Raw genomic sequence first — 115,343 nt, 5'->3', positions numbered from 1 at the left:
AGAACTGGGAAACCCTGCAACTGATCTTCGACGGATTGCTGACCGCGCGACATGACCGCCGTACCACGGTCGTTGCTCTGGGTGGCGGTGTTATCGGCGATATGGCAGGGTTTGCCGCTGCCTGTTATCAGCGCGGCGTCGATTTCATTCAGGTGCCGACCACGCTGCTCTCTCAGGTAGATTCTTCGGTCGGCGGCAAGACCGGAATCAACCACCCTCTGGGCAAGAACATGGTTGGGGCGTTCTATCAGCCCAATGCCGTACTGATCGATACCGCGACGCTCAATACCCTGCCGGTTCGCGAGTTGTCGGCTGGTCTGGCTGAGGTCATCAAGTATGGCCTGATCTGCGATGAACCTTTCCTCGGTTGGCTCGAGCAGAATATGTCGGCTCTGCGTGCGCTCGATCAACAGGCACTGACCGAGGCCATCGAGCGCTCCTGCGCGGCCAAGGCGCGAGTGGTTGGTGCTGATGAGCGTGAGTCGGGTATTCGTGCGACGCTGAATCTGGGGCACACCTTTGGCCATGCCATCGAGACCGAGCAGGGGTATGGTGTCTGGCTGCATGGTGAGGCTGTTGCTGCAGGCACGGTGATGGCGCTGGAAATGTCGCATCGCCTGGGCTGGTTGGCCACAGCAGAGCGTGATCGTGGTATCCGCTTGTTGCAGGCTGCCGGTCTGCCAGTTGTGCCGCCGCAGGACATGACGCCGGAGCAGTTCCTGGCACACATGGCTGTGGACAAGAAAGTGCTGGATGGTCAGTTGCGCCTGGTGCTGCTGAAGCGCCTGGGTGAGGCCGTGGTGACGGCCGACTATCCGCGAGAGATTCTCGATGCCACGCTGCGAGCGGATTACGCTGCGCTGGCCCGCTCGATCAACGCTTGAAGAGTGATCCATGACCAGTTTGCACGCTGACGAAGCGTTTCTAGCCCATTACCAGCTCAGTCACGACCCTTTTGCGCCGAGAGTGCCTGGCTTCAAGTTCTTTCCGGCGCAGCGCAAGCCCGTGCTGGGGCAGTTGCACCACTTGGCTCGCTACAGCCAGTTGCTGTTGGTGGTTACTGGGCCTGAGGGCAGTGGCAAGACCTTGTTGCGTCAGGCGCTGGTTGCCAGTACCAACAAGCAGGCGGTACAGAGTGTGGTCATCGCCCAGGGTATTCAGGGCGGTGAGGCGATGCTGCGTCAGGTCGCTCAGGGATTGTCGCTGGCGAGTGCCGATACACGCAGTATCCTGAACCAGATCGGTCAACTGGCCCTGACCGGGCAGGAGGTCTACCTCCTGATCGACGATGCCGATCAGCTGGATGATGCTGCGCTCAAGGTGGTGCTTGCGCTCGCTGCCGGTGATGGTGAAGGGCGACCGCATGTGTTCCTTTTTGCCAAGGACGATTTGCTGGCGCGTCTTGAGGCCTTGGCTGGGGGCGAGGAGTGCTATCACGCGATAGAGCTGCAGCCTTACGCAGAGGATGAGACGCGCGACTACCTCGCGCAGCGTCTGGAGGGGGCAGGGCAGGGCGTCGATATTCTGAGCGAAGAGCAGGTCGAAGATATTCATCAGCGTTCCGGCGGCTGGCCGGGTGCGATAAATACCGAGGCGCGTGAGATTCTGATCGAGCAGATGTTGGCGCAGCGCTCGGATGGGCGTCGCCGTGGTTTTTCTTTCTCTCTGCCGAAGAAGCACCTATTGGCGCTTGGCGTTGTATTGATCGGCGTGGTTGCAGCCTGGTTGATGCAGGGGCGTGAGACGAGCCCGGCCAATGTGCCGGTCGCAAGCTCTGCGCTGCCGCTGGAGTCAGCAAAGAGCGGGGTGCAGGAAGACGAAGTGGCTCCTGCTCGTGAGGGCGGTGCTGCGCCTGCGATCGAGTTTGCTGGTAACAGTCAGCCGCTGCCGTTGCCTCTGGTTGGTGAGTCGCAAACTGTAATCCGTCAGCCCTTGGCCGAGGCGGCAGGCGAGGAGCTGGATGATTTCGAGCCCCCGGCTGTACCGCAGCCCTCGACGGTAACGGCGCCTTCTGCGTCAATCCCTGCTGCACCTGCACCTGCACCTGCACCTGCACCTGCACCTGCACCTGCACCTGCACCCAAGCCTGTCGTGCAGCCCAAGCCAGCAGAGCCTGTAGCTGCAAAGCCGGCACCTGTTCCTGCTCCCGCGAAATCGCCAGCGCCAAGTCCGTCAAGTGACAACTGGTATGCTCAGCAGCCGGCCTCGCGTTATGCATTGCAAGTGGTGGGTTCTCGTTCGGAGGCCAATATTCAGGCCATGGTGCGTCAGGGCGGCAGCGAATATCACTACTTCAAGAAGATCCACCAAGGGCAGCCCCTGTACGTGCTTACCTACGGTAGTTTTGCCAGTCGCGATGCAGCGCAGGCTGCTGTCAAGACGCTGCCGGCGAAGCTGCAGGCCGGGAAGCCCTGGCCGCGAACCATCGGCAGCATCCAGCAGGAAATGAGCCGCTAGTCCGTCGTTGCGGAGGGCGGTGTAACGACCGCCCTTTCCTCTTGCCTGTTCACTCCAAACAGCATTCAATCGAACCGCTCGAGGTTACGGGCTGGGCTGTCTGCGCGGCCGGGCCTCATCAAAGATGACCATTCGGTCTCTAGCACGACCCTTGCGCCTTATCCTTCGTTTTTGCGACATAAATTTTCACCCCTTCGCCACGAAAATTTGTGACGCCGTGGGCGGATATGTACAATGACCTCCCTTTTGCCTGTGCAAAGCTGGCCCGTGCCCGCTTTTCGGGTTTAAGTAATTGAATTAGAAAGTAATTTGCCTGAAGTCTAGGCAGCCTGGTGAGAGTTTCCCCTATGAAAGCAGGTTTGTACCGTCCTGATGAGTTCAAGGATAACTGCGGCTTCGGCTTGATCGCCCATATGCAAGGTGAGGCTAGTCATCACCTGCTCAAGACCGCTATTGAGGCCCTCACCTGCATGACTCACCGCGGCGGTATCAACGCCGACGGCAAGACCGGTGATGGCTGCGGCCTGCTGATCCAGAAGCCCGATCAATTCCTGCGTGCCATCGCCCAGGAGCAGTTCGGCGTCGAACTGCCCGGGCAATATGCCGTGGGCATGGTGTTCTTCAATCAGGACTCGGCCAAAGCCGAAGCCGCGCGCGAGAACATGAACCGCGAAATCCTCGCGGCCGGTCTGCAACTGGTGGGCTGGCGCAAGGTGCCGATCGATACCAGCGTGCTTGGCCAGTTGGCGCTGGAGCGTCTGCCGCAGATCGAGCAGGTGTTCATCGGTGGTGATGGCCTGTCCGACCAGGAATTCGCCATCAAGCTGTTCAGCGCCCGCCGTCGCTCGTCGGTGGCCAACGCCGATGATAGCGATCACTACATCTGCAGCTTTTCGCACAAGACCATCATCTACAAAGGTCTGATGATGCCGGCGGATCTGCAGCAGTTCTACCCCGATCTGGGTGACGAGCGCCTGCAGACCGCCATCGCGGTTTTCCACCAGCGCTTTTCCACCAACACCCTGCCGAAGTGGCCGCTGGCGCAGCCTTTCCGCTATCTCGCGCACAACGGCGAGATCAACACCATCACCGGTAACCGCAACTGGGCGCAGGCCCGTCGCACCAAGTTCGCCAACGAGCTGATCCCGGATCTCGACGAGCTGGGCCCGCTGGTCAACCGCGTTGGCTCCGACTCCTCGAGTATGGACAACATGCTCGAACTGATGGTCACCGGTGGCATCGACCTGTTCCGTGGCCTGCGCATGATCATTCCGCCGGCCTGGCAGAACGTCGAGACCATGGACGCCGACCTGCGTGCGTTCTACGAATACAACTCCATGCACATGGAGCCCTGGGATGGCCCGGCCGGCGTGGTGCTGACCGATGGCCGCCATGCCGTTTGCCTGCTCGACCGTAACGGTCTGCGCCCGGCGCGCTGGGTCACCACCAAGAATGGCTACATCACCCTGGCCTCCGAAATCGGCGTGTGGGATTACCAGCCCGAGGACGTCATCGCCAAGGGCCGTGTCGGCCCGGGGCAGATCCTCGCCGTCGACACCGAAACCGGCCAGGTGCTGGACACCGAGTCCATCGACAGCCGCCTGAAGTCGCGCCACCCCTACAAGCTGTGGCTGCGCAAGCATGCTCAGCGCATCAAGGCGACGCTGGAAGACCGCGACCATGGTTCGGCTTTCTACGACCCGGATCAGCTCAAGCAGTACATGAAGATGTTCCAGGTCACCTTCGAGGAGCGTGACCAGGTGCTGCGCCCGCTCGGTGAGCAGGGCCAGGAAGCCGTGGGCTCCATGGGCGATGACACGCCGATGGCCGTGCTCAGCCAGCGCGTGCGCTCGCCCTACGATTACTTCCGCCAGCAGTTCGCCCAGGTCACCAACCCGCCGATCGACCCGCTGCGCGAAGCGATCGTCATGTCCCTGGAAATCTGTCTGGGCGCCGAGCGCAACATCTTCAGCGAGTCGCCGGAGCACGCCACCCGTGTGATCCTCAGCAGCCCGGTGATCTCGCCGGCCAAGTGGCGCGCGCTGATGAACCTGGATCGCCCCGGCTTCGACCGTCATGTCATCGACATGAACTACGACGAGTCGCTGGGTCTGGAAGCCGCCGTGCGCAATATGGCCGACCAGGCCGAGGAAGCCGTACGTGCGGGCAAGGTGCTGCTGGTGCTGACCGACCGCCACATCGCTCCAGGCAAGCTGCCGGCGCATGCCGCACTGGTCACCGGCGCCGTGCATCACCGCCTGACCGAGAAAGGTCTGCGCTGCGACTGCAACATCCTGGTGGAAACCGCCACCGCGCGTGACCCGCACCACTACGCCGTGCTGCTGGGCTTCGGCGCCTCGGCGGTCTACCCGTTCCTGGCCTACGAAGTGCTGGGCGACCTGATCCGCACCGGCGAAGTGCTGGGCGATCTGTACGAAGTGTTCAAGTACTACCGCAAGGGCATCTCCAAGGGCCTGCTGAAGATCCTCTCGAAGATGGGTATCTCCACGGTCGCGTCCTATCGCGGTGCGCAACTGTTCGAGGCGGTCGGCCTGGCTGACGAAGTCACCGAACTGTGCTTCCGGGGTGTGGCCAGCCGCATCCAGGGCGCGCGTTTCGTCGACATCGAAAGCGAGCAGAAGCTGCTGTCCCAGGAGGCCTGGAACAACCGCAAGGCGATCCAGCAGGGCGGTCTGCTCAAGTTCGTCTACGGCGGCGAATACCACGCCTACAATCCGGACGTGGTGCGCACGCTGCAGGAAGCCGTGCAGCAGGGCAACTACGAGAAGTACAAGGCATACTCGACGCTGGTCGATACCCGTCCGGTATCGATGATCCGCGACCTGCTCAAGGTCAAGGAATCCGCCACGCCGATCAGTCTCGACGAAGTCGAGCCGCTGCAGTCGATCTTCAAACGCTTCGATGCCGCTGGTATCTCCCTCGGCGCGCTGTCGCCAGAGGCGCACGAGGCGCTGGCCGAGGCGATGAACCGCCTGGGTGGTCGCTCCAACTCCGGTGAGGGCGGCGAAGACCCTGCCCGCTACGGCACCATCAAGAGCTCGAAGATCAAGCAGGTGGCCACCGGCCGCTTTGGCGTGACCCCGGAATACCTGGTCAACGCCGAAGTGCTGCAGATCAAGGTGGCCCAGGGCGCCAAGCCCGGTGAGGGCGGCCAGTTGCCGGGCGGCAAGGTCAACGGCCTGATCGCCAAGCTGCGCTACGCGGTGCCGGGTGTGACCCTGATTTCGCCGCCGCCGCACCACGATATCTACTCGATCGAAGACCTGGCGCAGCTGATCTATGACCTCAAGCAGGTCAACCCGAAGGCGCTGGTGTCGGTCAAGCTGGTGGCGGAAGCCGGTGTCGGCACCATCGCTGCCGGTGTGGCCAAGGCCTATGCCGACCTGATCACCATTTCCGGTTACGACGGTGGTACCGGCGCATCGCCGCTGACCTCCATCCGCTATGCCGGTGCGCCGTGGGAACTGGGCCTGGCTGAAACCCACCAGACCCTGCGCGGCAACGACCTGCGCGGCAAGGTGCGGGTACAGACCGATGGTGGTCTGAAAACCGGTCTGGACGTGATCAAGGCGGCCATCCTCGGCGCCGAGAGCTTCGGCTTCGGTACTGCGCCGATGGTAGCCCTGGGCTGCAAATACCTGCGTATCTGCCACCTGAACAACTGCGCCACCGGCGTGGCCACGCAGAACGACAAGCTGCGCAAGGATCACTTCATCGGCACCGTCGAGATGGTGATGAACTTCTTCACCTACGTCGCCGAGGAAACCCGCGAGTGGCTGGCCAAGCTGGGCGTGCGCAGCCTGGAAGAGCTGATCGGGCGTACCGATCTGCTCGAAGTGCTGCCGGGCGAAACCGCCAAGCAGGGCAACCTGGATCTGTCGCCGTTGCTGGCCAGCGCCAATATTCCGGCTGACAAGCCGCAGTTCTGCCAGGTGCCGAAGAACCCGCCGTTCGACGAAGGCCTGCTGGCCGAGAAGATGGTGGAAATGGCCAAGGACGCGATCGCCAACAAAACCGGTGGTGAGTACGAGCTGAATATCGGCAACTGCGACCGCTCCATCGGTGCGCGCATTTCCGGTGAGATCGCCCGTGTGCATGGCAACCAGGGCATGGTTGATGCCCCGATCACCTTCCGCTTCAAGGGCACTGCCGGGCAGAGCTTCGGCGTGTGGAACGCCGGTGGTCTGCACCTGCGCCTGGAAGGCGACGCCAACGACTACGTGGGCAAGGGCATGACTGCAGGCAAGATCGTCATCACCCCGCCCGCTGGCAGCCCGTTCGCCACCGAGGACAGCGCCATCATCGGCAACACCTGCCTGTACGGCGCCACGGGCGGCAAGCTGTTCGCCACCGGCACTGCGGGCGAGCGTTTTGCCGTGCGTAACTCCGGCGCTCACGCCGTGGTGGAAGGCACTGGCGATCACTGCTGCGAGTACATGACCGGCGGTTTCGTCTGCGTACTGGGCAAGACCGGCTACAACTTCGGCTCGGGCATGACCGGTGGTTTCGCCTACGTACTCGACATGGACAACGGCTTCTACGACCGCGTCAACCACGAGCTGGTGGAAATCCAACGCATCAACAACGAGGCGATGGAGGCTTACCGCAGCCACCTGGAAAGCGTGCTGGCCGAGTATGTCGAAGAAACCGGTAGCGAGTGGGGGCAGAACCTGCTGGAAAACCTGGACGATTACCTGCGCAAGTTCTGGCTGGTGAAACCGAAAGCTGCGAGTCTGAAGTCGCTGCTGTCCAGCACACGTGCCAACCCACAGTAAAGCCGCAAGCGGCAAGCCCTTAGCTGCCAGTCAGAAGCAGCTCCGGGCTTGCCGATCCAACGTGATTGTCTTGCAGCTTGCAGCTTGATGCTTGCCGCTGCTGTTATGAGGTAATGCAATGACTGAACGTCTGAACAACGACTTCCAGTTCATCGAGGTCGGGCGCAAAGACCCGAAGAAGAAACTGCTGCGCCAGCGCAAGAAGGAATTCGTCGAGATCTACGACAACTTCAAGCCGGCGCAGGCCTGCGACCAGGCGCATCGCTGCCTGGGCTGCGGCAACCCGTATTGCGAGTGGAAGTGCCCGGTGCACAACTTCATTCCGAACTGGCTCAAGCTGGTCTCGGAAGGCAACATCCTGGCCGCCGCCGAGCTCTCGCACCAGACCAACACCCTGCCGGAAGTCTGCGGCCGCGTGTGCCCGCAGGATCGCCTCTGCGAAGGTGCTTGCACCCTCAATGACGGCTTCGGCGCGGTGACCATCGGTTCGGTGGAGAAGTACATCACCGACACCGCCTTCGCCATGGGCTGGCGCCCGGACATGTCCAAGGTCAAACCGACCGGCAAGCGTGTCGCGGTGATCGGCGCCGGCCCGGCCGGCCTGGGCTGTGCCGACGTACTGGTGCGCAACGGCGTGACCCCGGTGGTGTTCGACAAGAACCCGGAAATCGGTGGCCTGCTGACCTTCGGCATCCCCGAGTTCAAGCTGGAGAAGAGCGTGCTCAGCCGTCGCCGTGAAGTCTTCACCGGTATGGGCATCGAGTTCCGCCTGAATACCGAGATCGGCAAGGACGTGACCATGCAGCAACTGCTGGATGAGTACGATGCCGTATTCATGGGCATGGGCACCTACACCTACATGAAGGGCGGCTTCCCGGGTGAGGATCTGCCGGGCGTCTATGACGCGCTGGACTTCCTCATCGCCAACGTTAACCGCAACCTCGGTTTCGAGAAGTCGCCGGAAGACTTCATCGACATGAAGGGCAAGCGCGTCGTGGTGCTGGGCGGTGGTGACACCGCGATGGACTGCAACCGCACCTCGATCCGTCAGGGCGCCAAGTCCGTGACCTGCGCCTACCGTCGTGACGAAGAGAACATGCCGGGCTCGCGCAAGGAAGTGAAGAACGCCAAGGAAGAGGGCGTGAAGTTCCTCTTCAACCGCCAGCCCATCGCCATCGTCGGCGACGGCAAGGTGGAAGGCATCAAGGTGGTCGAGACCCGTCTCGGTGAGCCGGATGCCCGCGGCCGCCGCAGCCCCGAGCCGATTCCGGGCTCCGAGGAAGTCATCCCGGCCGAAGCCGTGTTGATCGCCTTCGGCTTCCGTCCGAGCCCGGCGCCCTGGTTCGAGCAGTTCGAGATCCAGACCGACAGCCAGGGCCGCGTCGTGGCTCCGGAGAAGAACACCTTCAAGCACCAGACCAGCAACCCGAAGATCTTCGCCGGTGGCGATATGGTGCGAGGTTCCGACCTGGTGGTGACGGCGATCTTCGAGGGCAGGAACGCCGCCGAAGGTATCCTGGATTATCTGGGCGTCTGATCGATTGCGTCGCGGCTTGCCCGCGACAAATTGACCCGATGGATAAAAGGCACGGCACCCGCCGTGCCTTTTGTTTTGGGCTCTGCGAAAATGCCCGCACTTTTTTCGCTGGATGCTGCCATGACCGCCCTGAAGAACGACCGTTTCCTGCGTGCCCTGCTCAAGCAACCCGTGGATGTCACGCCGATCTGGATGATGCGCCAGGCTGGCCGCTATCTGCCGGAGTACCGCGCGACCCGGGCCAAGGCCGGCGACTTCGTGAGCCTGATGAAGAATCCGCAGTTGGCCTGCGAGGTCACCATCCAGCCGCTGGATCGTTACCCGCAGCTGGATGCGGCGATTCTCTTCTCCGACATCCTCACCATCCCCGATGCCATGGGCCAGGGGCTGTATTTCGAGACGGGTGAAGGTCCGCGCTTCAAGAAGGTGATCAGCAACCTGGCCGATGTCGAGGCGCTGCCGGTCACCGATGCCGAGAAGGATCTGGGCTACGTGATGGACGCCGTGCGCACCATTCGCCGTGAGCTGAACGGTCGCGTGCCGCTGATCGGCTTCTCTGGCAGTCCGTGGACGCTGGCCACCTACATGGTAGAAGGCGGTTCGTCGAAGGACTTCCGCAAAACCAAGGCCATGCTCTACGACAACCCACAGACCTTGCACGCGCTGCTCGACAAGCTGGCGCAGTCGGTTACCGCTTACCTGAACGGCCAGATCCTGGCCGGTGCGCAGGCGGTGCAGATCTTCGATTCGTGGGGCGGCGCGCTGTCGGCGGCGGCCTATCAGGAGTTCTCCCTGGCCTACATGAAGAAGATCGTCGACGGTCTGATCCGCGAACACGACGGGCGTCGCGTGCCGGTGATCCTGTTCACCAAGGGCGGCGGTCTGTGGCTCGAATCCCTGGCCGACAGTGGTGCCGAGGCGCTGGGCCTGGACTGGACATGCGACATTGGCAGCGCTCGCGCTCGTGTCGGTGACAAGGTCGCCCTTCAAGGCAACATGGATCCGGCGGTGCTCTACGCCAAGCCGGCGGCGATTCGTGCCGAAGTGGCACGCATTCTGGCGGCCTATGGTGCCGGCAGCGGTCACGTGTTCAACCTCGGCCATGGCATCACCCCGGAAGTCGACCCCGCCAACGCGGCAGCCTTTTTCGAGGCCGTGCACGAGTTGTCGGCGCAGTACCATCAGTGACACATAAAAAAGCCCGGCATTGCCGGGCTTTTCGTTAGAAGTCTGAGCGGTACTTGGTATCGACCTTGCGCTTCTCCAGCGTGTACTGCGCGATATCGAGTTGGCCGCTGCCCAGTCGATCATCCAGTTCCTTCATCTCGCGCTCATGCAGCTTGGCAACGTGGGCTTTGGTCACGGTGTAATTGATGGCGCGAGAGGCATCGTAGCCACTGATGGGATCCCAGAGAATGGACAGTGGCCAGAACAGCAGGTTGACGACACCGAATCCGTATTCGCGCGCGTAGAACGACCCGCCGCCTGGTAGCAGGCCCAGAGCTGCGCCAGTACCCGGGCTCTTTTCCTCGATGGCCAGGCCACGGGCTTCATAGGAGTCGAGTTCAGCTTTTTGTACGGAATTGAGCCCGTTGGCGCAACCGGTGGTAATGGCGAGAAGGCCGCCGATCAATAGTGTGCGCAGGTATGGCATTGCATGTCCTTGATTTATAAGTGTTGTCCCGAGGCGCTCAGTGGCGCGGGGGCAAACTATCACGAGTGATGGCTCTTGGCTATTATCGGTGAGTTTTTTCCCACCTCGCGCTTGTCACAGCCTTTGCATAGAATCCAGGGTCACTCAGGCTCAGGGAGGTGTGCGATGCGACGTGTGGTGTTCAACCAGAAGGGCGGCGTGGGCAAATCCAGCATCGCCTGCAATCTCGCAGCCGTCAGTGCGGCGCAGGGCTATCGCACGCTGCTGATCGATCTCGACGCCCAGGCCAATTCGACGCATTACCTCACTGGGCTGACCGGTGAGGAGATTCCCATGGGCATCGCCGATTTCTTCAAGCAGACCCTGGCCTCCGGCCCGTTCGCCAAGAAGGGCAAGGTGGATATCTACGAAACGCCCTTCGAAAACTTGCATGTGGTCACGGCCACGGCCGAATTGGCCGAGCTGCAGCCCAAGCTCGAGCAGAAGCACAAGATCAACAAGCTGCGCAAACTGCTCGACGAGTTGGCGGAAGACTACGACCACATTTACCTGGATACGCCGCCGGCGCTGAACTTCTATACGGTTTCAGCTTTGATCGCGGCTGATCGTGTGCTGATTCCCTTCGATTGCGACAGCTTCTCGCGCAATGCGCTCTATGGCCTGCTGGCCGAGATCGAAGAACTCAAGGAGGATCATAACGAGGCGCTTGAGGTGGAAGGCATTGTGGTCAACCAGTTCCAGCCGCGCGCGACCTTACCGCAGCAGTTGCTGGATGAGCTGATTGCCGAAGGGCTGCCGGTGCTGCCGGTGAATCTGATGAGTTCGGTGAAGATGCGTGAATCGCACCAGGTGTGCACGCCGCTGATCCATCTCGATGCACGGCACAAGCTGACGCAGCAATTCGTCGAGCTGCACGACCTGCTAAACGCCAGTTGAGCGATTGAGCGGCAAAAACGCCGTGGCTGCCTCAGGCAGACCACGGCGTTTTCATGTCAGCGCACCACGAGTACGTCACACGGCGCCTTGTGCAAAAAGTGCTGCGCCAGGCTGCCCAGCAGTGCCTGGGAGAAGGCACTGCGGCCATGGCTGCCGAGCACCAGCAGGTCGCTGCGGCGTGCCTTGATCTGCTCCTGAAGGCTACGCAGGATACCGCCCTGCAGCACCTCGTGGCTGATTTTCGGGCTGTCCGGCGGCAGGTGCTGTGTCTCGTCGTGCAGCAGTTGTTCGATCAGCCCCTGCTGCATCTGTAACTGCTCGGCGACCTGCTTGGCCGTGCCCTTGTCCGGTTCGAAGACGTGGATCGCATGCAGCTCGGCTTCGGCGGGGAGCAGGCGAGAGGCCTTGCCCAACGCGCTACAGGCGCACAGCGAGAAATCGATGGCAGCGATGGCGCGTTGGTAGGGCGTGCTGTCGTTACGCGCCACCAGCAGCATGGGCACGGTGCAACGCCTGGCGATGCGATCGAGGCTGGTACCGGAGAACAGGTCATGGCGCTGCTGATGCCCGCCGAGTACCAGCAGGTCGCAGCCACTGTTCTGCACTTCCTGCAGCACCACGTCCGAGGGCTTGCCGGCAAGGATGCGTAATTCACTGCCTGGTGGGGCGTAGCGGGTCAGGCTCTGATCCAGCGTCTGGCGCACCTTCTCTTGCTGCTCTGTGCTTTGTCCGGCGGCAAGCACGTGCAGCAGGGTCAGGCGGGCGCTATGCTGCCGGGCCAGTTGAGCGGCACGGCACAGCGCCATGTCGGCGGTATCACGCAGATCGTGGGCGATAAGGATGTGCTGGTACATGCTGACGGCTCTCCTGCCGGGTTCGGCAATTTTATTGTGCCTGTTCAATTAGTCCTTCTTTTGACCTGTGGCAAGTCAGCGCGTGCGCAATTGATAGCATCCGCGACTTTCTGCAACACATTCGCCGGTGGCGTCGGTCAGTTGCAACTCCAGCAGGTACTCGGCTTTGCCGTGCAGCGTGGCTTCGCGTTGCAGGCGCTCGATCTCTTCGTCGCTCAAACGTGCTTCCACGCAGATGTCGCCGGTGGCCGGACGGCGAAAGCGCAGGTTCATTTCCTTGATCACCGGATAGAAACGCTGCACATCGAAGCTGGTGAGAAACAGCGCGCCGCCGGGGATTTCCGCGAGGGTAAACAGCGCCCCGGCGTACATGCTGCCGATATGGTTCTGGTTACCGGCCAGTGGCATGCACAGGCGTACGAAACCGGGCTCCAGCGTCTCGGCCTTGAGGCCGCTGCGTTTGACGAAGGCGATCTGTTCTTCGGTGAGTTGGCGGGCGATTTCCACGGGCAGCGTCATGGCAGGTTCTCCAATCAATACCCTGCCAGCCTAGATGGACGCGGGCCACCTGCAAGTGACCCGAGCGCCCGTGGTCAGTGACCGAAGCGCTCAGAGGCCGTGCTGGCGTAACCAGGCCTGCAGTTGCGGCAGCGACATGGCCCCGCTCTGGCGCGCGATTTCGACGCCCCCCTTGAACAGGATCAGGCTGGGAATCGAACGGATACCGAGCTGACCGGCCAACTGCGGCGCGGCTTCGCTATCGAGCTTGCCCAGGCGGCAGCGCCCCTGCAGTTGGGCGGCAGCTTGTTCGAAGACCGGGGCGAAGGCGCGGCAGGGGCCGCACCAACTGGCCCAGACATCCACCAGCAGCGGCAGGTCGCCCTTGAGTTGGCCGGCGAAGTTGCCTTGCGTCAGGGTGATGGGCGTAGCGGGCAGCACGTCGCTCTTGCAGCGGCCACAGTGCGGGGCATCGCCCAGGCGTTCGGCGGGAATGCGATTAAGCCCGTTGCAGTGCGGGCAGGGGATCAACAGGGGATCGCTCATGATTCGGCTCCAGCGGCAATGACACCTATCTGGAGCCGAAAACGCAGCTTTTCAAGCGATCAGCCGCGCGCGGCCTCGAGTGCCTGGGTCAGGTCGGCGAGGATATCGTCGATATGCTCGATGCCGATGGACAGGCGCACCATGTCGCGCGGCACGCCGGCCTTCTGCAGTTCCTCGTCGCTGAGCTGACGGTGGGTGGTGGAGGCCGGGTGGCAGGCCAGCGACTTGGCATCGCCGATGTTGACCAAGCGCACCACCAGTTGCAGTGCATCGATGAAGCGGGCACCGGCTTCCTGACCGCCCTGGATGCCGAAGGAGAGGATCGCCGCCGGCTTGCCGCCAAAGTAACGTTGGGCCAGTTCATGCTCGGGGTGATCGACCAGCCCGGCGTATTTCACCCAGGCCACTTGCGGGTGGTTTTGCAGATATTGCGCGACTTTCAGCGCGTTCTCGGTGTGCCGCTCCATGCGCAAAGCCAGGGTTTCCAGACCCTGCAGGATGAGGAAGGCATTGAACGGCGACAGTGCCGCGCCAGTGTTGCGCAGCGGCACCACGCGGCAGCGGCCGATGAATGCGGCTGGGCCGAAGGCTTCGGTGTAGGTGACGCCGTGGTAGGACGGATCGGGCGTGTTGAGCAGCGGGAAGCGCGCCTTGTTATCGGCCCAGGGGAATTTGCCGGAGTCGACCACGATGCCGCCGATGCTGGTGCCATGGCCGCCGATGTACTTGGTCAGCGAGTGCACGACGATGTCTGCGCCATGCTCGAAGGGGCGGCAGAGAATCGGCGTGGCCACGGTGTTGTCGACGATCAGCGGCACGCCATGGCGGTGCGCGGCTTCGGCCAACGCCGCGAGGTCGACGATATTGCCGGCCGGGTTGCCGATGGATTCGCAGAACACCGCCTTGGTGCGCTCGTCGATCAGCGCTTCCAATGCGGCGATGTCATCGTGCGCGGCGAAGCGGGTCTGGATGCCGAAACGCGGCAGGGTGTGGGCGAGCAGGTTGTAGGTGCCGCCGTAGAGTTTGGCCACCGAGACGATGTTGTCGCCGGCTTCGGCCACGGTCTGGATGGCGTAGGTGATGGCGGCCATGCCGGAGGCCACGGCCAGCGCACCGACGCCACCTTCCAGGGCCGCCACGCGCTCTTCGAGCACGGCGTTGGTCGGGTTCATGATGCGCGAATAGATGTTGCCGGCGACCTTCAGGTCGAACAGGTCGGCGCCGTGCTGGGTGTCGTCGAAGGCGAAGGAGCTGGTCTGGTAGATCGGTACCGCCACCGCCTTGGTAGTGGGATCCGGGTCGTAGCCAGCGTGGATGGCGAGTGTTTCCAATTTCATGCGAGCGTTCCTTCAGGGCAGATTGAAAGGATCGCAGCATGGATAAAGCGACGAGGCCCGGTCAATGCGCTGGCGCAATGAAACGGGCCTTGGGTTAGATCGTTGTATTCGTAGCTTATGCCTTAGACCGGCGTCAGCGGGAAGAACCAGGGGATGATCGCTGTGCCTACGGCCCAGAGCAGCAGGTTCAGCGGAATACCGATACGCATGAAGTCGGTAAAACGGTAGCCGCCGGCGTTGTATACGAAGGTGTTGGTCTGGTAGCCGATGGGGGTAGCGAAGCTGGCACTGGCGGCGAACATCACCGCCACCACGAAGGCGCGCGGGTCGACGCCCAGGTGCTGAGCGACGCCGATGGCGATGGGCGTCACCAGCACGGCGACGGCATTGTTCGACAGCACCTCGGTGAGCACCGAGGTGAACAGGTAGATGAAGCTCAGCATCAGCAGCGGGCCGGCCCAGGGTAGCCAGCTCATGACGTGCTCGACCACCAGCTTGACCAGGCCGACCTTGTCCATGGCGATGCTGATGGCGAGCATGCCGAAGATCAGGCTGAGGATCTTCCAGTCCACGGCCTTGTAAGCGTCCTCGACGTCGAGGCAGCGTGTGGCCAGGACGGTTACCGCGCCGATGATCGCCAGGCCTTCGATGGGCATGACGCCAAAGGCCGCCAGCAGCATCACGGCCAGCGTGGCGATGATGGCGATCGGTGCCTTGTCGCGGCGGAAGGCGCGTTCCTGCACGGCGTTGAGGCTGATCAGCTCGCCGTTGTCGGCGAAGCGCTTGATCTGCGTGGGAGTGCCCTCGACCAGCATCACGTCGCCGAACTGCAGCTGGAAGTCGTCTAGGTTGCCCTGCACGTTCTCGTCCTGGCGGTGAATGGCCAGCACGGCGATGCCGTAACGTGCACTGAGGTCGAGGTCGCGCATCGGTCGGTGGCTGTAGCGCGAGTTCCGCCCGACTATGGCTTCGGCGAGGATCACATCATGGCTGCTGATGGTTTCGAAGGCGTCGCCGCGGTTGAAGCTCAGGTGGCCGCTTTCGCGCAGCTCCACCACGTCCTTGACCTGGCCGTGCAGCAGCAGGCGGTCACCGCTGGCCAGCAGGGTGTCGGCGCCCGGTTCGCTCAGTTCCTGTTCATCACGCACTAGCTTCAGTACCTGCAGGCCGCTGCCGCCGTTGAGGTTGGCTTCGTGCAGGGTCTTGCCGATCATCGGCGAGTCGTGCGGCACCAGCAGTTCGGTCATGAAGGTGCGATCCAGATCCGGTCGCAACTGGCGCGACAGCGTCTCACGTTCGGGCAGCAGGCGATGGCCGATGGTCAGCAGGTAGAGCATGCCGCAGGCCGCCATCACCAGGCCGGCGCCAGTGATTTCGAAAATGCCGAATGGCTCCAGGCCGGCCTTGCGCGCGACGCCGTCGACCAGGATGTTGGTCGAGGTGCCGATCATGGTCAGCGTGCCACCCAGGATGGTGGCGTAGGACAGCGGGATCAGCAGCTTGGAGGGCAGGGTGCCGGCGCGGCGCGCCAGGGCGATGGCGACCGGGGTGAGGATCGCCACCACGGGGGTGTTGTTCAGGCCGGCCGACACCACCAGGGCGGTGATGGTCAGGCCGGTGAGGACGCGAATCGGGTTGGTGCCGACCAGTTCACCCAGCCAGTTACCCAGTGCGTCGATGCAGCCGGTGCGTTCCAGCGCGGCGGAGAGCACGAACATGCAGGCGATGGTTACCGGTGCCGAGTTGGACAGCACGCTGAGCACCTCGCTGGGCGCCAGCAACTGGGTGACCAGCAGGGCGGCGACGGCAATCGCGGCGACGATGTCCGGGCTCCACTTCTCGCGGACGAAGGCATAGAGCACCCAGATCAGCAGGGCGCCGACGAACAGCAGGGGCAGGGAATCCCAGAACATGAACATCCTTAGAACCTGCCGGTGGATCTGCTGCGGGCGACGCTCGCGAAATCGTGGACAGAGGTTCTGCGTCGAATCTCGTGTGAGGTATCGGGCACGCACTGGGCGGCCTGGCTGGGCGCCACGATAGAGGGGTTCTCTTAGATAGTCTAAGAATGTTTGGGTAGATTGATATGCCTTTTCGGTTTAACGAATAAGGCGCGTTCGTCCGCTGCGCAAGGCGTTGAAATCAGGCTTCAGCGGCTGGTCGGGGATCAGGATGAGCAACTGATTTCCAGGTGTTTGCCCCACTCCGGTGGGCGTTCGGCGTAGCGCTCCATCCCCGGCTGTTCTTCGAAGGGCCGCGACAGCACAGTGTGCAGCTCGCGTACCGGGCCATAGTCGCCGGCTTCGGCCGCTTCGATGGCCTGCTGCGCCAGGTAGTTACGCAGGATGTACTTGGGATTGACCGCGTGCATGCGTGCCTGGCGCTCGCCTTGCTCGCCGCCTTCTTGCTCGCAGCGCGCCAGGTAATCGCGGCCCCAGGCATCGAAGCCGGCGATATCGACGAAGTCATCACGCACGACATTCAGCGCCTCGGCAGGTGCCTGCTCGCCGAGACGGCGGAAGAACAGCGTGTAGTCGGTAGCTTTGCCGGCCTGCATCAGCTGCAGCAGGCGCTGGATCAGCGTTTCGTCATCCTCCTGCGCGCTGCTGAAACCCAGGCGTTTACGCATCAGGTCGAGGTAATGCGCCTGGTACAGCGGTAGGAACAGATCCAGGGTGGCGCGCAACGACTCGACCTCGACGACCGGCGTCAGCGCCTGGGCCAGCGCCGCGAGGTTCCAGTGGGCGATGGGCACCTGGTTGCTGAAGCTGTAGCGGCCGGTGTCATCGGAGTGGTTGCAGATGTGGTTGGCATCGAAATCATCGAGGAAGGCGTAGGGGCCGTAGTCGAAGGTGATGCCGAGGATCGACATGTTGTCGGTGTTCATCACACCATGGCAGAAACCATAGGCCTGCCAGTGGGCGATCATCTCGGCGGTGCGTTCGACCACCTCGCGCAGCATCGCCAGCCAGGGTTCGTCCTGCTCCAGGCAGTGGGGGAAGTGGCAGGCCAGGACATGCTCGCCGAGTACCTTCAACTGGTCGTGCTGGCGCGTGTAGTAGAAGTATTCGAAGTGGCCGAAGCGCACGTGGCTCGGCGCCAGACGCAGCACCATCGCCGCGCTTTCCTTCTTTTCGCGCCAGACTGTTGTATTTGAGCCGGTGACGCACAGTGCGCGTGAGCTGGGGATGCCGAGGGCATGCAGGTGTTCGCTGGCAAGAAACTCGCGGATCGAGGAGCGCAGCACCGCGCGGCCATCACCCATGCGTGAGTAGGGCGTCATGCCGGCGCCTTTGAGGTGCAGATCCCAGTGCTCGCCGGCCTCGTTGAGTACCTCGCCCAGCAGCAGGCCACGGCCATCGCCCAGGCGCGGCGTGTAGCCGCCGAACTGATGGCCGGAATAGACCATGGCGCGCGGCGCGGCCGCGTCCCACAGCTTGTGCCCGGCGAACAGTTCGGTGAATTCCGGGCGCTGCGCTTCGGCCGGGTCGAGGTCGAGCAGCGCCATGGCTGATTCGCTGACCACCACCAGCCGCGGCTGCTCGATGGGCTCGGGCAATATTTCCGTGGCGAACGCTTCGCCGAGACGGGCGAAGCGGTTGTCGAAGGTCAGTTGGTCGAGCGTTTTCACCGGATTTTCCTCTGTGGGTCAGGGCGCCACGGGCGGCGGTGGGAGCTTGCTATCGGCCGCGCCGGCTGCGGCGATTTTCGCCAGATCCTTCTGATCGAGCTTCTGCTCGCCGTGCTCCAGGTTCTTGACGTACACCTCGACCTGGCGGAAAGCGATGTTGATGCCGTGCTTGGGAAACTCGCGGTCGATGAAGCGGTTGATCTCGTCGGTGGCCGGGTTGCGGTCGCCGAGGTCGCGTACATGGATGCGCAGCTCATGATCCAGCGTGCTTTCACCGAAGTTGAGGAAGTAGACGATGGGCGCCGGATCCTTGAGTACCCGCGCATTTTCCTGCGCGGCCTGCAGCAGCAGCTTGCGCACCAGATCCAGATCCGAACCGTAACCGACGCCCACCTTGAGGGTGACACGGGTGACCGTGTCGCTCAGCGACCAGTTGATCAACTGGCCGGTGATGAAGGTCTTGTTCGGAACGATGATTTCCTTGTGGTCGAAATCGGTGATGGTGGTGGCGCGGATGCGGATCTTGCTCACGGTGCCGGACAGATTGCCGATGGTCACCACGTCGCCGATACGCACCGGGCGCTCGAAGAGGATTATCAGGCCGGAGATGAAGTTGGCGAAGATCTCCTGCAAACCGAAGCCCAGGCCGACCGACAGGGCCGCCACCAGCCACTGCAGCTTGTCCCAGCTGACACCCAGCGTCGACAGCGTGGTGACGATGCCGATGGCCACCAGCGCGTAGGACAGCAGCGTGGTAGTGGCGTAGGCGCTGCCCTGCGCCAAGCGCATGCGTGACAGCACCAGCACCTCGAGCAGGCCGGGCAGGTTACGCGCCAGTGCCACGGTGATGGCGATGATGAGCAGGGCGCCGAGTACGTCCAGCAGGCTGATCGGCACCAGCGCAGCGGTATTGCCGGTGCCGCTGCTGTATTCGTAGAGGGTGACGGTTTCCAGGTAGGTGAACACGCCGATCAGGTCGGCCCAGACCCAGTACAGGCAGACCAGGAAACCGCCCATCAGGGCCAGGCGGATCAGGCGCAGGGACTGCTGGTTGACCTGCTCGATGTCCAGCGTGGGTTCTTCGATGGGCGCTTCGCCGTCCAGGCTCTCCTTGCTTTGCGCCTGGCGCTTGGCCAGGGCGCGCTGGTAGGCCAGGCGTCGTGCTGCCACGCTCAGCCCACGCACCAGGGTGGCTTCGACGATGAGCAGGATGATCAACAGGTAGAGCGTGTCGATCAGGCGGTCGGTGAGCTTGAGCGAGGTGTAGTAGTAACCGAAGGCGACCGCACCGATCAGCGCCAGCGGCAGCAGGTTGAACAATACGCCGAGGCCGGTGCGCAAACCCGAGGCGTTCTCGCGCAAGGGCGCGTTGAACAACAGGCTGAACAGCATCCAGGCCATCAGGGCATAACAGCTGATGACCACGGCAATGCCGATCACGTCGCTCGCCAGGCTCTCGGGCTGATGCTCGGCGATGCTCACTACCGCGACCAATGCCATCACCACCAGCCCCAGGCGGCGCATGTGTTGGCGGAAGAAGGCGACGTTGGCCGGTGGCCAATGGAAATGCAGGACGGCCACGCCATCGGGGGACAGGATGCGGTGCAGGGTATAGAACACCAGCCAGGCCTCGGCCATCTCGTACAGTGCGCCGCCGAGATAGAGGTTCTGCCCACGCGCATCGTGCAGCAGGGCATAGCCGCACAGTGCCAGCAGCAGGGTGACCGGCAGGGCCAGGATCAGGTTCAGCCCCAGGGCCAGAGGGGTGTGCAGCTGGCTGTCGTGCTTGTAGTGGCCGATATCGGCGTGCAGTTCGCTGAGCTTGCCGAAGAGGTATTGGCGGCGCCAGAGAATCACGGCGCAGAGCAGGATCAGCGGCAGGAACACCAGCGGGCGCTCGATGAGCCCGGCCCCCAGCTCGCTGATGGCCATGCCCCAGGGGATTTCCGCAAGCTGCCGCTGCAACTGGTAGGGCGCCATCTTCAGCCATTCAAGATCGAGCGGCTTGTTGCTGGGAATCCAGAACATCTGCTCGTCGATGGTGGCGCGCAGGCTGCTGGCGGTGCTCTGCAGCTCCTTCTGGTTGATCTGCAGGGTGATCGATTCGTTGAGCAGGGCGTTGAGCGAGCGGCTCAGTTTTTCCAGCAGTTCGCGACGGGTTGCCAACTGATCGAGCATTGCCTTGCGCAGCTCCGGGGTGATTTCCTCGCTGGGTTGGTCGGCCAGCAGCTTGTCCACGTAGGCGTTGGGGTCGCTGATTTCGTCGCGCTGCTTGTTCAGTTCGAACTGATAGAGGCGGATATCAGCGATGTCATCGGCCAGCGAGCCATCCTCGTGCTTGAGTTGCGGCAGCGCCTGCTTCTGCTGATAGAGGATCTTCGACAGCAGCAGGCTGCCCTGCAGGACTCGGATCTGCTCGTCCAGGGCCTGGTTGGCCTGGTTCAGGTTGTCCAGTTGCTGGCGCGCTCTGAGGTTCTCTTCCGTGCGGCTGTTGAGGCGCTCGGTCGAGCGCAGCAGGTAGTCGGAGAGCTTGAGGTTGAGCGTACTTTCCTTGGCCAGCAGCTTGTCGGAGCTGGTGCGCGCGGCTTCGCGCGACTGTTCGGCGACGGTCTGTTCGGAGTCTTCGCGGCGGCGCTCGTTGATCAGCCCCTGTAGATCCTGGCGTTCCTGCTCGGCACGGCGAATGCGCTCGTCGAGCAGGGCGCGCTGCGCGCTGCCGAGATCCTGCAGCAGGCTGTTGCTGGCCAGTTCCTGGCGGCGTAGCTGGGTTTGCAGCGTGAGCATGGCCAGCTCGGCATTGAGCTGGTCGCGCCGCTCCGGGCTCAGCGGCTTGCCGTCGATGCGCCCGCTCTTGAGGCTGGTGTTGATGTCCTGACTGCGCGTTTGGTTCTGACTGATCTCGGTCTGGGCGCGCTCGGGGCGATTCTGCGCGCTGATGATCAGGCTGTTGGCGTCGATGATCGCCTTGTTCCAGTCACTGATCTGGCTGGAGCGCTCACTCAGCAACTGATCCAGCTGATCCAGCGACAGGCGTCCGTAGCGCTGCGCAACGGACACCTCGGGGCTGGCCTTGAGCCGGCTCAGCTCGCGCTGTGCATCGGTGATCTGGCGCGGGGCCTTGTCGATCTGCAGGCGCAGGTCGTTCAGGCGCTGTTCGGCACTGTCGCGATCCTGGAGCATGCGCAGGGTCTGCTCCAGGGTTTGCTTGAGGGCCAACTGATCGGCCTCGGGCAGTTTGCGGTCGGCCAGGCTGTCCAGGCTCTGCTGAACATCGGCGGCTTTGGGCAACTCATCGGCTTGTGCCGTGCTCAGGCCGAAACACAGGAGGGTAAAGGTGACTGCAAGAAAAAGGCGCAGCTTGGGCATGATGATCCGGTGACCGAGGAAGTGGGCGTGCTCAGTGTAGAGTGGCGGACGCGTCGACGCCGGTCGAGAGCGACCGGCGTCAGCTGTGCGATCCTAGCAAAGTCTCAGAGGAACAAGCCGGGACCGGGGCGACTACCTTCGGGGAATCTGACGCCGACCTTGCGTACCTTGTTCCCTTCCATGGCGGCGACCGTCCAGGTCAGGCCCTGCCATTCCACCTGGTCACCGACCACCGGCTCACCGCCGATCTCGTGGGCGATGAAGCGGCCCAGCGGCTGATTGCCTTCGACGTCATCGAGCTTGAGGCCGTAGAGCGTGGCGATGGCATTCAGCTCAGCGTCGCCTTCCAGTACGAAATCACCGAAGAAACGCAGATCCTGGCCACGCTTGGGCGCCTGGCTGAACAGCTTGCCGAGGGCCGGCAGGTCATGCTCGTGGCCGATCACGCAGAGCAGGTCGCCCGCCTCCAGGCGCGTACTGCCGGAGGGGTGAAGCAGTTCGCGGCCACGGAACAATGCGGCGATGCGAGTGCCTTCCGGCATGTTCAGCTCGCGCAGGGCGGCGCCGATGCACCATTTCTCCGCCCCCAGGCGATAGACGAACAGCTCCCACTGGCTGGTCGGATGCACCTCCAGCCCGGCGCGCGACACCGGCGCCGGCTCCGGCGGTACGGTGACGCGCATCAGCTTGGCCGCCAGCGGCAGGCTGGTGCCCTGCAGCAGCAGGGAGATGATCACGATGAAGAAGGCCACATTGAAGAACAGCTGCGCGTTCGGCAGCCCAGCCATCAGCGGGAATACCGCGAGGATGATCGGCACCGCGCCGCGCAGGCCGACCCAGGCGATGAACGCGCGCTCGCGATCATGGAAGGCGCGAAACGGCAGCAGGCCAAGGAAGATCGACAGTGGCCGCGCGAAGAGAATCATCCACAGCGCCAGGGCCAGTGCTGGCAGTGCGATGGGCAGCAGCTCGTGGGGTGTGACCAGCAGGCCGAGTACCAGGAACATGCCGATCTGCGCCAGCCAGGTGAGGCCGTCGAGCATGTGCAGGATGCCGTGGCGCGAGCGGATTGGCCGGTTACCGAGCAGCAGGCCGCACAGGTAGATGGCGAGGATGCCGCTGCCGCCGACGGCCGTGGTGATGGCGAAGATGATCAGGCCGCCGCTGACCACCAGCAGGGGGTAGAGACCGGCGGCCAGTTCCATGCGGTTGATCAGTTTGAGCAACAGCCAGCCACCACCGAGCCCCAGCAGGGCGCCGAGGCCGAACTGCTGCACCAGCTGGATGGGCAAATCCCAGCTGAAGCCGCTCTGGCCGCTGGCGAGCATGGCGATCAGGGTGATGGTGAGGAACACCGCCATCGGGTCGTTGCTGCCGGATTCGATTTCCAGCGTGGAGCTGACCCGCTCGTTGAGGCCGCGTCCGCCGAGCAGAGAGAACACCGCAGCGGCGTCAGTGGAGCCGACGATGGCACCGATCAGCAAGCCTTCGAGCAGGGTCAGGTCGAACAGCCAGGCGGCGGCGAGGCCGGTCAGCCCGGCGGTGATCATCACGCCCACGGTGGCCAGGGACAGTGACGGCCACAAGGCCACGCGGAAGCTGGAAACCCGGGTACGCATTCCGCCATCGAGGAGGATCACGGCCAGCGCCAGGTTGCCGACCAGGTAGGCCAGCGGGTAATTGTTGAAAACGATACCGCCGGGGCCGTCGGTGCCGGCGAGCATGCCGACGCCGAGGAAGATCACCAGGATTGGGATACCGAAACGCGTGCCGAACGCGCTGACCAGAATGCTGGCCGCCACCAGCAGAGCGCCGATCAAGAACAGATTATTGATGGCGCTGGCGTCCAACGGCGTACTCCTGGTCCAGTGAAGAGAGTGCGCCGTCATGCATGGCGCGTGCCAGGGATTCTAACCGTAGCCTTTGCCTGTCTGTCAAAAAGGTTATTACATTTTTCGCGATGCCCCCGGAGCTGCGCGTGTGCAGAGCTCCGGGGGCGCGAATGACTTCAGAACCAGGCGTCCTGCATGCTCAGGCAGGTATCGTCGCGCGCTTCGAGAATGGCCAGCTCGTGATGGCAGCCCGGCACCTCCCAGGTCAGGAAGTAGCGCGCGGCCTGCAGCTTGCCGCGATAGAAGGCTTGCTCCTCGGCATTATCGGTACGCGCCAGGCCCTCTTCGGCGCGAATCGCCTGCTCCAGCCAGCGCCAGCCGATCACTGTGTGGCCGAACGCCTTGAGGTATAGCGCCGAGTTGGCCAGCCCCTGGTTGACCTTGCCACTCATCAGATCGCCCAGCAGCGCCAGGGTTACCGTTTGCAGGCGCGCCACGAGTTGCTCCAGTGGCTGACGCAGAGCCGTGAGCGATTCATGCGTACCGGCGCGCTGACAGCAGTCGTTGATCAGCTTGAGCAATTGCTTGAGCGCCGCCCCTCCGTTCATCGAGACCTTGCGCCCGAGCAGGTCGAGCGACTGGATGCCGTGGGTGCCTTCGTGGATCGGGTTGAGGCGGTTGTCGCGGTAGTACTGCTCCACCGGGTATTCGCGGGTGTAACCGTGGCCGCCGAGAATCTGGATCGCCAGCTCGTTGGCCTTGAGGCAGAACTCCGACGGCCAGGATTTGACGATAGGGGTGAGCAGGTCGAGTAGTTCCAGCGCCTGCTGGCGTTCGTCGGCGGTGGCCAGGGTCTGGGTGTCATCGAACAGGCGCGCCGCATACAAGCCGAGGTCGAAGGCACCTTCGACGTAGGCTTTCTGCGTCAGCAGCATGCGCCTTACGTCAGCGTGTTCGACGATGGAGATTTGCGGGCTGGTCGGATCCTTGCCATCGGGCTGACGGCCTTGCGGGCGGTTGCGCGCGTAGTCCAGCGAATACAGGTAGCCGGCATAGCCGAGCATGATCGCGCCCATGCCGACGCCGATGCGCGCCTCGTTCATCATCTGGAACATGTAGGAAAGGCCCGCATGCGGCTTGCCCACCAGGTAGCCCACGCATTCGCCGTTGTCGCCGAAGTTCAGCGCCGTGGAGGTGGTGCCGCGCCAGCCCATCTTGTGGAACAGCCCGGCCAGGGTCACGTCGTTGCGCGCGCCCAGGCTGCCATCCTCATTCACATGGAACTTGGGCACCAAAAACAGGCTGATGCCCTTAACACCCGGCGGTGCGTCCGGCAGCTTGGCCAGCACCATGTGCACGATGTTCTCGGAGATCGGCTGGTCGCCGCCGGAGATGAAGATCTTGTTGCCCTTGATCCGGTAGCTGCCGTCGGCGTGCGGCTCGGCCTTTGTGCGGATGTCCGACAGCGACGAGCCGGCGTGCGGCTCGGTCAGTGCCATGGTGCCGAAGAAGCGGCCATCGATGATCGGTTGCAGATAGCGGGCCTTCTGCTCCTCGCTGCCGAAGGCTTCGATCAGGTTGGCCACACCCATGGTCAGCATCGAGTAGGAGCTGGTGGCGATATTGGCCGACTGGAAATGCGCGAAGCAGGCCTGTGACAGCAGGTTGGGCAACTGCATGCCGCCGTGCTCGAAATCGCGGGTGGCATTGAGGAAACCGGCTTCGTGGAAGGCACGCAGAGCGGGCTCGACCTCTGGGATCAGCACCGCGCCACCATCGACGTACTGCGGCTCGTTTTCGTCGTTCTTGCGGTTGTGCGGGGCGAACAGTTCCTCGGCGATGCCGCGTGCAGTGCTGATGGCCGCGTCGAAGGTTTCGCGATTGTGATCGGCGAAGCGCGGACGTTGGGTCAGGGCTTCGGCGTCGAGCACTTCGTAGAGTTCGAACGCCAGGTTGCGGGAGCTGAGCAGGGTCTCGGACATGGAACGGGCCTCCAGATGATCGACCGAGTCTAGGCAGCCTGCCGCCCAACTGCCCAGCATCATCATTCACCGTGATAATCACAGGTCGGTGTCTGTAGGGCGGGTGCAACCCGCCATAACCGAGACGGCAGGTTGCACCCGACCAGGATCTCAGGCGAAGCCCCGCGCCAGCTCGCGGGTCAGCTCGGCCGCCGGCATCGGCCGGCAGTTGGCAATGTTCTGACCGGCCCACAGCGGCGAAAAGTCCCCGCTGCCTTGCGCTTCGGCTGCCGCTCGCAAGGGGGCGATGGCTGCAGTGGCCAGCGGGAATTCCGGCGCCTGCGTGCTGAGCGGCCCCAGCTCGCGCATCAGGCGGTTGACGATGCCGCGTGCCGGGCGCCCGCTGAACAGGTTGGTCAGTGCTGTATGGCGCGCCGCCGGGCTTTGCAGGGCGGCACGGTGGATGGCGCTGGTATTGGCTTCCGGGCACAGCAGATAGGCGCTGCCGACCTGCACGCCCGCTGCGCCCAACGCCATGGCTGCGGCCACGCCACGGGCATCGCTGATGCCACCTGCCGCGATCACCGGCACGTCGAGGGCTTCTACCAACTGCGGCAACAGGGCGAAGGTGCCGAGCTGGCGGCTAAGGTCATGGTCGAGAAAGTGTCCGCGATGGCCACCGGCTTCCAGGCCCTGCGCGATCACCGCATCGACGCCGTGTTCCTGCAGCCAGAGTGCTTCGTCCAGCGTGGTGGCGCTGGAGAGGATCTTCGCGCCGCTGCGCCGCACGCGCTCCAGCAGGGCATGCGGCGGTAAGCCGAAATGAAAGCTGACCACCGCCGGGCGGAACTCCTCCACCAGTGCGGCGGCCTCGTCGTTGAAGGGCAAGCGCCCCGGCCCGCTGGCGATATTCGCCTGATCCACGCCCAGCTCACGGTAGTAGGGCGCCAGTGCTTCGCGCCAGGCCGCATCGCGTCGTGCATCCGACTCGGGCGGTACATGGCTGAAGAAATTGAGGTTGAACGGGTGTGTGGTCAGGCTGCGTAGCATCTCCAGCTCCTGACGCAGGGCTGTCGGCGTGAGCATGGCGCAGGGGATCGAACCCAGGCCGCCAGCCTCGCATACGGCCGCCGCCAGGCGGTGATCCTGCGAGCCGGCCATCGGTGCTTGAATCAGAGGGAGTTCGCTGCCGAGCAAGTGTTGCAGAGACATCATGTGCTCTCGCTGTCCGCTGAGGAGGTAACCAGCGTGCCATGCTGCAAGCCACGATGCGAGCTGCTCTTGGCCTGTTAAACTGCGCGCCTGATTCGAGGACTCCCGCATGAACTACCGCCACGCCTTCCATGCCGGCAACCACGCCGACGTGCTCAAGCACCTGGTGCTGACTCGCCTGATCGCCCTGCTGTCGAAGAAAGAGACGCCCTTCGCCTACCTCGACAGCCATGCCGGCATCGGCCTCTATGATCTGCAAGGCGACCAGGCCAGCCGTACCGGCGAGTACCTGGAAGGCATCGCTCGCCTGTGGCAGGGCGCGCAGTTGCCGGACGCGGTGGAGGCTTATCTGGAAGTGGTGCGGGCCATGAACCCGGACGGCGAGCTGCGCTACTACCCCGGCTCGCCGGAGCTGGCACGTCTGCTCAGTCGTGAGCAGGATCGGCTGCAGCTCAACGAGAAGCACCCCGAGGATGGTCGCCTGCTCAAGGACAACATGCGCGGCGACCGGCGCGTGGCCGTGCACCTGGGCGAAGGCTGGCACGTGCCACGTGCACTGATGCCGACCCGCGAGAAGCGCGTGCTGCTGCTGATCGATCCGCCCTTCGAACAGACGGACGAACTGCAACGCTGTGTCGAGGCCTTGAATGAAGCGCATGGCCGCATGCGCCAGGCCATCGTCGCGATCTGGTACCCGATCAAGGACGAACGTCAGTTGGCGCGTTTCTACCGTGACCTGCAAAAGAGCGCCGCGCCCAAGTTGCTGCGCGCCGAGCTGTACGTGCACGCCCCGGACGATGCCACGCGCCTGAGCGGTTCGGGCCTGGTGATCAGCAACCCGCCATGGGGCCTGGAGGACGAGCTCAGGCAACTGCTGCCGTGGTTGGCCGATGCGCTCGGCCAGAGCCAGGGCGGCTGGCGCCTGGATTGGCTGATAGAAGAAGCCACAAGCGGTAAGTCATAAGCGTAGCCCGGATGAAATCCGGAAGCCGTGCCCTCCGATCCTCGGATTGCATCCGGGCTACAAGCATGCAGCCTTAGCCCGGCTTGTGATTGGGCTCGATGTGATAGCTCAGGTTGCGCCGCGGGCTGAGGTACTCCAGCACCTCCAGCGGTAGCTGCGAGGGGCGCAGGCTGCGGGCGATGGCCTGCCTCGGCTCCTGCGCCAGGTCGAGGATCAGCGCTTCCTGCTTGGGTATCTCCGCGTCGTAGAGAATCAGCGTCGGCTTCAGTGCCTGAGTCGGGTTCATGCCCAGCACCAGCGCGTAACGCTCGTCTTCGAGCTGTACCAGGCTGCCCGGCGGGTAGATCCCCATGACCCGGATGAAGGCCTTCAGCATCACCTCGTCGAAACGTTCGCGCTGCTGCTTGAACATCAGCGCCAGCGCTTCGTGCGGGCTCAGCGCCTGGCGTGGGTCGAGCGGGTTGCACAGGCCGTCGAAGTGATTGGTGATGGCCACCAGACGACTCAGGCGGCCGATGCCGGCTTCACGCAGACCGCGCGGATAGCCAGTGCCGTCGCAGTGTTCGTGATGCTCGTGGATGATGCGCAGCACCTCGTCATCGAGCATCAGCTTCTGCCCCATGCGCAGGCCGAAATCGGTGTGCATCTGCAGCAATTGCTGTTCCGGGCGGGTCAGCGGTTCGGGTTTGAGCAGCACCTTGCTCGGCACTTCCATCTTGCCGATATCGTGCAGCAGCGCGCCCAGGCCAATGCTGTGGCAGGCCTCGCTGTCGAGACCGAGCTGACGGCCGAGCAGCAGCGACAGGACGGTGACGTTGAGCGCATGGAAGTAGCTGTCCTCGGCGGCCTTGCCGGTGATGCCGTGGAGCACCACGCCAGGTGCGCCGAGCAGGGTCTCGACCATCTCGCCGACGATGGCTCCAGCCTGGCGCATGGCATCTTCCGGGCGGCTGCGCAGGGTCTGGTTGAGCGACTTGATGCGCTGGCTGGCATCGATGAAACGGCGATCCACTTCGGCCAGGCGACTGCGCAGGTGGCGCAGTTTCTGCGCACGTTCCTGGCGGGCGAGGCTTTCCGGATCGACCGCAGCCTGTTCGCCGGCGCTGGGCTCCAGAGTGGGCTCTTCGGAGAGCTTCAGCGGCGGGCAGTCACTGCGTGAGGGATCATAGCGCAGTTGCTTCAGCTTCAGGGCACGCAGGGCGCGGAGCTGCCCCTCGTCCTTGATCTTGAAGTTGCTGAAGGCGAAATCATGCTCCCACCAGCTCAGATCCAGCTGTATGTACAGGCCTATGCAAAGTTGCTCGGGAGTGATGGTAGGGAGAGGGGCGGCCATGCCGGACTCATCGATTGCTGGCTAAGTGCCCGCAGTTTAGTCCGGCTGATGGCATAAAGGCATCTGTTGTTCAGGCTGTCACGTCGATGCTGTTGCCCAGATTCGGCGGATTGCTCGGTGTGCTGGCCGGCGCTGCCGCCTGTACCAGCCCCGCCATGTTGGCGGCCTGTAGATCCAGGGTCTTGCGCAGCAGCAGAAGCGACATCTGCGCGGCAGTCTGCGAAGAGGCCTGACTGGATACCTGGCTGGCGATGCTGCTCAGTTCCACGATGTTCGACTCAGATGGCGTGTTCAGGGGGTAGACATACGCCTGTTCCGCCGAGGCCGCAATAGCCGTTGGGGTTCTTCGCCAGGTACTGCTGATGGTAGGTCTCGGCGTAGTAGAAGGTCGGCGCCTCGGCGATTTCCGTGGTGATGCTGCCCATGCCGGCCTTGTCCAGCTCGGCCTGGAAGCGTGCCTGGCTGGCCAGCGCTGCGCGCAATTGCGCCTCGTCCTGGCAGTAGATGGCCGAGCGGTACTGGGTGCCCTGGTCGTTGCCCTGGCGCATGCCCTGAGTCGGGTTGTGCGCCTCCCAGAACACCTTGAGCAGCGCTTCGAAGCTGGTGTGTTGCGGATCGAACACCACCAGCACCACCTCGGTGTGCCCGGTGAGCCCGGAGCAGACTTCATCATAGGTGGGGTTGGGGGTGTAGCCACCGGCATAACCGACCGCCGTACTGAATACGCCCGGCTGCTGCCAGAAGCGTCGTTCGGCCCCCCAGAAACAGCCGAGGCCGAACACGGCCTGCTGCAGACCTGCAGGGAAGGGCGGTTTGATCGGGTGGCCGTTGACGTGGTGAGTGTCGGCCACCGGCAGCGGTTCGGCACGGCCGGGCAGCGCCTGTTCGGCTGTCGGCAGGGCGAGTTTATGAACGAGAATCTGCGAGCGCAAAACCATGGCGATCTCCTGTAGATGGCAGATTGTGGACTGCGTGCCGAGGCGCGTGTTACGTCCGTTGGTCGGTCGAGCTCTGTGGCCGGCACGGATAGCGGCGCAGGCTGTCGATCAGGTCGCGACCCGGGATGGGTTTGTCGAACAGGTAACCTTGCCCGATATCGCAGCGCTGGCGACGCAGGAAACCGAGCTGGGCCGCGGTCTCGATGCCTTCGGCCACCACCTTGAGCTTGAGGTTGTGGGCCATGGCGATCACCGCCGAGGTGATTTCCATGTCGTCCTGATTGTCGGGGATGTCCTTGACGAAGCTGCGATCGATCTTGATCACGTCGATGGGAAACTTCTTCAGGTAGCTGAGCGACGAATAACCGGTACCGAAATCGTCCATGGCCAGGGTCAGGCCCAGGCTCTTCAGGCGGCCGAGTTGGTGGCGGGTGTCATCGGTGGCCTCCAGCAGCAGGCCCTCGGTGAGTTCCAGCTCCAGCAGGCGCGGGTCGAGTTGCTCTTCGTGCAGGATGGCGGCGATGGAGCCGACCAGATCCGGGTCGGAGAACTGTTTGGGTGACAGGTTGATCGCCACCTGCAATTCGCCCATGCCGATGGCGGCAATCTGCTTGCTCATCCGGCAGGCCTGGCGCACCACCCACTTGCCGATGGGGATGATCAGCCCGGTTTCCTCGGCGACGCTGATGAACTGATCCGGGCGGATCATGCCCTTCTCCGGGTGCTGCCAGCGCAGCAGGGCTTCCATCCCCACCAGTTGTCCGGTCTTGAGGCACAGCTTGGGTTGGTAGAACACCTCCAGCTCGCTCTGGGTCAGGGCGCGGCGCAGGTTGTTCTCGACGAACAGCTTGTAGTTCGCCTCGGCGTTCAGCGCTTCGGTGAACTGCTGCACCTGATGCTTGCCGTTGGCCTTGGCCTTGTGCAGCGCCAGGCCGGCATGTTTCATCAGTGTCTGCGGATCGCCGCCATGCTTGGGGGCCAGTGCCAGGCCGACCGAGCCGGTGATGCTGATCAACTGGTTGTCGACGAACAGTGGCTTGTCCAGGGTCTGCAGCACCTGATGGGCGATACGCTGGGCGGTATCTTCATCGCTGCCGTCGAGCAGGATGGCGAACTCGTTGCTGGCGAAGCGCGCCAGCGTACCTTGCATGCCCAGGCTGTTGCGCAGGCGCCGGGCCAGGGCGGCGAGCAGCTTGTCGCCGGTCTGGTGGCCGAGGCTGTCGTTGATCCGTTTGAAGTTGTCGATGTCCACCAGCAGCAGTCCGAGCGATTGCTCGGGGTTGCGTGCGAAACGCTCTTCCAGGCTGCGAATGAACGAAGGGCGATTGCCCAGGTTGGTCAGGTTATCGGTATAGGCCAGGCGCTCGATGCGCTGCTGGGCCAGTTTGGTCTCGGTGATGTCTTCGTAGATGCCGATGTAGTGGGTCAGCTCGCCATCGTCACCGTACACCTTGGAAATCGACAGTTGGCCCCAGTAGGGCTCCTGACTCTTGCGTCGACTGCGGAACTCGCCCTGCCAACTGTTGTGTTCGGCCAGGCTTGAGGCGTTGTCGAACAGCAGATCGCTGAGGTTGGCCAGGGCCGGCAGCTCGGACAAACGCTGGCCGCAGACCTCGTCGCTGCTGTACAGGGTGATGGCGGTGAAACTGGGGTTGACGTATTCCACCATGCCGTCGCGATCGACCAGCAGGAAGGCGCTGGCGCTTTGTTCCACGGCGCGCTGGAACAGGTTCAGGGCATGGGTAGCGTCGCGCTTCTGCTGGTTGATCAGCACCTGCGCGTACTGGTCTGCGAGTTCGCCGGCGAAGGCGATTTCATCGGCTTGCCAGGGGCGGGGCGCGCCTCGGTGTTCCAGGCAGAGGACGCCGACCACTTCGCCATCCACGCGGATGCTGGCATCTAGTACGGAGGTGATGTCTTCCGGCGCGAGGTAGCAGGCCGCCAGCTCGCGGGTGCGTGGATCCTGGCGGGCGTTCTGCGCATCGATGGCGCGCCCGCTGCGCAGGGCTTCGAGGTAGATCGGGAAGCTGCGCGTATCAAAGCCCTGCAGGCTGTCGTGGCGTTTGAGGCCGGCGCGGTAGAGCGCGACCGATTCGATGCTGTGCTGATTGATGCGCCAGATGCCGGCCTGGGCGATGCCGTAGGCTTCGCAGGCCACCTCGGTGATGAGTTCGGCGGCTTCGCGCAACGGATCGGCCGACAGGTAGCGTTGTCTGGCCAGGCGCACGATCAGTGCCTGGCGGGTGCGCGCACGCGCCAGATGGTCGCGCTGCTCCTGCTGGGTGAGCTGGAGCAGCGCTGCCGTGTCGGCTTGCGGCTTGGCCGGCAACTGCAATTCGTAGTCGGTTTCGACGCGCTCGGCATTTTCCCCGCTGGTGACCAGCAGGTAGCCACGCAGTAATTGGCGATTGCGCTGTTTGAAGGGTTCGCCGACTTCCAGCAGGTTCAACGGGCCGAGTGGCGTGTGCAGGGTGTAGTGGACGATGTAGTGAGGGCTGCTCAGCAACTGCTGCTGAATGGAATCGTGCAATCCGTAGCGCGCCTCAGGCTCCATCAGGCTGGCATAAGGTGCGTCCACCAGCGCGCAGAGTTCGGGGGCGCTCACGCCCAGTGCCCGCTCGCAGGCCGGGTCGAGAAACAACAGGGCCCAGCTTGGCTCGTTCAAGCGCTCGAAACGCAGCATCCCGAGCCGCGAGGGCACTGGCAACTGCGTCACAACCTCGGCTGCCAGGCGGTTGCCGGCATCGGGATGGCTTTTCATTGGGCGGTGGGCTTCCAGTATGCTGGCCATACGAGCGGAGGATTTCGTCGCAGCAGCGGTGCCGGCAGGGGCAATCGCGGCGTGCGGGCAAGCACCGGCTCGGGCCTACTTCACTATAGCGTTCGGCAAGGGTGCATGATGCGATCGTTACTGACAAGAAAACTCATGGTGTTGGTGCTGCATAGCACGCTTTTTTCTTCGGCATCCGCGTTGGCGGCCACAAATGACGGGCTCCAGGGCGAGGAACAGGCGGCTTACCTGAGCGAACTCAAGCGACTTTATCTGACCTCGGACGAACGCCAGGCGCTGCTGGCGCACAGCAATGCGCTGCTCGACACCTATGCGTTGCGCGCGGCCTACCAGGTGGGGCAGGCGCAGCGTGACGATCTCACTTATCGGTTGAGCACCGGTGCATCGGGCGAATTGATCCTGCGTGAGGAAGTGCGTGGCAGTCAGGGTACAGCGGTCAGTGTGCGCAACCGTCACCTCTCGGTGTTCGGGCTCGATCCCTATATCCGCTATGAATGTCCGCCGAGCGGCATTCGCTGCACGCTGCTCAACCCGCGTGACGGGCAGCCGTTGCTGACCATCGTGCGTGATCTCGGTGGTGCTGCCGAGCTGGCCAAGGCGCTGAGCTTTCTGATCCGTAACGTGCAGAAGGGCTGAAAAGCCCTAATCACGGGCAAAAAAAACCCCACCCAGATTGGGCGGGGTTGAGGATGCGAGCGTGGCGTGCTCGAAACGGTTTACAGCAGGATGGTGCGAATGTCCGCCAGCACCTGCGACAGGCGCTGAGTGAAGCGGGCAGCGGCTGCACCATTGATCACGCGGTGATCGTAGGACAGCGACAGCGGCAGCATCAGACGCGGCTGGAAGGCCTTGCCGTCCCAGACCGGTTGCATGGTCGCCTTGCTGACACCGAGGATCGCCACTTCCGGCGCGTTGACGATCGGCGTGAAGCCGGTGCCGCCAATGTGGCCGAGGCTGGAGATGGTGAAGCAGGCGCCCTGCATGTCGTCAGCCGACAGCTTCTTCTTGCGTGCCTTGTCGGCCAGTTCGGCCGCTTCGGCTGCCAGTTGCAGCAGGCTCTTTTGGTCGACGTTCTTGATTACCGGCACCAGCAGGCCGTCCGGCGTATCGACGGCGAAGCCGATGTGCACGTACTTCTTGCGGATGATCGCCTTGCCGCTCGGTGCCAGCGAACTGTTGAAGTCCGGCAGTTCTTTGAGCAGGTGAGCGCAGGATTTGAGCAGCAGCGGCAGCACGGTCAGCTTGACGCCAGCCTTCTCGGCCACGGCCTTCTGCGCGACACGGAAGGCTTCCAGATCGGTGATGTCGGCCGAATCGAACTGGGTCACGTGCGGCACGTTGAGCCAGCTGCGGTGCAGGTTGGCGGCGCCGACCTGCATCAGGCGGGTCATCGCCACTTCTTCGACTTCACCGAACTTGCTGAAGTCCACCGCCGGGATCGGCGGGATGCCGGCGCCGCCGGTAGCGGCAGCAGCAGTCGCCTGCGGTGCGGCCTTGGCCTTCTGCATCATGGCCTTGACGTAAACCTGCACGTCTTCCTTGAGGATGCGACCTTTCGGGCCGGTGCCGGCGATATCCGCCAGTTCCACGCCGAAATCACGCGCCAGCTGACGCACGGCCGGGCCGGCGTGCACCTTGGCGCTGCTGCGCTTGGGTGCATTGGCCGGGTCGGCAGCAGCGGCCGACAGCGAGGCGATGGCGCGCACTTCGGCGGCCACTTCCGGGGCGGCGCCTTCCGGCACACGGTGCACTTGCTGGCTGGCTTGCGCCGGTGCGGCGGCAGGGGCTGCGCCGGCTACCTTGAGCTTGAGGATCAGATCGCCGGTGCCGATTTCGTCATCCAGCTTGACCAGCACTTCTTCCACCACGCCGGCAGCCGGCGAGGGGATTTCCATGGAGGCCTTGTCGGATTCCAGGGTCAGCAGGCCCTGGTCGGCTTCGATGCTGTCGCCGGCCTTGATCATGATCTCGATGACCTTGCCCTTGGCGCTGGAGCCGATGTCCGGGACGTGCACGTCCTGCACGCTGCTGCCGCTGGCTGCGGCGGCCGGTGCCGGGGCTGCTGCAGGTGCGGCAGCTTGTGCGGGTGCGGCGGCTGGAGCCTGAGCAGCGGCGGCCGGGGCGGCCCCTTCGACTTTCAGCTTGAGGATCAGATCGCCGGTGCCGATTTCATCGTCCAGCTTGACCTGTACCGACTCCACCACGCCGGCAGCCGGCGCGGGGATTCCCATGGAGGCCTTGTCGGACTCCAGGGTGATCAGCGACTGGTCGGCTTCGATACGGTCGCCGGCCTTGACCATCACTTCGATGACCTTGACCTTGCCGTCGGTGCCGATGTCCGGCACGTGCACGTCCTGCACGCTGCTGGTTGCGGCAGCGGCAGCGGCAGCGGCAGCGGCAGGCGCGGTGGCCGGAACAGCCGCTTTCGGGGCTTCGGCGGCTGGTGCGGCTTCGGCTTTCGGCGCCGGCGCGGCTTGCGCAGCACCTTCGACTTCCAGCACCAGCAGCTCGTCGCCTTCCTTCAGGCGGTCGCCGATCTTGACCTTCAGTTCCTTGATGACGCCGGCCTTGGGCGCGGGCACCTCCATGGAGGCCTTGTCGGACTCCAGAGTCAGGATGCTCTGGTCGGCTTCGACACGGTCGCCGACCTTGACCAGCAGTTCAATGACCTCGCCTTCACCACCGAGGTCGGGTACGCGAATCAGTTCACTCATCGCTACGCTCCTCAGCAGTCCAGCGGGTTGGCTTTGTCAGGGTTGATACCGAACTTGGCGATCGCATCGGCCATGACCTTGGCTTCGATCTCGCCACGGTCGACCAGTGCTTCCAGCGCGGCCAGCACGACCCACTTGCGATCCACTTCGAAGAAGTTACGCAGTTGCTTGCGGCTGTCGCTGCGGCCGAAGCCGTCGGTGCCGAGCACCTTGTATTCCTTGCTCGGTACCCACTGACGAATCTGTTCGGCGAACAGCTTCATGTAGTCGGTAGACGCGATGACCGGGCCCTTGCGGCCGCCCAGGCACTGCTCGACGTAGGTCTGTTGCGGCTTCTGGCCCGGGTGCAGGCGGTTGCGACGCTCCACTGCCAGGCCGTCACGGCGCAGCTCGTTGAAGCTGGTGACGCTCCAGACGTCGGCAGCGATGTTGTACTCGTCGCGGAGAATCTTCGCCGCTTCGCGCACTTCGCGCAGGATGGTGCCGGAGCCCAGCAGTTGCACGTGGTGCGCGGCTTCCTTCTTGTCTTCTTCGAGCAGGTACATGCCCTTGATGATGCCTGCCTGCGAGCCTTCCGGCATGGCCGGCTGCTGGTAGGACTCGTTCATCACGGTGATGTAGTAGAAGACGTCCTGTTGCTCTTCGGTCATCTTCTTCATGCCGTCCTGGATGATCACCGCCAGCTCGTAGCCGTAGGTCGGATCATAGGTGCGGCAGTTGGGGATGGTCGCGGCCATGATGTGGCTGTGACCGTCTTCGTGCTGCAGGCCTTCACCGTTGAGGGTGGTACGGCCGGCGGTGCCGCCGATCAGGAAACCACGGGTGCGGCTGTCGCCAGCGGCCCAGGCCAGGTCGCCGATACGCTGGAAGCCGAACATCGAGTAGAAGATGTAGAACGGCAGCATCGGCTGGTTGTGGCAGGAGTACGAGGTACCCGCGGCGATGAAGGAGCTCATGGCGCCGGCTTCGTTGATGCCTTCCTCGAGGATCTGACCTTTCTTGTCCTCTTTGTAGAACATCACCTGATCTTTATCGACCGGCTCGTACAGCTGGCCTACGGAAGAGTAGATGCCGAGCTGGCGGAACATGCCTTCCATACCGAAGGTACGGGCTTCGTCCGGGATGATCGGGACGATGCGCTGGCCGATGTCCTTGTCCTTGACCAGTTGCGCGAGGATGCGCACGAAGGCCATGGTGGTGGAGATTTCACGGTCGCCCGAACCGTCGAGGATGGCCTTGAGGGTATCCAGCGGCGGGGTCGGGATGCTGAAGCTCTTGGCGCGACGCTGCGGTACGAAGCCACCCAGTGCGGCGCGGCGCTCGTGCAGGTACTTGTACTCGGCGCTGCCCGGCTCCGGACGTACGAAGGGCAGGTTTTCCAGCTCTTCGTCCTTGATCGGGATGTCGAAGCGGTCGCGGAACTGGCGCAGGCTGTCGACATCGACCTTCTTGGTGTTGTGCGCGGTGTTCTTCGCTTCACCGGCGCCGGTGCCGTAGCCCTTGATGGTCTTGGCCAGGATCACGGTCGGCTGGCCGCTGTGGTTCACGGCCTGGTGGTAGGCCGCGTAGACCTTGTACGGGTCGTGGCCGCCACGGTTGAGCTTCCAGATCTCGTCGTCGGAAAGGTCTTTGACCATCTCCTTGAGTTCCGGCGTGTTGAAGAAGTTCTCGCGCACGTAGGCGCCGTCTTTGGCCTTGTAGTTCTGGTATTCACCGTCGACCACTTCGTCCATGCGACGCTGCAGGGCGCCGTCCTTGTCCTTGGCGAACAGCGGATCCCAGAAGCGACCCCAAACGACCTTGTTGACGTTCCAGCCGCCACCACGGAACACGCCTTCGAGTTCCTGGATGATCTTGCCGTTACCACGCACCGGGCCGTCGAGGCGCTGCAGGTTGCAGTTGATGACGAAGATCAGGTTGTCCAGCTTCTCGCGGCCGGCCAGGGCGATGGCGCCGAGGGATTCCGGCTCGTCGCACTCGCCGTCACCCATGAAGCACCAGACCTTCTGCTTGCCGGCGGGGATGAAGCCGCGCGCTTCCAGGTACTTCATGAAGCGTGCCTGGTAGATGGCCTGGATCGGGCCCAGCCCCATGGAAACGGTCGGGAACTGCCAGAAGTCCGGCATCAGCCAGGGGTGCGGGTAGGAGGACAGGCCCTTGCCGTCGACTTCGCGACGGAAGTTCTGCATCTGGTCTTCGCTCAGGCGGCCTTCCATGAAGGCGCGGGCGTAGACGCCGGGGCTGGCGTGGCCCTGATAGAACACCAGGTCGCCGCCGTGTTCTTCTGTCGGGGCCTGGAAGAAGTAGTTGAAGCCGATGTCGTAGAGGGTCGCCGAGGAGGCGAAGCTGGAGATGTGGCCGCCCAGATCCGGATCTTCCAGGTTGGTGCGCATCACCATGGCCAGGGCGTTCCAGCGTACCAGCGAGCGGATGCGTCGCTCCATGAACAGATCGCCGGGCATGCGCGCTTCGTGCGTGACCGGGATGGTGTTGCGGTACGGAGTGGTGATCGCGTAGGGCAGTTGCGCACCGCTGCGGGTGGCCAGCTCGCCCATACGGGTCATCAGGTAGTGGGCTCGGTCTTCACCCTCACGGTCGAGGACGGATTCAAGGGCGTCCAGCCATTCCTGGGTTTCGATCGGATCGAGGTCTTGCATGGCTTGCTCCAGGGCGGAAAGGCTTCCAGAATCGGAGGCCAGTGGGTCTCGCCGGCTTTTTGGGCGGGCGAGCTGAATTCTTGGATGTACCGGGGGTAGGGCCGGCCGGCGTGTAGTTTTACTACATTTCGACGACGGATTCAGCTCTCCCGCTACAAATCTTTCGTAGTAAAACTACAGTGAGCTGCGCTGCATGCCGCGGATACTCAGCGGTAGCGGGACTTCGGATGTCCCGACGAGCGGCCGGCAGACCGCCAAAAAGGATAGACCATGAGCCTGCCCTCGCTGCTCAATTTGCCTGCCTCCTTCGATCCTCTCGCTGATCGTGCCGACCAGTTCCTTACTGCCGCCCTCGCGGAACAGCCTGAATTGCAGGCCGTCTGGCAAGCCTGGCCGGCCGAGCGCCTGGCCACCTGGCGGCAGGTGGCGGCCCTGAGTGATTTTGTCGCAGAGCAGGCGCATCGTGACCCACAGACCTTTCTCGCGCTCGCGGAGTCGGGCGAGCTTGAGCGCAGTCTGGCGCCTGGCGAATTGCGTCAGCAGCTCGATGCGTTGCTGGCCGAGTGCGCCGATGAAGAGGCGCTCGGGCGTTGTCTGCGACGTTTCCGTAATCGTCAGCAACTGCGCATCATCTGGCGTGATTTCAGTCGTCAGGCTGCGCTGGCGGAGACCTGTCGCGACCTGTCCGATCTGGCCGATGCCTGCATCGATCTGGCCTATCACTGGCTCTACCCACGGCATTGCGCACAGTTCGGCACGCCGACTGGCCGGCGCAGCGGTCGGCCCCAGCACATGGTCATCCTCGGCATGGGCAAGCTTGGCGCGCACGAGCTGAACCTGTCTTCGGACATCGACCTGATCTTCGGCTACCCCGAGGGTGGCGAGACCGAGGGCGTGAAGCGCCCGCTGGACAACCAGGAGTTCTTCATTCGCCTGGGGCAGAAGCTGATCAAGGCGCTGGATGCGATCACCGTCGACGGTTTCGTCTTCCGCACCGACATGCGCCTGCGTCCTTATGGTTCCTCCGGGGCGCTGGTGTTCAGCTTCAATGCACTGGAGCAGTACTACCAGGATCAGGGCCGCGACTGGGAGCGCTACGCCATGATCAAGGCGCGCGTGGTCGGTGGCGATCAGGCCGCCGGTGCCGAATTGCTGGAGATGCTGCGGCCCTTCGTCTATAGGCGCTACCTGGATTTCTCCGCCATCGAGGCGTTGCGCGCGATGAAGTTGCTGATCCAGCAGGAGGTGCGGCGCAAGGGCATGAGCGAGAACATCAAGCTCGGCGCCGGCGGTATCCGCGAGATCGAGTTCATCGCCCAGGCCTTCCAGTTGATCCATGGTGGACGTGATCTCAGCCTGCAGCAGCGGCCGCTGCTCAAGGTGCTGACCACGCTGGAAGGGCAGGGCTACCTGCCGCCCGCCGTGGTCGCCGAGATGAAGGAGGGCTACGAATTCCTCCGTTACACCGAGCACGCCCTGCAAGGCATCGGCGACCGGCAGACACAGATGTTGCCGGCCGACGCGCAGGATCAGGCGCGCGTGGCGGTGATCATGGGCTTCGCCGATTGGGCGAGCTTCCATGAGCGCCTGATGCATTGGCGTGGACGCATCGAGTGGCATTTCCAGCAGGTGATTGCCGATCCCGACGAGGAAGATGGCGAGGTTGGCGAGGCCGCTGTCGGCGCCGAATGGTTGCCGTTGTGGGAGGGCGCGCTGGACGAAGAAGCTGCCGTTCAGCAGTTGCAGGAGGCCGGTTTCGGTGAGGCTGCTGCGGCTTGCCGACGCCTGGCTGATCTGCGCAACGGCCCGCAGGTGCGCGCCATGCAGCGCCTGGGGCGCGAGCGCTTGGATGCTTTCATTCCGCGCCTGCTGGCGCAGACCGTCGAGCACGATCAGCCGGATCTGGTATTGGAACGCGTGCTGCCATTGGTGGAGAAGGTGGCGCGGCGCTCGGCCTATCTGGTGCTGCTGACCGAGAACCCTGGTGCGTTGGAGCGCCTTATCACCCTGTGCGCCGCCAGCCCCTGGATCGCCGAGCAGATTGCCCGTTATCCCCTGTTGCTCGATGAGCTACTCAACGAAGGGCGCCTTTATTCGCCGCCGCTGGCGCCGGAGCTGGCAGCCGAGTTGCGCGAACGGCTGGTGCGCATTCCCGAGGATGATCTGGAGCAGCAGATGGAGGCGCTGCGGCATTTCAAGCTGGCGCACAGCTTGCGCGTGGCCGCCTCGGAGATCGCCGGCACGCTGCCTTTGATGAAGGTTTCGGACTACCTGACCTGGTTGGCCGAGGCGATTCTCGATCAGGTGCTGGCGCTGGCCTGGCAGCACACGGTGCAGCGTCACGGTCGCCCGCAGCGCGCCGACGGCACGCCGTGCGACCCGGATTTCATCATCGTCGGCTACGGCAAGGTCGGTGGCCTGGAGTTCGGTCATGGGTCGGATCTGGATCTGGTGTTCATCCATGATGGCGACCCGCAGGCCGAGACCGACGGCGCCAAACCCATCGATGGCGCGCAGTTCTTTACTCGACTAGGGCAGCGCATCATCCACCTGCTGACCACCCAGACCACGTCCGGCGCGCTCTACGAAGTGGACATGCGCCTGCGACCTTCGGGCGCGGCCGGTTTGCTGGTCAGCTCGCTCGGCGCCTTTCAGCGCTATCAGGAGAGCGAGGCCTGGACCTGGGAGCACCAGGCGCTGGTGCGCGCGCGGGTGCTGGTCGGTTGTCAGCGCCTGGCGGGAGCGTTCGCCCGTGTGCGTGCCGAGGTGCTCGGGCGTCAGCGTGATGTGGCGGCCCTGCGCAGTGAAGTCAGCGAGATGCGGGCGAAGATGCGCGACAATCTCGGCACCCGTGCGACCCTGGCCGGTACCGGGGCGAATGCCTTCGATGCCGCGGCCTCCTTCGATCTGAAGCAGGACGCCGGTGGTATCGTCGATATCGAATTTATGGTGCAATACGCGGCCCTGGCCTGGTCGTGGCAATACCCGCAACTGCTCGAATTCACCGACAACATTCGCATCCTCGAGGGGCTCGAACGGGTTGGATTGATGACGGCGGAAGATGCCGGTCTGCTGCGCGAGGTCTACAAGATCTATCGCTCGGCGGCGCATCGTCAGGCGCTGCAGAAGCAGCCCGGGGTGGTTCCGGGCGATCAGTTCCAGGATGAGCGCCGCGCCGTGATGCGCCTGTGGCGCCAGCTGGAACTGAGTTGAACGAGAGGGGCCAAGCCCCGAGCATGACCGAACCGCGAAGCGAATTGAGGAGCAGGCAAGATGTCGATGTCCGACCGTGATGGCGTGATCTGGTACGACGGTAAACTGGTGCCGTGGCGCGATGCGACCACCCATGTGCTGACCCACACCCTGCACTACGGCATGGGCGTGTTCGAAGGCGTCCGCGCCTACAACACCCCGGATGGCACGGCGATCTTTCGCCTGCAGGCGCACACTGACCGCCTGTTCGACTCCGCGCATATCTTCAACATGCAGATGCCCTACACCAAGGAAGAGATCAACGAAGCGCAGCGCGCCGCGGTACGTGAGAACGGCCTGGAAAGCGCCTACCTGCGCCCGATGGTGTTCTTCGGCAGCGAAGGCATGGGCCTGCGCGCTGCCGGCCTGAAGGTGCACGTGATCGTTGCCGCCTGGCACTGGGGCGCCTACATGGGCGAAGAGGCGCTGGAGGCCGGCATCAAGGTGCGCACCAGCTCCTACACCCGTCACCACGTTAATATCGCCATGACCCGCGCCAAGGCCAACGGCAACTACATCAACTCGATGCTGGCCCTGCAGGAAGCCATCTCCGGCGGCGCCGACGAGGCCATGCTGCTGGATCCGGAAGGCTACGTGGCCGAAGGCTCGGGCGAGAACATCTTCCTGGTCAAGGATGGTGTGGTGTACACCCCGGAAGTGACCTCCTGCCTCAACGGCATCACCCGCAGCACCATCCTGACCCTGGCCGAAGAGCACGGCATCAAGGTGGTCGAGAAGCGCATTACCCGCGATGAGGTGTACATCTGCGACGAGGCCTTCTTCACCGGCACCGCCGCTGAAGTCACGCCGATCCGCGAAGTCGACGGCCGCAAGATCGGCGCTGGCCGCCGTGGCCCGGTGACCGAGAAGCTGCAGAAAGCCTACTTCGACCTGGTGACCGGCAAGACCAGCGCGCATGCCGAATGGCGCACTCTGGTTAAATAAGCGATTGTTCGAAGGCTCGACGGGGAGGCCTCAAGAGTCCGCCGGCAATCTTGCGAGTTAGCGTCAGGCTAGGCGCAACAGGGACGAGGGCGTGAGTTTACTGCGGTAAATGAACGCTCGAGGCCCTTTTGCAACGACGCATGACCGGCGCGCAGCTGATTGCAGGCGGGCTCTGAGCCTCCCCGGTCGTTTCTGGAAAAGATATGAAGATACTGATCATCGGCCCCAGCTGGGTAGGCGACATGGTGATGGCGCAGACGCTGTTCCAGTGCCTGAAGCAGTGCCATCCCGATTGCGAGATCGACGTGCTGGCACCGGACTGGAGCCGGCCGATCCTCGAGCGCATGCCCGAGGTGCGCGCCGCGCTGAGTCTGCCGTTGGGCCACGGTGTGCTCGACCTGGCCACGCGCCGGCGCATCGGCAAGTCGCTGGTCGGTCAGTACGATCAGGCCATCCTGCTGCCCAACTCGCTCAAGTCCGCCCTGGTGCCCTGGTTCGCCGGCATCCCCAAGCGCACCGGCTGGAAGGGCGAGATGCGCTACGGTCTGCTCAACGATATCCGCACGCTGGACAAGGCGCGCTACCCACTGATGATCGAGCGCTTCATGGCCCTGGCCTATGAGCCAGGGGCTGTGTTGCCGCAGCCCTATCCGCAGCCGCGCTTGCAGATCGACGAGTCCAGCCGCGACGCGGCATTGGCCAAGTTCGACCTGCAACTGGATCGCCCGGTGCTGGCGCTGTGCCCGGGTGCCGAGTTCGGCGAGGCCAAGCGCTGGCCGGCCGAGCATTACGCCAAGGTGGCCGAGGCCAAGATTCGCGAAGGCTGGCAGGTCTGGCTGTTCGGCTCGAAGAATGACCATGCCGGTGGCGAAGACATTCGCCTGCGCCTGATCCCTGGGCTGCGCGAGGAAGTCAGCAACCTCTCCGGGCAAACCAGTCTGGCCGAGGCCATCGACCTGATGTCGGCCGCCACGGCGGTGGTATCCAACGATTCCGGGCTGATGCACGTAGCGGCGGCACTGAACCGGCCGCTGGTGGCGGTCTACGGCTCCACCTCGCCGGGCTTCACCCCGCCGCTGGCCGACCGTGTCGAGATCGTCCGTCTGGGGCTGGAGTGCAGCCCCTGCTTCGAGCGCACCTGTCGTTACGGCCACTACAACTGCCTGCGTGAGCTTGAGCCGCAGCCCGTGATCGAGGCGCTGGAACGGCTGGTCGGCGATGCCCTGATTTTGGTCGAGGGCGACTGATTTGCGGGTGCTGATCATCAAGACCTCGTCGCTCGGCGACGTGGTGCATACCCTGCCGGCATTGACCGACGCGGCTCGTGCGATACCCGGCATCCGCTTCGATTGGGTGGTGGAAGAGGGCTTCGCCGAGATTCCCGCCTGGCACCCAGCGGTTTCTCAGGTGATTCCGGTGGCCGTCCGTCGTTGGCGCAAGCATCCGCTGCGCACCTGGCGCAGTGGTGAGTGGGCGCGCTTCAAGAAACGCCTGCGCGAAACCCGCTACGACCTGGTGATCGACGCCCAGGGCCTGCTCAAAAGCGCCTGGTTGACACGCTATGTGTCGGCGCCAGTGGCCGGGCTGGATCGCGACTCGGCGCGTGAGCCGCTGGCCAGCCGTTTCTACGACCGTCGCTACGCGGTGCCCAAGGATCAGCACGCGCTGGAGCGCGTGCGTCAGCTATTCGCCAAGGCGCTGGACTACCCCTTGCCGACCAGCACGGGGGATTACGGGCTGAACCGCGCGGCAATGATGGATGCTCCGGCGCAGCCTTATCTGGTGTTCCTGCACGGCACCACCTGGGCCAGCAAGCACTGGCCGGAAACCGACTGGCGCGCGCTGGCCGAGCGTATGGACGAGCTGGGTTGGGCCGTGCGCCTGCCTTGGGGCAACGATGCGGAGAAGGCTCGCGCCGAACGCATCGCGGCCGGCCTGACGCATGCCGCTGTGCTGCCGAAGCTGAACCTGGCCGGTGTGGCCAAGGTGATCGCTGGCGCCAGCGCCTGCGTCTCCGTCGACACTGGCCTCGGCCATCTGGCTGCTGCGCTGGATGTGCCGAACATTTCCCTCTACGGCCCGACCCTGCCCGGCAAGGTGGGCGCCTACGGCCGTAGCCAGATTCACCTGTGCGCCAGCGGCCCGAACGCCGGCTGCGGCGACCGTGACAAGCCCTGCTTCGATGGTCTCGGTGCCGAGCGCGTCGGCCTGGAACTGGAGGCACTGCTGCTCGCGCCTCCCGGCACCCTTTAAGGAGCGGCTATGCAACTGGCCTTCGTTCTCTACAAATACTTCCCGTTCGGCGGGCTACAGCGCGATTTCATGCGCATCGCCCTGGAGTGTCAGGCGCGCGGCCATGCCATTCGCGTCTACACGCCGATCTGGGAAGGGGATAACCCTGCAGGCTTCGACGTGCGCGTGGCGCCGGTGCGGGCGCTGTTCAACCATCGCCGTAACGAGAAGTTCAGCGCCTGGCTGCAGGCCGATCTGAAGCGCGACCCGGTCGACCGGGTGATCGGCTTCAACAAGATGCCGGGCCTCGACGTGTACTACGCCGCCGATGGCTGTTTCGAGGATAAGGCGCAGACTCTGCGCAACCCGATTTACCGGCGTTGGGGGCGCTACAAGCACTTCGCCGAGTACGAGCGCGCGGTGTTCGCGCCGGAGTCGAAGACCGAGATCCTGATGATCTCTGAGGTACAGCAACCGCTGTTCATCAAGCATTACAAGACCCCGCTGCAGCGTTTCCACTTGTTGCCGCCGGGCATCGCCCAGGATCGCCGCGCGCCGGCCAATGCCGCTGAGATTCGCGCCGAATTTCGCCGTGAGTTCAAGCTGGCCGAGGATGACTTGCTGCTGGTGCAGATCGGCTCCGGTTTCAAGACCAAAGGCCTGGATCGTAGCCTCAAGGCACTGGCCTCGTTGCCGCGTGAATTGCGCAAGCGCACCCGCCTGATCGCCATTGGTCAGGACGATCCCAAGCCTTTCCTGCTGCAGATCAAGGCACTGGGCCTGTCCGACCAGGTGCAGATACTCAAGGGGCGCAGCGATATTCCGCGTTTTCTGCTCGGTGCCGATCTGCTGATTCACCCGGCTTACAACGAGAACACCGGCACCGTGCTGCTGGAGGCGTTGGTGTCCGGCTTACCAGTGTTGGTCACCGATGTCTGCGGCTATGCCCACTACATCGCTGACGCCGATTGCGGCCGTGTTGTGCCGAGCCCCTTCGAGCAGGAGCAACTCAACCGCATGCTCGCCGATATGCTCGCCGACCCCGAGCGCCGCGCGTTCTGGAGGCGTAATGGCCTGGCCTATGCGGACAGCGCCGACCTGTACTCGATGCCGAAGAAGGCCGCCGACGTGATTCTCGCGGAGAAACACGCGTGAAGCTGATCCTCGCCGAACCTTTCAAGAGCCTGTGGGCCGGTCGCGATGCCTTCGAGGCCGTCGAGGCGCTGCAGGGCCAGGTCTATCGTGAGCTGGAGGGGCGCCGTACCCTGCGTACCGAGGTCGATGGCCGTGGCTACTTCGTCAAGATTCACCGCGGCATTGGCTGGAGCGAGATCGCCAAGAACCTGCTGACGGCCAAGGCACCGGTGCTGGGGGCTGGCCAGGAGTGGCGGGCGATTCAGCGTCTGACCGAGGCCGGCGTGCCGACCATGACCGCCGTGGCTTATGGTGAGCGCGGCGCCAATCCCGCACGCCAGCACTCGTTCATCGTCACCGAGGAACTGGCGCCTACCGTCGACCTGGAACAGCTCAGCCTCAACTGGGCCGAGCAACCGCCCAAGCCGGCACTCAAATGGGCGCTGATCGAGCGAGTGGCGCAGATGACCGGCGGCATGCACCGCGCCGGGGTCAACCACCGCGACTGTTATATCTGTCACTTTCTGCTGCACAGCGACCGGCCGATCCAGGCCAGCGACCTGCGCCTGTCGGTGATCGACCTGCACCGCGCTCAGGTGCGTGATGCCGTGCCCCGTCGCTGGCGCGACAAGGATCTGGCCGCTCTGTATTTCTCGGCACTGGACATCGGCCTGACCCGCCGCGACAAGCTGCGCTTTCTGCGTACCTACTTTCAGAGTCCCTTGCGTCAGGTGCTGCGCGAGGAGACAAGCCTGCTGACCTGGCTGGAGCGCAAGGCAGCCAAACTGTATGAGCGTAAGCAGCGTTATGGAGATGCTTTGTGAGGGAAAACACCGATTTTTGGAGCGGCAAGCGTGTTGCCATCCTGCCCTGTACCGCGCTGGGGGACGTTACGATATACCTACGGCTGGCCTGGCTGTTCCATATTGCTGGTGCACAGGTGCGTTTCATAAGCAGTACGCTGACCTCGGCTGTGGGCTACTTCCCCTGGCTTCAGGTGGAGTCGAGTGAGTCGGTAGATCTGCCGACGCTTGCTGGTGAAAACGACCTTGTTGTCAGTTATATCAATTGGCTAATGCGCGATACGGAATCTGTCGCCGAGACGCTTCAGGCCTCCAATATTGCGTTCGTCACGGCAAAGAAACTGCCTCGTGAGCTTGCCCTGGACGGCCGGGCTGTCAATGTGGCGGGCAGGGTATTTCTCCAGGCCAGCCGGCCATTGTGTCTGCGTTCTCGTGCTGGACTGAATATGGTGCAGTGGGTTGACGAGTATGCAGCCAGTGTCTATGGGCTGGTTTCCGCTGAGCCCATCGTTGTTGCATTGCCGTCGGTTGCTGCCGATGCTCAGCGCCGGGTGGCGATTTTTCCAACGACACCCCATGAAAAGAAGAACTACTCACCTACGGGTTTTCGCTGGCTGGCCCGACGCTTGCGCGCTTTGGGCTGGACGGTCGAGTTCGTCGGCCTCCCCGCGGAGCGCAATAAGCTGGCGGCGCTTTATCCAGATTTCACTGTGCGCAGCTATCCGAATATTGGACAACTTGTAGAGTTTCTTGCGGGGTGTGCGGTGGTGATCAGCAATGATTCCGGTGGTGGGCACCTGGGGTCTCTGATGGGGCTGCGCAGTTTCACCATCACCCGTAAACACGCCGAGTTCGTGTGGCGCCCTGGTTTCAATGCCCGCAACCAGGTACTGGCGCCTGTTATCAATTTCAAGTTGCTGGGTCGCTACATTTGGCGACCATTTATCCCGGTGTGGCGTATCGCGACTGAGTTGGGGAGTGCGCCTTGATGGCCCATTGGGTTTTACAGTCGGATTACGCCGAGCACGAAGAGACTTTCGGGTCTCTGGATGCCGTTTTTGCGCTGGAGGGTGAGCGGCTTACAAGAGATCCGTTGTCCGAGGTAATACGTATCGAGCGTGGCGGGGTGCGTTACTACGTCAAGCGCTACTGGGGCGCTGGCAAGGGTCTGCGCCGCTACCTGGGGCGTCCGCGAGTCAAGGCCGAGTGGCAGAACCTGAAGTTGTTCGCCAAATGGGGCATTCCCACCGCTCCCATCGTGGCTTATGGCCTCGAACGCAGTGCCGGCGCATTCGTACGTGGCGCGCTGGTAACCCGCGAGCTGGAGAACACCCTCAATCTGGCCGAAATCGCCGAGTATGAGGATCAGCGCCTGGCTGACCGTGGATGGGTCTTGCATGTCAGTCAGCAGGTGGCCCAGGGAACGCGCACCCTGCATGAGCATCACTTCACCCATAACGATCTGAAGTGGCGCAATCTTCTGGTCAATGACAAGGCCGAGCTGTTCTTTATCGACTGCCCCACCGGCAGTTTCTGGTGGGGGCCGTTGCTGCGCTATCGCATCATCAAGGATCTGGCGTGTCTGGACAAAGTCGCCAAGCGCGTGCTGTCGCGTACGCAACGCCTGCGTTTCTACCTGCAATACCGCGATCGCAGGCGCCTGAGCGAGGGTGACAAGCGTCGTGTGTTGCAGATCCTCAAATTCTTCGAGGGGCGGGAATGAAGGACTTCATTGCGGCGCAGGATCGTGCCTTGCTCGAACGTCACGGGCTGGCTGGTTTCGATGCGTTGTGGGCATTGAAGCTGGAAGCCGTGGACGAGCCCAATACCGAGCGCGGTGGCTGGAGCAGTGTCTATCGCCTGGAGCTGGATGAGCGCGCTTTCTACCTCAAGCGGCAAAGCAATCACCTGACCCGTACGTTGCTGCATCCTTTCGGCGAACCGACCTTCGCCCGTGAGTTCCGCAATATCCGGCGTTATGCCGAGCTGCACATCCCGGCCCTGCAAGCGGCATTTTTCGCCGAGCGCCGGGTACCAGGTGAGCGCCGGGCCATACTGCTGACCCGCGCCCTGGACGGATGGCAGGATCTCGACCATTGGCTGGCTGACTGGGGCGCACTGGAGCCATCGCGGCGTACCGCCATCGTGCAGGCCTGTGGCGAACTGGCGCGCTGCTTGCACGAAGCCGGACAGATGCATGGCTGTTTCTATCCCAAGCACATCTTCCTGCGTGAACAGGGCGACCTCTTCGAGGCGCAACTGATCGACCTTGAGAAGACACGCCCGCTGCTGCTGGGGCGGCGTGATCGGATCAAGGACATCGAGCCCCTGTTCAGGCGGGCCGGTCATCACTGGGGGAGCGACGAGTTGCAGATTTTCCTGCAGAGTTACCTGGGCGATGAGACATCCATGCAGCGCTGGCTGCACGAGCTGTCGCAGCGCAGACGCTACAAGGCCACGCGTTAGCGGTCAGTGCGCTGTGTGATGGCAAAACAATAACAACATGATGCCAGTCATGAACCGAGTCGCTGATGAATCTCTACTTTTCCCTGATCAAGCTCAAGGCGCGCCTTCTCGAGGGGCGCAAGCTCACTCGCGCCGATATTCACCGGCGACTGGCGCTGAAACGACGCGCTGAACGGCCGGATGTGTGCATGGTAGGTGTGACCGGTAGTGGTGCGAAGAGCACCACCAGTGCATTGGTCTTTCACATGCTCAGCGAGGATCAGCCTGCCGCCCTGTCCATGCTGGAGAATACGGAGCAGATGATCGCGCCGCGCCTGGCCCGCTTTCCTGCGCAGGCGCGCTTTGGCGTCTTCGAGATCAGTGGCCACGCGCCGGGTGTGCTCGACACGGTTTGCGAGCTGGTGCAGCCGGATGTGGCGATCATCACGGTCATCGCCAGCGATCACCGCACCAGTTTCCGAGATCCGGGCGCCACCGCCCGTGAGAAAATCAACCTGGCGCTCAATGCCGCGCGCCGCGGCGGCCTCGTGCTGCTTAATGCCGATGACCCGCAAGTGCTCGCCATGCGTGAGCAGATTCCGGCGGCACAGGTGCGTACCTACGGCGAGTCAGAGGGTGCCGATTATCGCGCGCTGGATATCCGCCAATCCGAGGTTGGTCGCCTGCGTTTCCGTTGCCGGGTCGGGCAGGAGGAGGCCGAGTTCGACTTCGCCCTGTTGGGGCGTCATCTACTGGTGCCGGCACTGGCCAGCATCGCCTGCGCCCATCAGGCGGGCATTCCCCTGGCGCGTCTGGCCGAGCGCGGGCGACAGTTCGTGCAACTGCCGGGGCGTTGCTCGTTGCACGTCAATCCTGGAGCGCCGACCTTCATCTGCGATACCGTCAAGGCGCCTTATTCGACGCTGGAGCTTGCGTTTGCGCAGATGGATCTGTTCCACCAGGTGCCGCGCAAGACCATTGTCATCGGCAAGCTTTCCGATTATGCCGGTGCGCAGGGTAGCCGTTATCGCCAGGCCTATCGGCTGGCTCGTCAGTACGCCGAGCGCGTCATATTTCTTGGCCATCCGGAGCTCAATATCAAGCCCCTGGAGGGGGACGAACTCGGCACGAACCTGGTTCTGGTCGAGGATATCGTCGCCCTGCGTCGGCTGATCGCTGATACCGCATTGGCTGGTGAGGTGATCCTGCTCAAGGCGTCCTACAAGGTCGATCGCATGGAGCGCATCGCGCTCGACTATGTGCGTGAGGTTCAGTGCTGGATCAGCGGCTGCTCGCGCGCCTGTGTCTGTTTCAATTGCGATCAGTTGACGGCCGATGGAAAGGTCTATCGGCCCAGCGCCGAGAGCACCTCGTACATGATCGACGACCCCGATTACTTCTGCGAGGCCATCGTCCGGGAAGGGGTGCGATGAGCTACGGCCAAGCCGAGCAGGCGTCACGCCAGGCGCTGCGGGTCGAGCCTGGCACACGTCACGGTTCGCGCATCGACTACGACCTGCAGTTGGCCGAGCTCCGTTACCGCGTTTACTTCGACTGCGCGCATGTCGAACTGACGACCGACTGCGAGAGCACCCTGGCGATGCTGGCCCTGGGGGCGATGAGCCTGCGTCGCGAGTTGCAGGTGGTCGGGCCGATCTCGCCGCGTTACCTGGATAACCAGCGACAACTCATGCAGGTGTTCGGCGGATGGTTCGAGCGTTATCGTCCCGTGCCCATCGTGGCTAGCACCTTGCGGGAGGGCTGTCCTGCTAAGGCTGGAACAGGGCGCGTCGGCTGTTTTTTCACCGGCGGTGTGGACTCCTTCTATACCTTTCTCAAGCATCGCGACGAGATCACCGATCTGGTCTTCGTGCATGGCTACGACGTCGATCTCGACGATCGCATGCGTCGTGAGCAGGTCAGCGCCATGGGGCGTGCCCTGGAGCAGGCCTGTGGCGTGCGTTTCATCGAGCTGGAAACCAATGCCATACGGCTGTTTCGTGATTTCGGGCGCTGGGGGACGCATGCGCACGGCTATGGTCTGGGCAGCGCGGCGCGCCACCTGGCCGGTTATTTGAAACGTATCTATATCCCTTCGTCATTCGCCACGGCCGAGCTGATGCCCTGGGCGTCGCATCCGCTGACCGATCCGCTGTTTTCCGATGAGCGTCTGGAGGTCATCCATGACGGCTGCGAGGCCGGGCGGGTGGACAAGATTCGTGCGCTGGCCGGCGATCCCCTGGCCCTGGAACACCTGCGCGTATGCTGGGAACGCGTCGAGGGCCGCTACAACTGTGGGCGCTGCGAGAAGTGCCTGCGTACCATGACCAGCCTGCAGGCGCTCGGCGTGCTGGGACAATGTGCGACCTTCCCCGCGCAGGTAGAGAGTCGACAGGTGTGTGAGCTGGTCATCCATGACACCAGCCTGGCCACCTTCGCCCACGACAACCTGCGTCTGCTGCAGGCGTGCGGTCAGGGTGAAAGTGCGCTCGCGCAGGCCTGGCGCGAGGTGCTCGAGCGGCCGCAATGGCGTAACCGGATGATCCTCAAGGGACGTAAATGGCGCCGTCGTGTCAGGAAACTGTTGAACAAAGTGGGAGTGGGCCTTGAGCCAGATCCGTCTGCTTGATTACACCGGGGCGGTATTCGCCGACAGCTTCAACCTGGGCGACGATATCCAGACCCTGGCGGTCGCTCGCCTGGTGCCGCGAGTCGACGGCTACGTCGATCGGGAATCCCTGGATCGCGTTGATACGCCCTGTACCGTGCCGATGAATGGCTACTTCATGAACACACGGAAGTGGCCGCCATCCCCTGCGGTGCGGCCGGTGTTCTACGCCTTCCACCTGGCCGCCGAAGCGCAGGATTGGCTGTGTGCGGCGTCCAGCCTGGAGTATCTGCGCCGTTGGCAGCCGATTGGCTGCCGCGACCGCGGTACCCAGGCATTGCTCGACCAGCATGGCATCGATACTTACTACAGCCGCTGCATCAGCCTGACCTTGCCGCGCCGCGAACACGAGCCGGAGAAGGGCGAGGTGTTTCTGGTCGGCCTTACACCTGCTGCCCGCCAGGCCGTGCCCAGATCGCTGCGCAGGGGAGCGGTGACTGTCGACCAGGCACGGGTGCGTCTGCCGATTACCAATGGCGAGCTGAAGCGTGCCCTGGCGGCCGAACTACTCGAGCAGTATCGACAGCGGGCGCGACTGGTGATCACCTCGAAGATTCATTGCGCCATGCCCTGCATTGCCATGGGGATCCCCGTGGTCTTCCTCTACGACATCGAGCGTCGTGGCGACTACCGGGTACAACTGATCGACGAGTTGGTGGGCATTCATTACGTGCATCAGCGTGGGGCGTTGGCGCGCTTGCGCAATCACTGGCTGGGTCGGCGGATCGACTGGTCGCCACAGGCGCTGGATATCGAGCCGTTGAAGGCGGAGATCGCCGCAGGCTTTTCCACCGCCTTCGCCCGCGTACATGGGGAAGGCGCATGACGATCAGATTGTCGGAGTTGCGCTGCGACTGGTCGGGCGCCCCGCAGCATCCGTCCGAGGTCGTCTACCGCGTCGATCTGGGCGAGCGTCACTATGACGTGTTCATCCGCAGCTGCGATCTGGTTCGCCAGCCCGGTATGGAGGCCGTGGTACCAATGGCGCTGCTCGCGGCGATGAGCCTGCGCCGTCCGCTGCATGTCGAGGGGCGCTTGTCGGCCACCTTCCTGAATGGCGTGCGGCAGGTCATGGCACTGTTCGCGCAGCCCTTCGAGCCCTTCGAGGTCGTCGATATCACGGCCGACGAACTCTATCAGGCTGAAGTAGCGATGCCTGGCGAGCGGCGTGGCGCGTTCTTCTCGGGCGGCGTGGACTCCTTCTACACGCTGTTCAAGGGGCGCGAGGAGCTGACCGATCTGATCTACATCCATGGCTTCGATGTACGCCTGGATGATTGGCCCAGGCGCCAGGCCATTGCCAGCATGGGTGAAGCGGTCGCATCGAGCATGGGTATGCGTTTCGTTCAGGTGGAAAGCAACCTGGCCAAGGTGCTCGAGGATTTCGGCTCCTGGCCACTGCATGGGCATGGTTTTGCCTTGATGAGCGTGGCTCGGGCCCTGGCGGGAGCGTTCGGCGAGATCCGCGTGCCTGGCACTCACAGCCTGAAGGGCCAGAAGCCCTGGGGTTCCTGGCTCGACACCGATCCGTTGTTTTCCGATGAGCGCCTGAGTGTGGTGCATGATGCCTGCGAGGCCGAGCGGGTCGACAAGATCATCGCCCTGGCCGACCAGCCGCTGGCGCTGCGTCATCTGCGAGTGTGCTGGGGGCGTGTCGAAGGTACCTACAACTGCTGCCGCTGCGAGAAGTGCCTGCGCACCATGACGACGCTGCATGCGCTGGGCAAGTTGCAGGAGGCCGAGGCGTTTCCCCTGGCGTTGACGCCGGCGCTGGTCGCCAATGTGTTGTTGCCGCGCGACGGCCTGCGCTGCTACGCGCAGGAGAACATCGTCTTGTTGCAGCAGCATCGTCCCGAGGAGCGAGAGTTGATCGCCGCGCTGGAAAAACAGTGGCGTCGACCGATCTGGCTGTCGCTTCGGCTCATCAAGTGGCGCAAGCGCCTGCAGCGCTGGCGTAATCAAGCCACACGTCTGCGCGCCTGGCTGAGGGGCGCACGGTGAGCATGTCCGCAACTGGTTTCGCCCCGTCCTTTTGAGCGTCATATGCTGTTACAGGTAGTTTCCATCTCTGGCGGTTCAGCATGACAGCCCCTGTCCATGAGGTCGTGCCGCAGCGTGCGTCCGAGTATCTGATCAGCGTGGTCATCCCGACTTTCAACTACGCCTCCATGCTGCCGCGTGCACTCGAGTCGGTAGTCGAACAACTGGCGGACGATATCGAGTTGATCGTGGTGGATGACGGCTCCACTGACGCTACGGCCGAGGTACTGGCGGATTTCTGTCTGCGTGCGCCGCGCCTGCGGGTGCTGACGCAGGCCAATGCTGGCGCTGCGGCGGCGCGCAACCGTGGCATCGCTGCGGCGCAGGGGCGTTTCGTGCTGCCGCTCGATGCCGATGATGAACTGTTGCCCGGTGTCTTGCAGCGATTGAAGGCCTTGATCGAAGCCCAGCCGACGGTGGAGATGATCCTGGCCGGACGTATCACCTGCCATGCCGATGGCCGCAGTCGTGTGCAACTTCCGGTACCGATGCATGCGCTCGGCCCTCGCGAGGTGATTGCCCTCTATCTGTTGCGCAAGTGGGTCAGTATTGCTCATGGTTCGACGCTGTTTCTGCGTGACCTGCTGCTGCAGTATCCCTATCCGCAGGGATTCGAGGCCGGAGAAGATATCCCCGTGTTCGCCAGTGTGCTGGCGCGAGCCCATGTGGTGACGCTGCCGCATCCGCTCGTACGTATCCACAAACATGCTGACAGCGTACGTCGTCGTGTTCCTGGTGAGCAGTCGACCATGCGTCTGGTGGACGAGGTTTTTGCCCGTCTGCCTGCCGAGTGCCAGTCGTTGGTTCGACGTTTTCGTGCGCAGAGTTACCTGTCCCTGTTTCGCTCGGCCTGGCGTCTGGATCGCCGTGCCGAGGCTCGGCGTTATTACCTGTGTGCCCTTAAACTAAGCCCCACGCAGGCGCTGCGCTGGCGTTATCTGGGTAAACTGTTGCGCTTGAGCCTACATATCAGGTCGAGGAACCGTTCTTGATGCAGTTGAGGAACTTGTCGGTAGCCGGGCGAACGCCCGAGTTGCCGCTGACACTGGAGGTTGCAGGTGAGCCTCTGGTCATCGAGCGCCTGCTGCGAGTGTTGCCGGATCAGCGTTACGTCGCTGTGGCCTGCTGGCAGGGGCGCCAGGTATTGGCCAAGCTGCTGGTCGGCAGCAAGGCGCAGCGCCATTTTGAGCGCGAGCTGGAGGGCGCCGAGCTGTTGGCCGGGCAAGGACTGATCACCCCCGAGCTGTTGGTACAGGGCTTCGTCGAGGGGCAGGGCGGTTGGCTGCTGTTCGATTACCTGGAAGGCGCGCAGAGCCTCTGGGAGGCTTGGCGTCAGGCAGCACGCGAGCCGCTGCTGAGCGATGCCCAACAGGCGGTGCTGGCCGAGGCGCTGGGGGCGATTGGGCAGATGCATGCTCAAGGCCTGTGGCAGGCCGACCTGCATCTGGACAACCTGCTGCGGCATGAAGGCCGCCTGTATCTGATCGACGGCGGCGGCGTGCGCTGCGAAACGCCAGGGCAGCCGCTGTCGCGTGCGCGCGTGCTGGAAAACCTCGGCGTGTTCTTCGCCCAGCTACCGGCGGAGTTGGATGCTGTTCTCGAAGAGCTGCTGATCCACTATTTGCTGGCCAACGGCGAGCACGCGCTGCCGCTGGAAATGCTCCAGGCCGAGATCGCCAAGGTGCGGCGTTGGCGTCTGCGCGATTACCTGAAGAAAACCGCACGCGATTGCAGCCTGTTCGCCGCGCGGATTGGCGCTTTTGGCTTGCGTGTGGTGCGCCGTGAGGCAGAGCCGGCGCTGCAGCCGCTGCTGGCCGATCTGGACACTCGCATCGAGGCCGGGCACATCTACAAGACCGGCGGCGCCGCCACCGTGGCACGTGTCGAGGTGGAAGGTCGGTCTCTGGTGGTCAAACGTTACAACGTCAAGAACTGGCTGCACTGGCTCAAGCGCTTCTGGCGGCCCAGCCGCGCCTGGCATAGCTGGCGCGAGGGTAACCGTCTGCAACTGCTCGGCTTGACTACGCCAACGCCGCTGGCCGTGATCGAGCGGCGTTGGTGCTGGCTGCGCGGTCGTGCCTACCTGATTACCGACTATTGTGGCGGTCAGGATATAATCGCCCGTTTTGAGGCATACCAGCAGGCAACCCCCCCGGAAACCGAGCTGCTGGCGCTGGATCGACTGTTCGCAGCGATGCAGCGTGAACGCATCAGTCATGGTGATTTCAAGGGGCACAACCTGTTCTGGGATGACGCGCAGGGCGCCTGGTCGCTGATCGACCTGGACGCCATGAGGCAGCATCGCAGTACGCGCAGTTTTGCTCGGGCCTACGCCCGCGACCGCGCCCGTTTTCTGCGCAACTGGCCGGCGGATTCCGCTCTGCACCAGTTGCTCGACCAACGTTTACCGCAGGTGCCTGGCACCTGCCCGAATTAGAGGCTCAAACCTGTGGCACTGACCATTCTCGGCCTGTCCGGCGCCCTCAGTCACGATCCGTCCGCCGCGCTGTACATCGACGGCAAGCTGATCGCGGCGGTGGAAGAGGAGCGCTTCGTGCGCGACAAGCACGCGAAGAACCGCATGCCCTACGAGTCGGCCAAGTTCTGCCTGGAACAGGCCGGTATCAAGCCCTCTGACGTCGACGTGGTGGCCATCCCCTTCGCCCCTATCAGCATCTTCGAAAAGGCCCGCTGGCAGTACGCCAAGCGTTACGCCTACGCGCCGGATCGCGCTCTTGATGCGATCTTGTTCGGTAATCGCCGCTACAAGCGCTACAAGAAGCGTATCGAATGGTGCCTGGTGCAGCTCGGCTTCGACCTGAAGAAGGTCAAGATCGAGCCGGTCGAGCATCACCTGGCCCACGCCTCCAGCGCCTACCACTGCTCGGGCTTCAAGGAGAAAACCGCGATCCTTGGGATCGATGGCAAGGGCGAGTACGCCACCACCTTCTTCGGCTACGGTGAGAACGGCAAGATCCACAAGATCAAGGAGTTCTACGACCCGGATTCGCTCGGCGGTCTGTACGGTGCGATCACCGAATACCTGGGCTTCGAGATGCTCGACGGCGAGTTCAAAGTCATGGGGATGGCGCCTTATGGCGATGCTGCCAAGTACGATTTCTCGCGTCTGGCCAAGTTCGAGAACGGCGAGCTGATCATCAATACCGAATACGCCAACGTCATCGGCTTCCGTCGCTACAAGGAAAACGGCAAGGGCTACTACTTCTCGCCCAAACTGATCGAGTGGCTGGGGCCGAAGCGTGAGGGCGATATCGCCGACGACCCTTACATCCACTACGCGGCCAGCATGCAGGCGCTGTTCGAGAAGCTGGCGCTGCAGATGATGGAGTACTACCTCGGCGACATCCTCAAGGAAACCGGCAAGATCGCCTTCGCTGGCGGTTGCGCGCTGAACGTCAAACTGAACCAGAAGATCATCGCCCGCGATGACGTCAAGGAGCTTTTCGTGCAACCGGCCTCTGGCGACGCGGGTACGGCTGTCGGCGCCGCCGCCTACGTCTCGCACCAGCGTGGCGTGCCGGTGGAGAAGATGGAGCACGTCTACCTCGGCCCTTCGTACAGCAACGAAGACGTCATCGCTGCCTGCGCCAAGCACCCGAACCAGCCGGTGTTCAAACGCATCGACAACACGGCTGAGCGCATCGCAAAAATCATGGTCGACGGCAACCCGGTAGCCTGGTTCCAGGGCCGCATGGAGTTCGGGCCGCGCGCCTTGGGTGGCCGCTCGATCATCGGCTGCCCGAGTATTCCGGGCGTGGCCGATCGCATCAACGAGCAGATCAAGTTCCGCGAGCGCTGGAGACCCTTCTGCCCGTCCATGCTCGACACCGTGGCAGCGAAGATGCTCAAGGTGGATCACCCGAGCCCGTTCATGACCTTCACCTTCGAGGTGAACGAGGAGTGGAAAGAGCGCGTTAGCGAAGTGGTGCATGAAGACGGCACCTCGCGTGCCCAGGTGCTGGAGCGCCAGTACAACCCGCGCTGGTATGACCTGATGCTGGAGTTGGAGAAGCTCACCGGCAACGGTGTTTCGCTGAACACCTCGCTCAACCGCCGTGGCGAGCCGATGATCTGCTCGCCGACCGACGCGCTTAACATGTTCTACGGCTCGGATCTGCAGTACCTCATCATGGAAGATGTGCTCGTGGTCAAGGACGGCAAGGATTGGTATGACGGCGTCTGAGCAGGCTACTAGCCAAGCGCAGCGCTGGGTTCTGCAGTTCTGCCATGGCTATGACGGCCCCTTTCTGGATTGCGCACGGCAGTACGCCGTGCTGTTCAAAGGTACGCCCTACAAGGTCTGTACTGTCTACTTGACCGGCAAACCGTCGGAGGAGGTCGAGCGCGGCTCGGCTTCCGATGAGGTGATCTTTCTCGATTACTCCAGTGCACAGGTGCGTGGCTTGAAGCTGGCTGCGATCCGCGATTTCCGCCGGATCGCCGCCTCGCGTGACTTCGCCCTGTGCATCGCGCACCGTTTCAAGCCGATCTACGTTGCTCTGCTGGGCAGCAACCTGCCGGTGATTGGCGTGCACCACGCCTTTGGCGACTACAAGCGCCGTTCTCGCCAACTGTTCGCCAACTTCTTCCGCAAGCGCCTGATGCTGCTTGGTGTTTCCAATGCCGTGCGTGACGACATGCGCAGCTGTTTGCCGGATTGGCCAGCAGAGCGTATCGAGACCCTCTATAACCGTATTGACGTCGAGGCGGTGCAGGCCGAGCAGGTTGCCCGCGAAGCGGCCCGTAAGCATCTGGGGTTGCCGCAGGAGGCCTGGGTAATCGGCAATGTCGGTCGTTTGCACCCGGACAAGGATCAGGCCACGCTGATTCGCGGTTTCGCCCAGGCGTTGCCACAACTGCCGGCGGGTAGTCTGCTGGTGATCATGGGAAGTGGCCGTCTGGAATCCGATCTCAAGGCCCTGGCGCTGCAGTTGGATATAAGCGACTCAGTGCGCTTCAGTGGCCAGGTGCCCAATGGACGCCGCTATTTCAAGGCCTTCGATGTGTTCGCCCTGACCTCTGATCATGAGCCGTTCGGCATGGTGTTGTTGGAGGCGATGGCGGCAGGTGTCAAAGTTATCTGTAGCGATTGCGGTGGAGCGCGCGAAGTCGTTCAGGGAGTGGGGGATCTTTTTCCGCTTGGCGACGCGAGCGTGCTTTCGCAGTGTATAAAACATCAGCTTCAGATTGATGGTATGCAAAAGATGCACGTTGATGTTCAGGAACGCTTACAGCGATCTTTTTCTGATCGAGCAGTGCGTCAGCAATTCCTGTCATTATCCCTGCTTACAGATATCAAATGATCCAGACCAACCCATGGGCTGCCAAGGCCAAAGCACTGGATCGCTATCGTTGGGCTCTGTTACGAGAACGTCACGGTTTGTTGGGGAGTGGCTTGCGTTTCGCGCGAGAAATGCTGGGTGACTGGTGGTTCGGTTTTCGTGCCAAGCGTCGCCTCGCTGTCACGGTTGTTCCCGAATCTTGCGACTTTTTATTGTTGCAGTCAGCGCCAAAAGTTATCGCTTTTCAACGCAAGAAATTGTTGATTCAGGAAATGCGATCCCGGGGGCATAACTTGTTAGAGTCTGCGCTTCAGGCTCCCAGCGTCATCCTCTCCAAGCGTCAACTTAAACAGCCCACCTGTAAGGTTCCGACACGCTACTTTGGTTTGGCTGCCCATGCCAAATGGCTGGTGGATTATTATCAGCCACGTATTCTGCTAAATGATCGTAATGGTAGTTTCTATGCGCCTTTCTTGCGTTTGGCTCTGAGCGAGAAGGGGAGCATCTTGGTGCACCTTGCGCATGCCAGTACGGTAGAGGGATCGCGGCGTTTAGGGATGAACGACTATGATTACTATTTTTTGTTCGGACAGAGTTCACTTGAGGCCCTTCAGGCGCGGACGCTAAGATTTGGTTGCTCGACCGCTGTACTCTCAGGGTCGCACATGATTGACGGTTCTTATGACTTGGAGCCCGCGGAACCGTCATTGCGTACGGTATTGATACTAGGGGTTGGCCCGGATAAGGAACGGGAGATCGGCTATCAGGCTACCTACGCCCTGCTTCGGGATTGGGCCATGAATAGCCCGGAGTATAAGGTGTTGGTCAAACCGCATCCTCGAAGTGATGTGTCGTTCTGGCAGCAGACTTCCAGATCACTATCGAATGTCGAGGTACTGCCTAGAGAGTGCAGCCTGGCAGTTGCGTTGTCCCGAGCTTCGGTTGTGATCAATATAATGTCGAATGCGGTTATTGAAGCTGCGCTGGCACGACGTCCAGTGTTGCCTGTCAATGTAAGTGGGCAGTCTGATATCTTCGACCAGGAGCGTTTTTTTGGCGAATGCATTGTCAGTAGTAAGCAGTTGCAAGAGCGTCTGACTGCTTTGGAAAGCGATTATGTGAGTGCTTTGCAGAAGGCAGTAGCATTTTCCGACTATCACTTGAGTCAAGGTAATAGAGGGTTGGAACAGACCATCGCCCTGCTCGAGCGTTTGCTGCGAGGCGAGCATTGTTTTGGCACTATGCTGTCTGAACGCAGTAATGACAGGGTTGAGGCAGTATGAAATTTCTTTTTTTCTCTTTAGCTAAACATCAGACCCTATATTTCTCTAGGTTGCTGGAACAGCCTGGCATTGAGGGGCGAGTTGTCGAGCTTAAACAGCTTCCGCTACCTGCGTTAACGGATTTTTACACTGTTGCTCGAAGAGTTGAGTGGGCTCGTCTGGTCTTTGAGAAGTGTCAGGAACGTAGGGTTAAAGGTAAGTATGCCGGCGTCATTTATCGATTGTTGTTGCGTATAGAGATGTTGGTGATGGCTCTGCGCTGCGCAGCATTACTTTCCAGAGAGCGGCCAGATGCAGTGGTTGTATGGAATGGCTCGAATCGTCATTGCCAATTGATGCTGGCATTACTGGGGCCGTCAGTTCGTAGATTTTTCTTTGAAAATGGCCTATTGCCCGGTACAACGACGCTGGACTCAAAGGGGGTCAATTATCATAACTCTGTTCCACGTGATGCCAGTTTCTATCGTGCTTATGCACAGCGTGTAGAATTGAACGACGATGAACGGCCTGTGAAACTGATCCCGCGAAAGCCTCGCATTCAAGGCGATATGCCGTCGATCTTGCCGAAGCGTTTTATCTTTATTCCTTTTCAAGATGATCGTGATACGCAAATTAGGTTGTTTTCTCCGTGGATCAATAATATGCGTGATCTGTTTCATCTGGGTGAAAGTATTGCTCGGGAAACAGGCTGGATCGTTGTCCTGAAAGAACATCCCTCTAGTCGTGAAAGCTATCCCGATTTGCATGAGAAATGTCATGAGCGACTTTTCTTTGCTAATGGTAATGCCACTCAAGAGTTAATTGAATCTTGCAGTTTGGTTGTGACTATTAATTCTACGGTTGGCTTGGAAAGTATATTGCTTAATAAGCCCCTCATTACTCTGGGGCAGGCATTCTTCAATGTTGAGGGGGTGGTGATGAATGCGGGAGCAGTTCCAGAGGTTATTAAGTTGATTGAGGTGTTTCCAGAGTGGCCGATAGATGCAGGTTTGCGTAAGGCGTTTTTGCATTACCTCGCCCATGAGTATTGTGTTCCTGGGAGATGGCAGGATGCAGAAAATGAACATTTGGTAGAAGTATCTAGCAGGCTGCTGAGGGGGGGGCATGATTGCTTCCAGCTCCCTTAGGGATCGTGTCGTAACGATTCTCTGTATTTGGTCTTGTGTAGGTCTGTTTGTGCTATTGGCTGGCCAAGTTCTAATTGAGGACGGTAGTCGATATACGACTCAGGTCAACTTAATGTTGTTCTTGCCTGGCTTGCTGCTGGTGGTGCTTGCTAAGCAGTGGGCTAATATATTTGATCAGCCTGTATTTTGGATGCTAATAGCGCTGCTGGTATGGGTGCTTTGTGCTGTCTTTTTCAACCCCGGCGGTGATGCAGATATAAAACGATGGCTGAGGCTCTGCTTGCAGATCATTGTTTTTGTACTGACAGTTTCTATCGTGCTGCATCAAGAGAGATTTTTTGCCGGTGCTTTGATAGCAGGTGCAGCGGTGGCGATGGTGTGTGCCTGGTTATCGCTTTGTCAGAATTATTTTATAGAGGGGCGGTCGCTGGCATACAGAGTCTCCCGTCTAGAGTCTTCAGGGATTTCGGGAGTGGCTGATTTTGGGAACGCTATTTTAGCCGCCTTATTTTACGCTGCCATGCTTATACTGTCCGTTGGGCTGTGGTCGCGAATCAAAAAGGGATGGCGTTTCTCTTGGCTGTTAGGCATATGTGGCCTCGGTATCGCGGTTTATGCGACGTATTCTCGAGGTGTTTGGATTGCCTTGGGTGCTGCGCTACTTTTTTATTGGGCTTTAACCTTGTCGCGCCAGTATTTCATCTGTTTGCTCGGTGTAATAGTGGCGGGGGCTTTTGCTGTGCTGCTTGTTTCTCCGGGTATGATTGTCAAAGGGTTCTTGAATCTTAATTACCGTGAAGAGATTTGGCAGTATGCACTTGAGGAGTTAAACCATGGCTGGTTTTGGGGGGTGGGGCCGGCGGCGCCTTTTAGTGCATGTGTAGAGGTTTTAAGTCGTTGTTTTAATCAGGCGCACAGCCTGTATCTTCAGTTCATGTTTAATTTTGGGATGATAGGTTTGGCTGTTCTGGGGGCTTTACTTATTAGCCTGCTGTTTGTTGCGTGGAGGCATCGTGGGGATGATCGTGCGTTAATAGCGCTCTCTCTCCTGGTCTTTGCTCTGGTGGCTGGCGTGGCTAGCTATTCTGAGCTGTTCAGTCGTCCTGGATTAGTCTGGATGTTTTTCTGGCTGCCAGTGGGAATGTTGCTTGGCGTCGGTGTTTTGGCAAAAAGACAGGAGGCCGCATGAGCTTATTTACGGCTATAAGGCAGTTGCGGCGCTTTTGGTGTGTCGAGATTCTGGGTGATGAACATCGAAAATTTTCGTTTTGGCGAATTAGGCAGAAGTGTAAGCGCAGCAATCGCTATGCCTATGTCTTCTGGTATCGCATTGCTTATGTAATGTATCAGAGTCGTAGTCAATTTTGGCGTCGTCGGGCTAAGCTGCTCAATGAACGCATTAGTCGCCGTTACAATGTTGAAATCATGTTGGGGGCGGTGGTTGAAGAAGGGCTTTGGATTGGCCATCCTACTGGTATCGTGATTAGTGGCTATGCTGTGATTGGTCGCGATTTTCGTATTTGGCAAAACTGTACAATAGGTATAAAGGGTGGTTCAGGGGAGAAATGTATTCGGATTGGTGACGGGGTTCGTGTTGCTGCTCACAGTTGTGTCATAGGTGATCAGATCACAATTGGTAATAACGTTAGTGTAGGAGCAATGTCTTTTGTTAATAAAGATGTGCCTTCGGGTTCTACATTTATTACTCGTAAAGTCAGCGAGGTGAAATCGGGGGGGTGATTATCCTTCGTACAGGCTTATTAGTTCCTCGAGGGGGAAGTTTTCTATTTTGCGACGGTTTAAGTAGCTTTTTAAGTGCGCGAAATTTCGGCGTACTAAATTCTTGTTCAGCGGTCTGCGTTTAAATTTTAAGTCTAGGAAGTCAATAAGGCCAAATTCGTCATCAGGTAAAAGCAGGACGTTTCCTAGATGTAGTGAGCGGAAATAAATACCATTTTGATGCAGTTTGCGGATATAGGCGGCGAATTGAGGTAGTAGGTCGTTGAAGCGTTTGCGCTCTGTTGCGAATAGCTTATCCAAGCCAGTGCCTTCCAGTGGAAGATAAATGCATGCACTTACACCCCTGTCGCGCTGAATCCAGACGCACTCAAAAATCTTTGGCGTAGCGATGTTTAGTGCTTGCAGGCATTCAGCGTTACGCGAAAAGCGTTTTGCTTCCGGCCGTAACCGCGCAATGAGAGGGCGGCGACTGCGGAATATCTTGAGAAACCTTCCATCTTCCAGGCGTACCACTTTGGGGCCGTGACTATCTCGCTCGAGCACCTCTCCCGTGGCTAACCATTTTTGCAGTTCGTTTGCAAGTGTGATTCGCATCTTTTCCTCTTAAGCGTCCTCGTGACGTGACTAGAAGAATTCTACTCATCAATCCACTACGAAAGCGCATCTTCTTCTTTAAAATCCTCCTTGGTGCTTTGTGCCAGCACGGGGAAGGGATACGTTTTCATTATGCCGTTCAATGGGGGATGCGCGTCCTAACACCCTGGCACCTCTAGCAAATGTCTGCAAAAGTTCTATAGATATCGGCTGCTCAGGTAGGCTGTGCTGGTACAATTTGCTCGTTGCTAACTCTGTCAGTGTGTGAGGCGAGCCGAATGGCCAATTCTATCCAGCAATCCAGCATGAAGGTCTATCTGCGATTGTTGCGCTATGTGGTTCCTTACTGGGGCCTGTTCAGCATCAGTATCTTCGGCTTCCTGATCTTCGCTTCCACCCAGCCGATGCTGGGTTACATGCTCAAGTATTTCGTCGATGGTCTGTCCAATCCCGAGGCCAGCCTGTTCGCTGGCGTGCCCTGGTTGCTGGAACATGCGCCCTGGCTGGCTCATCTCAAGCTGCTGCAGGCCGTGCCGCTGTTGATCGTGCTGATCGCCCTGTGGCAGGGCATCGGTTCGTTTCTGGGCAACTATTACCTGGCCAAGGTCTCTATGGGCCTGGTGCAGGATCTGCGCATCGCACTGTTCAACAATCTGTTGACGCTGCCCAACCGCTACTTCGACAACCACAACTCCGGTCATCTGATCTCGCGCATCACCTATAACGTGACGATGGTCACCGGCGCCGCGACCGACGCGATCAAGGTGGTGGTACGCGAAGGCATGACGGTTGTGTTTCTGTTCGCCACGCTGCTGTGGATGAACTGGAAGCTGACCCTGGTGATGCTTGCGATCCTGCCGGTCATCGGGCTGATGGTCAGCAGTACCAGCAAGAAGTTCCGCAAGCAGAGCAAGAAGATCCAGACCAGCATGGGCGACGTCACCCATGTTACCTCTGAGAGCATCCAGGGCTACCGCGTGGTACGCAGCTTCGGTGGTGAGGATTACGAGAAGCAGCGTTTCCTCGATGCCAGTGAGGAGAACAAGAACAAGCAATTGAAGATGGTGCGCACCGGTGCGGTGTATACGCCGTCATTGCAACTGGTGATCTACAGCGCCATGGCGGTGCTGATGTTTCTTGTGCTGTGGCTGCGTGGCGATTCGTCGGCGGGTGACCTGGTGGCCTACATCACCCTTGCGGGTCTTCTGCCCAAACCGATTCGCCAGTTGTCCGAAGTCAGCTCTACCATTCAAAAAGGTCTGGCTGGTGCTGAAAGCATCTTCGAACAGCTCGACGAGGAGCCGGAAGTCGATCACGGTACACAGGAGCGTGAGCGCATCAGCGGCCGGCTGGAAGTGAAGGATCTTAGCTTCAGCTACCCTGGGTCTGAAAAGCCTGTTCTGAACAGCATTTCCTTTGTCGCCGAGCCTGGGCAGATGGTTGCGCTGGTCGGCCGTTCAGGCAGTGGTAAATCGACTCTGGCCAACCTGATTCCGCGTTTCTATCACCACGAGCAGGGACAGATCCTCCTCGATGGCCTGGATGTCGAAGACTACACCCTGCGCAACCTGCGCCGGCATATCGCGCTGGTCACCCAGCACGTCACCCTGTTCAACGACAGCGTGCGCAACAATATCGCCTATGGTGATCTGGCCGGTGCACCGCTCGAAGCCGTGCAGCAGGCTGCCGCCGATGCCTATGCCGCCGAGTTCATCGAGAAAATGCCGCAAGGTTACGACACCCTGGTTGGCGAGAACGGTGTGCTGCTCTCCGGCGGTCAGCGTCAGCGCCTGGCCATTGCTCGCGCCCTGCTCAAGGATGCGCCGCTGCTGATTCTCGACGAGGCCACTTCGGCGCTGGATACCGAGTCCGAGCGGCATATCCAGGCAGCGCTGGATCAGGTGATGCAGGGCCGTACCACGCTGGTGATCGCGCACCGCCTGACTACCATCGAGAAGGCCGATCTGATTCTGGTGATGGATCAGGGGCAGATCGTCGAGCGTGGCAGCCACGCCGAACTGCTGGCGCAGAACGGCTACTACGCGCGCTTGCACGCCAAGCAGTTCGAGGAAGGCGACGAGTCTGTCGTGGCCGAGCAGAACGCCTGATGTTGAGTCGTCTGCAATTCTGGCGTGAACGTGGCTGGACAAAAATTTCCGCTGCTGACTACGCCGAGGCCTGGGCGCGTTTCGGTGGCAGTGTTGCCACCCATCCCGAGGTGGTCGCGCGTCTGGCTGATCTGGCCGGTATCCCGGTGCGTTACCTGGGGTGGACGGTCGATGGCGAGCTGCAAGCCGCGATCCCGACCTGGGGGCGACACCTGGCCTTGTCCAAGGATGTGCTCAAGCAGCAGGGCAAGCGTGGCCTGTTCGATCTGGGCAATGCCGAGATCATTCTGCCGCTGGCAACTGGCGCGCAGGTTGCGCTGCGCCATCGGGTGCGCTACCTGTCCGAACTCAATGCGACTGGGCTCATCGGCATCAGCGAGCAGCCCGAAGGCCTGGCGCTGGCCCGCGAACCCGAGCAGTACAGCAAGAAGTTTCGCTACAACCAGCGCCGTGAACAGCGCCTGCTGGAAGAGGCGGGCGGGGTGATTCGGCCGATGCTGGAGCTGACGCCCGAGGAGCAGGCACGCATCTATGCCGACCTGTTCCAGCGTCGTTGGGACTTCGAGGCCACCGGCAAGGATCATCTGGCCGAGGTCTTCGGCCTGTTGCGCGAGTTCATGACCGGTTCCTTGATCTATCTGAACGACGAGCCGGTGGCGATCCAGGTGCTCTACCGTGTCGAAGCGCCGCAATGGGTCAGCCTGGAATACATCAACGGCGGGGTCGATCCGCAGCAGCGCGAGTTCAGCCCCGGCAGCGTGCTCAGCTTCGTCAATACACAAAGCGAATGGGAACATGCGCGGGCGCTGGGCAAGCCGCTGCGCTATTCCTTCGGCCGCGCCGACCGCGAATACAAGGATCGCTGGTGCAATCGGGTACCGGTCTATCAGGTGTGAGGCCATGAACGGACGCAAGCAACAACTGCTCAAGCGCCACCGGCGCAACAAGCGCATCGCCATGCTGGTAGCCCTGCTGGCCTTGCTCGCGCTCGGTGTGCTCGTCGCCTGGTGGCTGCCGCCTCTGCTGCTGGCGCTGGGTTGGGTCGCGCATGAGGCCTGGTTCGCCGACCATCTGTTCTATTCACCGCGCGACGATTACCGCTACGACTTTCCTGAAGATTGCCTCAGCTTGCCGGCGCGTATCGAGCAGGGCGCGCTGCAGGTCGAAGCCGACCTGGACGGCTACGACACCCTGGTGCTCGAACTGTGCCTGACGGCGACCTGGCTGGGGCGCTGGTTCGATCCCCATGTGTGGCTGGGCGATGACCGTCAGGATTTCGAGCGCGGCGTGGCAGGGCGTCGCTATCTCAATCTGTCCGGTTTGCAGGCCAACGGTCTGCGCATCCTGCCGCGTTTTTGCCGCATCGATGGCGAGCTGCGCCTGCATGCCATGCGCAATCCTGATTTCACTGCGCAGCGCATGCTGATCATCGCGCCGCATGCCGATGATGCCGAGCTGGCCGCCTTTGGTCAGTACAGCCGCTCGTCCGATACCGCCATCGTCACCCTGACTCAAGGTGAGATCGAGGCCGAACATTACCAGCGTCTTGGCCTGGGCAAGGCAGCCTCCGCTCGCCTGAAAGGCCGGCTGCGCGCCTGGGACAGCCTTGCCGCGCCGCTTTGGGGCGGCGTACCGCAGCAGCACTGCGTGCAGCTCGGCTACTACTGCCTGCAACTGCCGGCCATGGCCGAGCAACCGCAAGTGCCCTTTGGCTCACTCGAATCGGATGAGAGCGATGTTCGTAGTGTGCGCCAACACAATCCCCTGCCTTTGCCGGCCAATGCCGACGGCCAACCGACCTGGAACAACCTGATCGCCGATCTGGTCGCCGTGATCGAGCATTACCGCCCCGAAGTGCTGCTGACGCCGCATCCGGAGCTCGACCCGCATTACGATCATGTCGCCAGCACCCGTGCCGCGCTTGAAGCCTGCGAACGCAGCGGCTGGAAACCGCAAACCCTGTTGCTCTACGCCAACCATCTGCATGACAACGACCGCTGGCCGATGGGCCCAGCGGGCAATGGCATCGCCTTGCCGCCGGCGATCACGGCGCTGCCGGCCGACCGCCTGTGGAGCCCGACGCTGGATGCCGAGCGGCAACTGGACAAGGCCATGGCGCTGGGCCTGCAGCATGACCTGCAAGGCCCGCTGCCGCTGAAAAGACGCCTGCGCCGCCTGATTCAGCGGGCGTTGGCCGGGCGTCGCTGGCCCGTCACGGGCGAGGACGAGTTCTTCCGCAAGGCCGTGCGCCGCCATGAGCTGTTCTGGGTTCGCCCGCTCTGAACAGCCCGTCGTATTCGTCATGCTATGATTTTTTCCGTTTTTCTCCCCTTCTGGAGCCATCATGAAACTGACCATGCCCCGCTATGACCAAGCCGCCGTTCTGGTGGTGGGCGATGTGATGCTCGATCGCTACTGGCATGGCGGCACGTCGCGGATTTCCCCGGAGGCTCCGGTGCCCGTGGTGCGTGTCGACCAGATCGAGGATCGCCCAGGTGGCGCCGCCAACGTGGCGCTGAACATCGCGGCGCTCGGCGCGCGCGCCCTGCTGGTCGGCGTGACCGGCGAAGACGAAGCCGCCGACAGCCTCAGCGACAGCCTACGCGGTGCCGGCGTTGAAACGCACTTCCAGCAGTTGGATGACCAGCCAACCATCGTCAAGCTGCGGGTGATGAGTCGTCACCAGCAACTGCTGCGCATGGATTTCGAAGAGCTGTTCAACACCGACACCGCCGCCCTGGCGCGCGATGTCGATGCGCTGCTCGATGGGGTCAAGGTGCTGGTGCTGTCAGACTACGGCAAGGGCGCATTGCAGAATCACCAGACGCTGATCCAGGCTGCACGCAGGAAGAACATTCCGGTGCTGGCCGACCCGAAGGGCAAGGATTTCTCCATCTACCGTGGCGCCAGCCTGATCACGCCGAATCTGCACGAGTTCGAAACCATCGTCGGCGGCTGCGTCGATGAGGCCGAACTGGTCAGCAAGGGTGCCAAGCTGATGACCGAACTGGAGCTGGGCGCCCTGCTGGTGACGCGCGGCGAGCATGGCATGACCCTGCTGCGTCCGGGGCACGCCCCGCTGCATCTGCCGGCCCGTGCCCGTGAAGTGTTCGACGTCACCGGCGCTGGGGACACGGTGATCTCCACCCTGGCGGCTTCCATCGCCGCTGGCGAGGAACTGCCGAACGCCGTGGCTTTGGCCAACCTGGCGGCCGGCATTGTGGTCGGCAAGCTCGGCACGGCGGCCATCAGCGCGCCTGAGCTGCGTCGCGCCGTACAGCGCGAGGAAGGTTCCGAGCGCGGCGTGCTGAGCCTGGATCAACTGCTGATCGCCATTGAGGACGCCCGTGCCCATGGCGAGAAGATCGTCTTCACCAATGGCTGCTTTGACATCCTCCATGCTGGTCACGTGACCTACCTGGAGCAGGCCCGTGCCCAGGGCGACCGCCTGATCGTGGCGATCAACGACGATGGCTCGGTCAGCCGCCTGAAAGGCCCTGGTCGTCCGATCAATGCTGTCGACCGCCGCATGGCGGTGCTCGCTGGCCTGGGTGCGGTGGACTGGGTGGTGAGCTTCAGTGAGGACACCCCCGAGCGCCTGCTCAAGCAGGTACAGCCCGATGTACTGGTCAAGGGCGGTGACTATGGCATCGACCAGGTGGTCGGCGCCGATATCGTCCAGGCATACGGCGGTGAGGTGCGCGTGCTCGGTCTGGTGGAGAACAGCTCCACCACCGCAATCGTCGAGAAGATTCGCAGCAAGTGACTCTGGCAGCGCATTGATCGCGAATCAAACGCAGCGCTGCCCCTGTTGACCCGATTGCCGCAGCGCTGCGGCTTGACGGTCATAGGCGCTCGCCAGTCGGCGACGCATCATCGACGGCATCACCCGCGAGGAGCGAGATGCCATGAGTGTCGATGTACAGGGCCAGGCCCTGAGCGTACTGAGCAAGCTGGCCCAGGCCGACTGGCCGGATCGCCTCAACCTGCGCAAACCCTTCGAGAAGTTCGTCTTTACCGGCAGCCGTGCCAGCTTTCGCCTGATGGCCGAGCGTGCGTCGACGCGGCCGCGTACCGCGCCGGCCAGAACCGATGATCTCTTCGACCTGTCGCTTTCCGAAGAGCAGCAAATGCTGGTGGACATGCTCCAGGGCTTCGCCCTGGACGTATTGCGCCCGGCAGCGCATGAGGCCGATGCCGAGGCGCGAGTGCCAGCGGCGCTGCTGAACCAGGCGCAGGAGCTGGGGTTGGCCCACTATGGCGTCGGCGAAGCGCAGGGTGGCCTGGCCAGTGAGCGCACCGTGCTGAGCAATGCGCTGATCGCCGAGAGCCTGGCTCAGGGCGACTTCTCGTTGGCTGCCTCGTTGCTGATACCGCTCTCGGCGGCCAATTGCATCCGTCGCTGGGGTTCGCCGGCGCAGCAGGGCGAATGGTTGCCTGCGTTCGTGGGCGAAGCCGGGGCACCGGCCTACGCCCTGGCTGTGACGGAACCGGCCATGCTGGCTGATCCCAAGCTGCCGGCCAGCCGTGCCCGCAAACGCGGCAAGCATTACATCCTCGATGGCGAGAAGGCACTGGTACTCGGCGGCCTGCAGGCCAGCCGTCTGATCGTCGCGGCCAAAGCGGGGGATGGGCCGGCGCTGTTTGTGGTCGACGCGGCGAGCAAAGGCGTCAGCCGCCGCGCCGAGCCGGCCATGGGGCTCAAGGCTTGTGGTCTGGCGCGCATCCAGTTGAAAGGCGTGAAGGTGCCGGCCAGCCAGCGCCTGGCGGGCGCCGATTTCGACTTTCAGGCCTTTCTCGATTACTCGGCGCTGGCCTTCTGTGCGCTGGCCGTCGGCACGGCGCAGGCTGCGCTGGATTACGTGGTGCCTTACTGCAACGAACGCCAGGCGTTCGGCGAGCCGATCAGCCATCGTCAGGGCGTCGCCTTCATGATTGCCGATATCGCCATCGAGCTGGAGTCCATGCGCCTGATGCTCTGGCGCGCCTGCGCGCTGGCCGAGAGTGGCCAGCCATTTCACCGTGAGGCCTATCTAGCCCGCCTGCTGTGTGCGGAGAAGGCGATGAAGATCGGCTGCGATGCGGTGCAACTGCTCGGTGGTCATGGTTTCACCCAGGAACACCCAGTGGAGCGCTGGTATCGCGATTTGCGCAGTGTCGGCGTGCTCGCCGGCGGTTTGCACCTTTGAAAGGAAGGCCAGCATGAACCTGGAAACCCCGAAGAAATTCCGTGGCCTGCAGCATCAGGCTCATCAGGTCGCGGCACGTTACCTGCGGCCGATCTCACGCAAGTACGACAAGGCCGAGCATGCCTATCCCAAGGAGCTGGACATGCTCGCCGCCTTGCTCGACGGCATGAACGCCGGCTCACCGGATGCCGTCGGCGCCGGTTCGGCGAGCAAGCGCGGGGCCGCCCGCGAGCAGCAGGAAGGCATCCGCAACGGCGGCAACATGGCAGCGTTGCTCGGCGTGATGGAGCTGTGCTGGGGCGATGTCGGCCTGCTGTTGGCCATGCCGCGCCAGGGCCTGGGCAACGCGGCCATCGCCGCCGTGGCCAACGACGAGCAACTGGCTCGCTTCGGCAAGACCTGGGCGGCCATGGCCATCACCGAGCCGAGCTGCGGTTCGGATTCGGCGGCCATTCGCACCACGGCGGTCAAGGACGGCGATCACTACGTGCTCAATGGCGAGAAGATCTACGTCACCTCCGGCGAGCGTGCCGACGCGGTGGTGGTCTGGGCCAGCCTCGACCGCAGCCTCGGCCGTGCGGCGATCAAGTCGTTCGTGGTGGAGAAGGGCACGCCAGGTATGACTGTCACCCGTCTGGAGAAGAAGCTCGGCATCAAGGCTTCGGATACCGCCTCGATCAGTTTCAGTGACTGCCGGGTGCCGGCGGCCAACCTGCTTGGCAACGCCGAGATAGACGTGCAAAAAGGCTTCGTCGGGGTGATGGAAACCTTCGACAATACCCGACCGCTGGTGGCTGGCATGGCCGTCGGCGTGGCCAAGGCGGCGCTCGACCGCACCCGTGCGCTGCTGCGCAAGGCTGGTATGCGGCTGGATTACAGTAAGCCACTATTGAGCGTCAGCCATGCCGAAGCCACCCTCTATCGTCTGGAGGCAGAATGGGAGGCCGCGCGCCTGCTGACCCTCAAGGCGGCCTGGATGGCCGACAACAAGCTGCCCAACTCCAAGGAAGCCTCGATGGCCAAGGCCAAGGCCGGGCGCGTAGCCAGCGAGGTCACCCTCAAGTGCGTCGAGCTGGCGGGTGCCATGGGTTATGCGGAGGACGAGCTGCTGGAGAAATGGGCGCGCGACTCGAAGATTCTCGACATCTTCGAAGGTACCCAGCAGATCCAGTTGCTGATCGTCGCCAGACGACTGCTCGGCAAGGGATCGAGTGAGCTGAAGTAGCGACGAAATAGCCAAGAAAAAGCCCGCATTTGCGGGCTTTTTCTTAGAAGCGGAACACTTCCTTATCGATCTTGATGGGCTCGGCCACCGGGATCTTCGGCACCTGTGGCGGCGCCTGAACTTCCGGTTTGGAGGGGGCTGGCTTCCTCCGAACAACTGGCGCCGGTTGTTCGACCAGCGCTACCACCGGCTGGATGGCCACTGCCAACTCGGCCGCCATGCGCTGCAGCAGAACGCTCTGCGCCTTGACCTGCTGCGGAAGGCTGCCGTCGTGTTTCTCTTCCAGGTGGATCAGACGACTGTCACGCAACTGGCCACGGCGGTCGAGCAGTCGCCATTGCGCTTCCAGCACGGCGGGCTCGCTGGGGCCAGAGTCGAGGCGGGTGATGGTCAGCATCACTTGCGCATCGGCGCTGAAGCCGGGCGCCGGAGCCAGTACCAGGCGTTGGCTGTCGAGACGCCAGGCCAACTGACGCAGCAGTTGCTGGTCGATATCGTTGGCCAGGCCACTGGCCCAGCGCGCGTTGGGGGCGGCCACCAGGCTGCCGTCCGCCTGGCGTTGCAGCAGATTGCTGTTGCGCAGGTAGTCGGCGACGCTGACGGGCCCGACCAGAACTGCAACGCCGTTCTGCTGGTTCGGTGCCACCGCTTCGCCGGCATCCAGCTGGTAGAGCGGTACCGGCTTGGGTTGCAGCAGGCTACAGCCACTCAGCGTCAGCAGAGAGGCCAGGAACAGGCCCAGGGGGCGTACTACGGTCATCATCAGATCCCGGCAGCCAGGATGAAGGCTGCACATCAATAGCATTTCATGCCAATGGGCTGCCAAGACCGGCAGCCCGAGCCGCGTATCATCCGTCAAACCGCCTTTTGACTCCAGCCCTTACTGCCGTCTGTCAGACGGCTGGGATCACTCGACCAGCAACTGATCGACCCGCTGGAAGCCGCGCGGCAGCTTGTTACCACGGCGGCCACGCTCACCCTTGTAGTGTTCGAGGTCATCGGCCTTGAGTGTCAGGGTGCGCTTGCCGGCCTGCAAGACCAGGCTGCTACCGTTCGGCAGAACGGCCAGATCCGTCAGGTACTCCTCGCGGCTGGCCACGCGCTCACCGGGGATGCCGATGATCTTGTTGCCCTTGCCTTTGCCCAGTTGCGGCAGGTCGCGCACGGGGAACAGCAGCAGGCGGCCTTCGGTGGTGACGGCCGCCAGCCAGTCATCTTCGAGGCTATTCAGCGGCTTGGGCGCGACCACGTGGGCGCCGTTGGGCAGGGTCAGCAAGGCCTTGCCGGCCTTGTTCTTGGCCTGCAGGTCTTCGCCCTTGACCACGAAGCCATAGCCCGCGTCCGAGGCGATCACGTACAGCGCACTGTCATCGGGCAGCAGCAGGCACTCGAAGCTGGCGCCTGGCGGCGGTGTCAGGCGGCCGGTCAGCGGCTCGCCCTGACCGCGCGCCGATGGCAGGCTGTGGGCGGCCAGCGAGTAGCTGCGCCCGGTCGAGTCGATGAATACCGCGTACTGGTTGGATCGGCCTGGCGCTGCCGCCTTGAAGCCGTCACCGGCCTTGTAGGACAGGCCGGTGGCGTCGATGTCGTGGCCCTTGGCGCAGCGCACCCAGCCTTTTTCCGAGAGCACCACGGTGACCGGTTCGGTCGGCATCAGCTCGGTTTCCGACAGGGCACGGGCTTCGGCGCGCTCGACGATCGGCGAGCGGCGGTCGTCGCCGTATTTTTCGGCGTCTTCGAGGATTTCCTTGCGCACCAGTTTCTTCAACTTGGCTTCGCTGCCGAGCAGGGCCAGGAGTTTTTCGCGCTCCTTGGCCAGTTCGTCCTGCTCGCCGCGGATCTTCATTTCTTCCAGGCGGGCGAGCTGACGCAGGCGGGTGTCGAGGATGTAATCGGCCTGGATGTCGGTGAGGCCGAAGCGCTCCATCAGCACCGGCTTGGGGTGATCCTCGCTGCGGATGATACGGATGACTTCGTCGAGGTTGAGGAAAGCGATCAGCAAGCCTTCCAACAGGTGCAGGCGCTTCTCCACCTTGTCCAGGCGGAACTGCAGGCGACGGCGCACGGTGCCGACGCGATACACCAGCCACTCGCTGAGCAGGGTGCGCAGATCCTTGACCGACGGTTTGCCGTCGAGGCCAATGACGTTGGTGTTGACCCGGTAGCTGGACTCCAGGTCGGTGGTGGCGAACAGGTGGGTCATCAGCTCTTCGGCATCGACCCGGTTGGAGCGCGGGATGATGACGATGCGGCAGGGGTTCTCGTGGTCGGACTCGTCACGCAGGTCGGCGACCATCGGCAGCTTCTTGGCCTGCATCTGCGCGGCGATCTGTTCCAGCACCTTGGCCCCGGAAACCTGGTGCGGCAGCGCGGTGACGACGATATCGCCGTCCTCGACGCGGTAAACGGCGCGCATGCGCACCGAGCCGCGGCCGGTCTGGTAGATCTTCAGCAGGTCGGCGCGCGGCGTGATGATTTCCGCCTCGGTGGGGAAATCCGGGCCCTGCACGTGTTCCATCAACTGTTCGATACCCGCGCTCGGCTCGTCGAGCAGGCGCACGCAGGCAGCAGCGACTTCGCGCAGGTTGTGCGGCGGCACGTCGGTGGCCATGCCCACGGCGATGCCGGTGGTGCCGTTGAGCAGCAGGTTGGGCAGGCGCGCCGGCAGGGTGGCCGGCTCGTTCATGGTGCCGTCGAAGTTCGGCACCCAGTCGACGGTGCCCTGGCCCAGTTCGTCGAGCAACACCTCCGAGTAACGCGACAGGCGCGCCTCGGTGTAACGCATGGCGGCGAAGGATTTGGGATCGTCCGGCGCACCCCAGTTGCCCTGACCGTCGACCAGGGTATAGCGGTAGCTGAATGGCTGCGCCATCAGCACCATGGCTTCGTAGCAGGCGCTGTCGCCGTGCGGGTGGTATTTACCGAGCACGTCGCCGACGGTACGCGCCGACTTCTTGTGCTTGGAATCGGCGTCCAGGCCCAGCTCGCTCATGGCATAGATGATGCGGCGCTGTACCGGCTTGAGGCCATCGCCGATATGCGGCAGGGCGCGATCCATGATCACGTACATGGAGTAGTTCAGGTAGGCCTGTTCGGTGAACTCGGCCAGCGACCGACGCTCCACGCCTTCCAGGCTCAAATCGAGGGATTCGCTCATGCGGGCCTCATTGCAGGGTTGATTGGCGCAGCACCAGGGTGCCGCCCTTCTGAGTGAATTCGAGTTGTTTCAGGGCGCTCATGCCCAGCAGCACTTCGTCGCCGTCCATGCCGGGGGCGATCAGCGCGGCCACGTCGCGCAGTTCGATGTCGCCGAGGCGCAGGCTGTCCAGGCGCGTGCGGTGCCCGGTGGCACGGCCATTGGCAGTGCTCAGGGTGATCGGTGCGCCACGCTTGAGGCCGAGCTTGCGTGCCAGCGCTTCGGGGATGGCCACGGCGGTGGCACCGGTGTCGAGCAGGAAGGTCACCGGCTGGCCGTCGATCTGCCCGTCCAGCAAGTAATGCCCCTGGCGGTTGCCGGCCAGGCTGACTTCCACGTAACCCTCGCCATGCACCGAGTGCGGTGTCTGGTTGGGATTACGCTGGCGCTCTTCCCAGTCGCCGAAGAAATGCGTGGCCAGCAGCAGGCCGGCACCCCAGGCGAGCACCCACATCACGCGTCCGGCACGTTTGCCTGGCGTCTGTTCGCTCACTGGCGCTGACTCCAGCCGCCCTCGGGGGCTTTGAAGCGCCAAACGATGGGGCGTTGTTCGCCATCGGCGCGCGTCAGGCTGCCGTTGTCGACGCCGATCCAGGCGCCGTCCTTGTCGATCCACAGGGCCTCGGCCACACCATAGTCCGCCGTGTAGCGACGGGGCTCGCTGAGCGCCTCGGCCGCGAACGACCAGCAGCGCTCGACTGCGCCATCGCTCAGCGTGCGACGGCAGATGCGATAGGCCTGGCGTTCGAGGGTGAACAGTTTGTTCTCGAAGTAGCTCAGGCCGGAGAAGTCGCGCGGCGCGTCGTGCCCGCCCAACGCTGCCGGCGATGGCTGCGTACCGCTATCATTGAACAGTACGCAGCCGCCGGTGCAGCGCCAGGTGCTGTTCTGCCGATGCAGCACGGCCAGGCCCCGGCGGCGTTGCTCGGCGGCCAGCCACAGGCGTTCGCCAGCGGGGTCGATGGCGATGCCCTCGAACCCCTGGTTGAAGTGCAGCAACATGCCGCTGGCTCGCGCCTGGCGTACCAGGGCATTGGGCAGGCGCAGCCACTGGGCCGCGCCGTTGGGCGCCAGTTGCAATACGGCAGACTGGGTTTCGCTGACCAGATAGCGATTGCCCTGCGCGTCACAACTCAAACCCTCGAAATCCAGGGTGCCGCCACGTACCAGGCTGGCCGCCCAGTTGCGCATGCGCATCCCCCAGGGCTGCTGACTCTCGGGCGGCTCCGGGGCGACGAAGGTTTCCGCTTCGGCTTGCAGGTGATCGCCATCGAGGTTGAGCTGGAATACGCGGTCGTCGTCGCGATCCGAAACGCCCCACAGGGTTTCGCCGCACTTGGCCAGGCCGGAGAGATTGCCATTGGCCATGCCCTCGACCGGGTACTCGGCGCCCAGGCGCAACTCTTCCAGTGCTGCCTGCTCGGCGTGCGCCAGGCCCGCCAACAGGCTGGCAGCCAGTATCAGCCAACGCATCAGGCTAGAACCTCGGCCAGGTTGCCCTTGGACTCCAGCCAGTTCTTGCGGTCGCTGGCGCGCTTTTTCGCCAGCAGCATGTCCATCACCTCGCGGGTGCCGTCGAAATCATCCAGCGTGAGCTGCACCAGGCGACGGGTGTTCGGATCCATGGTGGTTTCGCGCAGTTGCGGCGGGTTCATCTCGCCGAGACCCTTGAAGCGCGTGACCTGCGGCTTGCCGCGGCGTTTCTCGGCCACCAGTCGGTCGAGGATGCCGTCGCGCTCGGCATCGTCCAGGGCGTAGAAGATTTCCTTGCCCAGGTCGATGCGGTACAGCGGCGGCATGGCCACGTAGACGTGCCCGGCATCCACCAGCGGACGGAAGTGCCGGACGAACAGGGCACAGAGCAGGGTGGCGATGTGCAGGCCGTCGGAGTCGGCGTCGGCGAGGATGCAGATCTTGCCGTAGCGCAGCTGACTCAGGTCGCTCGAACCCGGATCGATGCCGATGGCCACGGCGATATCATGTACCTCCTGGCTGGCCAGCACTTCGCTGCCGTCCACTTCCCAGGTGTTCAGGATCTTGCCGCGCAGCGGCATGATGGCCTGGAATTCCTTGTCGCGCGCCTGCTTGGCGCTGCCGCCGGCCGAATCACCCTCGACCAGGAACAGCTCGCAGCGCAGCGGGTTCTGCCCGGCGCAGTCGGCCAACTTGCCTGGCAATGCCGGGCCCTGGGTGATCTTCTTGCGCTCGACTTTCTTGCCGGCCTTGAGGCGGCGCCCGGCGTTGCTGATGGCCAGCTCGGCCAGTTGCAGACCGGTTTCCGGGTTGGCGTTGAGCCACAGGCTGAAGGCGTCCTTGACCACACCGGAAACGAAGGCCGCGGCCTCACGGGAGGACAGGCGCTCCTTGGTCTGGCCGGAGAACTGGGCGTCCTGCATCTTCATCGAGAGAACGAAGGCGATGCGCTCCCAGATGTCTTCCGGGGCGAGTTTTACGCCGCGCGGCAGCAGGTTGCGGAACTCGCAGAACTCGCGCATGGCATCCAGCAGGCCCTGGCGCAGGCCGTTGACGTGGGTGCCGCCTTGCGCAGTTGGGATCAGGTTGACGTAGCTTTCCTGCACCGCGTCGCCGCCCTCGGGCAGCCACAGCAGCGCCCAGTCCACCGCTTCCTTGTTGCCGGCCAGGCTGCCGACGAAGGGCTCGGCCGGCAGGCGCTCGAATTCGCTGACGGCATCGACCAGGTAGGAACGCAGACCATCCTCGTACAGCCACTCGACTTTCTCGCCGGCGGCCTTGTCCTCGAAGGTAACGGAGAGGCCCGGGCACAGCACGGCCTTGGCCTTGAGCACATGCTTGAGGCGGCTGACCGAGAACTTGAAGGAGTCGAAATACTTGGCGTCCGGCCAGAAGTGCACGCTGGTGCCGGTGTTGCGCTTGCCGACGCTGCCGATGACTTCGAGATCGCTGGCCTTGAAACCGTCGGCGAAGCTCATCTGGTATTCGCTGCCGTCGCGCTTGACGGTAACCACCACGCGCGTCGACAGGGCGTTGACCACGCTGATGCCGACGCCGTGCAGGCCGCCGGAGAACTGGTAGTTCTTGTTGCTGAACTTGCCGCCGGCATGCAGCTTGGTGAGGATCAGCTCGACGCCTGGTACGCCTTCTTCCGGGTGGATGTCCACCGGCATGCCGCGACCATCGTCGAGCACTTCCAGGGAGTTGTCCTCGTGGAGGATCACCTGGATGCTCTTGGCATGCCCGGCCAGGGCTTCGTCGACACTGTTGTCGATCACTTCCTGGGCCAGGTGGTTGGGGCGCGTGGTGTCGGTGTACATGCCCGGGCGCTTGCGCACCGGGTCGAGGCCGGAAAGGACTTCGATAGCGTCGGCGTTATAGGCGTTCTGCTGGGCCATGTGCTCTCTTGATCGTCAATTGAAGGCGGAAAAGTCAGTATCGCGCCAGAGTGTGGCGCCAATGCCGGCGAATGCGAAGAGCGCCGGCAAACGTTCGGTAAAGCCCTGGAAACCATGATCGCCGCCGGCCTGGATGCGCAGAGCGCAGACCCGGTAGTAGCGTTCGGCGTCGCGGTAGTCGAGGGTTTCGTCAGCGGTCTGCAGCCACACCTGATAGCGGCTGGCATCCTGTGGCGGTGGTACTTCCAGCTCAGCCAGGGCGTGGATGTGATCCTCGGTGAGTTCCCAGGTCTCGTCGCTGTAGAAATTCTTCTGCGGGCCGAGGTAGCCGTCGAAGCGCAGGTGCGGGCGCACCGCCGGGTTGATCAGCAGGGCCTTGAGGCCATGCCGCTCGGCCAGGTAGGTGGCGTAATAGCCGCCCAGCGAGCTGCCGACCAGCAGCGGCGCGCCGAGCTCGGCCACCAATGCTTCGAGCTGGGCCATGGCCTGGCGCGGATGATGATGCAGCGCCGGTACGCGTAGGTGCTCGGCGATTTGCAGGTGCGTCATGGCGCGGCTCAACTGCCTGGCCTTGTGCGAGGCGGGTGAGCTGTTGAGGCCGTGGATATAAAGGATGGACGCAGTCATGGTGCGGGAGGCTACTACAAAAAGCGGCGGTAGGCTTCAGGCGGCAGGTTACAGGCAAGCGCAAAGCGGTTTTCCTGCAGACTGAGGTCTGCAGCGTGTGGCCTCAATAGCCCTTGACGCTGTAATCGATCTCGAAGGTGATGCCGGTAACGCGCGAGACGCCGGTTTCCAGCCTGCCGTCGGTGTGCAGGCGCAGCCAGCGGTAGCCGGGGGCTTCGTTACTGACCTGGAAGTCTTCGCTGCCCGGGGCGAACTGTACGCAGGTCGAGGGCGAGGCGAGCAGGCGCAGGTTGCCGCGCTGCTGATCGAACTCCTGATGGATATGCCCCCAGAGCACGGCGCGGGCCTGTGAGTGGCGCTCGAGAATGGCGAACAGGGTATCGGGATTGCGCAGGCCAATGGGCTCCATCCATTTGCAGCCGATGGACACCGGGTGGTGGTGCAGGCAGATCAGGTGATGGCGCTCGGGCGCTTCGCTCAGGGCGCGCTCGAGCAACTCGAGCTGGCTGTCGGCGAGAAAACCCGGTACGGCACCAGGGATCGAAGAGTCGAGCATGACGACACGCCAGGCGCCGACGTCGATCACCGGCTCCAGCAGTGTGCTGTCGGCACAGGCCGCCTGCATGGGCGGAACTTCGTCATGGTTGCCGGCCAGCCAGCGTACGGGCGTGGCGAATGCCTCGGTGAGGCGGCGAAACCGCTCGTAGGATTCCAGGCTGCCATCCTGCGACAGGTCGCCAGTGGCGAGGATCAGATCGATGCCGGGCTGCTCCTGCTGCACCTGCTCGATCACCCGTTTCAGGCTGGCGCAGGTCTCCATGCCCAGCAGCTTGCCGTCCGCTTCGGCGAACAGATGGCTGTCGGACAGTTGCACCAGCAGCACCGAGGAATCGGTGGCGAGGGGGGCATGACTCGGCAAGGCGGTCTCCTAGGTCGCAATCGACTGAATTATGGTGGCTGGCGCGGTAAAGAGAAAACCCAGGAACTCGACTTGCGTCACAGAAAAACGCTGCATTTGGCGCTTGCAAGGGAGCGCCTGTCTATGCGGCATCGGTGCAGCGAGTGCCGGAGAGGCCATTGGATCGCACGGGCGATGCTATCGGCCAGCGCGGTGCAAGCTTGAAGACGGCCTCAGATGACCGGTTGGGGCTCGTGGCCACAGGCCAGGCAATGGCTCAGCCACTCGCCGAGGAACAGGTTGAGTTGGCTCTTCTCGTCCGGCTGATGCATGGCGGCGTTCGGATAAGGGTAGCGAATGTGCAGGCGCCGGGCATTCTCGGCTCCGATGACTTCGGCCATGCGTGCGTCATGGTAAACCCGCACCTCCAGCTGTGGCACCGGCAGCCAGGGTAGGCTGTGCTCCTGGCGCACACACAGGGTCGTGGTGTAAGGGCAGCTTTCCTGCACCTCCAGATTGAGCACGCCCAGCAGGTGCTCGCCCTGGCTGAGCGCCACGCGGCGGGCCTGGTGGCCGCTGCGCATGTTCGGTAACAGACGCATCAGCCGTGCGTAGTTGGCTTCGCAGGCGCTCTGCAGTTCGACCAGGTCGACCCGATAGCGCTCGCGCAGGGCATTCATGACCACATGCCCCGTACTTCGTCGCGGTTCAGCGCCAGCCATTGCAGGGCAATGATGCTGGCGGCGTTGTTGATGCGCCCATCGCGCACGGCGGCCAGGGCATCGGCCAGTGGCATCACGTGCACGCGGATGTCCTCGCCTTCCTCCGGCAGTCCATGCACACCGCCGGCACCGCTGCTGTCGCAGCGACCGAGGAACAGGTGGACGAACTCGTCGGAGCCGCCAGGGGAGGGGAAATACTGGGTGATTGGCCACAGCGGGCCGAGGATCAGATCGGCTTCTTCGACCGCTTCGCGGCGTGCGACCTCTTCGGGCTCCTCGTCCTTGTCGATCAGCCCGGCGACCAACTCCAGCAGCCAGGGATTGGCCGCCTTGTCCATGGCGCCGACCCGGAACTGCTCGATCAGCACCACTTCATCGCGCTGCGGGTCATAGGGCAGGACGCAGACGGCGTCGTGACGCACGAACAGCTCGCGGGTCAGTTGCGGGCCCATGTTGCCGGCGAACTGGCGATGGCGCAGCTTGATCCGGTCGAGCCGGTAGAAGCCGCGAAAGCAGTTCTCGCGCTCGATGATGTCGATGTCGTCTTTGTTCATTGCACCCCCAGATGGTCGTAACGGGCCAAAATCAGACTGTGTGAAAACTACTGCGCTCGGCCATGCTGCGTTAAAAAACGGCTCAAAATGCTCATTTACAGCTCGTAAACTGCGCTTTCTCGCCGTTTTTCGCCTTGCCTGACCTTCGCTCGCTACGGTTTCACACGGTCTGAACTGCGGCCCGTTACGCATCACACTAGCGAGCATAGTGCTCGCCGATCAAGCCTGGCTGACGGAAAGTGCGTCGCTACACCTTCTGGTACAGCTGGCTGCCCTGCGCCTTGAACTCCTCGGCCTTGGCCTGCATGCCCTGCTCGGCCTCCAGGTCGACGGCGTCGATGCGTTGCTCCTTGGCGTAGTCGCGTACTTCCTGGGTGATCTTCATCGAGCAGAACTTAGGCCCGCACATGGAGCAGAAGTGCGCCACCTTGGCCGAATCCTTCGGCAGCGTCTCGTCGTGGTAGGCGCGTGCGGTGTCCGGGTCGAGGCCGAGGTTGAACTGGTCTTCCCAGCGGAACTCGAAGCGCGCCTTGGAGAGCGCGTTGTCGCGGATCTGTGCACCCGGATGACCCTTGGCCAGGTCGGCGGCATGGGCGGCGATCTTGTAGGTGATGATGCCGGTCTTCACGTCATCCTTGTTCGGCAGGCCCAGATGCTCCTTGGGCGTGACGTAGCAGAGCATGGCGCAGCCGAACCAGCCGATCATCGCCGCGCCGATGCCGCTGGTGATGTGGTCGTAGCCCGGCGCGATGTCGGTGGTCAGCGGGCCGAGGGTGTAGAACGGCGCCTCGTCGCAGCATTCGAGCTGCTTGTCCATGTTCTCCTTGATCAGGTGCATGGGCACGTGGCCGGGACCTTCGATCATGCATTGCACGTCATGCTTCCAGGCGATTTTGGTCAGCTCGCCGAGGGTTTCCAGTTCGCCGAACTGCGCGGCGTCGTTGGCATCGGCAATCGAACCGGGGCGCAGGCCATCGCCCAGCGAGAAGGACACGTCGTAGGCCTTCATGATCTCGCAGATGTCGTCGAAATGGGTGTAGAGGAAGTTTTCCTTGTGGTGCGCCAGGCACCACTTGGCCATGATCGAGCCGCCACGGCTGACGATGCCGGTCACGCGCTTGGCGGTCAGCGGCACGTAGCGCAGCAATACGCCTGCGTGGATGGTGAAGTAGTCCACGCCCTGTTCGGCCTGCTCGATCAGGGTGTCGCGGAACAGCTCCCAGGTCAGGTCTTCGGCGATGCCACCGACCTTCTCCAGCGCTTGGTAGATCGGCACGGTGCCGATCGGTACCGGCGAGTTGCGGATGATCCATTCGCGGGTTTCATGGATGTGCTTGCCGGTGGACAGATCCATCACCGTGTCCGAGCCCCAGCGGATGCCCCAGGTCAGCTTGGCCACTTCTTCCTCGATGGAGGAACCCAGCGCCGAGTTGCCGATGTTGCCGTTGATCTTCACCAGGAAGTTGCGGCCGATGATCATCGGCTCCAGCTCCACGTGGTTGATGTTGGCTGGGATGATGGCGCGGCCGCGGGCGACTTCGCTGCGCACGAACTCGGGGGTGATCTCTTTCGGAATGGCGGCGCCGAAGCTGTGGCCGGCGTGCTGCTCATTGAGCAGGCCGGCTTCACGGGCTTCGGCCAGCTTCATGTTCTCGCGGATGGCGACGTATTCCATCTCGGGCGTGATGATGCCCTTCTTGGCGTAGTGCATCTGGCTGACGTTATGCCCGGCCTTGGCCCGGCGCGGGTTGCGCACGTGGGCGAAGCGCATCTTGGTCAGCTCTTCATCGGCCAGGCGACGCTGGCCGAACTCGGAGGACAGACCCGGCAGTTTCTCGGTGTCGCCGCGATCCTCGATCCAGGCGCTGCGTACGTCGGCCAGACCCTTACGCACGTCGATGCTGACGTTCGGGTCGGTATAGGGGCCGGAGGTGTCGTAGACGGTGACCGGCGCGTTGATCTCGCCACCGAAGTCGGTGGGTGTGACGTCCAGGCTGATCTCGCGCATCGGCACGCGGATGTCCGGGCGTGAACCCTGCACATAGACTTTCTGCGAACGGGGGAAGGGCTGTACGGACTGCTGGTCGACCTGGGCGCTTTCGCTCAGGTGCTTTTGTTGTTGTGTACTCATCAGGGCTCTCCGGGCTGGATGTCGGAGTAGAACCTGGGCGGAGTACGAGCGCGGGCGCACCGAAGGTGGTGCCGAGAGACTCGCCACGAATGCGGCGAGGACATCTTGTTCCCTACGCAGGCCTTAACCTGATCAGGTTCAACGGGATCCGGCAGTTGCCAATCTCAGCCCCTCACATGGGGCACCCCGACAAGAACTCGCGCAGTCTAATCAAGGCGCGCAGGTAAAACCAAGCGAGTGGCTGAAATAAGTCGACCCGTGCGTCGGAACGAGGCTATCGCGTCGCGGCCTGCGGTCACCTCTAAAACCACCGGCTTGCATCCAGGCAGTCGTGCATCGCCAGCGCAGCGTTAAAACCAAATACCTTATCTACGTTTCTAGAGAAGCATCCGAGGCATTGTTGCAGCCGGGCAACAAAGCTTCTTACAAACTAGACTCAAGGCACCGGAGCGGCCCTTGACCCTGGCCAGTGGCCGCCCGTAGCCTTACCGATTACCGCCTTATTCAAGGATCGACACCCATGTTGCGCAGACTATCCCTGGCCCTTGCCGTGGCCGCCGCTTCGCTGAGCCTGGCTCACGCCGAGGAAGCGCCGCTGTCGAGCAAGACCGATCTGGTGACCGTGTACCAGGAGGCCGCTCGAAACAACGCCGATATCGCCGCCGCGCGAGCCGACTACAAGGCGCGTCGCGAAGTGGTGCCACAGGCCCGCGCCGGATTGCTGCCCAACCTCTCGGCCGGTGCCAATTATGGCGACACGCGCACCGAGATCGACTCGCCCAGCGCCACCAGTTCGCGCAGTGGCCTGGTCTACCAGGCCAACCTGAGCCAGCCGCTGTTCCGGGCTGATCGCTGGTTCCAGCTGCAGGCTGCCGAAGCCACCAGCGAGCAGGCGGCACTGGAGCTGTCGGCTACCGAGCAGAACCTGATCCTGCAAAGTGCCGAAACCTACTTCGCCGTCCTGCGTGCGCAGGACACTCTCGCTTCGACTCGCGCCGAGGAAGCCGCCTTCAAACGTCAACTGGATCAGGCCAACGAGCGTTTCGACGTCGGCCTGTCCGACAAGACCGATGTACTCGAGGCGCAGGCCGGTTTCGACACTGCCCGCGCCAACCGCCTGCTCGCCGAGCGTGCCGTGGAGGATGCCTTCGAGGCGCTGGTGACCCTGACCAACCGCGATTATGTGGCGGTAGAGGGGATCGTCCACACGCTGCCGGTGCTGGCGCCGACGCCCAACGATGCCAAGGCCTGGGTCGATACTGCCGCCGCACAGAACCTTAACCTGCAGGCCAGCCTGTACGCCGTGACCGCTGCCGAAGAAAATCTGCGCCAGCGCAAGGCCGGCCATGCGCCGACCCTGGATGCCGTGGCCAGCTACCAGAAGGGCGACAACGACAGCCTGGGTTTCACCAATTCGGGCTCGCCGCTGTCACCGGGCTACAGTGGTGACGTTTCCCAGCGCACCATCGGCCTGCAACTGAATATCCCGCTGTACAGCGGCGGCCTGACCACCTCGCAGGTGCGTGAGGCTTATCAGCGCCTGGGCCAGACTGAGCAACTGCGCGAAAGCCTGCGCCGCCAGGTGGTGCAGAACACCCGCAACCTGTTCCGCGCGGTCAACACCGACGTGGAAACCGTGCAGGCGCGCAAGCAGTCAATCATCTCCAACCAGAGCGCACTGGAAGCCACCGAGATCGGTTACCAGGTCGGTACCCGCAATATCGTCGACGTGCTCGATGCCCAGCGCCAGCTGTACAGCGCCGTGCGCAACTACAACGACGCGCGCTACGACTACATCCTCAACAACCTGCGCCTGAAGCAGGCTGCCGGTACGCTGAGCCCGGCTGACCTGGAAGCGCTGGGCAGCTTCCTCAAGCCGGACTACAATCCGGACAAGGACTTCCTGCCGCCGGATCTGGCTTCTGCCGCCGAGGCGCGCCTGAAGAACAATCAGGACTATTGAAAGCCCGATACGCAAAAGCCCGACGTCAGTCGGGCTTTTGCTTTCAGGTGCGGCAACTCCGAGATGCGGGGTGATCGAGCCGTCGTAGGGGCAAGCGCCGTGCTGCAATATCCCCGGATTGCATCCGGCTACAGAAGGCGTTGCAGCCCTGTCAGCAGGCGCTGCAGCGCGCCTTGGTTGGCCTTGAGCACGGCCAGGCCTGCCTGGCTCATCCGCGCCATTTCTGTGGGAGTGTCCAGCAGCGTGGCAAGCCTGCCTGCCAGTTGCTCGGCGTTTTCCACTTCGCTCAGGGCGCCGGCTTCACGCAGTTGCGTGGCGATTTCCAGGAAGTTGAACAGGTGCGGCCCGCTCAGCACTGGCTTGCCCAGTGCGGCTGGTTCCAGCAGGTTGTGCCCGCCATTGGCCACCAGACTGCCGCCGACGAAGGCGATATCGGCCAGGGCATAGAGAAACAGCAGCTCGCCCATGGTGTCGCCGAGCAGCACCTGATCACCTGCCTGTACGTCTTGCCCTGTGGAGCGCCTGCGCGTGGTCAGACCCTGGTTCAGGCACAGTTCATGAACCGCCTCGAACCGCTCGGGATGGCGTGGCACCAGGATCAGCAGGGCGTCCGTTCGGGTCTTCAATAACTGCCGATGGGCGGCGAGGATGATCTCGTCTTCACCGGCATGGGTGCTGGCAGCGATCCACACCGGGCGCTGCTCGGTCTGCCACTGGCGGCGTAGTTCGGCCGCGCGCTGCGGCAGCTCGGCATCGATCTTCAGGTCGTACTTGATCGAGCCGGTTACGTCCACACACTCGGGACGGGCGCCAAGCGCCAGGAAGCGCTGCGCTTCGGCCTGGGTCTGCACGGCGATCAGCGACAGCTTGGCGAGCATCGGTGCGGTCAGCTTGCCGAAGCGTGCATAACCGCGCGCCGAACGTTCTGAAAGACGGGCATTGGCCAGGGCCACCGGGATACCGCGTTTGGCGCACTGATGGATATGGTTCGGCCACAGCTCGGTTTCCATCACCACGGCCAGGCGCGGCTTGACACGATTGAGGAAGAGCGCCGCCGCCCAGGGCAGGTCGTAGGGCAGGTAGCAGTGCTGCACGCTGTTGCCGAACAAGGCCTGGATGCGCTCGGAGCCGGTCGGTGTCATGCAGGTGACGGTGATCGGCAGCTCGGGGTGCCGTGCCTGCAGGGCGCGGATCATCGGCGCTGCAGCGATGCTTTCGCCGACCGAGACGGCATGCACCCAGATGCCGCCGGTTTGCAGCGGCGGCATGCCGAAGGAAAAGCGTTCCCTGATGCGCCGCGCATAGGCCGGCGCCTTGCGTGCGCGCAAGGCCAGGCGCAGGGCGATCAGGGGCAGGGCCAGGTGCAGCAGCAGGGTATAGAGGTGTCTGTTCATGGGGGCGCAGCTTATCGTCGCTGGCCCGAGCCTGGAAGTGCGATCAGGCTTGCGGGCGCAGCAGCTCCTGCGCCAGGCAATCGGCCAGCCAGCTCGCGGCCGGGCCGAGCGCACCATCGCGGCGCCAGACCAGCTCCACCACCAGCGGCAGCGGCGCCCAGTCGCTGCGCAGTTCCTGCAGGTGGCCCTGGTAGGTCGGGTACTGCGCGACATGGCGTGGCAACCAGGCCCAGCCCAGGCCACGGATCACCAGCTCGGCCATGACGTAAAAACTGTCGGCGCGCCAGACCAGCGGGCTGATCTGCTCGCCGCCGGGATAGTGGCTGTCCTGTGGTGTCATCAGCAATTGGCGATGCTCGGCCAGGTCGCGACGTTCGACGCTGGCGAGCTCGGCCAGCGGGTGGTGCGGGCTGCACACCGTGACCATCTCGATGGTGCCCAGGCGCTGGCTTTCCAGCTCGGCGGGCATCTGCTCGTGATGGAACAGCAGACCAAGATCGGCCTGGCGTTGCACCAGCTTGCGCGACACATCGCCCTGCGCGCCGCTGGACAGCTGCACTTCGATAAGGGGGAAGGCCTGCGCCAGCGCCTCCAGGCTGGCCAGCACCGGTTGGTAAGGCATGGCTTCGTCCTGGGCCAGGCGCAGCCGTGCTTCCTCGCCACGGGCCAGACCCAGAGCGCGGCCGTCCAGGCGCTGACATTGCTGCAGCACGCTGCGCGCCTCTTCCAGCAAGGCGCGCCCGGCCTCGGTCAGGCGCGGCTGGCGACCGCTGCTGCGCTCGAACAGGGCGACCCCGAGATCCGCTTCGAGCAGGGCGATGGCAGTGCTCACCGCCGATTGTGCACGCCCGGTTTCGCGGGCCACGGCGGAGAAGGAGCGGCTCTCGGCGGTGCGCACGAACAGGTTGAGCTGATCGAGGTTCCAGTTCATAACCTATCTCCCAGGCAGATGGGTAATGACTTTATCCCATCGTTGCGAGGACTAAAATCGGCGGCATCGTTCAGGAGTCGCCGCCATGCCCGGATACCTCTATCTCGCAATCGCCATCGCCGGCGAAGTCATCGCCACCACCTCGATGAAGGCCATCGACGGCTTCAACAAACCCTTGCCGCTGCTGCTGGTGATCGGCGGCTACGGCATCGCCTTCTGGATGCTGACTCTGGTGGTGCGCACCATTCCGGTGGGCATCGCCTATGCCATCTGGGCGGGGTTGGGCATCGTCCTGGTGAGCATCGCTGCGCTGGTGTTCTACCAACAGAAGCTGGATCTGCCCGCCATCCTGGGCATGGGCCTGATTGTCAGCGGGGTGGTGGTGATTCAGCTGTTCTCGCAGTCGACGGGGCACTGATCGGCTGCGGGCGTGCCTGGCACACGGGTTATACTGCGCCCCTGTTTTTCTTCGAGGCCCGTTCATGTCCCAAGCTCTCAGCACCGATGTCCTGATCGTCGGCGGCGGTATCGCCGGCCTCTGGCTCAATGCCCGTCTGCGTCGCCAGGGCTTCTCCACGCTCCTGGTGGAGTCGGCGAGCCTGGGCGGCGGGCAGAGCGTGAAGTCGCAGGGGATCATTCATGGCGGCGCCAAGTACGCTCTGCATGGCGCGCTGACCGGCTCGGCCGAGGCCATCGGCGATATGCCACGGCGCTGGCGCGAAGCGCTGGCCGGCGATGGCGAGCTGGATCTGCGCGGTGTGCGCCTGCTTTCCGATGCGCATTACCTGTGGTCGCCCGGCACTCTGGCCGGCAATCTGACCAGCTTCTTCGCCAGCAAGGCCATGCGCACGCGGGTCGATGCGGTCAAGGGCGATCAGTTGCCGCCAGCGCTGCGCGATCCGAAGTTCAAGGGCAAGGTCTATCGGCTCAACGAGCTGGTGCTGGACGTGCCCAGCCTGATCACACGCCTGGCCGAGCTGGCCGGTGACAGCCTGCTGGCCGGCCAGCAGATCGAGCCGCTGCGCGAAGCCGGTGAACTGGTTGGCCTGCGCGTCGATGGTCGCGAGATTCGCGCGCAACGCGTGGTGCTCAGCGCGGGAGCAGGCAATGCCGAATTGCTGGTAGCGCTCGGTATCGAACAGCCGCGCCAGCAATTGCGCCCGCTGCACATGGTGCTGGCCAAGGGGCCGGCGTTGAAACCGTTGTATGCCCATTGCCTGGGGGGCGGGCCGAAGCCGCGGGTCACCGTGACCACGCACCCGGCCGCCGACGGCCAGTGGGTCTGGTACCTTGGCGGCGATCTGGCCGAGGCCGAGGGTGTGGCGCGTGATGAGGCCGCGCAGATTCAGGCCGCGCAAAAGGAAGTTGCCGCGCTGCTGCCCTGGGTCGATCAGAGCCAGACCTGCTGGGCCACGCTGCGGGTGGATCGTGCCGAACCGGCGCAGTCCGGCCTGGTGCGCCCGGACAACGCCTTCCTCGCCGAGCAGGGCCGTCTGCTGGTGGGCTGGCCGACCAAGCTGGCGCTGTCGCCGGATTTCGCCGACCGTGTGCTGCAAGCCCTGGCCCGCGATGGCGTGCAGCCTGGCGCTCAGGCGCCACTGCCCGAGTTGCCGCGCCCAGCCGTTGCCCAGCCGGTGTGGGAGACTCTGCTGCCATGAGCCTGCACGATCTGCATCGCCCGCTGGGCAGCACCGTGTTGCGCGTTTCGCCGCTGGGCCTGGGCACGGTCAAGTTGGGCCGCGACCAGGGCGTCAAATACCCCAATGGCTTCACCATCCCTGACGATGCCCAGGCGCTCGCTTTGCTGCAGCAGGCGCGTGAGCTGGGTATCAACCTGATCGACACCGCACCGGCCTATGGCGTCAGTGAGCAGCGCCTCGGCCCGCTGTTGCGCGGTCAGCGTGATGAATGGGTGATCGTCAGCAAAACTGGCGAGGAATTCGAGCTGGGTCAGTCGCACTTCGACTTCTCTGCCGCGCATACCCGTCTGTCGGTGGAGCGCAGCCTGAAACGCCTGGAAACCGATCGCATCGACCTGCTGCTGGTGCACTCCGATGGCAACGACTTGGCCGTGCTGCGCGACACGGGCGTCTACGAGACGCTGGAGGCGCTCAAGCGCGAGGGCAAGATTCTCGCCTATGGCATTTCCGGCAAGACCGTGGAAGGTGGACTGCTGGCATTGCAGCAGGGCGATTGCGCCATGGTCACCTACAACCTGGCCGAGCAGGGCGAAAAGCCGGTTCTGGACTACGCTGCCAGTCACGGCAAAGGCATCCTGATCAAGAAGGCCCTGGCCAGCGGGCATGCCTGCCTGGCCGACGGCGTCGACCCGGTGCGCGCGAGCTTCGAGCTGATCTTCGCCCACCCCGGCGTCAGCAGTGCCATCGTTGGCACCATCAATCCGTCACACCTGGCGGCTAACGTGGCCACGGCTGCGGCGGTGATCCGCGAACGGGGCTGAAGTTACGTTCCTTTACAGGATCGGGTTGTGCCTGTTGCCTGGCCTGAGGCAGCCTAGCCGTCTGTTTCGCCCTGAACCTCGCCGGGTGCTTGCTGCCTGGCACGAGTCAATGAGGAGTCGAGATGTCGCGTACGCTGATTCGCAAGGACCCGAGTCGCTTCAAGACCCTGCCATTGTTCGTCGAGGCCAGCCCCGACGGGCTGAGCTACCAGAGCCTCGGCCAGCCGCTGAATTTTCGCCAGATGCTCGAGCGGCGACGTCCGCTGGAGGTCGCCGACAGCCAGCGTTTTGCGATCGAATTGGCCAATCTGGGAGTGTCGGTACGCCTGACCCTGCGGCTGCAGGGGCGTGACTACTGGGTGCTGGTGCGCCAGCGTCGTCCGGATCGGGGCGATACCGTACTCAAGCTGATTTCGGGCTACGTGCCGGCGCATGAGCTGAACCTGCCGTTGCTCACTGCGATCCAGGAGGTGGCCGAGGAGTGTCTGATCGAAAGCGAGGGCAGTTGGCTCAGCGGTCGCTTTGGCGACACCTGGCTGCCGACGCCTTATCAGGAGGCGTTGCGCTATCGCGAGACCAGCCATTTTCGCCTCAGCCCGCTGTCCGGAGCCGCTCGCCCGGTGCAGTGCGGCAACCTGACCCTGCTCGAGCGTCCGCGCGCCTACGTGCACTTGCCTACTGCTTCGCTGCAACTGGTCTATGACCTGAATCTGGAGCTGCCGCGCGACATCCGTGCGCCCAGCCTGTTCCACGTCGATGAGCGTCTCGAAGGCGGTAGCCTGGTGGCGCGCCTGGAGCGACGCCGCCCCGATCTGTATCTGCTGGCCTTGCACAAGGGCCAGCCCACAGGCGAGCTGTTCACCCTGCGCGCCGGGCAACTCACGGCGGCCAGTACGCGTGGTGTCTGGTTGTCGGAGAGTTTTGCCGAGCAGGAAGGCTGGCTGGTGCGCGACGAGCGCGTGCGCTGGAAGGACTGGCAGCAGCGTTACGCTGTACCGCCAGCGCAACGCCGCCTGGGCTGAGGTCAGTTCACGCGGCTTTCATGCATGCGTGTGAGCTGGCGCTCCAGCAGGGCCGGGTAAGGGTCGAGCAGGCGTTCCACGCAGCTCGCGCCCTCGGGGCTGGCGATGGGGCGAATGCGCGCACGTTGGCGGATCAGCATGTCGGCCGCGACGCTTTGCTCCACCAGCAGTAGATTGCGGCTGTGCTGTGACAGGGCCAGGGCATCGAGGGCACTGTCACTGAGCAGCAGGTCGGCCTGGCCGAGTGCTTCCAGGTCACGCCCCAGGGCGAGCCCCAGTTGCAACTGCAGGGTCAGGCCGCTGTCGGCCACCTCGATCTGCAGGGCGTGGCCGAGGGCACGCATCAGTTCGCCGCAGCAGATGGCGTGGGTCAGGTAGTCCTCGGCGCAGTCGCGCTCGTGGAACAGCATCAGGCTGCTGCCATCCTTGAGGGTGTGCAGCTCGCCCTGGTACAGCGCGGCAGCCTGTTCCAGGCAGTCACGATAGCGCTGCAGCAGATCCAGCAGGCGCGTGCGTGGCAGGCGCCGCAACTGCTCCTGGCCACCGAGCTGGATAGCCAGTACGGCGCTGGCGCGCGAAGGCATCGGTGCTGTGGGCTGCTGCGGCGGGGCGGGCTCTTCAGCGAGGTCGGCGAAGGGATCGTCGTCGTGCTCATTCCAGGGCAGATCCTGCGCCGCTTGCGACCGTGCCGGGGCGTCTTCGTCGAATGTCGGAGCGGTCTGTGCGCGGGCCAGGCTGTCGGCGGCGAACGGTGCATCCTGCTCTTCGGCGAAGGCATCCTCTTCGGGGAAGTCGTCTTCCTGCACCTCGGGCTGCGGGCGCGGAGGTACCAGGCGGGCCTGCAGCTGGCGAGCCAGATCCCCGAGTTCGTCGTTACGTCCGGCGCCCGGTGCCGGGTCGTCCGGGTCGCGCAACCACAGGCGCAACTGCAGCAGCGGGGTGGATATGTGTCGACCCAGGCGCATGCTCAGCGACAAGGTCAGGGCCAGCAGGATCAGGCTGAGAATGCCCATACTCTGCAGGCTGATGGTCATCGGTTGCTGGAATTGGCGCATGTCCAGGCTGACACGCAGTTGCCCGGCCATCACCTCCTGGAAGGTGATGGGCGTGGAGTACAGACCTTCGCTCTCGCCCAGCACGCTGCGTGTCGGGCGCGACCCGGCTTCGGCGAGGATGCGGTTGTCCACGCTGTAGATGGCGGCATGCGCCACCAGCGGATTCTTCGCCAGGTTATTGAGCAAGACGTTGAGGCTGAGGATGTCGTTGGACACCAGCAACTCGGTGGCCGAAGCCGCCGTCTGGGTGATCAGGGCCTGACCCAGGGCGTCGGCCTGTTGCTGCATGGCCTGCTTGAACTGCATGCCCATGACCCAGGCATAGATGACCATGGCCAGGGCCACCAGCAACAGGCTGTGGCTGGCGATGCGCAGCACCAAGGGCACCCGCCGCTGACGCAGCGCGTGGAAGATCATGAGGAAGAAGTTATCGGGTTTGACGGGCGCGGGCCGGTTCACAGAGCACGGCTCTTGTCGACTGAAGTTGCCGCGCAGTATAGCGAGCGACCTTGGATGGGCAAAGCGCGCGGCTGCGCGCAGCAGGGGTAATCTGGTTAGAATGTGCGCCTTTTCGTCGGTTGACGCCCTGTGCGGCCCGGCCTCACCTCAAACATCTGCCTTGGAGGGTGCGCCTTGCGCGAAATCGTCCTGATCAACATCACTGGCGAAGATCGCCCCGGGCTCACCGCAGCCATCACCGGCGTCCTGGCGCAGGGCGGGGTGAACATCCTCGATATCGGCCAGGCGGTCATCCATGACACCCTGTCGTTCGGCATCCTCATCGAGATTCCCGACAACGGCCGCTCGCAGGCGGTGCTCAAGGATCTGCTGTTCACCGCTTACGAACTCGATCAGCAGGTGCGCTTCACCCCGGTCTCCGAGGCCGACTATCACCACTGGGTCAACGGTCAGGGCAAGGCACGCCATATCGTCACCTTGCTGACGCGCAAGGTCAGCGCCGAACAGCTGCAGCGGGTTAGCGCGATCACCGCCAAGTATGGCCTGAACATCGACCATATCGACCGTCTCTCCGGGCGCATGCCGCTGGACATGCCTGCCGAGCAGGGCAAGGGTTGCATCGAGTTTTCCGTACGCGGCGAGCCGGCCGACCCAGTGGCGCTGCGTGCCGAGTTCCTCAGCGTGGCGCAGGAGCTGAACGTCGACATCGCCTTCCAGCGTGACTCGGTATTCCGCCGCAATCGCCGCCTGGCGGTGTTCGACATGGACTCCACGCTGATCGAGGCCGAGGTGATCGACGAGTTGGCCAAAGCTGCTGGCGTGGGCGGGCAGGTCGCCGAGATCACCGAGCGCGCGATGCGTGGTGAGCTGGACTTCCGCGCCAGCTTCAAGGAGCGCCTGGGGTTATTGCAGGGGCTGTCGGAAGACGTGCTGGAAGAAATCGGCGCCTCGCTGCGCCTGACCGAAGGTGCCGAAGTGCTGTTCGCCGAGCTCAAGCGCCTGGGCTACAAGACGGCGATCCTCTCCGGCGGTTTCACCTATTTCGCTCGCCAACTGCAGGCCAAGCTGGGCATTGACTACGTCTTCGCCAACGAGCTGCAGATCGAGAACGGCAAGGTCACCGGCGTCGCCGTCGAACCCATCGTCGACGCGCAGCGCAAGGCCGATTTGCTGCGTGAACTGGCCGAGAAGGAAGGGCTGCAGCTGGAGCAGACCATCGCTGTGGGCGACGGTGCCAACGACCTGCCGATGCTCGGGCTGGCGGGCCTCGGCGTGGCATTCCGCGCCAAGCCGCTGGTCAAGCAGTCGGCCAAGCAGGCCATCTCCACCCTCGGCCTGGACGGTATTCTCTACCTGCTCGGCTTCCGTGATCGCGAGGGGCAGGAATAGCGTTACCCGCTCATGAAAAAGCCGCCCCTTGGGGCGGCTTTTTCATGAGCGGCGGGATCATTCGTCGCCCGCGGAAAAGTCGTAGTCCATCGACTGACTGGGGCCTTGCAGGTAGTAACCCTGAATGAAGTTGACCCCGGCCTGCCACAGCGTCGCCAGCACGCTGGCGCTTTCCACGAACGGCACGATGGTCAGCTTGGCCTGGGCATGCAGACTGCTGAGCAGCGTCTTCAGCGCTTCCTGGCTGTCAGCCGTGCTGAGATCCTGGGTGAAGGAGCCATCGACTTTGACGAAGTCGACATGCAGGTGCTTGAGCGTATTGAACGGATTCAGCGCACAGCCGAACTGGCTCAGGGCGACCTTGCAGTGCAGTTCCGCCAGGCCCTGGGTAAGCGCCTTGGCCTGTTTCAGGTAGGCGATGGCATCCGGCTCGCTGAACTGGAAAGCCAATGAATCGGAAGGCAGACGCGCGGCCTTGAGCGCCACGCTGAGCCAGGGCAGCAGGGTTTGATCCTGCAGGCTGGCGGACGACAGGTGGACGAACAGGCGGGTGTTGTGGCCTCTGGCGCGATGGTCGGCGAGCAGCTTGATGGAGTTGAGGATCACCCAACGGTCGATCTTCTCGCCCAGGCCGGCATCGCGAGCGGCCGCCAGGAACTGCGCCGGTGGTACTTCCTCACCTTGCGGGCTGAGCAGGCGCAGCAGCACTTCGTAATGTTCGTTGGCGTCGCCGCGCAGGCTGATGATGGGCTGGAACAGCAGGCGGAAACTGTTGTTCTCCAGCGCTTGCTGCACCATCGCCAGCAGGTTGCCACGGTTGGCAGCGGCGGCCAGCTCTTCGGCCGGGTTGAACAGTTTGACGCTGTTGCCCTCGGCGATCTCGTCGGCGCAGCGGTGGGCGCGATCCAGCACGACCTGGGCCTTGGCGGTCTTTTCGCTGAGGCCGGCCACGCCGATGGACAAGGTGGTCTGAGCGGTGCGCCCACTGATGTCGAACAGATGACCTTCGACCTTTTTCAGCAACTCTCTTAGATTGGCCTCGCACTGCTCGGGCGTACGCCCCGGCAGGAGGGCGGCGAACAGGTCGTCACCGAAGCGGGCCAGTTGCGTCTCGGCTGGGAAGTGCGCGCGCAGCAGGCCGGCCAGGTCGGTGAGCAGCAGGTCGATGCCGGCCAGGCCGATCTCGCCCTGCAGGCCGGTGTAGCGATCGACACGAATATAGGCCAGGGTAGACGGCTGGCTGGCGTTGACTGCGCGTTCTGCCGCGGCATCCATCAGCTCGAGGAAGTGCGTGCGGTTGAACAGTCCGGTGACCAGATCCTGGCTGCTGATCTCGCGCAGCTTTTCTTCCAGCTCGGCGTTCGAGGTTTCTGCGCGGATGACCACCTGGATGCAGGGTTCGCCATCGTAGGTCGCTGGCGAGAAGTTCATCTGTGCGGCGAAGCTGCTGCCGTCGGCGCGTACGCCCTGACAGTTGAGGTCGGCGTTGCCGTCCACGCTCTGGTAGTGCTTGAGGAAGTCCTTGAAGCTGCTTTGGTCGGCGCTGGCGATCAGGTCGATCATCGGCATGCCTTCCAGCTCGTCGGCATCTTCATAGCCGAACAGCTCCAGATAGGCACGGTTGGCGTAGATGTGCATGCCATCGTGCACGTAGGTGATGGCGTCCACCGAGCTTTCCAGCAGCAACTGGCAGCGTTTTTCCGCCTCGCGCAGCGCGACTTCGGCGGCGCGGCGGGCGCGGCGCTCCTCGAGGCTGGCCAGCTCACGCTTGGCCACCAGCACCAGGCGCTCGTCCTCGCCCTGCGGCAGGGCGTCCTGGGCGCCGAACAGCATGGCTTCGGTAATGGCTTCGGAGTCGTTGCCCTCCACCAACTGGATTACCGGAATGTCCTTGGCCTGGCGGCGGATGGCGTTGATCGCTTCGCTCGGTTCGAGGTGCTCACTGCTGGGGGCGCAGATCAGCAGATCCCAGCTCTGTTTCAGGACTTCGGCGAGGTCCTCGCTGGAGGTCAGTCGGTGCACGCGCGTGGCATGACCGGCATTGCGGAACAGGCTGACCAGGCGCTCGGCCTCGTTCTGCGAATCCTCAAGAATCAGCAGACGGATGGTTTTCTTGTCGATTGCCATAGAAGTGGGTCAATACCGCGCCGAGCGGGCGCGAAAAGGCGACGAAAGGTGGAGTTTCGGCAGCCTACAGCGACTTCCAGAGCGAGTCAAAATCTTCCTCCCCAGCCGGCTTCTGGCTTTGCGAGGCTGTGACAGGCTTCCCGGCAACGCCCTCGTCGCTGCCCACTCGGTGGTATTCGAACTGGCTGAAACTGCCGGTACTGACCTGCCTGCGCGTGAGCACGGCGCGGTGCTCGTCACCTTGATTGTTGATCAGCACCTTGCTGCCCTCCTGGAACGGCAGGCGCGGTGTGATCAGGCTGGCCGGACGAGAGATGGCGGCGATTTCCGGCAGCAGCAGGGCGCGCAGGTACTGGCTGTTCTGTTCCGCCTTGCGCACCAGTTGCAGGCCGCAGGGTTGCGCGTGGGGGGCGATCAGCTCAATACCCATCTGCGTGCCGCCGCCGCGTACCTGGCGGATCCAGCGCACGATGGCCACGCTCCAGCCCTGGCTGGGGCTGTCCTGAATGCCGAGCAGTTCGCCGGCCTGCAGCTGGCTGGGGACTTCCTTGGGCCACGACAGGCAGTAACCACCGGGGCTGTGATTGACGATGGCCAGCGGGTAGGTGGGATAACTCTCAGTACTGGTGTCGACCTGCTCCTGCTGCTCGCCCGGCGTGACCTTGGAGTACTGGATTTCCTCGAAATGGATCTCTTCGGTCGAGGTGCGCTGTGCATCGAATGCACCCGACCAGATGTCAGGTTCGCCGGTCGACGGCTTGAACACGGCCGCGCCCACTTCGACAGGGCGCTTCAGTACTTCGGCGAAAGAGCGGTTGCCGGCCAGGAAGAAATGCAGGGCGGTCATGCCGATGCACAGGGTCAGGTTGCCTTGTGCCGGCGTGCGCTGGAAGGTGCGCTCGGCGATATCGCCCCAGGCCGCCGCCACATGTTGCAACAGATCCAGACTCACGCCTTCGGGCACTGGCAGCGAGGCGTTGCTGCGCTGATCCTCGGGCAGTGCCATGTAACTCTTGATGGCCTCGACCAGTGGTTGGGGATCGATGCCGAGCAGGTTGTGCAACTCGCCGCTCTGGTAGAGCGACTTGTAGCGTGGCGGGCCATCGACTTGCGGGGCGAGGACGAACAGGCTGCTGGGTTGATCGCCCGACTGCAGTCGAACCAGCCCGCTCCAGGACTCCAGTGCCTCTGCCAGGCGCGCGATGCCACTCTGGCGCATCTGGTTGGTGCGTGCGCAGCCCAGCAGCAGGGCGATGATGTAGGTCTGCTCCGGGCTCAGACCCTGCACATGGCGCACCAGAGGGTCGCGTATTGCCTGGCGCTGCAGGCGTTGCTGGGTGGCGATCCGATAGAGTTGGTGCAGTTCAAGCCATAGACCTTCAGGAACCGGGCAATACAGCTGACTGGCGCGGATCAGCGGGGCGCACAGGCTGTGCATGGCACGCTGCAGCGCAACCGCCAGCAACTGGTCGCGATCCTTGCCGGTGCGGTCGATGATCTGGGTGATGATCAGCTTGTAGCCGATCGCCAGGTGATTCTGCAGCGCCTGGCAGAGGTTGGCGACCTTGCGCGGGCGTTCGTCGAGGACGATGGCCTGGTTGAGGAAGTGGCGCTCCAGATGCTGACAGACGAAGTAAACCTCGGGGCGCAGCAGTTCCAGCTGTTGCAGGCGATTGTCGAAGGGCGTCTGCAGTTGATTGAGTTCGACCAGGCTCTGGTAGAGCTGGCGAGCGGTTTCGCCGATGTTGGCCTTGGGCAGGGCCGAGATCCAGCGCTTGAGGTCACGCGGCGTACCGTCGCAGAAGCTCAGGCTTTGCTTGTCTGGGGTGGGAACGCGTAACGAAAGCAAATTGGAACTCTGTCTATCCATCAAACTCGGAGGCTCCGGGCCACAATAAGGCGGGCGACTTCAGGGCTGGTGACCCACTGGTTCCCGAACTCTAGCAGCATCTGGCGCCTGTGGCAGCCCATCCTGGAGATGGGGTGCCGCGGCGAATGAGCGCTTTGCATCCCGGCGAGCCTCTCGCCGGGGTGCTCGTGGCGTCATGCGTCGCTGCTGGGCGCGCCCATGAATTGCCCCATGCGCACGGTGCTGCCCGCGGTCAGTTCGCGGGCCCACTCGACCTGCTGCGGGCCGAACAGAACGATGGCCGTCGAGCCCAGCTTGAAGCGACCCATTTCGGCGCCTTTATCCAGTTCGATCGGCGTGCGTGCGGCGGCGTCGTAGCCAGTGACCTTCAGCTCGCGCTTGGGCGGGGTGATCAGGCCGGCCCAGACGGTTTCGATGCTGGCGACGATCATGGCGCCCACCAGCACCACGGCCATGGGGCCGCGCTCGGTGTCGAACAGGCAGACCACGCGCTCGTTGCGGGCGAACAGCTCGGGCACGTTTTCCGCCGTGGTCTGGTTTACCGAGAACAGCCGACCCGGCACGTAGACCATCTCCCGCAGAGTGCCGGCCAGCGGCATGTGCACGCGGTGGTAGTCCTTGGGCGAGAGGTACACGGTGGCGAACTGACCCCCCATGAAAGGCGCTGCCCGTTCGGCGTCGCCACCCAGCAGCTCGACGGCGCTGAAACTGTGTCCCTTGGCCTGGAAGATACGGCCATGCTCGATGGCGCCGAGCTGGCTGATGGCGCCGTCGGCCGGGCAAAGGATCGCCCCCGGCGTTGGGTCCAGCGGGCGTGCGCCTTCTTTCAGGGCGCGGGTGAAGAACGCATTGAAATGCTCGAAGGCTTGCAGGTCTTCGATCTGGGCTTCGCTCATGTTCACCTGGTACTGCTTGGCGAACCATTTGATCAGAGGGTTCTTCAGCCAGCCGATGCGGCATTCGGCGACGCAGCCGATCAGGCGCGACAGCAGGTGATGCGGCAGCAGGTACTGGCTGAGAATGAAGAGACGTTGTTTCATCGTGTTTCCTTGAGGTTTCAGCGCTCGATCGGGGTGTCGGGCAGGTTGCCCCATTCCGACCAGGAGCCGGCGTAGGCCTTCACTCGGGGATAGCCGAGCGCCTTGGCGACGACGTAGGTAAAGCCCGAGCGGCGGTGGGTCTGACAGTGGGTGATCACTTCCTTGTCCGGGGTGATGCCGAGATCACGTAGAACCTCGGCGATATCGGCGCGGATGCGCAGGTCGCGCGCGGCATCCATGCCGGCGGTCCACTCGAAGTTGATGGCGCCCGGGATGTGGCCGGCACGCGCGGCGCTGACCTTCTCGCCGCGGTATTCGTCCGCGCCACGCGCATCCCATATGGCCAGGTCGGACGCACCGAGGCGCGCTTGCAGGTAAGCCCGCGTGGCGGTGGGCGCTTCGCTGAGGGTCAGTTGCACGGGGGTGTCGTGCACTGCCGGCACCTGCGTAGACAGGGGGCGGTTCTCGCCCATCCAGGCGCGCAGCCCGCCGTTGAGGAAGTGATGGCGCCTATGGCCGATCACATCCAGCAGCCAGATGAAACGCCCGGCCCAGCCACCGCCTTCATCGTCATAGACCACGTAGGTGGCGTCAGGTCGATGCCCCAGCTCGCTGAACAGCGCTTGCAACTGCTGCAGCTCCGGCACCAGACCGGGAGCTGGAGTTTGTCCGAATTGGGTGCGCTTGCTGTCGACCCAGCGGGCGCCCGGAATATGCCCCTCGGCATAGCGCGCGGCGCTGCTCAGGTCGACCAGAATCAGTTCTGCTGAGTCCAGGCGGGCGGCAAGATCGGCTGGTTCGATGACCAGCGGCAGCGTGGCGAAGGCGGACATGGAGCCTCCTCGATTGGAAAGCTGGGGATTGTAGCGGAAAGCCCGGATGCAGGTGCTCTCTGCCGTCAGCGCGGGCGCTTGGCAAAATGGCTCAGCGCGCGCTCGATGCACTGCACCGTCTTGGTGAAGGCCTGCAGGCTGATGTCGTTGAACGCTCGTCCGCCCTGATCGGCGGCAACCAGCATGACCACACGGCCGTTGCTGGCAATCGAGCGCAGCAACAGATGTTCGCTGGGGAACAGGGCTTTTAGGCTACCCGGCAGCAGTGCCGAATACTGCGCCGCATTCTCCGGGCTCAGGCGCAGTTGCCCGGGTTGGGCAAGCAGGCGCCGGAGGATCTGGCTATTGCTCGGATCCAGGCTCAGAGCCAGGGCGGCTTTATCCAGGCCGGCTATCTGCTGAACTTGCAGGCGGCTGTGTTGGCGGTCGGCGAGGAGCAGGAGCACGCGCTGCATGCCGCAGTCCTGTAGCGCGTCGCGGGCGCAGGCGGTCAGTTGCAGCACGTTGGGGAAGTCGCTGGGCTCGGCGAGCAGGCGCTTGCAGTGCTGGCGCCAGGTCTCCAGCGCCGGTGGTGTTGAGGGGCGTTCTGCGGCTTTGCTGGGGCGCAGGCGGCGCGCCGACCAGGGCCAGAGCAGCGACTGCGCCGGATGCCAGAGGGCCGGGTCATGAAGCAGGCGGGCGCTGCTGACGGCGTGCTGGTGCACTTCCTGCTGCACCTCGCTCAGTGGTATCTGCAAATACAGGCCTACCAGACGCTGCCAACGCAGGCTGTGGTCGGTGTTCCAGGCCTGGTGCGCCGACACGGCCAGGCCATTGGCCAGCAGCACGCAGTTGCCGGGATGGGTGAGCCAGTGACGCAAGGGGACGTTGGCGTCCAGCATCTGCTGTTGGTGCAGCGGGTGTTCGTTGTCGCGCGCGATGTGCAGCGCCTTGACCAGTTGCCGCCGGTCGCGCGCCAGCAACTGATAGCTGCGCACGATCCATTCCGGTAGGCGCCAGCGCTCGGCCAGCTTCAGGCACAGTTGAATCAGGGGCACGCCGAGAAGCTCGCGCTCGACCTTGGCCGGCGCTTCGCCCTTGACCAGTACACGCTGTTCCCAGGTTTCGAAGAGCTGTGGGTATTTGCCGAGCAGTGGCCACAAGGGGGCGAGAAACAGCAGGCTGCAACCATGCAGCTCACTCCAGAGCCGCGCCAGGCGTGAGCCGAACAGGCCGCGTGCCTGCTGGCTGGCATGGCGGCTGATCAGCAGGATCTGCCGCAGCGCCAGGGGAATCTCTGCCTCGGGGAGCGCCGGTGTCTGCGCCAGCAGGGCTTCACAGCGTTTCAGGCCCAGGCGTGCCAGCGCGATCTCCAGGCTGTCCGCGGGTTCGCTCAGGCTGCTGGTGGACTGATTGGCCTCGCGCAGCACTTGCAGGGCGAAGGTGGGGCAGAGTTCGATCTGGTCGGCGATGTCGCGCCAGTTCTTGCGCCCGTCGCTGAGCGTACGACGCAGGCGAGTGTGCTGTTCCTGCTCGATTGGCAGGCACAGTTGGCCCAGCTGTTGCAACCAGGCATCGAGACTGCGTGGCATGGGCGTGGTGATCGGCATGGTGAAGTTGAGCCAAACTGGCTTTTGACCTTAACTGGCTATAGTCTGGCGTATAAGTTCCGATAATTAGAAGAGCTGTTTTTAATAACCCGTTTTCCTGGCTCTACAAGCGTTCCTTTATGGCAAAAATCATAGGCATCATCGTCGTTTTCGGCTGCGTATTCGGCGGGTTCATATTGTCTGGTGGTCAGTTGATGGCCCTGGTGCATCCCTTCGAAGTCATGATCATCGGCGGTGCGGCGTTGGGTGCGTTCCTGCAGTCCAACCCGGGCAGCATGTTCATGCTGGTGTTCAAGAAGTCGCTGAGCATGTTCGGCACGCGCTTCACCCACACCTATTACCTCGAGGTGCTCAAGCTGCTCTACGAGATCCTCAACAAGAGCCGGCGCGAAGGCATGATGGCCATCGAGGCCGACGTCGAGGATCCGAACGCCAGCCCGATCTTCAGCAAATACCCCGGTGTGCTCAAGGATGCGCGGATGACCGCGTTCATCTGCGACTACCTGCGCATCATGTCGTCCGGCAACATGGCGCCGCATGAGCTCGAGGGCCTGTTCGACATGGAGCTGGCCAGCCTCAAGGAAGAACTGGAGCACCCGGCCCATGCGGTGGCCAAGGTCGCTGACGGTATGCCGGCGATGGGGATCGTGGCAGCGGTACTGGGTATCGTGATCACCATGTCGATCCTGGCCGAGGCGGACAACGCGCAGATCGGTGAAAAGGTCGGTACCGCGCTGGTCGGTACCTTCCTCGGCATTCTCGCGTCCTACGGCTTCTTCGGCCCGCTGTCGGCGGCGCTGGAGCATGACGCCAAGGAAGAGGTGAACCTCTACGAAGCGATCAAGGCCAGCCTGGTGGCTTCGGCTTCGGGCATGCCGCCGAGCCTGGCGGTGGAGTTCGGTCGCAAGGTGCTGTACCCGGCGCATCGTCCGAGCTTCAGCGAGCTCGAACAGGCCATGCGCGGCAGCTAAGCGATGGAAAACAACCAACCCATCATCGTCAAACGGGTCAAGAAGACCGCTGGCGGGCACCATGGCGGTGCCTGGAAGATCGCCTTCGCCGACTTCGCCACGGCCATGATGGCGTTCTTTCTGGTGATGTGGCTGATGTCTTCGGCCACGCCGGAGCAGAAGCGCGCGATCTCCGGCTACTTCCAGGATCCGATCGGCTTCACCGAAAGCGCCAGCCCCTACGCCATCGATCTGGGAGGCACGCCGACTCCGGCACCGGAGCGCACCCTTAATCCGGACATCTCCGAAACGCCGGAAAGCCAGCCGGACGAGACAGCGGTGAGTGCCGATCAGGTCGAGACCCTGGCTGACAAGATGGAGCGCGAGCGTCTGGAGCTTTTGCTGCAGGAACTGCAGAACAAGGTCGAGGAAAATCCGGAGCTGCAACGCTTCAAGGATCAGATCCTGTTCGAGATCACCCAGGATGGCTTGCGCATTCAGATCATGGATGCGGCGAACCGGCCGATGTTCGCCCTCGGCAGTGCCGAGCTGCAGCCCTACTTCGAAGACATCCTGCTGGCCATGGCCGATACCATCAAGGCAGTGCCGAACAAGATCAGCGTCAGCGGCCATACCGACGCCAAGCCGTTTTCCGGGCGCGGAGATTTCGGCAACTGGGAGCTATCGGCCAACCGTGCCAATGCTGCGCGGCGTACGCTGGTCGCCGGTGGCTACCCGGACGAGCAGGTGGCACGCGTGGTGGGTTATGCCTCGTCGGCGTTGTTCGACCGCGAAGATCCGCTCAATCCGGTCAACCGCCGTATCGATATCGTCGTGCTGACCAAGCGTGCCCAGCGCGACATCGAGGGTGAGCAGGGTGGTGACACACCGCCCGCCGAGGATGGTGCGGCACCAGATGCACCCGCTGGCGCGGGCGGCGCCGCGCCGGCCAGTGGCGCGCCTGATGCTGACGCCTTGCCGGCGGATCAGTTGCGCCAGCGGCTGAATATCTTCGAGAGCAGCAAGAGCCCGCTCGACCAACTCAATCGTCAGTAATCGTCTTCGGGCAGGCTGGCGATGATGTGACGGTAGCTGGCCATGCGCTGCGGCTGAACGCGGCCGTCCTCCAGCGCCTGCAGCAGCGCACAGCCGGGTTCGCGGTCATGCTTGCAGTCGCGGAAGCGGCAGCGGCCGAGCAGGTCGTGGAATTCGATGAAGCCTGCCTCCACGTCATCACGGCTGACATGGCCGAGGCCGAACTCGCGGATGCCGGGGGAGTCGATCAACTGACCGCCGCCGGGGAAGTGGAACAAACGGGCCGTTGTGGTGGTGTGAGTGCCCTTGCCGGTCAGTTCCGACAGTGCGCCCACGCGGGTGTCGACGCCTGGTAGCAGGCCGTTGACCAACGACGACTTGCCCACGCCGGACTGGCCGACGAAGACGCTGACGTGGCCGTCCAGGCGTTTCTTCAGTTGCTCCATGCCGTCGCCCTGGTGGGCCGATACTTCCAGCAGCGTATAGCCGAGCTGGCGATAGACGCCGAGCAGGGCATTGAGTGCCTGGCTGTTGCCGGCATCGATCAGGTCGGCCTTGTTCAGCAGCAGCAGCGGTTCGATACCGGCGTGCTCGGCTGCGACCAGGTAGCGGTCGATCAGATTGGCGTGCGGCTCGGGCAGTGGCGCGAAGACGATGACGATCTGGTCGACGTTGGCGGCCACCGGTTTCAGTTGGCCGCGCATGTCCGGGCGGCACAGCTCGGTGTTGCGCGGCAGTTGCGCGACGATCACGCCATCGCCCTGATTGCCTGCGCGCCAGACCACCTGATCGCCGGTCACCAGTGCCGGCAGGTTGGCGCGCAGGTGGCAGCGAAACACCTGGCCGATGCTTTCGCCCTGCAGCGCCTCGACCTCCACCTGAACGCCAAAGTGAGCGATCACCAGGCCGGTTTGCTCCGGGCCCAGGTCGCCACCTTCCAGTGCCTCGACGGCCCGCGATTCGCGTTTGGCGGCGCGGGCAGCGCGCTCGCCCTGGATCTTTTCGATGCGCCAGCTCTGGCGGCGGTTGAGTTGGCGTTTGGCCATGGAGCATCCGGGTGGTGGAGTGTCGGTCGCGGCGAGTTTAGCATGGCGGCTCGCTGCCCATTCGCTCTCCTCCCGCCTGGACTGCACCATGCACAACGACGCACATTCAGCCTTCATTCGCTTACCGCTATTGCGCGCGCTGCTGGCGCAGGGCATCGCGCTCGCGCTGGTGGTGGTGACGGTCTATCTGCTGGCGCTGCTGCCGTGGCGACTGTCGCTGTTCTCGGTGGCCTTGCTGCAGGGGGCGCTGGCAGCGCTGGTGGGCTGGCGCCTGGGGCTGTCGCGCTGGTGGTCATGGATCAACTTCGCCTTCCTGCCGGCGCTGTTCGTGGCGCAGCAGGTCGGGTTGCCGGGCTGGGTCTACCTGCTGGGCTTCGTCGTGTTGCTGCTGGTCAACTGGAACAGCCTGCGCGAGCAGGTGCCGCTGTATCTGACGGGGCGCCGCGCGCAACAGCAACTGCAGCTGTTCTTGAGTGAGTGCGAGCCGCCGTTGCGTTTCGTCGACCTGGGGTGCGGCACCGCCGGCACCTTGCTGGCGCTGGCACGACGCTTCCCGCGCGGGCAGTTCGTCGGGGTGGAGACCGCGCCACTGGTATTTCTTTGCGCGTGGCTGCGCTGTCTGCTGCAGGACAACTGCCAGATTCGCTACGTCAGCCTTTGGCAGGTGGATCTGGCGGCATTCGATGTCGTCTATTGCTTTCTCTCTCCGGTGCCCATGCCGCGCCTGTGGGCCAAGGCGCAAGCCGAGATGCAGCCGGGGAGCTGGCTGATCAGCAACAGCTTCGAAATTCCCGGTGTGCCGACTGATCGTGCACTCGCCATCAACGAAGGGCGGCAGACTCAGTTGCTGCTCTGGCAGATGAAGGGTGTGGATATCCGCTAAACTGGGCGCCTGAGCCAAGGAGCCTCCCATCATGCAGAACCCCAACAACCTGATCTGGATCGACCTGGAAATGACCGGCCTGGAGCCGGAGCACGATGTGATCATCGAAATGGCCACCATCGTTACCGATAGTGGGCTGAACGTGCTGGCCGAAGGCCCGGTGATCGCCGTCCACCAGAGCGACGAAACCCTGGCCGGCATGGATGAGTGGAACACCCGTACCCATGGCCAGAGCGGTCTGACCCAGCGTGTGCGCGAAAGCCGCATCGACACCGCGGCGGCCGAAGCGCAGACCATCGCCTTCCTCGAGCAGTGGGTGCCGAAAGGCAAGTCTCCGATCTGCGGCAACAGCATCGGCCAGGATCGACGCTTCCTCTACAAGTACATGCCGGCGCTGGAAGCCTACTTCCACTACCGCTACCTGGACGTGTCGACACTGAAGATTCTCGCCGGCATGTGGGCGCCCGAGGTAAAGGACAGCTTCCAGAAAACCGCCACTCACCAGGCACTGGACGATATCCGTGAGTCCATCGCCGAGCTGCGGCATTACCGCCAGCACTTCCTCAAGGTGTGAATGAGCGAGCACGGCGTGTCATGCGTGCCGGGCTATAAGGCCTCTACTTGCTGCTGATTTTCTCATGCTGGTTGAGCGCCCACTGCACATGCTCGCGCACCAGCTCCGAGGGATGCTCGCGGCGCGCCTTGAGCGCCTCCAGCACCGCGATGGTCGAGGGTGCATTGCCCAGGCCCACAGCCAGGTTACGCAGCCAGCGCTCATAGCCGGCACGGCGCAGTGGCGAGCCCTCGGTGCGGCTGAGGAACTCATCTTCCGTCCATAGAAACAGTTCGGCCAGGCCTGCATTGTCCAGGCCGTGGCGCGGCTGGAAGTCGCCCTGTTCGGTCGGTCGGGCGAAACGGTTCCACGGGCAGACGATCTGGCAGTCGTCGCAGCCGAACACGCGATTGCCGATGGGCGCGCGCAACTCCTCTGGGATCGGGCCCTTGAGCTCGATGGTCAGGTAGGAAATGCAGCGCCGTGCATCCAGGCGATAAGGCCCGGTGAAGGCGTCGGTCGGGCAGATGTCCAGGCAGGCGCTACAGCGGCCGCAGTGTTCGCTGCCATGTGCGGCGTCCACCGGTAGCGGCAGGTCGACGAACAGTTCGCCGAGAAAGAACCAGCTCCCAGCCTTGCGGTTGAGCACCAGGGTGTTCTTGCCGATCCAGCCGAGCCCGGCCTTCTCGGCAATGGCCTTTTCCAGCACCGGGGCGCTGTCGACGAAGGCGCGATAACCGAATGGGCCGATGGTCTGCTGAATGCGCTCGGCCAGTTGCTGCAGGCGCTTGCGGATCAGCTTGTGATAGTCGCGGCCCAGGGCATAGCGGGAAATATAGGCCTGCTCGGGCTGGGTCAGGCGCTGGCTCATCTGCGTGTCGCCGGGCAGGTAGTCCATGCGCAGCGACACCACGCGTAGGGTGCCCGGCACCAGTTCGTCCGGGCGCGAACGCTTGCTGCCGTGGGCCGCCATGTAGTCCATCTCGCCCTGGAAGCCGGCGTCCAGCCAGCGCTGCAGGTGCGCTTCGTGCTCACCCAACTGCACATCGGCGATGCCGACCTGCTGGAAGCCTAGCTCGCGTCCCCAGTCCTTGATGGACTGTGCCAGGGTATCGAGGTCGAGGTTGGATAAGGACATGGGGCGGGCGCGGACGGTGGAGGTGCGTATAATTCTGCCAGACATCCGCCGCGAGCGAGCCATGCATCCGCAATCCACGTCCTTACCTTGCAGCCTGCACAGTGCCGAACAGGTACGTCAGCTCGATGCTCAGTTGATCGCCGCCGGCACGCCCGGCTTCGAACTGATGACCCGTGCCGCCCATGCTGCCTGGCGTGCGCTACGCAGGCGCTGGCCCGACGCGGGTGAGCTCACCGTGTTCGCCGGCTGCGGCAATAACGCGGGTGATGGCTACCTGATCGCCGCGCTGGCGCAGCGTGCCGGCTGGCGTGTGCGTGTGTTGGCTGTCGGCGATCCTGCTCGGCTGGCTGGCGACGCTGCGCTGGCGCGTGATGAGGCCGTGGCGGCGGGCGTGCAGGTGCTGGCCTGGCGTGCCGATCTGCCTCAGGCGGGTGTCGTGGTCGACGCGTTACTGGGCACTGGCCTCAGTGGTGTCGTGCGTGAGCCTTATGTCGCAGCCATCGCCGCCATCAACGCCAGTGGTCTGCCGGTGCTGGCGGTAGACATTCCATCCGGCCTGCATGCCGATACCGGTGCCGTGCTCGGCAGCGTGGTGCGCGCGCAACTGACGGTGACCTTCATTGCTTTGAAGATCGGCCTGCTGACGGGCGAAGGGCCAGCCTGCACCGGTACGTTGCAGTTCGATGATCTCCAGGGTGACCCCGATTTGCTGGCACAGGCGCCGAGTGTGGCGCAGCGATTGGACGTTGGCGTGTTGCCGCGTCTGGCGCCGCGCTCGCCTACCACGCACAAGGGCCAGTGCGGCCATGTGCTGGTGGTTGCAGGCGACTTGGGGATGGGCGGCGCGGGGCTGCTCAGCGCGGAAAGTGCGCTGCGTGCCGGTGCCGGCCTGGTGTCATTGGCGACCCGCAGCGAGCATGTTGCGGCGGCCCTGGTTCGCCGGCCGGAAGTCATGACCCAGGGCATGCTCTCCGCCAATCAGTTGCTGCCGTTGGCGCAGCGCGCCGATGTCGGCGTGGTTGGGCCCGGCCTGGGGCAGGGCGCCTGGAGCCTCGGCCTGCTGTCGGTGATGGCCGCCACCGAGATGCCGCAGGTGTGGGACGCTGACGCGCTCAATCTGCTGGCCGCCGGGCGTTGTCGCGCCCCGGTGCTCGGGGTGATCACGCCGCATCCGGGGGAGGCGGCACGTCTGCTGGGGATCTCTACCGCCGAGGTGCAGTCCGACCGTCCGGACGCCGCCCGCCAATTGGCTGCACGTTATGGCCTGGTTGTCGTGCTCAAGGGCGCCGGCAGCCTCATTGCCGCGCCTGATGGTCGCCTGGCGCTCTGTGATCGCGGGCATCCCGCCATGGCCGGAGCCGGGCTGGGCGATGTGCTGGCCGGTCTGATCGGTGCGTTGCTGGCGCAAGGCATGCAGCCTTTTGAGGCCGCGTGCCTGGCCGTATGGCTGCATGCCAGCGCCGGTGAGCAACTGGGCGCACAGGGGCGCGGCCTGGCAGCGGCTGATCTGCCGACAACCATTCGTCTATTACTGGAGGAGTTCTGTCCTTGTCTGAATTGAGGCTGCAGGCCGCCGACGAGGCGTCCATGCTGGAGCTGGGAGCGCGCCTGGCCGAGGTCAGTGGTGGCGTCGGTATCATCTACCTGCACGGTGATCTCGGCGCCGGCAAGACCACGCTGTCACGCGGCATTCTGCGCGGCCTGGGGCATGCCGGGGCGGTCAAGAGCCCGACCTTCACCCTGGTCGAGCCCTACGAGATCGGCGATGTGCGAGCCTTTCACTTCGACCTGTATCGCCTGGTCGATCCGGAGGAACTGGAGTTTCTCGGCATTCGCGATTACTTCGAAGGCGATGCCTTGTGCCTGATCGAGTGGCCCCAGCGTGGTGCGGGCGTTTTGCCAAAGCCGGACATGGACATTACCATTAGCCCCCAAGCGAGCGGCCGCTCGCTATTGCTGCAAGGGCATGGGGCACGCGGGGATGCCTGGTGCAACGCGCTGGCCAGCAAGATATAGAGAAGATTCGATGGGGTTGGTTATGCGCATAGGCGCGCTGGTTACCGCTGTGATGCTGTTGTGGGCGGCCCTGGCTGCCGAGGCGTTGGCTGCTTCCGATGTGCGCAGCGTGCGTCTGTGGCGCGCGCCGGACAACACCCGCCTGGTATTCGATCTGTCCGGCCCGGTTCAGCACAGCGTGTTCACGCTCGCCGCGCCGGATCGCATCGTCATCGACATCTCCGGAGCCAAGCTGGCGACCAACCTCGAACAGCTTTCGCTTGCCAATACCCCGATCACCAGCATCCGCTCGGCGCAGCGTGATGCGGATAACCTGCGCGTGGTGATCGATCTTTCCGCCGCGGTCACGCCGAAAAGCTTCTCCCTGGCGCCGAATCAGCAATATGGCAATCGCCTGGTCGTCGATCTGTTCGATCAGCCCAGTGCGGCAGCATCGGCTACGCAGCCTCCGACCCCGGCGGCCAGCGAGCCACCACTGCCGGTGACCCCGACCCAGGCACCGCCAAAACTCACCCCTGTGCCCAGCGGCAAGCGTGACATCGTCATCGCCATCGATGCCGGACACGGCGGTGAGGATCCGGGCGCGCTGGCTCCGGTCAAGGGGCAATACGAGAAGAACGTGACCCTGGCCATCGCCAAGGAACTGCAGCGGCAGATCAATGCCGAGAAGGGTTTCCGGGGTGAGTTGGTGCGCACCGGGGACTACTTCATCCCGCTGCGCAAACGCACCGAGATCGCCCGCAAGAAGGGCGCTGACCTGTTCGTCTCCATCCATGCCGATGCCGCGCCGCGTTCGTCTGCGTTCGGCGCCTCGGTGTATGCGTTGTCCGAGCGCGGCGCCACCTCGGAAACCGCGCGCTGGCTGGCCGACGCCGAAAACCAGTCCGACCTGATTGGCGGCGCTGGCAACGTCAGCCTCGATGACAAGGACAAGATGCTCGCCGGGGTGCTGCTGGATCTGTCCATGACCGCGTCGCTGACATCCAGCTTGAACGTTGGCCAGAAAGTTCTGAACAACGTCGGCCGCGTCACGCCGCTGCACAAACGGCGTGTCGAGCAGGCCGGCTTCATGGTGCTCAAGTCGCCTGATATTCCCTCGATCCTGGTGGAAACCGGCTTCATTTCCAACCCTAATGAAGCCAAGAAGCTGCACAGCTCCGGTCACCAGCAGGCGCTGGCGCGTTCCATCACCAGCGGGGTCAAGCAGTTCTTTCACGAGAATCCGCCACCAGGAACGTACGTCGCCTGGCTGCGTGACGAGGGCAAGCTGGCCATCGGCCCGCGCGAGCATCGGGTGTCGTCCGGTGAAAGCCTGGCGCTGATCGCTCAGCGTTATCAGGTCAGCTTGTCGGCCCTGCGCAGCGCCAACAACCTCAATAGTGACGTGATCAAGGTCGGCCAGACCCTGCAGATTCCTGCCACTGCGCTGGCTGCTCAATGATGGGTGAACCAAGCCGCATCCGCCTGCTGACTCCGCGCCTGGCCAACCAGATCGCCGCCGGTGAGGTCGTCGAACGCCCGGCCTCGGTCGCCAAGGAGTTGCTGGAAAACAGCCTGGACTCCGGTGCCCGGCGTATCGATGTCGAAGTCGAGCAAGGTGGCGTCAAGCTGCTCAAGGTGCGTGACGATGGCAGTGGCATTGCCCCGGATGACCTGCCGCTGGCGCTGGCGCGTCATGCCACCAGCAAGATTCGTGAACTGGAAGACCTCGAGGCTGTGCTCAGTATGGGCTTTCGTGGTGAGGCGCTGGCTTCGATCAGCTCGGTGTCGCGCCTGACCCTGACTTCCCGCACGGCCGATGCCGAGCAGGCCTGGCAGGTCGAGACCGAAGGACGCGACATGGAGCCGCGTGTGCAGCCCGCGGCGCATCCAGTCGGCACCTCGGTGGAAGTGCGAGACCTGTTCTTCAATACCCCGGCGCGGCGCAAGTTCCTGCGCGCCGAGAAAACCGAATTCGATCACCTGCAGGAAGTGATCAAGCGCCTGGCCCTGGCGCGTTTCGATGTGGCCTTCCATCTGCGCCACAACGGCAAGACCGTGTTCGCTCTGCATGAGGCGGGTGATGAAATGACCCGCGCGCGGCGTGTGGCTTCGGTCTGCGGCCCGGCCTTTCTCGAACAGGCGTTGCCCATCGAGATCGAACGTGGCGGCCTGCGTTTGTGGGGCTGGGTCGGGTTGCCGACCTTCTCACGCAGCCAGGCGGATTTGCAGTATTTCTATGTCAACGGCCGCATGGTGCGCGACAAGCTGGTCGCCCATGCCGTGCGTCAGGCCTATCGCGACGTGCTGTTCAACGGTCGGCACCCGACCTTCGTGCTCTTTCTCGAGATCGACCCGAGCACGGTCGACGTCAACGTGCACCCGACCAAGCACGAAGTGCGCTTCCGCGACAGCCGCATGGTGCACGACTTCCTCTACGGCACCCTGCACCGGGCGCTGGCTGATGTGCGTCCTGAGGATCAGGTCGCGGCGCCGACTACCGTGGCGCCCATGGTGCGTGCAACCGGTGCGGCAGCGGGCGAGTTCGGTCCGCAGGGTGAAATGGGGCTTGCCGCCAGTGTGCTGGAGGCTCCAATGGCCAATCCGCAGCCAGCGTGGCGAGGTGCTGGTGCCGGCTACCAGGCGCCGACCAGCAATCCGGGCGTCCCGGCTGCCGAGGCGCAGGCGGCTTACCGGGATTATTACGCACCGCTGCCCACGGCTCCGGTGCAGGCCTTGCCCCAGGAGCAGGGGGACATACCGCCGCTGGGCTATGCGGTGGCGCAGCTCAAGGGCGTCTACATCCTGGCTGAGAACGCCCAGGGCATGGTCGTGGTGGACATGCACGCCGCGCACGAACGGATCACCTACGAGCGCCTGAAGCAGGCAATGGCCTGCGAGGGCTTGCGCGGCCAGCCGCTGCTGGTGCCGGAGTCGATTGCCTTGAGTCAGCGCGAGGCCGATTGTGCCGAGGAGCACGCCGATTGGTTCCAGCGCCTCGGCTTCGAGCTGCAGCGTCTGGGTGAGGAAAGCCTGGCGATTCGTCAAATTCCGGCGTTGCTCAAGCAGGCACAGGCCACCCAGCTGGTGCGCGATGTGCTTGCCGACCTGCTCGAGTACGGCACCAGTGACCGCATCCAAGCCCACCTCAACGAGTTGCTGGCGACCATGGCCTGCCACGGTGCCGTGCGTGCCAATCGGCGGCTGACTCTGCCGGAAATGAACGCACTGCTGCGCGACATGGAACAGACCGAGCGTAGCGGTCAGTGCAACCACGGGCGCCCGACCTGGACGCAGCTGAGCATGGATCAGCTCGACAAATTGTTCATGCGCGGCCAGTAAGTGAGCTACTGAGGCCCTGTCGTCAGGGCTTCTTCCTTTTCGTGTTTCGAGTCATGCCGATGTCTTCCCTTCCTCCCGCAATCTTTCTGATGGGGCCCACCGCCGCCGGCAAGACCGACTTGGCGCTGGAGCTCGCGCGCGTGCTGCCGTGCGACCTGATCAGCGTTGATTCGGCGTTGGTCTATCGGGGCATGGACATCGGCACGGCCAAGCCGGACAAGGCTGTCCTCGCCGAATTTCCCCATGCCCTGATCGATATCCTCGATCCGACGCAAAGCTACTCGGCTGCCGATTTCCGCGCCGATGCCCTGGCGGCGATGGCGCAAAGCACCGCGCGCGGCCGCATCCCGCTGCTGGTGGGCGGCACCATGCTGTATTACAAGGCCTTGCTCGAAGGACTGGCCGACATGCCCAGCGCCGATCCGCTCGTGCGTGCCGAACTGGAGTCGCGCGCAGCGGTGGAGGGTTGGGAGGCGCTGCATCGTGAGTTGGCCGAGGTCGATCCCGAGTCGGCGGCGCGCATCCACCCCAATGATCCACAGCGGCTGGTGCGGGCGCTGGAGGTGTATCGCGTCAGCGGTCTGAGCATGAGCGAGCACCGTCGGCGACAGCAGGCTGGAAACCCCGACTCAGACACGCTCGGTTCAGGACAATTGCCCTATACTGTTGCGCAGCTTGCTATCGCTCCGGTCGAACGGCAGATTCTGCATTCACGTATCGCGCAACGTTTTCACGCGATGCTGGAACAGGGCTTCATCGAAGAGGTCGAAGCCTTGCGCGAGCGAAGTGACTTGCATGCGGGATTGCCGTCTATACGAGCGGTGGGCTATCGCCAGGTCTGGGAGTATCTGGATGGCGGGCTGTCCCGGGCAGAAATGACCGAACGCGGCATCATCGCGACGCGTCAGTTGGCCAAGCGTCAATTCACCTGGTTGCGTGGCTGGGGCGATCTGCAGTGGCTGGACAGCCTGGCCTGCGACAATCTGTCTCGCGCCTTGAAATACCTGGCGAGCGTCTCCATATTGGAATGAGACCTTGCCGCTTGCCGTCTATCCTAGAAGATGGGCGACCTGAAGCCATTGTTCACCTACTAAAACTATTGAAATTTGATCCTCGAAAGGAGTGCGGCACATGTCAAAAGGGCATTCGCTACAAGACCCTTACCTCAATACCCTGCGTAAGGAACGCGTCCCGGTTTCCATCTATCTGGTCAACGGCATCAAGCTGCAGGGCCAGATCGAATCTTTCGACCAGTTTGTCATTCTGCTGAAGAACACCGTCAGCCAGATGGTCTACAAACATGCCATTTCCACCGTCGTGCCGAGCCGTCCGGTTCGTCTGCCCAGCGCAGGTGATTCCGAGCAGGGCGAGGGTGATCTGGGTAACGCCTGATTAGGGGGCTGCATTGTTCTTCGAACGTCATGAAGGCGGTGAACGGGCCATTCTGGTGCATCTGGAGGGCCAGGACTCCGAGGCGAGCGAAGATCCCCAGGAGTTTCAGGAACTGGCCATGTCGGCAGGCGCTGACATGGCCGCTTTCTTCAGTGTCCCCAGTACTCGATTAACCGCGAAATACCTCATCGGTAGCGGCAAGGTCGAAGAGCTGCGTGATCAGGTCAAGGCCCTCGAGGCTGATCTGGTCATCTTCAATCACACCCTCACGCCCAGTCAGGAACGCAACCTCGAACGCGCTTTCGAGTGTCGTGTGCTCGATCGCACCGGGTTGATTCTCGATATCTTCGCCCAGCGTGCGCGTACCCACGAAGGCAAACTGCAGGTGGAGCTGGCTCAGCTCGACCACATGAGCACGCGCCTGGTACGTGGCTGGACTCACCTCGAGCGGCAGAAGGGCGGTATTGGTCTGCGTGGCCCGGGTGAAACCCAGCTGGAGACCGACCGTCGGCTGTTGCGCGTGCGTATTCGCCAGATCAAGCAGAAGCTGGAAAAGGTGCGCAGCCAGCGTGAGCAGGCGCGCCGCGGGCGCAAGCGTGCGGACATTCCATCGGTTTCGCTGGTGGGTTACACCAACGCCGGCAAGTCCACGCTGTTCAATGCCCTGACCACTTCAGAGGTATACGCGGCCGATCAGTTGTTCGCCACGCTCGATCCGACCTTGCGTCGCCTCGAGCTGGATGATCTCGGGCCGATCGTTCTGGCCGATACCGTGGGCTTCATTCGTCATTTGCCGCACAAGCTGGTCGAGGCCTTCCGCGCTACGCTGGAAGAGTCGAGCAATTCCGACCTGCTGTTGCACGTGATCGATGCCCATGAGCCCGAGCGCATGGCGCAGATCGAACAGGTGCAGAACGTCCTGCAGGAAATCGGCGCTCATGAGCTGCCGATGCTCGAGGTATACAACAAGCTGGATTTGTTGGAAGGTGTCGAGCCACAGATCCAGCGTGATGGTGACGGCAAGCCGGTGCGTGTCTGGCTGTCGGCGCGTGAAGGGCGTGGGTTGGACTTGCTGCGACAGGCAGTGGCAGAGCTGCTCGGTGACGATCTTTTCGTCGGCACCTTGCAGTTGCCGCAGCGGTTGGGGCGCTTGCGAGCGCAGTTCTTCGCTCTCGGAGCGGTGCAGAACGAAGGGCATGATGAACAGGGGCAGAGTCTGTTGTCGGTAAGGCTGCCGAGGGTTGAGCTCAATCGTCTGGTGAGTCGTGAAGGTTT

90 protein-coding genes and 1 riboswitch (2 of these 91 running past the window's edge) are annotated in these 115,343 nt (G+C 63.1%); of the genes, 52 read left to right on the top strand and 38 right to left on the bottom strand.

The genetic code is table 11. The annotated features are described in order from the left end of the window. The 5 genes from aroB to hemE form a co-directional block, all read left to right on the top strand. Positions 1–884, top strand: partial view of a 3-dehydroquinate synthase gene (gene aroB, locus VC352_RS12320; protein ID WP_322979846.1) — the 3' portion only. The gene continues 220 nt to the left of window position 1, outside the view; only the last 884 of its 1,104 coding nucleotides appear in the window; the start codon falls outside the window, past its left edge; its stop codon occupies positions 882–884. Between the two features lie 10 nt (positions 885–894). After that, on the top strand, positions 895–2,457 hold the full coding sequence (locus tag VC352_RS12315; RefSeq protein ID WP_322979845.1) for an SPOR domain-containing protein: 1,563 nt from the start codon (positions 895–897) through the stop codon (positions 2,455–2,457). 347 nt (positions 2,458–2,804) lie between these two features. Beyond that, the gene (gltB, locus tag VC352_RS12310) at positions 2,805–7,253 is read left to right on the top strand and encodes a glutamate synthase large subunit (protein ID WP_322979844.1); all 4,449 of its coding nucleotides are present in this window, start codon (positions 2,805–2,807) and stop codon (positions 7,251–7,253) included. 118 nt (positions 7,254–7,371) lie between these two features. Next, the gene (locus tag VC352_RS12305) at positions 7,372–8,790 is read left to right on the top strand and encodes an FAD-dependent oxidoreductase (RefSeq protein WP_322979843.1); all 1,419 of its coding nucleotides are present in this window, start codon (positions 7,372–7,374) and stop codon (positions 8,788–8,790) included. A gap of 120 nt (positions 8,791–8,910) precedes the next feature. Next, positions 8,911–9,978 (top strand): uroporphyrinogen decarboxylase, encoded by a 1,068-nt coding sequence (gene hemE, locus VC352_RS12300; protein ID WP_322979842.1) that lies wholly within the window; start codon positions 8,911–8,913, stop codon positions 9,976–9,978. 34 nt (positions 9,979–10,012) lie between these two features. On the opposite strand, the gene VC352_RS12295 is transcribed toward hemE, so the two are convergent. After that, positions 10,013–10,444, bottom strand: coding sequence for a hypothetical protein (locus VC352_RS12295; protein WP_322979841.1), 432 nt, complete (start codon positions 10,442–10,444; stop codon positions 10,013–10,015). Positions 10,445–10,609: 165 nt separating this feature from the next. Between VC352_RS12295 and VC352_RS12290 the strand changes: the two genes are divergently transcribed. After that, positions 10,610–11,380, top strand: coding sequence for a ParA family protein (locus VC352_RS12290; RefSeq protein WP_322979840.1), 771 nt, complete (start codon positions 10,610–10,612; stop codon positions 11,378–11,380). A 56-nt stretch (positions 11,381–11,436) separates the two neighbouring features. Here VC352_RS12290 and VC352_RS12285 read toward each other — a convergent pair whose 3' ends face one another. From VC352_RS12285 to VC352_RS12240, 10 genes are all read right to left on the bottom strand, one after another. After that, positions 11,437–12,234, bottom strand: a complete 798-nt coding sequence (locus tag VC352_RS12285) for a universal stress protein (protein WP_322979839.1) — start codon at positions 12,232–12,234, stop codon at positions 11,437–11,439. A gap of 75 nt (positions 12,235–12,309) precedes the next feature. Further along, complete coding sequence (locus VC352_RS12280) at positions 12,310–12,753, bottom strand: YiiD C-terminal domain-containing protein (protein WP_322979838.1); 444 nt, start codon at positions 12,751–12,753, stop codon at positions 12,310–12,312. A gap of 90 nt (positions 12,754–12,843) precedes the next feature. Beyond that, complete coding sequence (trxC, locus tag VC352_RS12275; protein WP_322979837.1) at positions 12,844–13,278, bottom strand: thioredoxin TrxC; 435 nt, start codon at positions 13,276–13,278, stop codon at positions 12,844–12,846. A 59-nt stretch (positions 13,279–13,337) separates the two neighbouring features. Then, positions 13,338–14,615, bottom strand: coding sequence for a bifunctional O-acetylhomoserine aminocarboxypropyltransferase/cysteine synthase (locus tag VC352_RS12270; RefSeq protein WP_322979836.1), 1,278 nt, complete (start codon positions 14,613–14,615; stop codon positions 13,338–13,340). A gap of 122 nt (positions 14,616–14,737) precedes the next feature. After that, positions 14,738–16,528, bottom strand: a complete 1,791-nt coding sequence (locus VC352_RS12265) for an SLC13 family permease (protein ID WP_322979835.1) — start codon at positions 16,526–16,528, stop codon at positions 14,738–14,740. Between the two features lie 254 nt (positions 16,529–16,782). Further along, on the bottom strand, positions 16,783–18,246 hold the full coding sequence (gene selO / locus VC352_RS12260) for a protein adenylyltransferase SelO (protein WP_322979834.1): 1,464 nt from the start codon (positions 18,244–18,246) through the stop codon (positions 16,783–16,785). Between the two features lie 18 nt (positions 18,247–18,264). After that, positions 18,265–21,612 (bottom strand): mechanosensitive channel MscK, encoded by a 3,348-nt coding sequence (gene mscK / locus VC352_RS12255; RefSeq protein WP_322979833.1) that lies wholly within the window; start codon positions 21,610–21,612, stop codon positions 18,265–18,267. A gap of 104 nt (positions 21,613–21,716) precedes the next feature. Then, positions 21,717–23,462 carry a potassium/proton antiporter gene (locus tag VC352_RS12250; protein ID WP_322979832.1) on the bottom strand — a complete coding sequence of 582 codons (1,746 nt, stop codon included), beginning with the start codon at positions 23,460–23,462 and terminating at the stop codon, positions 21,717–21,719. A 158-nt stretch (positions 23,463–23,620) separates the two neighbouring features. Further along, the gene (locus VC352_RS12245) at positions 23,621–25,426 is read right to left on the bottom strand and encodes an acyl-CoA dehydrogenase (RefSeq protein ID WP_322979831.1); all 1,806 of its coding nucleotides are present in this window, start codon (positions 25,424–25,426) and stop codon (positions 23,621–23,623) included. Between the two features lie 150 nt (positions 25,427–25,576). Then, positions 25,577–26,617 (bottom strand): nitronate monooxygenase, encoded by a 1,041-nt coding sequence (locus VC352_RS12240; RefSeq protein WP_322979869.1) that lies wholly within the window; start codon positions 26,615–26,617, stop codon positions 25,577–25,579. A 109-nt stretch (positions 26,618–26,726) separates the two neighbouring features. Here VC352_RS12240 and VC352_RS12235 point away from each other — a divergent pair, with 109 nt between their 5' ends. Then, entirely contained in the window at positions 26,727–27,581 is an 855-nt protein-coding gene (locus VC352_RS12235; protein ID WP_322979830.1) for a 23S rRNA (adenine(2030)-N(6))-methyltransferase RlmJ, read from the top strand. A gap of 73 nt (positions 27,582–27,654) precedes the next feature. On the opposite strand, the gene VC352_RS12230 is transcribed toward VC352_RS12235, so the two are convergent. The 4 genes from VC352_RS12230 to VC352_RS12215 all read right to left on the bottom strand — a co-directional run bounded on the left by VC352_RS12230 (position 27,655) and on the right by VC352_RS12215 (position 32,613). Continuing rightward, positions 27,655–28,914 carry an HD-GYP domain-containing protein gene (locus VC352_RS12230; RefSeq protein WP_322979829.1) on the bottom strand — a complete coding sequence of 420 codons (1,260 nt, stop codon included), beginning with the start codon at positions 28,912–28,914 and terminating at the stop codon, positions 27,655–27,657. Between the two features lie 70 nt (positions 28,915–28,984). After that, positions 28,985–29,182, bottom strand: a complete 198-nt coding sequence (locus tag VC352_RS12225; RefSeq protein ID WP_322979828.1) for a putative motility protein — start codon at positions 29,180–29,182, stop codon at positions 28,985–28,987. A 10-nt stretch (positions 29,183–29,192) separates the two neighbouring features. Beyond that, positions 29,193–29,852: a peptide-methionine (S)-S-oxide reductase MsrA gene (gene msrA / locus VC352_RS12220; RefSeq protein ID WP_322979827.1), complete on the bottom strand. Its 660-nt coding sequence runs from the start codon at positions 29,850–29,852 to the stop codon at positions 29,193–29,195. Between the two features lie 49 nt (positions 29,853–29,901). Beyond that, a complete protein-coding gene (locus tag VC352_RS12215) occupies positions 29,902–32,613 on the bottom strand; it encodes a putative bifunctional diguanylate cyclase/phosphodiesterase (RefSeq protein WP_322979826.1) in 2,712 nt (903 codons plus the stop codon). A gap of 138 nt (positions 32,614–32,751) precedes the next feature. Here VC352_RS12215 and VC352_RS12210 point away from each other — a divergent pair, with 138 nt between their 5' ends. Next, positions 32,752–33,279, top strand: a complete 528-nt coding sequence (locus tag VC352_RS12210; protein ID WP_322979825.1) for a hypothetical protein — start codon at positions 32,752–32,754, stop codon at positions 33,277–33,279. An 80-nt stretch (positions 33,280–33,359) separates the two neighbouring features. Here VC352_RS12210 and aceF read toward each other — a convergent pair whose 3' ends face one another. Together aceF and aceE are read right to left on the bottom strand one after the other, a co-directional pair. After that, positions 33,360–35,357, bottom strand: coding sequence for a dihydrolipoyllysine-residue acetyltransferase (aceF, locus tag VC352_RS12205; RefSeq protein WP_322979824.1), 1,998 nt, complete (start codon positions 35,355–35,357; stop codon positions 33,360–33,362). A gap of 11 nt (positions 35,358–35,368) precedes the next feature. Beyond that, positions 35,369–38,014 (bottom strand): pyruvate dehydrogenase (acetyl-transferring), homodimeric type, encoded by a 2,646-nt coding sequence (gene aceE, locus VC352_RS12200; protein WP_322979823.1) that lies wholly within the window; start codon positions 38,012–38,014, stop codon positions 35,369–35,371. 270 nt (positions 38,015–38,284) lie between these two features. Between aceE and glnE the strand changes: the two genes are divergently transcribed. From glnE to VC352_RS12095, 21 genes are all read left to right on the top strand, one after another. Next, positions 38,285–41,227: a bifunctional [glutamate--ammonia ligase]-adenylyl-L-tyrosine phosphorylase/[glutamate--ammonia-ligase] adenylyltransferase gene (glnE, locus tag VC352_RS12195; RefSeq protein WP_322979822.1), complete on the top strand. Its 2,943-nt coding sequence runs from the start codon at positions 38,285–38,287 to the stop codon at positions 41,225–41,227. A gap of 60 nt (positions 41,228–41,287) precedes the next feature. Further along, positions 41,288–42,211 carry a branched-chain amino acid transaminase gene (locus VC352_RS12190; protein WP_322979821.1) on the top strand — a complete coding sequence of 308 codons (924 nt, stop codon included), beginning with the start codon at positions 41,288–41,290 and terminating at the stop codon, positions 42,209–42,211. Between the two features lie 203 nt (positions 42,212–42,414). Continuing rightward, positions 42,415–43,458 (top strand): lipopolysaccharide heptosyltransferase II, encoded by a 1,044-nt coding sequence (gene waaF / locus VC352_RS12185; RefSeq protein WP_322979820.1) that lies wholly within the window; start codon positions 42,415–42,417, stop codon positions 43,456–43,458. Position 43,459: 1 nt separating this feature from the next. After that, positions 43,460–44,464: a lipopolysaccharide heptosyltransferase I gene (waaC, locus tag VC352_RS12180; RefSeq protein ID WP_322979819.1), complete on the top strand. Its 1,005-nt coding sequence runs from the start codon at positions 43,460–43,462 to the stop codon at positions 44,462–44,464. A 9-nt stretch (positions 44,465–44,473) separates the two neighbouring features. Further along, positions 44,474–45,598 (top strand): glycosyltransferase family 4 protein, encoded by a 1,125-nt coding sequence (locus VC352_RS12175; protein WP_322979818.1) that lies wholly within the window; start codon positions 44,474–44,476, stop codon positions 45,596–45,598. Further along, on the top strand, positions 45,595–46,401 hold the full coding sequence (gene rfaP, locus VC352_RS12170) for a lipopolysaccharide core heptose(I) kinase RfaP (protein WP_322979817.1): 807 nt from the start codon (positions 45,595–45,597) through the stop codon (positions 46,399–46,401). The genes VC352_RS12175 and rfaP overlap by 4 nt, the downstream gene beginning before the upstream one ends. Further along, on the top strand, positions 46,398–47,369 hold the full coding sequence (locus tag VC352_RS12165; protein ID WP_322979816.1) for a glycosyltransferase family 9 protein: 972 nt from the start codon (positions 46,398–46,400) through the stop codon (positions 47,367–47,369). Before rfaP ends, VC352_RS12165 begins: the two co-directional genes overlap by 4 nt. Continuing rightward, positions 47,369–48,103, top strand: a complete 735-nt coding sequence (locus VC352_RS12160; protein ID WP_322979815.1) for a lipopolysaccharide kinase InaA family protein — start codon at positions 47,369–47,371, stop codon at positions 48,101–48,103. Before VC352_RS12165 ends, VC352_RS12160 begins: the two co-directional genes overlap by 1 nt. Further along, positions 48,100–48,846: a lipopolysaccharide kinase InaA family protein gene (locus VC352_RS12155; RefSeq protein WP_322979814.1), complete on the top strand. Its 747-nt coding sequence runs from the start codon at positions 48,100–48,102 to the stop codon at positions 48,844–48,846. Before VC352_RS12160 ends, VC352_RS12155 begins: the two co-directional genes overlap by 4 nt. Positions 48,847–48,911: 65 nt before the next feature. Next, positions 48,912–50,258 carry a Mur ligase family protein gene (locus VC352_RS12150; RefSeq protein ID WP_322979813.1) on the top strand — a complete coding sequence of 449 codons (1,347 nt, stop codon included), beginning with the start codon at positions 48,912–48,914 and terminating at the stop codon, positions 50,256–50,258. Further along, positions 50,255–51,454: a hypothetical protein gene (locus VC352_RS12145; RefSeq protein WP_322979812.1), complete on the top strand. Its 1,200-nt coding sequence runs from the start codon at positions 50,255–50,257 to the stop codon at positions 51,452–51,454. The genes VC352_RS12150 and VC352_RS12145 overlap by 4 nt, the downstream gene beginning before the upstream one ends. Further along, positions 51,432–52,319, top strand: coding sequence for a polysaccharide pyruvyl transferase family protein (locus VC352_RS12140; RefSeq protein ID WP_322979811.1), 888 nt, complete (start codon positions 51,432–51,434; stop codon positions 52,317–52,319). Before VC352_RS12145 ends, VC352_RS12140 begins: the two co-directional genes overlap by 23 nt. Then, positions 52,316–53,494, top strand: coding sequence for a hypothetical protein (locus tag VC352_RS12135; RefSeq protein WP_322979810.1), 1,179 nt, complete (start codon positions 52,316–52,318; stop codon positions 53,492–53,494). The genes VC352_RS12140 and VC352_RS12135 overlap by 4 nt, the downstream gene beginning before the upstream one ends. 80 nt (positions 53,495–53,574) lie before the next feature. Next, on the top strand, positions 53,575–54,525 hold the full coding sequence (locus VC352_RS12130; RefSeq protein ID WP_322979809.1) for a glycosyltransferase family 2 protein: 951 nt from the start codon (positions 53,575–53,577) through the stop codon (positions 54,523–54,525). Further along, a complete protein-coding gene (locus tag VC352_RS12125) occupies positions 54,525–55,970 on the top strand; it encodes a lipopolysaccharide kinase InaA family protein (protein WP_322979808.1) in 1,446 nt (481 codons plus the stop codon). The genes VC352_RS12130 and VC352_RS12125 overlap by 1 nt, the downstream gene beginning before the upstream one ends. A gap of 12 nt (positions 55,971–55,982) precedes the next feature. Next, complete coding sequence (locus tag VC352_RS12120; RefSeq protein ID WP_106733783.1) at positions 55,983–57,737, top strand: carbamoyltransferase; 1,755 nt, start codon at positions 55,983–55,985, stop codon at positions 57,735–57,737. Further along, positions 57,724–58,857: a glycosyltransferase gene (locus VC352_RS12115; protein ID WP_322979807.1), complete on the top strand. Its 1,134-nt coding sequence runs from the start codon at positions 57,724–57,726 to the stop codon at positions 58,855–58,857. Before VC352_RS12120 ends, VC352_RS12115 begins: the two co-directional genes overlap by 14 nt. Further along, positions 58,854–60,119, top strand: coding sequence for a capsule biosynthesis protein (locus VC352_RS12110; protein ID WP_322979806.1), 1,266 nt, complete (start codon positions 58,854–58,856; stop codon positions 60,117–60,119). Before VC352_RS12115 ends, VC352_RS12110 begins: the two co-directional genes overlap by 4 nt. Beyond that, entirely contained in the window at positions 60,116–61,246 is a 1,131-nt protein-coding gene (locus VC352_RS12105) for a capsular biosynthesis protein (protein ID WP_322979805.1), read from the top strand. The genes VC352_RS12110 and VC352_RS12105 overlap by 4 nt, the downstream gene beginning before the upstream one ends. A 112-nt stretch (positions 61,247–61,358) precedes the next feature. Beyond that, positions 61,359–62,435: an O-antigen ligase family protein gene (locus VC352_RS12100; RefSeq protein ID WP_322979804.1), complete on the top strand. Its 1,077-nt coding sequence runs from the start codon at positions 61,359–61,361 to the stop codon at positions 62,433–62,435. Further along, positions 62,432–62,986 (top strand): serine acetyltransferase, encoded by a 555-nt coding sequence (locus VC352_RS12095; protein WP_322979803.1) that lies wholly within the window; start codon positions 62,432–62,434, stop codon positions 62,984–62,986. Before VC352_RS12100 ends, VC352_RS12095 begins: the two co-directional genes overlap by 4 nt. Here VC352_RS12095 and VC352_RS12090 read toward each other — a convergent pair whose 3' ends face one another. Further along, positions 62,987–63,580 carry a lipopolysaccharide kinase InaA family protein gene (locus VC352_RS12090; RefSeq protein ID WP_322979802.1) on the bottom strand — a complete coding sequence of 198 codons (594 nt, stop codon included), beginning with the start codon at positions 63,578–63,580 and terminating at the stop codon, positions 62,987–62,989. 278 nt (positions 63,581–63,858) lie between these two features. On the opposite strand from VC352_RS12090, the gene msbA reads away from it, so the two are divergent. The 6 genes from msbA (at position 63,859) to VC352_RS12060 (ending at position 72,102) form a co-directional block, all read left to right on the top strand. Beyond that, on the top strand, positions 63,859–65,688 hold the full coding sequence (gene msbA / locus VC352_RS12085; protein WP_322979801.1) for a lipid A export permease/ATP-binding protein MsbA: 1,830 nt from the start codon (positions 63,859–63,861) through the stop codon (positions 65,686–65,688). Next, complete coding sequence (locus VC352_RS12080; protein ID WP_322979800.1) at positions 65,688–66,584, top strand: GNAT family N-acetyltransferase; 897 nt, start codon at positions 65,688–65,690, stop codon at positions 66,582–66,584. The genes msbA and VC352_RS12080 overlap by 1 nt, the downstream gene beginning before the upstream one ends. A 4-nt stretch (positions 66,585–66,588) precedes the next feature. Continuing rightward, positions 66,589–67,971, top strand: coding sequence for a PIG-L deacetylase family protein (locus VC352_RS12075; protein WP_322979799.1), 1,383 nt, complete (start codon positions 66,589–66,591; stop codon positions 67,969–67,971). 61 nt (positions 67,972–68,032) lie between these two features. Next, the gene (hldE, locus tag VC352_RS12070; protein WP_322979798.1) at positions 68,033–69,454 is read left to right on the top strand and encodes a bifunctional D-glycero-beta-D-manno-heptose-7-phosphate kinase/D-glycero-beta-D-manno-heptose 1-phosphate adenylyltransferase HldE; all 1,422 of its coding nucleotides are present in this window, start codon (positions 68,033–68,035) and stop codon (positions 69,452–69,454) included. 142 nt (positions 69,455–69,596) lie between these two features. Beyond that, positions 69,597–70,877 carry an acyl-CoA dehydrogenase family protein gene (locus tag VC352_RS12065; protein ID WP_322979797.1) on the top strand — a complete coding sequence of 427 codons (1,281 nt, stop codon included), beginning with the start codon at positions 69,597–69,599 and terminating at the stop codon, positions 70,875–70,877. A gap of 13 nt (positions 70,878–70,890) precedes the next feature. Further along, on the top strand, positions 70,891–72,102 hold the full coding sequence (locus tag VC352_RS12060; RefSeq protein ID WP_322979796.1) for an acyl-CoA dehydrogenase family protein: 1,212 nt from the start codon (positions 70,891–70,893) through the stop codon (positions 72,100–72,102). A gap of 43 nt (positions 72,103–72,145) precedes the next feature. Here VC352_RS12060 and VC352_RS12055 read toward each other — a convergent pair whose 3' ends face one another. From VC352_RS12055 to thiC, 10 genes are all read right to left on the bottom strand, one after another. Continuing rightward, positions 72,146–72,865 carry a PqiC family protein gene (locus tag VC352_RS12055; protein ID WP_322979795.1) on the bottom strand — a complete coding sequence of 240 codons (720 nt, stop codon included), beginning with the start codon at positions 72,863–72,865 and terminating at the stop codon, positions 72,146–72,148. Positions 72,866–73,009: 144 nt separating this feature from the next. Continuing rightward, positions 73,010–75,259, bottom strand: a complete 2,250-nt coding sequence (gene parC, locus VC352_RS12050; protein ID WP_322979794.1) for a DNA topoisomerase IV subunit A — start codon at positions 75,257–75,259, stop codon at positions 73,010–73,012. Positions 75,260–75,266: 7 nt separating this feature from the next. Beyond that, positions 75,267–75,752 carry a retropepsin-like aspartic protease family protein gene (locus VC352_RS12045; RefSeq protein ID WP_416340159.1) on the bottom strand — a complete coding sequence of 162 codons (486 nt, stop codon included), beginning with the start codon at positions 75,750–75,752 and terminating at the stop codon, positions 75,267–75,269. 35 nt (positions 75,753–75,787) lie between these two features. Beyond that, a complete protein-coding gene (locus tag VC352_RS12040; protein ID WP_322979792.1) occupies positions 75,788–76,771 on the bottom strand; it encodes an esterase-like activity of phytase family protein in 984 nt (327 codons plus the stop codon). After that, the gene (gene parE, locus VC352_RS12035; RefSeq protein WP_322979791.1) at positions 76,771–78,669 is read right to left on the bottom strand and encodes a DNA topoisomerase IV subunit B; all 1,899 of its coding nucleotides are present in this window, start codon (positions 78,667–78,669) and stop codon (positions 76,771–76,773) included. Before parE ends, VC352_RS12040 begins: the two co-directional genes overlap by 1 nt. A gap of 15 nt (positions 78,670–78,684) precedes the next feature. Beyond that, positions 78,685–79,296 (bottom strand): YqiA/YcfP family alpha/beta fold hydrolase, encoded by a 612-nt coding sequence (locus VC352_RS12030; protein ID WP_322979790.1) that lies wholly within the window; start codon positions 79,294–79,296, stop codon positions 78,685–78,687. A gap of 103 nt (positions 79,297–79,399) precedes the next feature. Continuing rightward, positions 79,400–80,215, bottom strand: a complete 816-nt coding sequence (cpdA, locus tag VC352_RS12025) for a 3',5'-cyclic-AMP phosphodiesterase (RefSeq protein WP_322979789.1) — start codon at positions 80,213–80,215, stop codon at positions 79,400–79,402. A 212-nt stretch (positions 80,216–80,427) separates the two neighbouring features. Continuing rightward, entirely contained in the window at positions 80,428–80,880 is a 453-nt protein-coding gene (locus VC352_RS12020; protein ID WP_322979788.1) for a DUF1249 domain-containing protein, read from the bottom strand. After that, on the bottom strand, positions 80,871–81,470 hold the full coding sequence (locus VC352_RS12015) for an NUDIX domain-containing protein (protein ID WP_280065215.1): 600 nt from the start codon (positions 81,468–81,470) through the stop codon (positions 80,871–80,873). Before VC352_RS12015 ends, VC352_RS12020 begins: the two co-directional genes overlap by 10 nt. A gap of 247 nt (positions 81,471–81,717) precedes the next feature. Then, on the bottom strand, positions 81,718–83,601 hold the full coding sequence (gene thiC / locus VC352_RS12010) for a phosphomethylpyrimidine synthase ThiC (RefSeq protein WP_322979787.1): 1,884 nt from the start codon (positions 83,599–83,601) through the stop codon (positions 81,718–81,720). Between the two features lie 92 nt (positions 83,602–83,693). Then, positions 83,694–83,800: riboswitch (TPP riboswitch) on the bottom strand. A gap of 321 nt (positions 83,801–84,121) precedes the next feature. Here thiC and VC352_RS12005 point away from each other — a divergent pair. Then, positions 84,122–85,564 carry a TolC family outer membrane protein gene (locus tag VC352_RS12005; protein ID WP_322979786.1) on the top strand — a complete coding sequence of 481 codons (1,443 nt, stop codon included), beginning with the start codon at positions 84,122–84,124 and terminating at the stop codon, positions 85,562–85,564. A gap of 128 nt (positions 85,565–85,692) precedes the next feature. Here the strand turns inward: VC352_RS12005 and waaA are convergent, their stop codons facing one another. Beyond that, complete coding sequence (gene waaA, locus VC352_RS12000; RefSeq protein ID WP_322979785.1) at positions 85,693–86,958, bottom strand: lipid IV(A) 3-deoxy-D-manno-octulosonic acid transferase; 1,266 nt, start codon at positions 86,956–86,958, stop codon at positions 85,693–85,695. A 43-nt stretch (positions 86,959–87,001) separates the two neighbouring features. Continuing rightward, complete coding sequence (locus tag VC352_RS11995) at positions 87,002–87,889, bottom strand: LysR family transcriptional regulator (RefSeq protein ID WP_322979784.1); 888 nt, start codon at positions 87,887–87,889, stop codon at positions 87,002–87,004. Between the two features lie 85 nt (positions 87,890–87,974). On the opposite strand from VC352_RS11995, the gene VC352_RS11990 reads away from it, so the two are divergent. The 4 genes from VC352_RS11990 (at position 87,975) to VC352_RS11975 (ending at position 91,372) form a co-directional block, all read left to right on the top strand. Further along, positions 87,975–88,307, top strand: coding sequence for a multidrug efflux SMR transporter (locus tag VC352_RS11990; RefSeq protein WP_322979783.1), 333 nt, complete (start codon positions 87,975–87,977; stop codon positions 88,305–88,307). Positions 88,308–88,371: 64 nt separating this feature from the next. Continuing rightward, positions 88,372–89,547, top strand: a complete 1,176-nt coding sequence (locus VC352_RS11985; protein ID WP_322979782.1) for an NAD(P)/FAD-dependent oxidoreductase — start codon at positions 88,372–88,374, stop codon at positions 89,545–89,547. Further along, positions 89,544–90,350 (top strand): aldo/keto reductase, encoded by an 807-nt coding sequence (locus VC352_RS11980; protein ID WP_322979781.1) that lies wholly within the window; start codon positions 89,544–89,546, stop codon positions 90,348–90,350. The genes VC352_RS11985 and VC352_RS11980 overlap by 4 nt, the downstream gene beginning before the upstream one ends. Before the next feature lie 122 nt (positions 90,351–90,472). Further along, positions 90,473–91,372: a metal ABC transporter ATPase gene (locus VC352_RS11975; RefSeq protein WP_322979780.1), complete on the top strand. Its 900-nt coding sequence runs from the start codon at positions 90,473–90,475 to the stop codon at positions 91,370–91,372. Positions 91,373–91,374: 2 nt separating this feature from the next. Here the strand turns inward: VC352_RS11975 and VC352_RS11970 are convergent, their stop codons facing one another. Then, positions 91,375–92,886, bottom strand: a complete 1,512-nt coding sequence (locus VC352_RS11970; protein WP_322979779.1) for an AhpA/YtjB family protein — start codon at positions 92,884–92,886, stop codon at positions 91,375–91,377. Positions 92,887–93,060: 174 nt separating this feature from the next. On the opposite strand from VC352_RS11970, the gene serB reads away from it, so the two are divergent. Further along, positions 93,061–94,275 (top strand): phosphoserine phosphatase SerB, encoded by a 1,215-nt coding sequence (gene serB, locus VC352_RS11965; protein WP_322979778.1) that lies wholly within the window; start codon positions 93,061–93,063, stop codon positions 94,273–94,275. Between the two features lie 57 nt (positions 94,276–94,332). On the opposite strand, the gene VC352_RS11960 is transcribed toward serB, so the two are convergent. The 5 genes from VC352_RS11960 to VC352_RS11940 form a co-directional block, all read right to left on the bottom strand. Then, on the bottom strand, positions 94,333–96,402 hold the full coding sequence (locus VC352_RS11960) for an EAL domain-containing protein (RefSeq protein ID WP_322979777.1): 2,070 nt from the start codon (positions 96,400–96,402) through the stop codon (positions 94,333–94,335). Between the two features lie 64 nt (positions 96,403–96,466). Further along, positions 96,467–98,272, bottom strand: coding sequence for a molecular chaperone (locus VC352_RS11955; RefSeq protein ID WP_322979776.1), 1,806 nt, complete (start codon positions 98,270–98,272; stop codon positions 96,467–96,469). A gap of 173 nt (positions 98,273–98,445) precedes the next feature. After that, the gene (gene asd, locus VC352_RS11950) at positions 98,446–99,312 is read right to left on the bottom strand and encodes an archaetidylserine decarboxylase (protein WP_322979775.1); all 867 of its coding nucleotides are present in this window, start codon (positions 99,310–99,312) and stop codon (positions 98,446–98,448) included. A gap of 17 nt (positions 99,313–99,329) precedes the next feature. Continuing rightward, on the bottom strand, positions 99,330–100,145 hold the full coding sequence (locus tag VC352_RS11945; RefSeq protein ID WP_322979774.1) for a rhodanese-like domain-containing protein: 816 nt from the start codon (positions 100,143–100,145) through the stop codon (positions 99,330–99,332). A 65-nt stretch (positions 100,146–100,210) separates the two neighbouring features. Beyond that, on the bottom strand, positions 100,211–101,734 hold the full coding sequence (locus VC352_RS11940; protein WP_322979773.1) for an HDOD domain-containing protein: 1,524 nt from the start codon (positions 101,732–101,734) through the stop codon (positions 100,211–100,213). A 119-nt stretch (positions 101,735–101,853) separates the two neighbouring features. Between VC352_RS11940 and motA the strand changes: the two genes are divergently transcribed. After that, positions 101,854–102,705 carry a flagellar motor stator protein MotA gene (motA, locus tag VC352_RS11935; RefSeq protein WP_322979772.1) on the top strand — a complete coding sequence of 284 codons (852 nt, stop codon included), beginning with the start codon at positions 101,854–101,856 and terminating at the stop codon, positions 102,703–102,705. A gap of 3 nt (positions 102,706–102,708) precedes the next feature. Beyond that, on the top strand, positions 102,709–103,740 hold the full coding sequence (motB, locus tag VC352_RS11930) for a flagellar motor protein MotB (protein ID WP_322979771.1): 1,032 nt from the start codon (positions 102,709–102,711) through the stop codon (positions 103,738–103,740). On the opposite strand, the gene rsgA is transcribed toward motB, so the two are convergent. Further along, entirely contained in the window at positions 103,734–104,765 is a 1,032-nt protein-coding gene (gene rsgA, locus VC352_RS11925) for a small ribosomal subunit biogenesis GTPase RsgA (protein WP_322979770.1), read from the bottom strand. The two genes, motB and rsgA, sit on opposite strands and share 7 nt — an antisense overlap. Before the next feature lie 88 nt (positions 104,766–104,853). Between rsgA and VC352_RS11920 the strand changes: the two genes are divergently transcribed. Both VC352_RS11920 and orn read left to right on the top strand, forming a co-directional pair. Continuing rightward, complete coding sequence (locus tag VC352_RS11920; RefSeq protein ID WP_322979769.1) at positions 104,854–105,648, top strand: class I SAM-dependent methyltransferase; 795 nt, start codon at positions 104,854–104,856, stop codon at positions 105,646–105,648. A gap of 31 nt (positions 105,649–105,679) precedes the next feature. Continuing rightward, on the top strand, positions 105,680–106,222 hold the full coding sequence (gene orn, locus VC352_RS11915; RefSeq protein WP_322979768.1) for an oligoribonuclease: 543 nt from the start codon (positions 105,680–105,682) through the stop codon (positions 106,220–106,222). A 43-nt stretch (positions 106,223–106,265) separates the two neighbouring features. Here orn and queG read toward each other — a convergent pair whose 3' ends face one another. Continuing rightward, a complete protein-coding gene (gene queG, locus VC352_RS11910) occupies positions 106,266–107,339 on the bottom strand; it encodes a tRNA epoxyqueuosine(34) reductase QueG (protein ID WP_322979767.1) in 1,074 nt (357 codons plus the stop codon). Positions 107,340–107,400: 61 nt separating this feature from the next. Between queG and VC352_RS11905 the strand changes: the two genes are divergently transcribed. From VC352_RS11905 to hflX, 7 genes are all read left to right on the top strand, one after another. Continuing rightward, a complete protein-coding gene (locus VC352_RS11905) occupies positions 107,401–108,900 on the top strand; it encodes an NAD(P)H-hydrate dehydratase (RefSeq protein ID WP_322979766.1) in 1,500 nt (499 codons plus the stop codon). After that, on the top strand, positions 108,888–109,355 hold the full coding sequence (tsaE, locus tag VC352_RS11900; protein ID WP_322979765.1) for a tRNA (adenosine(37)-N6)-threonylcarbamoyltransferase complex ATPase subunit type 1 TsaE: 468 nt from the start codon (positions 108,888–108,890) through the stop codon (positions 109,353–109,355). Before VC352_RS11905 ends, tsaE begins: the two co-directional genes overlap by 13 nt. Positions 109,356–109,365: 10 nt before the next feature. Then, a complete protein-coding gene (locus VC352_RS11895; protein WP_322979764.1) occupies positions 109,366–110,796 on the top strand; it encodes an N-acetylmuramoyl-L-alanine amidase in 1,431 nt (476 codons plus the stop codon). Beyond that, the gene (mutL, locus tag VC352_RS11890; RefSeq protein ID WP_322979763.1) at positions 110,796–112,676 is read left to right on the top strand and encodes a DNA mismatch repair endonuclease MutL; all 1,881 of its coding nucleotides are present in this window, start codon (positions 110,796–110,798) and stop codon (positions 112,674–112,676) included. Before VC352_RS11895 ends, mutL begins: the two co-directional genes overlap by 1 nt. A gap of 59 nt (positions 112,677–112,735) precedes the next feature. Beyond that, positions 112,736–113,707, top strand: coding sequence for a tRNA (adenosine(37)-N6)-dimethylallyltransferase MiaA (gene miaA / locus VC352_RS11885; RefSeq protein WP_322979868.1), 972 nt, complete (start codon positions 112,736–112,738; stop codon positions 113,705–113,707). Positions 113,708–113,807: 100 nt separating this feature from the next. After that, complete coding sequence (gene hfq, locus VC352_RS11880) at positions 113,808–114,068, top strand: RNA chaperone Hfq (RefSeq protein ID WP_159970151.1); 261 nt, start codon at positions 113,808–113,810, stop codon at positions 114,066–114,068. Positions 114,069–114,081: 13 nt separating this feature from the next. Next, positions 114,082–115,343, top strand: the 5' portion of a protein-coding gene (gene hflX, locus VC352_RS11875; protein ID WP_322979762.1) for a ribosome rescue GTPase HflX. 40 nt of this gene lie beyond the right edge of the window; only the first 1,262 of its 1,302 coding nucleotides appear in the window; the start codon lies at positions 114,082–114,084; its stop codon lies beyond the right edge, outside the window.

Origin of the sequence: Pseudomonas sp. C11 (genome assembly GCF_034683865.1) — a bacterium.
In the GTDB taxonomy this organism is placed as follows: domain Bacteria; phylum Pseudomonadota; class Gammaproteobacteria; order Pseudomonadales; family Pseudomonadaceae; genus Aquipseudomonas.
Note: the sequence above shows the minus strand (reverse complement) of the source record. Positions and strands in the feature narration are given on the sequence as shown.

Coding starts and splice junctions, on each gene's coding strand:
- waaA (WP_322979785.1), bottom strand. CDS start 86,958: ATGAACAGACACCTCTATACCCTGCTGCTGCACCTGGCCCTGCCCCTG.
- VC352_RS12175 (WP_322979818.1), top strand. CDS start 44,474: ATGCAACTGGCCTTCGTTCTCTACAAATACTTCCCGTTCGGCGGGCTA.
- VC352_RS11980 (WP_322979781.1), top strand. CDS start 89,544: ATGAGCCTGCACGATCTGCATCGCCCGCTGGGCAGCACCGTGTTGCGC.
- VC352_RS12290 (WP_322979840.1), top strand. CDS start 10,610: ATGCGACGTGTGGTGTTCAACCAGAAGGGCGGCGTGGGCAAATCCAGC.
- VC352_RS12060 (WP_322979796.1), top strand. CDS start 70,891: ATGAACCTGGAAACCCCGAAGAAATTCCGTGGCCTGCAGCATCAGGCT.
- VC352_RS12030 (WP_322979790.1), bottom strand. CDS start 79,296: ATGACTGCGTCCATCCTTTATATCCACGGCCTCAACAGCTCACCCGCC.
- waaF (WP_322979820.1), top strand. CDS start 42,415: ATGAAGATACTGATCATCGGCCCCAGCTGGGTAGGCGACATGGTGATG.
- VC352_RS12210 (WP_322979825.1), top strand. CDS start 32,752: ATGCGATCGTTACTGACAAGAAAACTCATGGTGTTGGTGCTGCATAGC.
- VC352_RS12080 (WP_322979800.1), top strand. CDS start 65,688: ATGTTGAGTCGTCTGCAATTCTGGCGTGAACGTGGCTGGACAAAAATT.
- VC352_RS11990 (WP_322979783.1), top strand. CDS start 87,975: ATGCCCGGATACCTCTATCTCGCAATCGCCATCGCCGGCGAAGTCATC.
- hemE (WP_322979842.1), top strand. CDS start 8,911: ATGACCGCCCTGAAGAACGACCGTTTCCTGCGTGCCCTGCTCAAGCAA.
- VC352_RS11975 (WP_322979780.1), top strand. CDS start 90,473: ATGTCGCGTACGCTGATTCGCAAGGACCCGAGTCGCTTCAAGACCCTG.
- parC (WP_322979794.1), bottom strand. CDS start 75,259: ATGAGCGAATCCCTCGATTTGAGCCTGGAAGGCGTGGAGCGTCGGTCG.
- mscK (WP_322979833.1), bottom strand. CDS start 21,612: ATGCCCAAGCTGCGCCTTTTTCTTGCAGTCACCTTTACCCTCCTGTGT.
- gltB (WP_322979844.1), top strand. CDS start 2,805: ATGAAAGCAGGTTTGTACCGTCCTGATGAGTTCAAGGATAACTGCGGC.
- VC352_RS12125 (WP_322979808.1), top strand. CDS start 54,525: ATGCAGTTGAGGAACTTGTCGGTAGCCGGGCGAACGCCCGAGTTGCCG.
- VC352_RS12110 (WP_322979806.1), top strand. CDS start 58,854: ATGATCCAGACCAACCCATGGGCTGCCAAGGCCAAAGCACTGGATCGC.
- VC352_RS12235 (WP_322979830.1), top strand. CDS start 26,727: ATGAACTACCGCCACGCCTTCCATGCCGGCAACCACGCCGACGTGCTC.
- VC352_RS11985 (WP_322979782.1), top strand. CDS start 88,372: ATGTCCCAAGCTCTCAGCACCGATGTCCTGATCGTCGGCGGCGGTATC.
- VC352_RS12295 (WP_322979841.1), bottom strand. CDS start 10,444: ATGCCATACCTGCGCACACTATTGATCGGCGGCCTTCTCGCCATTACC.
- motB (WP_322979771.1), top strand. CDS start 102,709: ATGGAAAACAACCAACCCATCATCGTCAAACGGGTCAAGAAGACCGCT.
- VC352_RS12240 (WP_322979869.1), bottom strand. CDS start 26,617: ATGTCTCTGCAACACTTGCTCGGCAGCGAACTCCCTCTGATTCAAGCA.
- VC352_RS12100 (WP_322979804.1), top strand. CDS start 61,359: ATGTTGTTCTTGCCTGGCTTGCTGCTGGTGGTGCTTGCTAAGCAGTGG.
- VC352_RS12265 (WP_322979835.1), bottom strand. CDS start 16,528: ATGTTCTGGGATTCCCTGCCCCTGCTGTTCGTCGGCGCCCTGCTGATC.
- VC352_RS12150 (WP_322979813.1), top strand. CDS start 48,912: ATGAATCTCTACTTTTCCCTGATCAAGCTCAAGGCGCGCCTTCTCGAG.
- mutL (WP_322979763.1), top strand. CDS start 110,796: ATGGGTGAACCAAGCCGCATCCGCCTGCTGACTCCGCGCCTGGCCAAC.
- VC352_RS12055 (WP_322979795.1), bottom strand. CDS start 72,865: ATGATGACCGTAGTACGCCCCCTGGGCCTGTTCCTGGCCTCTCTGCTG.
- VC352_RS12160 (WP_322979815.1), top strand. CDS start 47,369: ATGGCCCATTGGGTTTTACAGTCGGATTACGCCGAGCACGAAGAGACT.
- VC352_RS11995 (WP_322979784.1), bottom strand. CDS start 87,889: ATGAACTGGAACCTCGATCAGCTCAACCTGTTCGTGCGCACCGCCGAG.
- VC352_RS12090 (WP_322979802.1), bottom strand. CDS start 63,580: ATGCGAATCACACTTGCAAACGAACTGCAAAAATGGTTAGCCACGGGA.
- thiC (WP_322979787.1), bottom strand. CDS start 83,601: ATGAGTACACAACAACAAAAGCACCTGAGCGAAAGCGCCCAGGTCGAC.
- parE (WP_322979791.1), bottom strand. CDS start 78,669: ATGGCCCAGCAGAACGCCTATAACGCCGACGCTATCGAAGTCCTTTCC.
- VC352_RS12285 (WP_322979839.1), bottom strand. CDS start 12,234: ATGTACCAGCACATCCTTATCGCCCACGATCTGCGTGATACCGCCGAC.
- aceF (WP_322979824.1), bottom strand. CDS start 35,357: ATGAGTGAACTGATTCGCGTACCCGACCTCGGTGGTGAAGGCGAGGTC.
- VC352_RS12005 (WP_322979786.1), top strand. CDS start 84,122: ATGTTGCGCAGACTATCCCTGGCCCTTGCCGTGGCCGCCGCTTCGCTG.
- VC352_RS11945 (WP_322979774.1), bottom strand. CDS start 100,145: ATGTCCGCCTTCGCCACGCTGCCGCTGGTCATCGAACCAGCCGATCTT.
- trxC (WP_322979837.1), bottom strand. CDS start 13,278: ATGAGCGATCCCCTGTTGATCCCCTGCCCGCACTGCAACGGGCTTAAT.
- glnE (WP_322979822.1), top strand. CDS start 38,285: ATGAGCCTGCCCTCGCTGCTCAATTTGCCTGCCTCCTTCGATCCTCTC.
- miaA (WP_322979868.1), top strand. CDS start 112,736: ATGTCTTCCCTTCCTCCCGCAATCTTTCTGATGGGGCCCACCGCCGCC.
- VC352_RS11905 (WP_322979766.1), top strand. CDS start 107,401: ATGCATCCGCAATCCACGTCCTTACCTTGCAGCCTGCACAGTGCCGAA.
- VC352_RS11895 (WP_322979764.1), top strand. CDS start 109,366: ATGGGGTTGGTTATGCGCATAGGCGCGCTGGTTACCGCTGTGATGCTG.
- msrA (WP_322979827.1), bottom strand. CDS start 29,852: ATGGTTTTGCGCTCGCAGATTCTCGTTCATAAACTCGCCCTGCCGACA.
- VC352_RS12155 (WP_322979814.1), top strand. CDS start 48,100: ATGAAGGACTTCATTGCGGCGCAGGATCGTGCCTTGCTCGAACGTCAC.
- VC352_RS12270 (WP_322979836.1), bottom strand. CDS start 14,615: ATGAAATTGGAAACACTCGCCATCCACGCTGGCTACGACCCGGATCCC.
- VC352_RS12075 (WP_322979799.1), top strand. CDS start 66,589: ATGAACGGACGCAAGCAACAACTGCTCAAGCGCCACCGGCGCAACAAG.
- queG (WP_322979767.1), bottom strand. CDS start 107,339: ATGTCCTTATCCAACCTCGACCTCGATACCCTGGCACAGTCCATCAAG.
- VC352_RS11940 (WP_322979773.1), bottom strand. CDS start 101,734: ATGCCGATCACCACGCCCATGCCACGCAGTCTCGATGCCTGGTTGCAA.
- VC352_RS12305 (WP_322979843.1), top strand. CDS start 7,372: ATGACTGAACGTCTGAACAACGACTTCCAGTTCATCGAGGTCGGGCGC.
- VC352_RS12315 (WP_322979845.1), top strand. CDS start 895: ATGACCAGTTTGCACGCTGACGAAGCGTTTCTAGCCCATTACCAGCTC.
- VC352_RS11960 (WP_322979777.1), bottom strand. CDS start 96,402: ATGGCAATCGACAAGAAAACCATCCGTCTGCTGATTCTTGAGGATTCG.
- msbA (WP_322979801.1), top strand. CDS start 63,859: ATGGCCAATTCTATCCAGCAATCCAGCATGAAGGTCTATCTGCGATTG.
- VC352_RS12135 (WP_322979810.1), top strand. CDS start 52,316: ATGACGATCAGATTGTCGGAGTTGCGCTGCGACTGGTCGGGCGCCCCG.
- VC352_RS12045 (WP_416340159.1), bottom strand. CDS start 75,752: ATGTGGGTGCTCGCCTGGGGTGCCGGCCTGCTGCTGGCCACGCATTTC.
- orn (WP_322979768.1), top strand. CDS start 105,680: ATGCAGAACCCCAACAACCTGATCTGGATCGACCTGGAAATGACCGGC.
- VC352_RS11920 (WP_322979769.1), top strand. CDS start 104,854: ATGCACAACGACGCACATTCAGCCTTCATTCGCTTACCGCTATTGCGC.
- VC352_RS12115 (WP_322979807.1), top strand. CDS start 57,724: ATGACGGCGTCTGAGCAGGCTACTAGCCAAGCGCAGCGCTGGGTTCTG.
- VC352_RS12245 (WP_322979831.1), bottom strand. CDS start 25,426: ATGTCCGAGACCCTGCTCAGCTCCCGCAACCTGGCGTTCGAACTCTAC.
- VC352_RS12230 (WP_322979829.1), bottom strand. CDS start 28,914: ATGGCCGCCCCTCTCCCTACCATCACTCCCGAGCAACTTTGCATAGGC.
- rsgA (WP_322979770.1), bottom strand. CDS start 104,765: ATGGCCAAACGCCAACTCAACCGCCGCCAGAGCTGGCGCATCGAAAAG.
- VC352_RS12065 (WP_322979797.1), top strand. CDS start 69,597: ATGAGTGTCGATGTACAGGGCCAGGCCCTGAGCGTACTGAGCAAGCTG.
- VC352_RS12040 (WP_322979792.1), bottom strand. CDS start 76,771: ATGCGTTGGCTGATACTGGCTGCCAGCCTGTTGGCGGGCCTGGCGCAC.
- VC352_RS12095 (WP_322979803.1), top strand. CDS start 62,432: ATGAGCTTATTTACGGCTATAAGGCAGTTGCGGCGCTTTTGGTGTGTC.
- VC352_RS12215 (WP_322979826.1), bottom strand. CDS start 32,613: ATGAAAAGCCATCCCGATGCCGGCAACCGCCTGGCAGCCGAGGTTGTG.
- VC352_RS12015 (WP_280065215.1), bottom strand. CDS start 81,470: ATGAACAAAGACGACATCGACATCATCGAGCGCGAGAACTGCTTTCGC.
- asd (WP_322979775.1), bottom strand. CDS start 99,312: ATGAAACAACGTCTCTTCATTCTCAGCCAGTACCTGCTGCCGCATCAC.
- VC352_RS12190 (WP_322979821.1), top strand. CDS start 41,288: ATGTCGATGTCCGACCGTGATGGCGTGATCTGGTACGACGGTAAACTG.
- VC352_RS12105 (WP_322979805.1), top strand. CDS start 60,116: ATGAAATTTCTTTTTTTCTCTTTAGCTAAACATCAGACCCTATATTTC.
- hldE (WP_322979798.1), top strand. CDS start 68,033: ATGAAACTGACCATGCCCCGCTATGACCAAGCCGCCGTTCTGGTGGTG.
- VC352_RS12130 (WP_322979809.1), top strand. CDS start 53,575: ATGACAGCCCCTGTCCATGAGGTCGTGCCGCAGCGTGCGTCCGAGTAT.
- aceE (WP_322979823.1), bottom strand. CDS start 38,014: ATGCAAGACCTCGATCCGATCGAAACCCAGGAATGGCTGGACGCCCTT.
- VC352_RS12145 (WP_322979812.1), top strand. CDS start 50,255: ATGAGCTACGGCCAAGCCGAGCAGGCGTCACGCCAGGCGCTGCGGGTC.
- motA (WP_322979772.1), top strand. CDS start 101,854: ATGGCAAAAATCATAGGCATCATCGTCGTTTTCGGCTGCGTATTCGGC.
- VC352_RS11955 (WP_322979776.1), bottom strand. CDS start 98,272: ATGGATAGACAGAGTTCCAATTTGCTTTCGTTACGCGTTCCCACCCCA.
- VC352_RS12280 (WP_322979838.1), bottom strand. CDS start 12,753: ATGACGCTGCCCGTGGAAATCGCCCGCCAACTCACCGAAGAACAGATC.
- hfq (WP_159970151.1), top strand. CDS start 113,808: ATGTCAAAAGGGCATTCGCTACAAGACCCTTACCTCAATACCCTGCGT.